General features: G+C 71.2%; 112 protein-coding genes and 1 pseudogene (1 of these 113 only partly in view). 45 read left to right on the forward strand and 68 right to left on the reverse strand.

What is annotated here, in order from left to right; translation table 11 throughout:
* Window positions 1–671, reverse strand: the 5' portion of a protein-coding gene (locus ACLQ3B_RS25760; RefSeq protein ID WP_425783273.1) for a WXG100 family type VII secretion target. The gene continues 379 nt to the left of window position 1, outside the view; 671 of the gene's 1,050 nt are visible here — the first part of the coding sequence; its start codon is at window positions 669–671; its stop codon lies off the left edge, out of view.
* Window positions 668–1,000, reverse strand: a complete 333-nt coding sequence (locus ACLQ3B_RS25765) for a hypothetical protein (RefSeq protein ID WP_425783274.1) — start codon at window positions 998–1,000, stop codon at window positions 668–670. The genes ACLQ3B_RS25760 and ACLQ3B_RS25765 overlap by 4 nt, the downstream gene beginning before the upstream one ends.
* Before the next feature lie 93 nt (window positions 1,001–1,093).
* On the opposite strand from ACLQ3B_RS25765, the gene ACLQ3B_RS25770 reads away from it, so the two are divergent.
* From ACLQ3B_RS25770 to ACLQ3B_RS25780, 3 genes are all read left to right on the forward strand, one after another.
* Entirely contained in the window at window positions 1,094–1,513 is a 420-nt protein-coding gene (locus ACLQ3B_RS25770) for a YbaB/EbfC family nucleoid-associated protein (RefSeq protein ID WP_425783275.1), read from the forward strand.
* Window positions 1,510–2,448, forward strand: coding sequence for an SseB family protein (locus ACLQ3B_RS25775; RefSeq protein WP_425783276.1), 939 nt, complete (start codon window positions 1,510–1,512; stop codon window positions 2,446–2,448). The genes ACLQ3B_RS25770 and ACLQ3B_RS25775 overlap by 4 nt, the downstream gene beginning before the upstream one ends.
* A gap of 312 nt (window positions 2,449–2,760) precedes the next feature.
* Window positions 2,761–2,952: a DUF5703 family protein gene (locus ACLQ3B_RS25780; RefSeq protein WP_013734349.1), complete on the forward strand. Its 192-nt coding sequence runs from the start codon at window positions 2,761–2,763 to the stop codon at window positions 2,950–2,952.
* 57 nt (window positions 2,953–3,009) lie between these two features.
* Here the strand turns inward: ACLQ3B_RS25780 and ACLQ3B_RS25785 are convergent, their stop codons facing one another.
* Both ACLQ3B_RS25785 and ACLQ3B_RS25790 read right to left on the reverse strand, forming a co-directional pair.
* Window positions 3,010–3,672, reverse strand: coding sequence for a hypothetical protein (locus ACLQ3B_RS25785; RefSeq protein WP_124821703.1), 663 nt, complete (start codon window positions 3,670–3,672; stop codon window positions 3,010–3,012).
* A gap of 58 nt (window positions 3,673–3,730) precedes the next feature.
* Window positions 3,731–5,059, reverse strand: coding sequence for a M20/M25/M40 family metallo-hydrolase (locus ACLQ3B_RS25790; protein ID WP_425783277.1), 1,329 nt, complete (start codon window positions 5,057–5,059; stop codon window positions 3,731–3,733).
* A 149-nt stretch (window positions 5,060–5,208) separates the two neighbouring features.
* Here ACLQ3B_RS25790 and ACLQ3B_RS25795 point away from each other — a divergent pair, with 149 nt between their 5' ends.
* From ACLQ3B_RS25795 to ACLQ3B_RS25805, 3 genes are all read left to right on the forward strand, one after another.
* Window positions 5,209–5,820 carry a hemerythrin domain-containing protein gene (locus ACLQ3B_RS25795; RefSeq protein ID WP_425783278.1) on the forward strand — a complete coding sequence of 204 codons (612 nt, stop codon included), beginning with the start codon at window positions 5,209–5,211 and terminating at the stop codon, window positions 5,818–5,820.
* 83 nt (window positions 5,821–5,903) lie between these two features.
* On the forward strand, window positions 5,904–6,884 hold the full coding sequence (locus tag ACLQ3B_RS25800; RefSeq protein ID WP_425783279.1) for a LysR family transcriptional regulator: 981 nt from the start codon (window positions 5,904–5,906) through the stop codon (window positions 6,882–6,884).
* Window positions 6,885–6,944: 60 nt separating this feature from the next.
* Entirely contained in the window at window positions 6,945–7,190 is a 246-nt protein-coding gene (locus tag ACLQ3B_RS25805) for a hypothetical protein (protein WP_425783280.1), read from the forward strand.
* A gap of 51 nt (window positions 7,191–7,241) precedes the next feature.
* Here ACLQ3B_RS25805 and ACLQ3B_RS25810 read toward each other — a convergent pair whose 3' ends face one another.
* From ACLQ3B_RS25810 to ACLQ3B_RS25820, 3 genes are read right to left on the reverse strand one after another with little or no spacing between them, the layout of a single operon-like run.
* Complete coding sequence (locus ACLQ3B_RS25810; protein WP_425783281.1) at window positions 7,242–7,592, reverse strand: DUF3140 domain-containing protein; 351 nt, start codon at window positions 7,590–7,592, stop codon at window positions 7,242–7,244.
* Window positions 7,592–7,804 carry a hypothetical protein gene (locus tag ACLQ3B_RS25815; protein ID WP_425783282.1) on the reverse strand — a complete coding sequence of 71 codons (213 nt, stop codon included), beginning with the start codon at window positions 7,802–7,804 and terminating at the stop codon, window positions 7,592–7,594. Before ACLQ3B_RS25815 ends, ACLQ3B_RS25810 begins: the two co-directional genes overlap by 1 nt.
* Entirely contained in the window at window positions 7,801–10,359 is a 2,559-nt protein-coding gene (locus tag ACLQ3B_RS25820; RefSeq protein ID WP_425783283.1) for an ATP-dependent Clp protease ATP-binding subunit, read from the reverse strand. Before ACLQ3B_RS25820 ends, ACLQ3B_RS25815 begins: the two co-directional genes overlap by 4 nt.
* Before the next feature lie 140 nt (window positions 10,360–10,499).
* Here ACLQ3B_RS25820 and ACLQ3B_RS25825 point away from each other — a divergent pair, with 140 nt between their 5' ends.
* From ACLQ3B_RS25825 to ACLQ3B_RS25845, 5 genes are all read left to right on the forward strand, one after another.
* Complete coding sequence (locus tag ACLQ3B_RS25825) at window positions 10,500–10,892, forward strand: hypothetical protein (RefSeq protein ID WP_425783284.1); 393 nt, start codon at window positions 10,500–10,502, stop codon at window positions 10,890–10,892.
* A gap of 152 nt (window positions 10,893–11,044) precedes the next feature.
* On the forward strand, window positions 11,045–11,305 hold the full coding sequence (locus ACLQ3B_RS25830; protein WP_030332749.1) for a hypothetical protein: 261 nt from the start codon (window positions 11,045–11,047) through the stop codon (window positions 11,303–11,305).
* A gap of 6 nt (window positions 11,306–11,311) precedes the next feature.
* Complete coding sequence (locus ACLQ3B_RS25835) at window positions 11,312–12,448, forward strand: hypothetical protein (RefSeq protein WP_425783285.1); 1,137 nt, start codon at window positions 11,312–11,314, stop codon at window positions 12,446–12,448.
* On the forward strand, window positions 12,441–15,116 hold the full coding sequence (locus ACLQ3B_RS25840) for an FtsK/SpoIIIE domain-containing protein (protein ID WP_425783286.1): 2,676 nt from the start codon (window positions 12,441–12,443) through the stop codon (window positions 15,114–15,116). Before ACLQ3B_RS25835 ends, ACLQ3B_RS25840 begins: the two co-directional genes overlap by 8 nt.
* Entirely contained in the window at window positions 15,113–15,775 is a 663-nt protein-coding gene (locus tag ACLQ3B_RS25845; protein ID WP_425783287.1) for a hypothetical protein, read from the forward strand. The genes ACLQ3B_RS25840 and ACLQ3B_RS25845 overlap by 4 nt, the downstream gene beginning before the upstream one ends.
* A 228-nt stretch (window positions 15,776–16,003) precedes the next feature.
* Here the strand turns inward: ACLQ3B_RS25845 and ACLQ3B_RS25850 are convergent, their stop codons facing one another.
* Both ACLQ3B_RS25850 and ACLQ3B_RS25855 read right to left on the reverse strand, forming a co-directional pair.
* Window positions 16,004–17,278, reverse strand: a complete 1,275-nt coding sequence (locus tag ACLQ3B_RS25850) for a cupin domain-containing protein (RefSeq protein ID WP_425783288.1) — start codon at window positions 17,276–17,278, stop codon at window positions 16,004–16,006.
* 9 nt (window positions 17,279–17,287) lie between these two features.
* Window positions 17,288–17,593: a hypothetical protein gene (locus ACLQ3B_RS25855; RefSeq protein ID WP_425783289.1), complete on the reverse strand. Its 306-nt coding sequence runs from the start codon at window positions 17,591–17,593 to the stop codon at window positions 17,288–17,290.
* 157 nt (window positions 17,594–17,750) lie between these two features.
* Here ACLQ3B_RS25855 and ACLQ3B_RS25860 point away from each other — a divergent pair, with 157 nt between their 5' ends.
* Window positions 17,751–18,518: a DUF72 domain-containing protein gene (locus ACLQ3B_RS25860; RefSeq protein WP_425783290.1), complete on the forward strand. Its 768-nt coding sequence runs from the start codon at window positions 17,751–17,753 to the stop codon at window positions 18,516–18,518.
* Window positions 18,519–18,560: 42 nt separating this feature from the next.
* Here the strand turns inward: ACLQ3B_RS25860 and ACLQ3B_RS25865 are convergent, their stop codons facing one another.
* The 10 genes from ACLQ3B_RS25865 to ACLQ3B_RS25910 form a co-directional block, all read right to left on the reverse strand.
* Window positions 18,561–18,989, reverse strand: a complete 429-nt coding sequence (locus ACLQ3B_RS25865; protein ID WP_425783291.1) for a DUF2267 domain-containing protein — start codon at window positions 18,987–18,989, stop codon at window positions 18,561–18,563.
* Window positions 18,982–19,167: a hypothetical protein gene (locus ACLQ3B_RS25870; RefSeq protein ID WP_091408861.1), complete on the reverse strand. Its 186-nt coding sequence runs from the start codon at window positions 19,165–19,167 to the stop codon at window positions 18,982–18,984. Before ACLQ3B_RS25870 ends, ACLQ3B_RS25865 begins: the two co-directional genes overlap by 8 nt.
* Before the next feature lie 112 nt (window positions 19,168–19,279).
* On the reverse strand, window positions 19,280–20,152 hold the full coding sequence (locus tag ACLQ3B_RS25875) for a DUF72 domain-containing protein (protein ID WP_425783292.1): 873 nt from the start codon (window positions 20,150–20,152) through the stop codon (window positions 19,280–19,282).
* A 48-nt stretch (window positions 20,153–20,200) separates the two neighbouring features.
* The gene (locus ACLQ3B_RS25880; protein ID WP_425783293.1) at window positions 20,201–20,599 is read right to left on the reverse strand and encodes a TraR/DksA family transcriptional regulator; all 399 of its coding nucleotides are present in this window, start codon (window positions 20,597–20,599) and stop codon (window positions 20,201–20,203) included.
* A gap of 163 nt (window positions 20,600–20,762) precedes the next feature.
* Window positions 20,763–21,422 (reverse strand): uridine kinase, encoded by a 660-nt coding sequence (locus ACLQ3B_RS25885; protein WP_425783294.1) that lies wholly within the window; start codon window positions 21,420–21,422, stop codon window positions 20,763–20,765.
* A 41-nt stretch (window positions 21,423–21,463) separates the two neighbouring features.
* Window positions 21,464–22,069, reverse strand: coding sequence for a winged helix-turn-helix domain-containing protein (locus ACLQ3B_RS25890; RefSeq protein ID WP_425783295.1), 606 nt, complete (start codon window positions 22,067–22,069; stop codon window positions 21,464–21,466).
* Window positions 22,070–22,317: 248 nt separating this feature from the next.
* The gene (locus tag ACLQ3B_RS25895; protein WP_425783493.1) at window positions 22,318–22,794 is read right to left on the reverse strand and encodes a winged helix-turn-helix domain-containing protein; all 477 of its coding nucleotides are present in this window, start codon (window positions 22,792–22,794) and stop codon (window positions 22,318–22,320) included.
* 122 nt (window positions 22,795–22,916) lie between these two features.
* Window positions 22,917–23,405 carry a rhodanese-like domain-containing protein gene (locus ACLQ3B_RS25900; protein ID WP_425783296.1) on the reverse strand — a complete coding sequence of 163 codons (489 nt, stop codon included), beginning with the start codon at window positions 23,403–23,405 and terminating at the stop codon, window positions 22,917–22,919.
* Window positions 23,406–23,447: 42 nt separating this feature from the next.
* Entirely contained in the window at window positions 23,448–23,903 is a 456-nt protein-coding gene (locus ACLQ3B_RS25905) for a cysteine dioxygenase (protein WP_425783297.1), read from the reverse strand.
* Window positions 23,904–24,015: 112 nt separating this feature from the next.
* On the reverse strand, window positions 24,016–24,393 hold the full coding sequence (locus ACLQ3B_RS25910; RefSeq protein WP_425783298.1) for a signal peptidase I: 378 nt from the start codon (window positions 24,391–24,393) through the stop codon (window positions 24,016–24,018).
* Between the two features lie 63 nt (window positions 24,394–24,456).
* Here ACLQ3B_RS25910 and ACLQ3B_RS25915 point away from each other — a divergent pair, with 63 nt between their 5' ends.
* Both ACLQ3B_RS25915 and ACLQ3B_RS25920 read left to right on the forward strand, forming a co-directional pair.
* Window positions 24,457–24,849: an ankyrin repeat domain-containing protein gene (locus tag ACLQ3B_RS25915; RefSeq protein ID WP_425783299.1), complete on the forward strand. Its 393-nt coding sequence runs from the start codon at window positions 24,457–24,459 to the stop codon at window positions 24,847–24,849.
* 31 nt (window positions 24,850–24,880) lie between these two features.
* The gene (locus tag ACLQ3B_RS25920) at window positions 24,881–25,831 is read left to right on the forward strand and encodes a DUF3500 domain-containing protein (protein WP_425783300.1); all 951 of its coding nucleotides are present in this window, start codon (window positions 24,881–24,883) and stop codon (window positions 25,829–25,831) included.
* A gap of 159 nt (window positions 25,832–25,990) precedes the next feature.
* Here ACLQ3B_RS25920 and ACLQ3B_RS25925 read toward each other — a convergent pair whose 3' ends face one another.
* The 8 genes from ACLQ3B_RS25925 to ACLQ3B_RS25960 form a co-directional block, all read right to left on the reverse strand.
* Window positions 25,991–26,749, reverse strand: a complete 759-nt coding sequence (locus ACLQ3B_RS25925; RefSeq protein ID WP_425783301.1) for a class I SAM-dependent methyltransferase — start codon at window positions 26,747–26,749, stop codon at window positions 25,991–25,993.
* Window positions 26,750–26,823: 74 nt separating this feature from the next.
* The gene (locus tag ACLQ3B_RS25930; RefSeq protein ID WP_425783302.1) at window positions 26,824–27,021 is read right to left on the reverse strand and encodes a DNA-binding protein; all 198 of its coding nucleotides are present in this window, start codon (window positions 27,019–27,021) and stop codon (window positions 26,824–26,826) included.
* Window positions 27,022–27,291: 270 nt separating this feature from the next.
* Complete coding sequence (locus ACLQ3B_RS25935) at window positions 27,292–27,777, reverse strand: DUF2231 domain-containing protein (RefSeq protein ID WP_425783303.1); 486 nt, start codon at window positions 27,775–27,777, stop codon at window positions 27,292–27,294.
* Window positions 27,778–28,126: 349 nt separating this feature from the next.
* Window positions 28,127–28,867 (reverse strand): GAF and ANTAR domain-containing protein, encoded by a 741-nt coding sequence (locus tag ACLQ3B_RS25940; protein WP_425783304.1) that lies wholly within the window; start codon window positions 28,865–28,867, stop codon window positions 28,127–28,129.
* Window positions 28,868–29,048: 181 nt separating this feature from the next.
* Window positions 29,049–31,340 (reverse strand): accessory Sec system translocase SecA2, encoded by a 2,292-nt coding sequence (gene secA2 / locus ACLQ3B_RS25945; protein WP_425783305.1) that lies wholly within the window; start codon window positions 31,338–31,340, stop codon window positions 29,049–29,051.
* Window positions 31,341–31,415: 75 nt separating this feature from the next.
* Window positions 31,416–33,224: an ABC transporter ATP-binding protein gene (locus ACLQ3B_RS25950; RefSeq protein WP_425783306.1), complete on the reverse strand. Its 1,809-nt coding sequence runs from the start codon at window positions 33,222–33,224 to the stop codon at window positions 31,416–31,418.
* A 41-nt stretch (window positions 33,225–33,265) separates the two neighbouring features.
* Complete coding sequence (locus tag ACLQ3B_RS25955) at window positions 33,266–34,354, reverse strand: zinc-dependent alcohol dehydrogenase (RefSeq protein ID WP_425783307.1); 1,089 nt, start codon at window positions 34,352–34,354, stop codon at window positions 33,266–33,268.
* The gene (locus tag ACLQ3B_RS25960; protein ID WP_425783308.1) at window positions 34,347–35,357 is read right to left on the reverse strand and encodes a Gfo/Idh/MocA family protein; all 1,011 of its coding nucleotides are present in this window, start codon (window positions 35,355–35,357) and stop codon (window positions 34,347–34,349) included. The genes ACLQ3B_RS25955 and ACLQ3B_RS25960 overlap by 8 nt, the downstream gene beginning before the upstream one ends.
* A gap of 227 nt (window positions 35,358–35,584) precedes the next feature.
* On the opposite strand from ACLQ3B_RS25960, the gene ACLQ3B_RS25965 reads away from it, so the two are divergent.
* The 5 genes from ACLQ3B_RS25965 (at window position 35,585) to ctaD (ending at window position 41,229) form a co-directional block, all read left to right on the forward strand.
* Complete coding sequence (locus ACLQ3B_RS25965) at window positions 35,585–36,568, forward strand: glucosyl-3-phosphoglycerate synthase (protein ID WP_425783494.1); 984 nt, start codon at window positions 35,585–35,587, stop codon at window positions 36,566–36,568.
* Window positions 36,569–36,573: 5 nt separating this feature from the next.
* Window positions 36,574–37,731, forward strand: a complete 1,158-nt coding sequence (locus ACLQ3B_RS25970; RefSeq protein WP_425783495.1) for a glycosyltransferase — start codon at window positions 36,574–36,576, stop codon at window positions 37,729–37,731.
* Between the two features lie 84 nt (window positions 37,732–37,815).
* Window positions 37,816–38,274 (forward strand): DUF4383 domain-containing protein, encoded by a 459-nt coding sequence (locus ACLQ3B_RS25975; protein ID WP_425783309.1) that lies wholly within the window; start codon window positions 37,816–37,818, stop codon window positions 38,272–38,274.
* Window positions 38,275–38,383: 109 nt separating this feature from the next.
* Window positions 38,384–39,112, forward strand: a complete 729-nt coding sequence (locus ACLQ3B_RS25980; protein ID WP_425783310.1) for an ATP-binding protein — start codon at window positions 38,384–38,386, stop codon at window positions 39,110–39,112.
* A gap of 125 nt (window positions 39,113–39,237) precedes the next feature.
* Complete coding sequence (gene ctaD, locus ACLQ3B_RS25985) at window positions 39,238–41,229, forward strand: cytochrome c oxidase subunit I (protein WP_425783311.1); 1,992 nt, start codon at window positions 39,238–39,240, stop codon at window positions 41,227–41,229.
* Window positions 41,230–41,295: 66 nt separating this feature from the next.
* Here the strand turns inward: ctaD and ACLQ3B_RS25990 are convergent, their stop codons facing one another.
* On the reverse strand, window positions 41,296–42,441 hold the full coding sequence (locus tag ACLQ3B_RS25990) for a SigB/SigF/SigG family RNA polymerase sigma factor (protein WP_425783312.1): 1,146 nt from the start codon (window positions 42,439–42,441) through the stop codon (window positions 41,296–41,298).
* Window positions 42,442–42,663: 222 nt separating this feature from the next.
* Window positions 42,664–44,106 (reverse strand): hypothetical protein, encoded by a 1,443-nt coding sequence (locus ACLQ3B_RS25995; RefSeq protein WP_425783313.1) that lies wholly within the window; start codon window positions 44,104–44,106, stop codon window positions 42,664–42,666.
* Window positions 44,107–44,251: 145 nt separating this feature from the next.
* On the opposite strand from ACLQ3B_RS25995, the gene ACLQ3B_RS26000 reads away from it, so the two are divergent.
* On the forward strand, window positions 44,252–44,482 hold the full coding sequence (locus ACLQ3B_RS26000; RefSeq protein ID WP_425783314.1) for a CDGSH iron-sulfur domain-containing protein: 231 nt from the start codon (window positions 44,252–44,254) through the stop codon (window positions 44,480–44,482).
* A gap of 245 nt (window positions 44,483–44,727) precedes the next feature.
* Here ACLQ3B_RS26000 and ACLQ3B_RS26005 read toward each other — a convergent pair whose 3' ends face one another.
* Genes ACLQ3B_RS26005 through ACLQ3B_RS26015 form a run of 3 tightly spaced genes read right to left on the reverse strand, consistent with a single transcriptional unit; the run spans window position 44,728 to window position 48,764 of the window.
* The gene (locus ACLQ3B_RS26005; protein WP_425783315.1) at window positions 44,728–45,843 is read right to left on the reverse strand and encodes an iron-containing redox enzyme family protein; all 1,116 of its coding nucleotides are present in this window, start codon (window positions 45,841–45,843) and stop codon (window positions 44,728–44,730) included.
* 49 nt (window positions 45,844–45,892) lie between these two features.
* Window positions 45,893–47,632 (reverse strand): thiamine pyrophosphate-binding protein, encoded by a 1,740-nt coding sequence (locus ACLQ3B_RS26010; protein ID WP_425783316.1) that lies wholly within the window; start codon window positions 47,630–47,632, stop codon window positions 45,893–45,895.
* 7 nt (window positions 47,633–47,639) lie between these two features.
* Window positions 47,640–48,764, reverse strand: a complete 1,125-nt coding sequence (locus ACLQ3B_RS26015) for a Vms1/Ankzf1 family peptidyl-tRNA hydrolase (RefSeq protein ID WP_425783317.1) — start codon at window positions 48,762–48,764, stop codon at window positions 47,640–47,642.
* A 142-nt stretch (window positions 48,765–48,906) separates the two neighbouring features.
* Here ACLQ3B_RS26015 and ACLQ3B_RS26020 point away from each other — a divergent pair, with 142 nt between their 5' ends.
* Window positions 48,907–49,455, forward strand: a complete 549-nt coding sequence (locus tag ACLQ3B_RS26020; protein WP_425783496.1) for a hypothetical protein — start codon at window positions 48,907–48,909, stop codon at window positions 49,453–49,455.
* 33 nt (window positions 49,456–49,488) lie between these two features.
* On the opposite strand, the gene ACLQ3B_RS26025 is transcribed toward ACLQ3B_RS26020, so the two are convergent.
* Window positions 49,489–49,827 carry a DUF3817 domain-containing protein gene (locus ACLQ3B_RS26025; RefSeq protein ID WP_425783497.1) on the reverse strand — a complete coding sequence of 113 codons (339 nt, stop codon included), beginning with the start codon at window positions 49,825–49,827 and terminating at the stop codon, window positions 49,489–49,491.
* A gap of 153 nt (window positions 49,828–49,980) precedes the next feature.
* Here ACLQ3B_RS26025 and ACLQ3B_RS26030 point away from each other — a divergent pair, with 153 nt between their 5' ends.
* Window positions 49,981–51,459, forward strand: a complete 1,479-nt coding sequence (locus tag ACLQ3B_RS26030; protein WP_425783318.1) for a glutamate--cysteine ligase — start codon at window positions 49,981–49,983, stop codon at window positions 51,457–51,459.
* 30 nt (window positions 51,460–51,489) lie between these two features.
* On the opposite strand, the gene ACLQ3B_RS26035 is transcribed toward ACLQ3B_RS26030, so the two are convergent.
* The 4 genes from ACLQ3B_RS26035 to ACLQ3B_RS26050 all read right to left on the reverse strand — a co-directional run bounded on the left by ACLQ3B_RS26035 (window position 51,490) and on the right by ACLQ3B_RS26050 (window position 55,038).
* Window positions 51,490–51,876: a DUF2267 domain-containing protein gene (locus tag ACLQ3B_RS26035; RefSeq protein ID WP_425783319.1), complete on the reverse strand. Its 387-nt coding sequence runs from the start codon at window positions 51,874–51,876 to the stop codon at window positions 51,490–51,492.
* Window positions 51,877–52,025: 149 nt separating this feature from the next.
* Window positions 52,026–52,601: a GNAT family N-acetyltransferase gene (locus tag ACLQ3B_RS26040; RefSeq protein ID WP_425783320.1), complete on the reverse strand. Its 576-nt coding sequence runs from the start codon at window positions 52,599–52,601 to the stop codon at window positions 52,026–52,028.
* Between the two features lie 284 nt (window positions 52,602–52,885).
* Window positions 52,886–54,058: a zinc-dependent alcohol dehydrogenase gene (locus ACLQ3B_RS26045; RefSeq protein WP_425783321.1), complete on the reverse strand. Its 1,173-nt coding sequence runs from the start codon at window positions 54,056–54,058 to the stop codon at window positions 52,886–52,888.
* A 29-nt stretch (window positions 54,059–54,087) separates the two neighbouring features.
* Complete coding sequence (locus ACLQ3B_RS26050) at window positions 54,088–55,038, reverse strand: SRPBCC family protein (RefSeq protein WP_425783322.1); 951 nt, start codon at window positions 55,036–55,038, stop codon at window positions 54,088–54,090.
* Window positions 55,039–55,279: 241 nt separating this feature from the next.
* Here ACLQ3B_RS26050 and ACLQ3B_RS26055 point away from each other — a divergent pair, with 241 nt between their 5' ends.
* The 5 genes from ACLQ3B_RS26055 to ACLQ3B_RS26075 all read left to right on the forward strand — a co-directional run bounded on the left by ACLQ3B_RS26055 (window position 55,280) and on the right by ACLQ3B_RS26075 (window position 60,554).
* Window positions 55,280–56,290: a carboxypeptidase-like regulatory domain-containing protein gene (locus ACLQ3B_RS26055; RefSeq protein ID WP_425783323.1), complete on the forward strand. Its 1,011-nt coding sequence runs from the start codon at window positions 55,280–55,282 to the stop codon at window positions 56,288–56,290.
* A 71-nt stretch (window positions 56,291–56,361) separates the two neighbouring features.
* Complete coding sequence (locus ACLQ3B_RS26060) at window positions 56,362–56,874, forward strand: RNA polymerase sigma factor (protein ID WP_425783324.1); 513 nt, start codon at window positions 56,362–56,364, stop codon at window positions 56,872–56,874.
* Window positions 56,861–58,057, forward strand: coding sequence for a WD40/YVTN/BNR-like repeat-containing protein (locus ACLQ3B_RS26065; RefSeq protein WP_425783325.1), 1,197 nt, complete (start codon window positions 56,861–56,863; stop codon window positions 58,055–58,057). Before ACLQ3B_RS26060 ends, ACLQ3B_RS26065 begins: the two co-directional genes overlap by 14 nt.
* 79 nt (window positions 58,058–58,136) lie before the next feature.
* Window positions 58,137–58,499: an SCP2 sterol-binding domain-containing protein gene (locus ACLQ3B_RS26070; protein WP_425783326.1), complete on the forward strand. Its 363-nt coding sequence runs from the start codon at window positions 58,137–58,139 to the stop codon at window positions 58,497–58,499.
* Window positions 58,500–58,502: 3 nt separating this feature from the next.
* On the forward strand, window positions 58,503–60,554 hold the full coding sequence (locus ACLQ3B_RS26075) for a glycogen debranching N-terminal domain-containing protein (protein ID WP_425783327.1): 2,052 nt from the start codon (window positions 58,503–58,505) through the stop codon (window positions 60,552–60,554).
* A gap of 8 nt (window positions 60,555–60,562) precedes the next feature.
* Here ACLQ3B_RS26075 and ACLQ3B_RS26080 read toward each other — a convergent pair whose 3' ends face one another.
* On the reverse strand, window positions 60,563–61,099 hold the full coding sequence (locus tag ACLQ3B_RS26080; protein WP_425783328.1) for a hypothetical protein: 537 nt from the start codon (window positions 61,097–61,099) through the stop codon (window positions 60,563–60,565).
* Window positions 61,100–61,184: 85 nt separating this feature from the next.
* Entirely contained in the window at window positions 61,185–62,138 is a 954-nt protein-coding gene (locus ACLQ3B_RS26085; RefSeq protein ID WP_425783329.1) for a helix-turn-helix domain-containing protein, read from the reverse strand.
* A 93-nt stretch (window positions 62,139–62,231) separates the two neighbouring features.
* Between ACLQ3B_RS26085 and ACLQ3B_RS26090 the strand changes: the two genes are divergently transcribed.
* Window positions 62,232–63,245 carry a saccharopine dehydrogenase NADP-binding domain-containing protein gene (locus ACLQ3B_RS26090; RefSeq protein ID WP_425783330.1) on the forward strand — a complete coding sequence of 338 codons (1,014 nt, stop codon included), beginning with the start codon at window positions 62,232–62,234 and terminating at the stop codon, window positions 63,243–63,245.
* 249 nt (window positions 63,246–63,494) lie between these two features.
* A complete protein-coding gene (locus ACLQ3B_RS26095) occupies window positions 63,495–65,009 on the forward strand; it encodes a DUF1996 domain-containing protein (RefSeq protein WP_425783331.1) in 1,515 nt (504 codons plus the stop codon).
* A gap of 87 nt (window positions 65,010–65,096) precedes the next feature.
* On the opposite strand, the gene ACLQ3B_RS26100 is transcribed toward ACLQ3B_RS26095, so the two are convergent.
* From ACLQ3B_RS26100 to ACLQ3B_RS26110, 3 genes are read right to left on the reverse strand one after another with little or no spacing between them, the layout of a single operon-like run.
* Window positions 65,097–65,603 (reverse strand): hypothetical protein, encoded by a 507-nt coding sequence (locus ACLQ3B_RS26100; RefSeq protein ID WP_425783332.1) that lies wholly within the window; start codon window positions 65,601–65,603, stop codon window positions 65,097–65,099.
* A 33-nt stretch (window positions 65,604–65,636) separates the two neighbouring features.
* Window positions 65,637–66,692 (reverse strand): HEAT repeat domain-containing protein, encoded by a 1,056-nt coding sequence (locus ACLQ3B_RS26105; RefSeq protein WP_425783333.1) that lies wholly within the window; start codon window positions 66,690–66,692, stop codon window positions 65,637–65,639.
* Between the two features lie 6 nt (window positions 66,693–66,698).
* Window positions 66,699–67,367, reverse strand: a complete 669-nt coding sequence (locus ACLQ3B_RS26110; protein WP_425783334.1) for a HEAT repeat domain-containing protein — start codon at window positions 67,365–67,367, stop codon at window positions 66,699–66,701.
* Window positions 67,368–67,595: 228 nt separating this feature from the next.
* On the opposite strand from ACLQ3B_RS26110, the gene ACLQ3B_RS26115 reads away from it, so the two are divergent.
* Together ACLQ3B_RS26115 and ACLQ3B_RS26120 are read left to right on the forward strand one after the other, a co-directional pair.
* Entirely contained in the window at window positions 67,596–68,306 is a 711-nt protein-coding gene (locus tag ACLQ3B_RS26115; RefSeq protein WP_425783335.1) for a carbonic anhydrase, read from the forward strand.
* Window positions 68,307–68,841: 535 nt separating this feature from the next.
* Window positions 68,842–69,042 carry a hypothetical protein gene (locus tag ACLQ3B_RS26120; RefSeq protein WP_425783336.1) on the forward strand — a complete coding sequence of 67 codons (201 nt, stop codon included), beginning with the start codon at window positions 68,842–68,844 and terminating at the stop codon, window positions 69,040–69,042.
* A 62-nt stretch (window positions 69,043–69,104) separates the two neighbouring features.
* Here the strand turns inward: ACLQ3B_RS26120 and ACLQ3B_RS26125 are convergent, their stop codons facing one another.
* Window positions 69,105–69,725 (reverse strand): hypothetical protein, encoded by a 621-nt coding sequence (locus ACLQ3B_RS26125; protein ID WP_425783337.1) that lies wholly within the window; start codon window positions 69,723–69,725, stop codon window positions 69,105–69,107.
* A 169-nt stretch (window positions 69,726–69,894) separates the two neighbouring features.
* Here ACLQ3B_RS26125 and ACLQ3B_RS26130 point away from each other — a divergent pair, with 169 nt between their 5' ends.
* Together ACLQ3B_RS26130 and ACLQ3B_RS26135 are read left to right on the forward strand one after the other, a co-directional pair.
* Entirely contained in the window at window positions 69,895–70,986 is a 1,092-nt protein-coding gene (locus ACLQ3B_RS26130; RefSeq protein ID WP_425783338.1) for a winged helix DNA-binding domain-containing protein, read from the forward strand.
* A gap of 98 nt (window positions 70,987–71,084) precedes the next feature.
* Window positions 71,085–71,228, forward strand: coding sequence for a hypothetical protein (locus ACLQ3B_RS26135; RefSeq protein ID WP_425783339.1), 144 nt, complete (start codon window positions 71,085–71,087; stop codon window positions 71,226–71,228).
* A gap of 28 nt (window positions 71,229–71,256) precedes the next feature.
* Here ACLQ3B_RS26135 and ACLQ3B_RS26140 read toward each other — a convergent pair whose 3' ends face one another.
* The 4 genes and pseudogenes from ACLQ3B_RS26140 to ACLQ3B_RS26155 all read right to left on the reverse strand — a co-directional run bounded on the left by ACLQ3B_RS26140 (window position 71,257) and on the right by ACLQ3B_RS26155 (window position 73,579).
* On the reverse strand, window positions 71,257–71,700 hold the full coding sequence (locus ACLQ3B_RS26140; RefSeq protein WP_425783340.1) for a DUF5990 family protein: 444 nt from the start codon (window positions 71,698–71,700) through the stop codon (window positions 71,257–71,259).
* Between the two features lie 14 nt (window positions 71,701–71,714).
* Window positions 71,715–72,776 (reverse strand): TMEM175 family protein, encoded by a 1,062-nt coding sequence (locus tag ACLQ3B_RS26145; RefSeq protein WP_425783498.1) that lies wholly within the window; start codon window positions 72,774–72,776, stop codon window positions 71,715–71,717.
* A 70-nt stretch (window positions 72,777–72,846) separates the two neighbouring features.
* A pseudogene (locus ACLQ3B_RS26150) lies at window positions 72,847–73,146 on the reverse strand (MBL fold metallo-hydrolase); the annotation flags it as partial.
* Between the two features lie 55 nt (window positions 73,147–73,201).
* Window positions 73,202–73,579, reverse strand: a complete 378-nt coding sequence (locus ACLQ3B_RS26155; protein ID WP_425783341.1) for a nuclear transport factor 2 family protein — start codon at window positions 73,577–73,579, stop codon at window positions 73,202–73,204.
* Window positions 73,580–73,643: 64 nt separating this feature from the next.
* On the opposite strand from ACLQ3B_RS26155, the gene ACLQ3B_RS26160 reads away from it, so the two are divergent.
* On the forward strand, window positions 73,644–74,210 hold the full coding sequence (locus tag ACLQ3B_RS26160; protein WP_425783342.1) for a TetR/AcrR family transcriptional regulator: 567 nt from the start codon (window positions 73,644–73,646) through the stop codon (window positions 74,208–74,210).
* A 32-nt stretch (window positions 74,211–74,242) separates the two neighbouring features.
* Here ACLQ3B_RS26160 and ACLQ3B_RS26165 read toward each other — a convergent pair whose 3' ends face one another.
* Window positions 74,243–74,713 (reverse strand): hypothetical protein, encoded by a 471-nt coding sequence (locus ACLQ3B_RS26165; RefSeq protein ID WP_425783343.1) that lies wholly within the window; start codon window positions 74,711–74,713, stop codon window positions 74,243–74,245.
* 129 nt (window positions 74,714–74,842) lie between these two features.
* Between ACLQ3B_RS26165 and ACLQ3B_RS26170 the strand changes: the two genes are divergently transcribed.
* The 5 genes from ACLQ3B_RS26170 to ACLQ3B_RS26190 all read left to right on the forward strand — a co-directional run bounded on the left by ACLQ3B_RS26170 (window position 74,843) and on the right by ACLQ3B_RS26190 (window position 81,003).
* Window positions 74,843–75,544, forward strand: a complete 702-nt coding sequence (locus ACLQ3B_RS26170) for a DUF4396 domain-containing protein (protein ID WP_425783344.1) — start codon at window positions 74,843–74,845, stop codon at window positions 75,542–75,544.
* A 183-nt stretch (window positions 75,545–75,727) separates the two neighbouring features.
* Window positions 75,728–78,358: a rifamycin-inactivating phosphotransferase gene (gene rph, locus ACLQ3B_RS26175; RefSeq protein WP_425783345.1), complete on the forward strand. Its 2,631-nt coding sequence runs from the start codon at window positions 75,728–75,730 to the stop codon at window positions 78,356–78,358.
* A gap of 27 nt (window positions 78,359–78,385) precedes the next feature.
* On the forward strand, window positions 78,386–79,324 hold the full coding sequence (bla, locus tag ACLQ3B_RS26180) for a class A beta-lactamase (protein WP_425783346.1): 939 nt from the start codon (window positions 78,386–78,388) through the stop codon (window positions 79,322–79,324).
* A gap of 204 nt (window positions 79,325–79,528) precedes the next feature.
* Window positions 79,529–79,945, forward strand: a complete 417-nt coding sequence (locus ACLQ3B_RS26185) for a hypothetical protein (RefSeq protein ID WP_425783347.1) — start codon at window positions 79,529–79,531, stop codon at window positions 79,943–79,945.
* 173 nt (window positions 79,946–80,118) lie between these two features.
* On the forward strand, window positions 80,119–81,003 hold the full coding sequence (locus ACLQ3B_RS26190) for a S41 family peptidase (RefSeq protein ID WP_425783348.1): 885 nt from the start codon (window positions 80,119–80,121) through the stop codon (window positions 81,001–81,003).
* Window positions 81,004–81,101: 98 nt separating this feature from the next.
* Here ACLQ3B_RS26190 and ACLQ3B_RS26195 read toward each other — a convergent pair whose 3' ends face one another.
* The 4 genes from ACLQ3B_RS26195 to ACLQ3B_RS26210 form a co-directional block, all read right to left on the reverse strand.
* Window positions 81,102–82,361, reverse strand: a complete 1,260-nt coding sequence (locus tag ACLQ3B_RS26195) for an MFS transporter (protein WP_425783349.1) — start codon at window positions 82,359–82,361, stop codon at window positions 81,102–81,104.
* The gene (locus ACLQ3B_RS26200; RefSeq protein ID WP_425783350.1) at window positions 82,361–82,945 is read right to left on the reverse strand and encodes a winged helix-turn-helix domain-containing protein; all 585 of its coding nucleotides are present in this window, start codon (window positions 82,943–82,945) and stop codon (window positions 82,361–82,363) included. The genes ACLQ3B_RS26195 and ACLQ3B_RS26200 overlap by 1 nt, the downstream gene beginning before the upstream one ends.
* A gap of 274 nt (window positions 82,946–83,219) precedes the next feature.
* The gene (locus ACLQ3B_RS26205) at window positions 83,220–83,543 is read right to left on the reverse strand and encodes a hypothetical protein (RefSeq protein ID WP_425783351.1); all 324 of its coding nucleotides are present in this window, start codon (window positions 83,541–83,543) and stop codon (window positions 83,220–83,222) included.
* Between the two features lie 53 nt (window positions 83,544–83,596).
* Complete coding sequence (locus tag ACLQ3B_RS26210) at window positions 83,597–83,782, reverse strand: hypothetical protein (protein ID WP_425783352.1); 186 nt, start codon at window positions 83,780–83,782, stop codon at window positions 83,597–83,599.
* Window positions 83,783–84,081: 299 nt separating this feature from the next.
* Between ACLQ3B_RS26210 and ACLQ3B_RS26215 the strand changes: the two genes are divergently transcribed.
* From ACLQ3B_RS26215 to ACLQ3B_RS26230, 4 genes are all read left to right on the forward strand, one after another.
* Window positions 84,082–84,525, forward strand: coding sequence for a hypothetical protein (locus ACLQ3B_RS26215; protein WP_425783353.1), 444 nt, complete (start codon window positions 84,082–84,084; stop codon window positions 84,523–84,525).
* Between the two features lie 265 nt (window positions 84,526–84,790).
* Window positions 84,791–85,168, forward strand: coding sequence for a DUF2089 domain-containing protein (locus ACLQ3B_RS26220; RefSeq protein WP_425783354.1), 378 nt, complete (start codon window positions 84,791–84,793; stop codon window positions 85,166–85,168).
* Window positions 85,168–85,425, forward strand: a complete 258-nt coding sequence (locus ACLQ3B_RS26225; protein WP_425783355.1) for a hypothetical protein — start codon at window positions 85,168–85,170, stop codon at window positions 85,423–85,425. Before ACLQ3B_RS26220 ends, ACLQ3B_RS26225 begins: the two co-directional genes overlap by 1 nt.
* Before the next feature lie 11 nt (window positions 85,426–85,436).
* On the forward strand, window positions 85,437–85,859 hold the full coding sequence (locus ACLQ3B_RS26230) for an SHOCT-like domain-containing protein (RefSeq protein ID WP_425783356.1): 423 nt from the start codon (window positions 85,437–85,439) through the stop codon (window positions 85,857–85,859).
* 186 nt (window positions 85,860–86,045) lie between these two features.
* Here the strand turns inward: ACLQ3B_RS26230 and ACLQ3B_RS26235 are convergent, their stop codons facing one another.
* Entirely contained in the window at window positions 86,046–86,387 is a 342-nt protein-coding gene (locus ACLQ3B_RS26235) for a GlsB/YeaQ/YmgE family stress response membrane protein (RefSeq protein ID WP_425783357.1), read from the reverse strand.
* A gap of 159 nt (window positions 86,388–86,546) precedes the next feature.
* Here ACLQ3B_RS26235 and ACLQ3B_RS26240 point away from each other — a divergent pair, with 159 nt between their 5' ends.
* A complete protein-coding gene (locus tag ACLQ3B_RS26240) occupies window positions 86,547–87,371 on the forward strand; it encodes an SDR family NAD(P)-dependent oxidoreductase (RefSeq protein ID WP_425783358.1) in 825 nt (274 codons plus the stop codon).
* 31 nt (window positions 87,372–87,402) lie between these two features.
* Here the strand turns inward: ACLQ3B_RS26240 and ACLQ3B_RS26245 are convergent, their stop codons facing one another.
* From ACLQ3B_RS26245 to glgX, 15 genes are all read right to left on the reverse strand, one after another.
* Entirely contained in the window at window positions 87,403–88,722 is a 1,320-nt protein-coding gene (locus ACLQ3B_RS26245) for a hypothetical protein (RefSeq protein ID WP_425783359.1), read from the reverse strand.
* A 112-nt stretch (window positions 88,723–88,834) separates the two neighbouring features.
* The gene (locus ACLQ3B_RS26250; protein WP_425783360.1) at window positions 88,835–89,623 is read right to left on the reverse strand and encodes a DUF6518 family protein; all 789 of its coding nucleotides are present in this window, start codon (window positions 89,621–89,623) and stop codon (window positions 88,835–88,837) included.
* A 67-nt stretch (window positions 89,624–89,690) separates the two neighbouring features.
* Window positions 89,691–90,752, reverse strand: coding sequence for a helix-turn-helix domain-containing protein (locus ACLQ3B_RS26255; RefSeq protein ID WP_425783361.1), 1,062 nt, complete (start codon window positions 90,750–90,752; stop codon window positions 89,691–89,693).
* A 91-nt stretch (window positions 90,753–90,843) separates the two neighbouring features.
* Window positions 90,844–91,404 carry a hypothetical protein gene (locus ACLQ3B_RS26260; RefSeq protein ID WP_425783362.1) on the reverse strand — a complete coding sequence of 187 codons (561 nt, stop codon included), beginning with the start codon at window positions 91,402–91,404 and terminating at the stop codon, window positions 90,844–90,846.
* Between the two features lie 14 nt (window positions 91,405–91,418).
* Window positions 91,419–92,642, reverse strand: a complete 1,224-nt coding sequence (locus ACLQ3B_RS26265) for an exonuclease domain-containing protein (protein ID WP_425783363.1) — start codon at window positions 92,640–92,642, stop codon at window positions 91,419–91,421.
* A 17-nt stretch (window positions 92,643–92,659) separates the two neighbouring features.
* The gene (locus tag ACLQ3B_RS26270; protein WP_425783364.1) at window positions 92,660–93,358 is read right to left on the reverse strand and encodes a DUF6218 family protein; all 699 of its coding nucleotides are present in this window, start codon (window positions 93,356–93,358) and stop codon (window positions 92,660–92,662) included.
* A 276-nt stretch (window positions 93,359–93,634) separates the two neighbouring features.
* Window positions 93,635–94,114, reverse strand: a complete 480-nt coding sequence (locus ACLQ3B_RS26275) for a hypothetical protein (protein ID WP_425783365.1) — start codon at window positions 94,112–94,114, stop codon at window positions 93,635–93,637.
* A gap of 430 nt (window positions 94,115–94,544) precedes the next feature.
* Complete coding sequence (locus ACLQ3B_RS26280) at window positions 94,545–94,799, reverse strand: hypothetical protein (protein WP_425783499.1); 255 nt, start codon at window positions 94,797–94,799, stop codon at window positions 94,545–94,547.
* Window positions 94,800–94,845: 46 nt separating this feature from the next.
* Window positions 94,846–95,007: a hypothetical protein gene (locus ACLQ3B_RS26285; RefSeq protein WP_425783366.1), complete on the reverse strand. Its 162-nt coding sequence runs from the start codon at window positions 95,005–95,007 to the stop codon at window positions 94,846–94,848.
* 125 nt (window positions 95,008–95,132) lie between these two features.
* Window positions 95,133–95,759 (reverse strand): hypothetical protein, encoded by a 627-nt coding sequence (locus tag ACLQ3B_RS26290; RefSeq protein WP_425783367.1) that lies wholly within the window; start codon window positions 95,757–95,759, stop codon window positions 95,133–95,135.
* A gap of 102 nt (window positions 95,760–95,861) precedes the next feature.
* Window positions 95,862–95,948, reverse strand: a complete 87-nt coding sequence (locus ACLQ3B_RS26295; protein ID WP_425783500.1) for a helix-turn-helix domain-containing protein — start codon at window positions 95,946–95,948, stop codon at window positions 95,862–95,864.
* Between the two features lie 341 nt (window positions 95,949–96,289).
* Entirely contained in the window at window positions 96,290–99,529 is a 3,240-nt protein-coding gene (locus ACLQ3B_RS26300) for an NACHT domain-containing protein (RefSeq protein WP_425783368.1), read from the reverse strand.
* A gap of 410 nt (window positions 99,530–99,939) precedes the next feature.
* Complete coding sequence (gene treZ, locus ACLQ3B_RS26305) at window positions 99,940–101,664, reverse strand: malto-oligosyltrehalose trehalohydrolase (RefSeq protein WP_425783369.1); 1,725 nt, start codon at window positions 101,662–101,664, stop codon at window positions 99,940–99,942.
* Window positions 101,661–103,967, reverse strand: coding sequence for a malto-oligosyltrehalose synthase (gene treY, locus ACLQ3B_RS26310; protein WP_425783370.1), 2,307 nt, complete (start codon window positions 103,965–103,967; stop codon window positions 101,661–101,663). Before treY ends, treZ begins: the two co-directional genes overlap by 4 nt.
* 1 nt (window position 103,968) lies before the next feature.
* Window positions 103,969–106,086, reverse strand: coding sequence for a glycogen debranching protein GlgX (gene glgX / locus ACLQ3B_RS26315; protein WP_425783371.1), 2,118 nt, complete (start codon window positions 106,084–106,086; stop codon window positions 103,969–103,971).
* Between the two features lie 480 nt (window positions 106,087–106,566).
* On the opposite strand from glgX, the gene ACLQ3B_RS26320 reads away from it, so the two are divergent.
* Complete coding sequence (locus ACLQ3B_RS26320; RefSeq protein WP_425783501.1) at window positions 106,567–107,838, forward strand: glycosyltransferase family 4 protein; 1,272 nt, start codon at window positions 106,567–106,569, stop codon at window positions 107,836–107,838.
* Window positions 107,839–107,984 lie beyond the last annotated feature (146 nt).

A 107,984-nucleotide genomic window follows, 5' to 3' on the forward strand; every position in this document is an offset into this window, starting at 1 on the left:
TGGCCGGTGCGCAGCTTCTTCTGCATCGCCACAAGCTTGTCGAGGTGCGTACGCAGCTTGCGCAGATACAGCATGACCCGCTGGAGCAGGCGGATGACCTTCTGCAGATGCGTCGCCAGCGGCCGGATGACCTTCAACATCCGGGTGAGCACGATCAGGCCCCTGGTCACGGCGACGCCCATGCCGGCCACCCAGGACGCCCCGGCGGTGAACGGTGCCATCAGCAACGCCGTCACCAGCGTGACCAGCAGGAAGTTCACGAATTCGACGCAGAGGTCGACGAGCACGTCGTGCACGGTCTGCAGGCCGTCAGCGACACCCCGCAGATACTCGGCGGTCGCGGCGAACTGCTCGGCCACGTCGAGCATCTGCTGTTCGACCTCGGCCAGCCGCTGCCCGTACGCCACCCCGGAGGGTGAACGCCACCCGGCCTGCGCGGACTCGCGGACGCCGCGGTGCCCCTGCGCCAGGTCACGCACCTGCGCGGCCAGCGCGTCCCACTCGGCGGCCTTCGCGCGGAGCACGGCGGGCTCGCCGTCCACCATGTCGACGAGCTGGATGAGTGGCCAGGCCAGGGTCCGGCAGACGCTGTTGACGGCGTCCTCCACCCCGGAGAGCGCGCTGTCCAGGCCGTTCCACAGTTGGACGGCGCTGCCGGCCGGCCCGCTCATCCGGGCAACCCCGACTGGATGGCCTTGAACCCGGCGTCGAGGTCCCGTTCGTTGTTCTCGTACGCCTCGGCCGTGTCGGCCAACGCCGTGGCGACCCGGCCGAACGCGGCGTTCGCGGCAGCGAACAGCTCCTTGCCGCCGGTGACCTGCTCGGCGTACTTGTCGCGGAGCATGTCGCTGGCGAACGGCAGGTGACCGAAGGCGTCCGACGGTACGTCGCCGGCCGACACGATCTGCCCCTCCAGCGCGGCGAGCGAGCTGGCGACCTGCTTGGCGGCTGTCTCCAGTCGACGGACCGCCTGCACGTCGACATCGATATCCGGTGGCATGCCGTTCCTCCCCCCATGAGTCGAGCGCACCGACGATACGATCTCCCGGCCGCCGGGCACCACCCGGTCGCACGATCCACGGGGAGGAATCTCATGACGGACCCGACGTCGGCGTTCGACGCGCTCGCCGGGCGGATCGCCGACATCGAGCGCCGGTTCGCGGGCCTCCGCGACGACCTGGCCGAGTTGTCCGGCACCGCGACCGACGAGAGCGGGCTGGTCTCGGCGACCGTCGACGCCACCGGCGCGCTGACCGGCCTCACCCTCGCGCCCGCCGCCCTGCGCACCGGCACCGAGGGGGTGGCCGAGTTGGTGCTCGACGCGTACCGGCGGGCTCGCGAGGTCGCCTCCGGCCACGTCGACGAGCACACCGAGGGGTTGGACGTCGCGCTCGGCGCGGGGCTCGGCGACCTGTTCGGCACGCCGGGCGACTTCTCGGCGCTGGGCCGGCTGGAGGAGACCGTGGCCCGGCTCGGGAGGCTGGACGACCGCCTGCCGGGCGCACCGGCGTGACGTCGCCGTCGCCGACCTGGCCGGAGATCACCGCTCGGCTGCGGGACACCGTCGCCCGCTGCGACCGGGACACCGACCTGGAGCTCACCGCCGGCCCGCGCGGGATCCGGCTGCTGGTGCGCCGCCAGGTGGTGCGGGTGGTCTGCCCCGGCCACGACGAGGCACGCCTGGCCGCGCTCGGCTGGCACCGTCCGACCGGCGACGAGGGCTGGTGGTACGAGGCACCGCGCACCCCGGAGCAGGTGGAGCGGCTCAGCGCGTTCGTGACCCGTACCGCCGCCGAGGTGTTGACCGACGAGCCCGGCGCGCTCTCCTGCCGGGCGGTGCCACCCGCCGCCCGACCTGAACCGGCCGCGCCGAGTGCCCGACCTGAACCACCGGCTGCCCGACCCGCACCGGCGGCACCGATTCCCCGACCTGGACCGGCGGCATCGATTCCCCGACCTGGACCGGCGGCGCCGACTCCCCGACCTGGACCGGCGGTGCCATCGGCTGTGCGGCCTGGACGGGCGCCTGCCGAGGTGGCGGAGCCTGCGGTGGTGGCGGAGCCTGCGGTGGTGGCGGAGCCTGCGGTGGTGGCGGTGCTCGCCGCGGCCGTCGACAGGCGTGACCTGCCCGGCTACCTGGCAGCGTTGGCCGGCGCCCCGGTGTGCGTCCCCCTCTCCGGGGAACCGGTGCCCGATGCCGCCTTCCCGTGGGCGGTGGTCGGCGACGCGACCGGCGCGCCGCTGCTGCCGGTCTTCACCTCGCCCGGTGCGCTCACCGCGTTCGCCGGGGAGGGGGTGCCATTCGTCGCGCTGCCCTGTGCCGAACTGTTCGAGGACTGGCCGGACCCATCCTGGGGGCTCGCGGTCGACCCGGGCAGCACCCGGGCGGTCGCGCTGGCCGCGCCGGCCCTCACCGCCCTGCTGACGGCGAACGTCCCCACCGACTGACGCCCTGCCCAGCCGCACCGCCTCGTCGATCATGGAGTTGTGGTGGGCAACAAATCCACCGTAATGCGCCCAAACCAGGCACCACAACTCCATGATCGACGGGGTGGAGGCCGGCCCTCTTGCGCGATCTTGCACTTGCTGTGGCGACATAGGGGGCGTTCCACTCATGTCGGCGACCGAAGCGCGGGGGGCGACGGGGGCACGGGGGGCACGGGGGGCACGAGGGGCACGGGGGGCGCGGCGGGGCGGGGGCGTTGTTGGTCACCCTGGAGGGGGTGGCGAACGGGTGCTGGGCTGGGCAGCATGGAGGGCATGGACTACGAGTACGCGCCACTGCGGCTGCCGCCGAACGTCGACCGGTTGACCGCCGCGGCGCAGTTGGCGATCCAGGCGGAGTTCTCCGGATGGGAGTTGGCCCGGGTGCGGTTGTACCGGGACGGCACGCGCCAGGTGGTGCTGCGCCGTCGACGGGTCAACCAGCCGCAGCCGGGTCTGTCGTACTGACGCGCGGGTGACGCCGCCCGGGGCCGGAGTCGGCCCCGGGCGGCACCCGGCCTGGGCCTAGTGCTGGTGCCCGGCGTGGTCGTGGTCGTCGTCGAGCTCCAGGAACGGGTGCTCGTCGAGCCGGCCGACCAGCCGGTCGTCGGCCGCCGGCTGGAACGGGCCGACCGCGTCGTCGTCGTCGAACGACTCCAGGTCGACAGGGGTGCCGACCTCGCTGACCATGACCACCCCGTCGAGTGGTTCCAACTCGGGGACGTCCAACGCGCCGAGCGAGCCGTCACCGCTCTGCAGCAGCTCCAGCACCGCCTCACCGACGCCCTCCACCGGCGCCGGCTCGTCGTCCTCCGGGGTGCCCTCGCGGCGGGCCGCCTCGGCCACCCGCAGCAACGCGGACACGCTCGGCACCCGGTAGTCACGACGCTGACGCACCGAGATCACCCGGGGGTGCGGGTCGCTGGCCTCGGCTCCCTCGCCGCCGCCGAAACGCTCGTCGGCCTCGTCCGGGTCGATCGAGTCGACATCCCACGGCGTCACCTCGCCGAAGGCGTCGAGCAGCCGCTCGTCGTACGCGAAGGAGGCGTTGTTCAACGCCACGTACGCCTGCCAGACGTCGTCGTCGTCGACGCGGCCCTGGGCGGCGCGTACGGCAGCCAGGTGGTGGCGGGCCGCTTCGATCACCCGCTCGAGAGCAGCGTCCAGCTCACCATGCTGGTCGGTCATGTGGGGCAGTCCCTTCACGATGGGGAGGTTGCGCGCCGACGGCCACGGCCGGACACGGCTAGCAGGTGCGGAGGAACCGGTCGAGAACCCGCACGCCGAACTGTAGTCCGTCCACCGGAACGCGCTCGTCGATGCCGTGGAACAACGCCGAGAAGTTCAGGTCGGCGGGCAGCCGCAGCGGGGCGAACCCGAAGCAGCGGATGCCGAGCTGCGAGAACGCCTTGGCGTCGGTGCCCCCGGAGAGCATGTACGGAACGGGCCGCGCCCCCGGGTCCTCCGCGCGCAGGGCCGCCGACATGGCCTCGACCAGGTCACCGTCGAAGGTGGTCTCCAGCGCCGGCTGCCGCTGGACGTACTCGATCGCGATGTCCGGGCCGACCAGCTCGCGCAGCTGCCGCTCCAGCAGCTCGGACTGGCCGGGCAGGCTGCGGCAGTCGATGGTGGCGGTGGCCCGGCCGGGGATGACGTTGTCCTTGTAGCCGGCGCTCAACCGGGTCGGGTTGGCGGTGTTGCGGATGGTCGCGCCGATGATGTTGGCGATGGGGCCGAGCTTGGCGATGGCCGTCTCCGGGTCGTCCGGGTCCAGTTCGATGCCGAGCAGGTCGGAGACCTCGGTCAGGAAGGCCCGCACGGTGTCGGTGACCACCACCGGGAAGCGGTGCCGGCCGATCCGGGCGACCGCCTCGGCGAGCGCGGTGACGGCGTTGTCGTCGTGCATCATCGAGCCGTGCCCGGGGCGGCCCTTGGCGTGCAACCGCAGCCAGTCGATGCCCTTCTCGGCGGTCTCGATGAGGTAGAGCCGCTGGTTGTCGTTGACCGAGTAGGAGAAGCCGCCGACCTCACCGATCGCCTCGGTGCAGCCGTCGAAGAGACCACGGTGGTTGTCCACCAGGAAGCGCGCGCCGTAGTCGCTGCCCGCCTCCTCGTCGGCGGTGTACGCGAGCACGATGTCGCGCGGGGGTCGTACGCCGGTGCGCTGCCAGTGCCGCACCACGGCGAGCACCATCGCGTCGAAGTCCTTCATGTCGATCGCGCCCCGGCCCCAGAGGTAGCCGTCGCGCAGTTCGCCGGAGAACGGGCCCACCGACCACTCGTCGGCGTCGGCGGGCACCACGTCCAGGTGGCCGTGCACCAGCAGGGCGCCCCGGCTCGGGTCGGTGCCCGGGATGCGGGCCACCACGTTCGCCCGGCCCGGCGCGGACTCGTGCAGGACGGACTCCACGCCCACCTCGGCGAGCTTCTCCGCCACGTACTCGGCCGCGCGGCGCTCGCCGACGCTCGTGTCGTTGTCGCCCGTGTTGGTGGTGTCGATGCGCAGCAGGTCGCGGCAGAGGTCCACGACCTCTGCGGTGGGGTCGGTTCGGGCGGAGGCCGCATCGCTCGTCATCGCCTCTTCATACCAGCCCGGGCTGGTCGACAGGCAGGCGCGGGTGGACGCATCGACGGGTCGGTTTCGCCGTGGCCGCGTTCGGGTACCGCCGCCCACGACCGTACGTCCCTGCCGGAGCTTCCGCCCGCCAGTCTGAGGAGGGCACCATGTCCACAGTTCCCCTGCCGCCGCTGCCGCCCGCGCCCGCCCCCGAGGAGGGCTACCGGCCCGCCGGCCGCAGCGTCGCCGACATCGTGGACCGGGAGCACCGGCAACTGCTGGCGCTGCTGGACCAGCTCTCCGGCCCGGACGCCACGCCGCAGGAGGGGCTGGCGGTGCTCACCGCAGCGCTGTCGCGGCACCTGTCCGCCGAGGAGCAGTACCTGCTGCCGGCGGTACGCGCGGCGCTGCCGACGGCCACCGAACGGGTGGACGCGGAGATCAGCGCCGACGCGGCCCTGCTGAGCGCCCTGAAGGGCCTCAGTGACGAGGCGCTGACCGACGTCACCGAGCGGGTCCGCCGACATGTCGACGGGGTGGGCGGGCTGGTCACCGAGCTGCGCGCGGTCGCGACCGAGGAGGAGCTGATCCGGCTCGGCAACCGGCTGGAGATCGCCGAGGAGGCCGCGCCGACCCGGCCGCACCCGGGCACGCCGGGCACTCCTCCGTGGAACCGGATCGTGGAGCCGGCGGTCGGGGTGGTGGACAAGGTCCTCGACGCGGTGACGCGGCGGCCGACGTACCTGGCGGACCTGCCGGAGCCGCCGCCCGGTCCGTGACCGGCGACAGCCGGCAGTGCATTCATTATCACCGATCCACTCGGGCTATTCCGCCAACAGACGCGTAGTCCTACCGTCACCCTATGAACCTGGAGCTGCGTCACCTGCGGGTGGTCTGCGCGATCGCGGAGACGGGAAGTGTGACGAAGGCGGCGTCGGCGCTCGGCCTGGCCCAGCCGGCGCTCACCGCCCAGCTCCAACGCATCGAGCGGACGCTGGGCGGCCCGCTGTTCGACCGGGACCGGCGCGGTGCCCGGCCCACCGCGCTCGGTGAGCTGGTGCTGGCCCGCGCCCGGGTGCTGCTGCCGGCGATGAAGGGGCTGCAGGACGAGGCCGCCCGGCTGGCCGGGGCGGGCGACACCCCGCCGTGCTACCGGTTCGGCGGGGTGAACAGCCCGATCCTGGGTCGGCTGGTGCACCGGTTGGCGGCCGAGCAGCCGCCCGCCCAGATCACCACGTACGCGTCCTGGTCGGTGGACGAGTTGGCGCAGTTGGTGGCCGGCGGTCGACTGGACTTCGCGCTGGCCGGGGTGTGCGGCGACGCCAGCCCGTCGGCCGGGTTCGGGTTGAGCTGGCAGGAGGTGGCCGTCGACCCGGTGCTGGTGCTGCTGCCGGCGACCCACCCACTCGCCGGGCGCGACGAGGTGCGCCTGGCGGATTTGCGCCACGAGCAGTGGGTGGCCGCGCCCGGCGACGGCTGCTTCGGCGACTGCTTCGCCGCCGCCTGCGCCCGCGCCGGCTTCACCCCCCGCAAGGTGTACGAGACCGACATCCGCGGCTGTGTCGACCTGGTGGAAGCCGGCGTGGCGGTGGCCCTGTGCCAGGCGACGTTCCGCCCGGTGAGCGGTCTGGTCACCCGTCAGGTCGCCGGGACGCCGCTGCGGTGGCGGCTCCTGCTCGGCTGGCATCCGGACTCCCCCGCCGCCCAGGGCGCGCAGTTGGTGCTGGAGACGGCCAAGGCGGCGTACGTCGACTCGTTGGCGCCACATCCGGCGTACCTGGCCTGGCTGCCCCGCAACCCGGGGTTCGGCGTCCGGCAACCCACCGGGGTCCGACCGGGTTGAGCGGCGGGTATTCCCGGCCGTTGGCGGTGCGAACCGCCGTGGGCCGGGTATCTGGCGGACATGACCGACCTCTACCCGCCCGCCGACGACCGCGAACTGCTGCGCCAGGCGGCTGCCGCACACACCGCCGCCACCCGCGAGGTGGAGGCGTTCCTGCGCCGCCTACCGGCGGTGCCCGACCCGGCCGACGTCACCGAGTACGCCAACCTGCTGACCCGGGAGAACCAGACCCGCGCCGACCGGGACGCGGCCGCCGACGCGACCGGCCTGACCATCGGCAGCCTGGAGTCCGACCAGGGCCAGTAGGACGTCGAACGGTGCCGTCCCTGCCCGGGGACGGCACCGTCGTGCGTTCGCTCAGAGTTCGACGAGCGGGTCGTGACCCAGGTCCAGCAGGGAGTGCCGCCAGGTGTCGTCGGCGTTGCCGCGCGGCGGCTTGGCGTCCATCAGCTCGCGGATCCGCTCGACCGCCTCCCGCATCACCTCGATGTCCTCCGGGGTGAGGTCCACCTTGCGCTTGTTGAGGACCTTGAGGATCTCCCGGCCCGGCTGGGGCAGGTCGAGGTTCGGGTTCGGGCTGAACGACTCCTCCCCCGAACCCCGGGTCAGCAGCCAGGTGCGCAGCTGCTCCGACGGGACGTTGACCTCGGCGTGGAAGTCCTCCCAGAGCACTTCCACCTCGGGGTCGAGCCGCGCTTCGCGTACCATCAGGTCTCCTCTCCGGGCGGTGGCCCGGACGTCTCCGGGTCGTCCTGGTCGGTCTTCGGATGCAGGCCCTCCGCGGGCACCCGCGTCCGGCGGGGATTGGCGGTGGGCGGCGCCAGGATCGGGTCGGGATGGTCGTCCTCATCCCGGGTCTTCGCCGGCTCCGCGCGCTCGTGCGGGTCCTCGTGTTCGTCCCTGCGCGCCGACCCGCTCATCGCGGGTGGGTGGTCGTGGCGGCGGTGTACCCCCGCTCGCCCGCGGTCACGTCGAAGGTGAGCGCGCCGTCGCGGACGTCCACCGTGACCTTCTGCCCCGGCGAGATCGCCGACTCCAGCAGCATCCGGGACAGGTGGTTGTCCACCTCCCGCTGGATCACCCGGCGCAGCGGGCGGGCGCCGAACTCCGGCTGGTAGCCGTGCTCGGCGAGCCAGTCGATGCCGGCGGTGGTGAACTCCACCTGGAGGTCCTGGGCGTGCATGCGGCGGCGGGTCTCCTCCAGCAGCAGCGCGGTGATGTCGCGCAACTGCTCGGCCTCCAGCCGGCGGAAGATGATGACCTCGTCGATGCGGTTGAGGAACTCCGGGCGGAAGTTCTCCTGCAGGCGGCGCATGAGCCGCTCCCGCAGCTCGTTGCTCTCCTGCTCGCTGCCCACGTCCCCGCTGCCGAAGCCGACCGAGCGCTGCGCGCCGGTGATCAGCTCGGAGCCGAGGTTGCTCGTCATGATCAGTACGGTGTTCTTGAAGTTCACCGTGCGGCCCTGGCTGTCGGTGAGCCGCCCGTCGTCGAGCACCTGGAGCAGGATGTTGAACACGTCCGGGTGGGCCTTCTCGATCTCGTCGAGCAGCACCACCGCGTACGGGCGGCGACGCACCGCCTCGGTGAGCTGACCGGCCTCCTCGTAGCCGACGTATCCGGGCGGCGCGCCGACCAGCCGGCTGACCGTGTGCCGCTCCTGGAACTCGCTCATGTCCACCCGGACCATCCGGTCCGCCTCGCCGAACAACGCCTCGGCCAGGGCCCGCGCCAACTCGGTCTTGCCGACACCGGTCGGGCCGAGGAACAGGAAGCTGCCCATCGGCCGTTCCGGGTCGGCCAACCCGGCCCGGGAGCGACGGACGGCCTCGGCGACCGCGGTCACCGCGTCGTCCTGACCGACCACCTTCTGGTGCAGGTGACCCTCCAGGCGCAGCAGCCGGTCCCGTTCCTCCTCGGTCAGCTGGCTGACCGGGATGCCGGTGGCCCGGGAGACCACCTCGGCGATCTCCTTGGGGCCCACCTCGGGCACGTGGGAGCCGGACGAGCCGTCCTCGCCGTTCGCGCGTCGGATGTTCTCCTCCAGCTCGGCGATCCGGTCACGCAGCGCGGAGGCCCGCTCGTACTGCTCGTCGGTGACGGCCTGTTCCTTGTCCCGGCGTACGTCGTCGAGTTCCTGCTCCAGCTCCCGCACGTCGGACGCGGGGGTGCGGGTCCGCAACCGCACCCGGGCGCCGGCCTGGTCGATGAGGTCGATCGCCTTGTCCGGCAGGAACCGGTCGGTGACGTACCGGTCGGACAGCTCGGCGGCCGAGACCAACGCCTCGTCGGAGAAGCGCACCTGGTGGTGGGCCTCGTACCTGTCGCGCAGCCCACGCAGGATGGCGATGGTGTCGTCGACGCTGGGCTCGGGCACCAGCACCGGCTGGAAGCGCCGGGCCAGGGCGGCGTCCTTCTCGATGCTCTTGCGGTACTCGTCCAGCGTCGTCGCGCCGATCACCCGCAGCTCGCCCCGGGCGAGGGCGGGCTTGAGCATGTTGGACGCGTCCATCCCGCCCTCGCTGCCGGCGCCACCGGCCCCGACCAGGGTGTGGATCTCGTCCATGAAGATGATCAGCTCGTCCCGGTGCGCCCGGATCTCGTCGATCACCTTCTTCAGCCGCTCCTCGAAGTCGCCCCGGTAGCGGGTGCCGGCGACCAGGCCGGCCAGATCGAGCTGGACGACCCGCTTGCCGAGCAGGGTCTGCGGCACGTCGCCGTCGCAGATCCGTTCGGCCAGCCCCTCGACGATGGCGGTCTTGCCGACGCCGGCCTCGCCGATCAGCACCGGGTTGTTCTTGGTACGCCGGGAGAGGATCTCGATGGCCTGCTCGATCTCGTCGGCGCGTCCGACCACCGGATCGATCTGGTCCATCCGCGCCAGGTCGGTGAGGTCCTGCCCGTACTGGTCCAGGGTGGGGGTGCCGCGGTCCGGCTTCGGCCCGGTCATCGGCCCGCGCTCGGCGTTGGCGGCCTGCAACGACTCGGGTTGGATCCGGCCGGCGGCCAGCATGCGCCCGGCCGGCGACTCCGGGTTGAGCGGCAGCGCCATCAGGATGTGCTCGGGGCCGATGTAGTTGGCGCCCATCGCCCGCGACAGCTGGTGGGCGTCGAGCAGCGCCCGCTTGGCGGCGGGGGTCAACGACAGGTTCGGCGGCACCTCCCCACGCGGCGCGCCGTCGCCCTTTCCGCCGAGGGCGTTGAGCAGGGTGTCCGGGTCGGCGCCGGCGCGGCGTACCAGGTCACGCAGTGGTTCGCGTTGCAGCGCCGCCCAGAGCAGGTGGTCGGTGTCCAGATCGCTGCTCTGCCGTTGCGCGGCCCGCCGGGCCGCGTCGGCCAGCATCTCCCGGGCGTCGGCCGTCATCAGTCGGGTGATGTCGACCCGGTGCGGCGGTCGGCGCCCTCCCTCGCCCCGGCCGAAGTACCTGGCCAGGAATTCGTCCCACGGGTCGGAGCCGATGTCACCGGGTCCCATCATGTCTGTCCTCCGCAGTAGGGCTCGGCACGGTCGGCAGGGGCTACCCGGCGCGCGCCCCGACAAACGCCGCAGGTGGCGGAGGACTGGCATTCCGGGAGTGGCGTCGGGTCAGGGCCGGCCGTTGGTGGCAGGCTGACGGGATGGATGAGACCCCGCTGCTGATCGTGGATGGCGCCAACGTGGTGGGCTCGCGCCCGAACGGGTGGTGGCGTGACCGTGCCGGGGCCGCGGCCCGGTTGCGCGACTCGCTCGCCCCGGTGGCGAGCGTCGGGTTGCCGGCCCGGTTGACCGCCCCGGTGGAGGTGGTCCTGGTGGTCGAGGGGGCCGCGCGGGACGTGCCGGGCACCGAGGGCGTCCGGGTGGTCTCCGCCGCCGGCTCCGGCGACGACACGGTGGTCGAGCTGGTGGAGGCCGCGCCGCGGCGTCGTCGGCTGGTGGTCACCGCCGACCGGGAGTTGCGCGGGCGGGTGACGGCGCTGGGCGCCGAGGTGTACGGCCCGCGCTGGCTCCGCGAGAACCCGACCAGCAACTGAGAAATTCTCGCACCGGGACTCCCACAGATCGGACTCCCGGCACTTCCGAGGGCCTTCCGGACAGGCAGGCAGGAACACCGACAGGGCGGATGTTCTTTCGGAACCGCCGATAGGCTCTAATGGAGATCTCCCCGCCCCCAGGAGGTTCCGCCGTGGCGAGCGTCGCCGAGCTGAAGGCTGCCATCGATGTCGCCCTCCAACAGATCGGGGACGGGCAGACAGCCGTGCAGGCCGCCGGCGAGAAACTGTCCGAGGCGCAGCAGACCCTGGCCGGGGCGTTGGAGGGCAGCGGGCACGAGACGGTGGAGGCGGCCCAGGCGTCGCTGACCCAGGCCAGCCAGGAGCTGGAGGAGTGTCTCGCCGCCACACTCGTCGCGGTGGAGCAGGCGCAGCTCTACGTCTCCACCCTGTAGGCCGCCGTGTCCATCATCGAGGATGTCGGCGGGCAGGTCCGTGCCGCCACCGAGGAGTTCCCGGTGGCCCTGCTCGGGCAGGCGCTGGAGAAGTTCGGCCTGGCCGCGGAGCGCCTGCGCTGGGTACGACAGGAGTCGGCCAACCCGATGGGGGTGCCCGAACTGTCCGCCGCCACCGAGCACGCCGAAAGCGCCGGCTACGCGCTGCGGGTGGCACAGGAACAGCTGTCGGCCTACCTGACGGCGATCGGGCTCGGCGCCGACGGCGCCCCGGCACCCCGCCCCGAGCAACGCGCTCCCCGACACGACACGCCACCGGCGTCCGGGCCCACCGCGGCCGCGCCGGAGCCGGCCGAGCAGGCACGACTGCGCCGCTGGTGGGCGGTGCGGGTAGCCGAGCTGACCGGCGGGCGCGAGGGCACCGACGACGAACCCGACGAGCGGGTGGACGACTCCCACGAGTTGCTGCGCCGAGTGGTCGGTGGTGTCCGCTCCGGCGACCGGGACCGGCTCCGCAAGGAGTTGCGGCGGGCCCCGGCCGACGTCGGGCTGGGCATGGCGGCGCTGGCGCCGCCGCTGCTGCGCGAGCTGGCTGGTGAGCTGCTGGGGCACCCACCCCGCGCCACCGACCTCGGGCGGCTGCGCGGCGAGTTGGACGGACGCGTCCGTGACCTGCTGCCCGGGCTGCCGCCGCCGGTGCTGGAGACGCTGCTGACCCGGGTGTGCCGGATGCCGCCGCCGCGTGCCTCCGGGGAGCCGCCACACGCCGCCGACTCCGCGGTGACCGCCGGGGTGGCGACCGGACTGCTGCTCGCCCGGCTCGGCCGGGACCTGCCCGCAGGCGGCGCGCGAGTCCCGGCGGGCGCCAGCGGACCGGCGGGCACGGGACAACCGGGCGGGTCGGGGCAACGAGGCGGGTCGGGGCAACCGGCGCGGGCCGGGCAACCGGGCGGCTCCGGGCGACCGGCGGGCGCGGTTCCCCGCGCCGGCGGCGTGATGCCGAGACCGGGCACCGCAGGTGCGCAGCGCTCCGGTGGGCTGCCACCGCGCTCGGATGGGTCGCCACCACGCCCCGCTGGGCTGCCGCCACGCTCGGGCAGCCCCTGGCGGGACGCGCCGACGCGTCGGGGTTCCGATGGCTGACCGGCGCGGTCAGTTGGCCAACCGGGTCCGGGACACCCTCGCCGAGGCGTTGGGCGCGACCCGTGCCCGCCTGTCCGCCGCCCAGGCCGACCTGACCGCCGGGCGGGAACGACTGGCCCGGGTCCAGCGGGCGGCCGCCGCCGTACCGGAGCGGGTGGGCGCCCAACGGGACCACCGCATCGCCGAGATCGACGCCCGCTACTCCACCCGGATCGCCGAGTTGGCCCGGCGGGCCGCCGACGCGGCCCGCCAGGAGGCGCCCGGCTGCGCGGGGGCCGACTGGGCGGGGTGGGCGCCGACACCCGCCCGCCGGGCCGAGCCGCCCGGCGCGCTGCGGGTGGGCACGGTCCGGATCGACGGCGTCGACCCGGTGCCCGCGCTGGTACCGCTGCTCGACGCCGGGCACGTCCACCTCTCCGGAGACGACCGCGCCGGCTGCGACGCGGTGGTGTCCGCGTTGCTGCTGCGGGCCGCCGGCCGCGCCGACCCCGGGGCGGTACGACTGATCGGGTACGACCCGGACCAGCTCGGTGGCGGCCTGGCCGGCTTCTCCCCGTTGGGCACGGCGGGGCTGCTCACCTTCGTCGGTCCGGGCGGGCTGGGCCCGCTGCTGGACGACCTGGTGGAGCAGATCCGCCGGATCAACGAGACGGTCCTCGCCGGCGAGTACGCGTCGCTGCGCGAACTGGCGGCGGCGACCGGCCGACGACCCGAACCGTGGCGGGTGGCGGTCCTGCTCGGTGGTGAGGAGCTGAACCGGCACGAGCGCGGGCAACTGGACCGGGTGGTGCGGGCCGGGGCGGCCTGCGGCGTACACCTGGTGGTGCACGGTGTGCCGTTGCCGGAGGATCCGACGGTGACCCGGGTGGTGGCCGGGCTGTCCGGCGCGCGGATCGGCGGCTCGGCCGGGCTGCCGGTCCGGCTGGACCCACCGCCACCGGCGACGCTGGTCACCGAGACCTGCCGGGACGTCGCCGCCCGGGTGAGCGCGGGCCCACCGCCGACCCCCTTCACCGACCTGCTGCCCCCGCCCGAGACGATGTGGCGGGAGGATTCCGCCGACGGGCTGACCGCCCCGATCGGGGAGGGTCCGCACGGCCGGCCGGTGCGGTTGACGCTTGGCGACTATCCGCCGCACGCGCTGATCGGCGGGCCGTCCGGCACCGGCAAGACCAACCTGATCTTCGCGTGGATCGGCGCCCTGGCGGCCCGCTACTCCCCCGCCGAGCTGGAGTTCTACCTGCTGGACTTCAAGGAGGGGGTCTCCTTCGCGCGGTTCGCGCAGGGCCGACGCGACCCCAGCTGGTTGCCGCACATGCGCCTGGTCGGCATCAACGTCAACACCGACCGGGAGTTCGGGCTGGCGCTGCTGCGCTTCCTCGCCGAGGAGTTGCGCCGACGCGCCGACGCGGCCAAGAAGCACGAGGTGACCAAGCTGGCCGAGCTGCGGGCGGTCGACCCGACCGGGCACTGGCCCCGGATCGTCGCGGTGGTGGACGAGTTCCAGATGTTGCTGGCCGGCCGGGACGTGGTCGCCCGGGAGGCGGCCGACCTGCTGGAGGACCTGGCCCGGCGTGGCCGGTCACAGGGCATCCACCTGGTCCTCGCCTCGCAGGACGTGCGGGGCATCGAGGCGTTGTGGGGCCGCCCCGCGCTGGTCGCCCAGTTCACCCTGCGCATCGCGTTACCCAAGGCGTTGCGCATCCTCGCCGAGCGCAACGACGCGGCCCAGTCGCTGCCGCGCTGGCACGCCGTGGTCAACGCCGAGTCGGGCATGGTGGAGGGCAACGAGGTCGCCCGCATCCCGTCGGCCAGCGACTGGGAGACCTGGAGCGGGTTGCAGCACCGGCTGTGGCGGATGCGGGCCCCCGACGCGGCGCCCGCAAGGCTCTTCGACGGCGACGCGATCCCCCGGCTGGCGGACGCCCCGGACTTCCGGGCGCTCGCCGTACCCCCGGACGGGACCGCGCCGCGCAACCCGGTGGCACTGCTCGGCGAGATCATCGACGTGCAGTCCCGCTCGGCGTCGCTACGGCTGCCGCGTGCCCCGGGCCGCAACCTCGCGGTGCTCGGCACCCGCGTCGACGAGGCGTGCGCGGTGCTGGACGCCGCGGCCCGGTCGCTGGCCCGCCAGCACCCGCCGGGCACCGCCCGGTTCTCCATCGCCTGCCTCGACCCGGACGCCGACCCGATCGCCCGCGCCCTCTACGACGACCTGGCCGACGACGCCGCCTGGTACGACGAGGAGACCGTCGGCGAGCTGATGGCCGAGACGGCCGACGGGCTGAGCGGCCCGGGGAGCCCGCACTATCTGCTGCTGTTCGCGGTCGACGCGGCGGCGGGCGCGCTGGCCGCCCGCGCGGGTCGGCGGACCGGCCTGGAGCAGCTGCGCCGGATCATGCACGACGGGCCGGAACGCCGGACACACGTGCTGGCCTGGTGGCGGGGCGTCGCCCGGATGCGCGCCGATCTCGGTGGGCCGGCCGCCCGTACGGACCAGATCGGCGCCTGGGTGGCCCTGGACGCGCACGGCGGCGAGCTGGGCTCCTCGCTCTACCCGGGCACCGGCGGCCCGGACTGGTATCCCCGCCCCTGGCGAGGGCTCTTCTTCGACCGGGCGGTCCACCGCACCGGACAGGTGATCATCCCCTATGGACCCGCGCGATGAACGAACCGGTGACCAGTGAGACGTACGCGGCGCAGCTACGGCGGCTGGCCGACCTCAGCGCGCGGGTGCGCGACCAGCGCGCCGAGGCGCACACCTGGCACGAGCGGCAGTGCGCTGCCGCCGAGCGGGCCGTCGCCGACGCGGCCGAGCAGCTCCGGAGCGCCGAGAAGGAGCTCGTCGCCGCCCGTGAACAGCAGGAACGGGTCGACGCCGAGGTGGCCCACCTGTGGCAGCAGGTCCGCTCGCGCCTCGGTGCCCGCCGCCTCGGCGGCCCGCCCGCGCCGGCGAACGGCGTCGGGGCCACCGACCCCGTGCTGCTGCTCGCCAAGGCCCGTGACCTGCTCGACCGGGCCGGGCAGCCGGGCGAGCTGCCGGGCTCGGTCAACCCGCTGCTGGCGCTCTGCGGGGTGGCAGGCGGTGTGCTGGCGTACGGGCTGGGCGCCGGCGCCCGCGCGCTCGGTGTCGGCTACGGGGGCGACCTGGCAGTCGGACTGCCGGTGCTCGCGCTGGTGGTGACGCTGCTCGGGCCCCTGGTCGGCCTGGTGCCGGCGCGGGTGTTGGCCGACCGTCGGCACGCGGTGCTCGGCCCCCGACCGATCACGGTGGTCCTCGGCGCGGGTCTGCTGACCACCGCACTACTGCTGATCCTCGGCCGCTGACGCCGCGCGCGGGGCGGCCTCCGCCGGTCCAGGCCCCGGCCCCGCCGGTCGGGCCCCGCCGGTCGGGCCCCGCCGGTCCAGGCCCCGCCGCGCGCCGGGGACGTGATCGACTCGGTTTTCTGGAAACCGCGCTGTCCCCGCCTCCGGGACCTCGCGACTTCCTGAAAACCGAGTCGATCACGGCCGACTAGCCCGTCGCGCCGGGGCCGGTCGATCACCCCGCCGGAATCACGCAGGGACGAGCACGGCCTCCCGGAGCAACCGGCGGGCCAGGGTGACCCGGTCGGCGTCGTCGGGCAGGCCGGGCAGGTCACCGACCCGGGTGACCGTGCCGGTGAGCAGTGCGCGGGCGGCCGGCTCGCAGCTCGCCGGCAGGGTGATGGTGCGGTCGAAGAGCCGCATCGCGACCGTGTCCGCGTCGTGCGGCACCAACTGCCAGCGCAGGCCGGGCCGCAGGGTGACCCGGGAGTCGGCGTCCAGTGTGGCCACGGCGTCGGCCTGGGCGAGTGGGCGGATCGGTGCCGGGCGGGCGGCCGGCCAAACCCGCTGCCGCAGTCGGGCGGCGACCGCGCTCGGGTCGGCGCGCAGCAGCCAGTCCCGCAACGCCTCCACCGTCTCGGTCAGCTCCGGCTCGATGGCGTCCGGGTCGGCCACGTCGGTGCCGAACGGCAGGCTGGCCCGCAGCCGCTGGTCCTCGGTGGCCAGCGCCAGCAACTCCTCGACCAGGGCGTAGCGGGTGAGCGCGCGGATGCCCACGGTCAGGTGCAGCGAGCTGGCGTCCTGCGCCTGTGCGCTGTGCAACCACCCCCGCGGCAGGTAGAGGGCGTCGCCGGGGGCGAGCACGACGTCCAGCGCGGCCGGGCCCTGGGCGGTGGCGCCGACCTCGTCGGCGCGGCCACCCCACGGCTGCTTCTCCAACGGGTCGGGCAGCACCGGCGGGTGGATCCGCCAGTGCTTGCGGCCGTCGACCTGGAGCACGAACACGTCGTGGGTGTCGTAGTGGGTGGCGAAGCCCTGACTGCCGGCCGGGGTCAGGTAGGCGTTGACCTGCAGCGGCTGGTTGAGCGCGAGGCCCAGGTCGCGGGCGAAGTCGACGAGCGGCGGCCAGATCCGGTGCAGACCCTGCAACACGAGCGTGGCCCCGGACGCGTACTGCTCCAGGATTCGCTCGTCGAGCACCTGGTCGCCGATCTCGGCGCCCGCGCCGCCGCCGCCGGTCCAGCGCGCCGCCGCGACCAACTGGCCGTCCTTGGCGACGCGCAGGAACGGGGTACGCAGACCGCGCCGACTCAGCAGCTCGTCGGCGTCGGCTGGGCTGAGCAGGTCGGTGAAGCCGGCCGGGTCGGGCAGTTCGGCGGCGCGGGACAGCAGCGGCGTGTGCCCCCAGTGCGCGGCGGCGAACTTGGCCGGCTCGACCGAAACGCAGCGGGCCAGTGCCGCGGCGGCCCCAGCGGACGGAACCGCCGGGCGGCCGTGGCCGCCCGGCGGGTCGAGGTACGTCATGGCGTGCCGCTACCGGGCGCTGCCGTCAGCGCCACCGTCCTGCTGACCAGGAGTGGCACCACCATCGGCGGGACCCTCCGCGCCGCCGTCGGCGCCACCGTCCTGCTGACCAGGAGTGGCACCACCATCGGCAGGACCCTCCGCGCCGCCGTCGGCGCCACCGTCCTGCTGACCAGGAGTGGCACCACCATCGGCAGGACCCTCCGCGCCGCCGTCGGCGCCACCGTCCTGCTGACCGGGGGTCGCGCCGCCGTCGGCCGGGCCCTCCATGCCGCCGCCGCCGGTGGTCTGCATGTCGTCATCGTTGAGTGCCATCGGTACTCCCTCGGGTGTGCCGCCCCGCCGTACGCCGGGGTCCGTCGTGCTGCGGGTGGTACCCCACGCGCGATCTTCTCTAACCCTCACCGTAGACGCCGGAACAGGGCGACACGGGCAGTTCGCGGGCGGCGGCGGAGAGTGCCAGGATGGGGTGGTGATCCTGGTGGGCACGTCCGGCTGGCAGTACCGGGACTGGCGCGGCCGCCTCTACCCGCAGCGGCTGCCGCAGCGCCTCTGGCTGGAGCACTTCGCTGCCGGGTTCGCCACGGTGGAGGTCAACAACGCCTTCTACCGGCTGCCCGAGCGGGACACCTTCGCCGCCTGGCGGGCACGGACCCCTGCGGACTTCTGCGTGGCGGTGAAGATGAGCCGCTACCTCACCCACATCAAGCGGCTGCGTGACCCGGCGGAGCCGGTGGCCCGGTTCCTCGGCCGCGCCACCGCGCTCGGTGACCGGCTCGGCCCGGTGCTGCTGCAACTGCCGCCCAACCTGCGGGCGGACGTCGAGGCGCTGGACGCCACGCTGCGACTGTTCCCGGCAGAGGTGCGGGTCGCGGTGGAGCCCCGACACCCCTCCTGGTGGATCGACGCCACCCGGGCGGTGCTGGAACGGCATCGGGCGGCGTTGGTCTGGGCGGACCGGCTGGGTCGACCGGTCGCCCCGCGCTGGCGCACCACCGACTTCGGCTACCTGCGTCTGCACGAGGGTCGGGCGCGACCGTGGCCCCGCTACGGCCGTGCCGCGCTGCGGTCCTGGGTGGGCCGGCTGACCGACGCCTTCGGCCCGGACGAGCCGGCGTACGTGTATTTCAACAACGATCCGGGCGGCGCCGCGATCGTGGACGCCGTCGCGTTCGCCGCGCTGGCCCGTCGGGCCGGGCACCCGGTGTCGCGGGTGCCGACCGCCGCCGACGACGACTGAGCCCGCCCGACAGCGGTCGGGCGGGCTCAGGGTGTCAGGCCGTCACGGCATCATCACGGCGAGATCCTTGGGCATGGTGTCCTTCACGTCCTGCCACTCACCCTGGGTGACGTGGCGGCGCAGGGTGTCCAGCACCACCTGGGTCACCCGTTCCGCGCCACCCTCGGCGTCGTACGGGAAGCCCTGCCGGACCTCGTAGAGGAAGTCGTCGCGGTTGAGCTTGATCGGCACGTCGGACGGGACCCAGCCGTCGAAGTAGATCCCCCGGACCAGCACCGGCAACTGCTGGGCGAACTCCACGCTCTCGTTCACCGGCAGCCGGTCGCGCAGCAGGTGCAGCACCGTGCGCAGGGCCGCGTACGACTGGTTGCGCCGGTCCTTCGGCCAGCCGTACGCGTTCTCGATGTCCTTGAGAATGAGGTTCGTCTTGTCCAGCGAGGACTCGAACGCCGAGATCATCGAGTCAGCCATCGGTCGACCCCCGTTCCGTGCTGTCCCACCGTCGGTCGTCGGCGCGGCGCGGCGGCCCCACCGGGCCGCGGCGGGCCCGCACCGGGCTGCCCTGCGGGGCGCGCCGGGCGTTGTCGGCCGTGCCGACCACGTGCAGAACGGCACCACGCCGTCGATCCGTCACCACTCGAACCGTCATCCCCGTCACCTCCGTGTCGTCTCCGGCGTCGGCCGTCCACCGGGCGGCCGTACCCACCACGTCCACCCTCCCCGCGCGGCGGGTGACGCGGCCCCACCCGGATCGGGTGAGGTCAGTCGACGCCGAGGAGACCCGCCAGGGTCTTCGCGTTGGTCTGGGCGTAGTCGCGGTAGCAGTTGTTCATGAGCACGTGGGTCTGCCCGGCCTCGTCGGCCAGTTCGCGCAGCTTCGGCGCCCAGTCGGCCAACTCCCGCTGGGAATAGTGGTAGCCGAACTTCTCGTGGATGTCCTTGCTGGTCCACTTGTCGCTGTGCCCGTGGAAACGCATGACGGCGAGGTCGGCGGTGGCGGCCAGCACCGGGGGCAGCGACGAGCGGTGGCCCTGCGGCATGTCCACGCAGACGTACGGCAGTTTGTGCTCGCGCAGGAACGCCAGGGTCTCGTCGGCGTTGTCGCCGTCGAACCAGGAGGCGTGCCGGAACTCGTACACCGGGCGCAGCGGGGCGCAGCGCTTCGCCACCTCGAGCAGGTACTGCTTGTTGGCCCGCTTGATGGTGAACCAGGGCGGGAACTGGAACAGCAGCGCGCCCAGCTTGCCGGCCTCGACCAGCGGGTCCAGCGCGGACAGGAAGCGCGTCCACACCTCCTCGTACGACTGCGCGGGCAGGTCGTCGGGGTAGACGTTCTTCTTGTCGGTCTCCGGGCGCAGGTCCTTGTAGAGCGCGCTGACCCGGGTGGGGTGCCCGGTCAGCAGGCTGAACGCCTTGATGTTGAAGGTGAAGCCGGCCGGGGTGCGCTCGGCCCACAGCCGCGCAGTCGCCTCGGCGGGCGGCGAGTAGTAGGTGGCGTCCACTTCGACGAGCGGGAACTGCCGGGCGTAGTAGGCCAGCCGCTTCTCCGGGGTGTCCGCGGTCTGCGGGTACCACCCCGAGTCCAGCAACGTGCGGTCGGTCCAGGACGCGGTGCCCACGAGGATGTCACCCATTGTGGAATTCCATCGCGTCGCGGACCGACCGGCAACCGCTGGCGTGGCTCAGGCCGCCCGCCGCTCGCGAGTCTGCTTGCACGTCACACACGTGGTGGCGGACGGGAAGATCTCCAGCCGTTCCACCGGGATGGCGGCCGAGCAGCCCTCGCACCAACCGTAGGTGCCCTCCTCGAGCCGGCCGAGGGCGTGCTCGTACTGGGCGCGGCGGTCGAGGATGGTGCGCAACAGGGACTGGGCGGTGTCCCGCTCGGCGGTCTTGGTGCCGCTGTCGGCCTGGTCGTCGCCGGCGGTGTCGCCGACCTCCACCAGCCGCAGCACCTGGCTCTGGAGCACCGCCTGGTCGTACTCCGCGGTCAACTCGTCGTAGCGCGCCTGGAGCGACCGTCGGATCTGATCGATCTCCGTCTGGGACCGGGTCGTGCCGACCGTGTCGTGGACGAGCATCGCTGCCTGCCTTTCTGGGCCTGTGGCTCAGGGTGAACCGGGCGCCGGCGGCGCGGAGCCCCGGTCACGGTCGCTTTCGGTGCGCGGGCGATCACCCGCGCTCTGTGAGCCGGGCGAGTACCCGCCGGATCAGCCGCGCAAACCGACTATTTTTCGGTTCTCGTCAGTTCCCGTCGGGCTCCACGAGCGCCGGTCGGCGGGGGTCGTCGGCGCGTACCACGACGTCGGCGAAGCTCGCCGGGACGACCTCCTCGGCGTACCTGTCGAAGGCCGGCAGCGCCCACTCCTGGGCTGGTTCGGTACGCCGGCGCAGCGCCGCCGGGGACAGCTCCAGGTGGACGGTGACGTCGAAGGGTAGTCCGCCGCCGAGCAGCAGCGAGCCGCTGACCAGGACGACGCCGCCGGGTGCGAGGTCGACGTAGCGGGCGCGGCTGGCCCGGTCGGCGTCGGCGTCCCAGAGCGACGGGAGGAGCCGGCCGGTGCCACCCGGGCCGGCCGGGTCGAGCACCTCCCGGCGCAGCCCGGCCTCGTCGACCCAGGCCTCGTAGAAGGAATCCGGGTTGGTGCGGCCGAGCTCGAAGCGCAACGACGCGGGGCGGAGGAAGTCGGTGGCGCGCACGTGCAGCACCGGGCGGCCCTGGGCGCGGAGCGGGTCGACAAGCGCCGCGGCCAGTTCGTCGACGCCGGCGGCGGGGGCGCCGTCCACCGCCACCCGCAGCCGCGCGGGCCCGGCCGTCGAGGTCGCGGCGCGGGCCGCCGCGTCGGCCAGCCGGCCGGTCAGCTCGGTGACAAGCAGGTCAGGCGAGATGGGGCGGATGCGCACCGGACCATCCTGCCCCGCGCCGGGCGGATGGGTGTCGCGGGTCAGCCGCTGCGGTCGATGGTGACCCGGGCGTCGTCGGCCAGCCGGTAGCCCACGCCGTAGACGGTGGTGACCAGCGGGACGTCCACGCCGACCTTGCCGCGCAGCCGACGCACGTGCACGTCGACGGTGCGTACGCCGGCGTGCTCGTAGCCCCAGACGGCGTTGAGCAGTTGCAGCCGGGTGAACACCCGGCGCGGGTGGGCGACCAGGTGCAGCAGCAGGTCGAATTCCAGCCGGGTCAACGGCAGTGGCTCCTCGTCGCGCAGCACCGAGCGCGACGAGGCGAGGATGTGCAGGGCGGGAATGGTCGGGCTGACCGGGCGGGCCGGCGACCAGCTGGCGGGCGGCTGGTCGGGGCGGCGTTCGGTCGGCACCGAGCCGATGATCACGCCTTCGCCCCGTTCCAGCATTTCGCGAGCGGCCTCCAGGAGCCGACGTGCCGCCGGGGTCAGCGTCTCCTCACAGGCCAGCGGGATGGACAGCGTCACGGTGAGCACGGGCGTGGCGGTGTTCGCCGGGCGACGCTGGCCGCCGGGAGGTCGACCGGGCACCGCGGGTTGGGACGTATGCCATCCGGCGCGCGACGAGGCGGGGCTGACCGACATGGTCCTCCTTGGGCTGGTCCGGGTATCTCCCCACGGCCCGGGACGCCGCTTCATCGATGCTTCCCGGCGCCTGGGCGAGGGTCAAGAGGCGGCTACGTTGCATGAATGTGACAATTGACGAACACATCGGAGCCGAATGCTCGCTCTGCGTACGAGGCCTGATGATTACAGCAGAGTCGTCGAGTTGCCCCGATACGGGGGTCCCCGACCGGTTCACCAGGCCGGTCACATCGCCGCCGGACCGGGGCTCAGCTGCGGTGATCCACGCTGATCGGGGCCTCGTCGGCCAGCCGGTAACCGACCCCGTAGACGGTGGTGACCACCTCCGAGCCGGCCAGTTTGGCGCGCAGCCGCCGGACGTGCACGTCCACCGTCCGGGCCACCGCGTGCTCGTAACCCCAGACGCTGGACAGCAGTTGCAGGCGCGTGAAGACCCGGCGGGGCCGCTCGGCCAGGAACAGCAGCAGCTCGTACTCGATGCGGGTCAGCGCGATGACCCGGTCGGCCTGGCGGACCATCCGCGAGCCGGCCAGGATGCGGACCTGGTCCGGCTTGGCGGGCGGCTCGGCGGTGGCCGGACGTGGGGCCGGTCGCGGCTCCGACGTGACGTCCTCGACGGGACGCAGTTGACCCTCCCCCGACTCGGCCAGCTCGCCGAGCAACTGCACCAGTCGGGCCAGCCGAGGGCTCAGCGGCCCCGGCACGAGGTCGAGGGTGATGGTCAGGGTCGGGCCGGTGCGCGGGCGGGCCGGGCGCACCCCGGGGTGGCGGCGCGTGGGGATGGCGACGACGGACATGGTGCCTCCTGTGTGGCGGTACGCCCGCCACGCCGGGTGTGGCGTGACGGTCAGTGGCGCGCCCAGCCGGCGTTGACCGGGGACGCGAGGGCAGAGGTGCGGTGCAGTGGGGTCGGGCCGAGGGCCGGCAGGCCGGCGATCCGCCAGGCCGCGAACCCACCGACCACATCGGTGGCGCGGTGCAGGCCGACGTCCTGCAGCGCGGCGGCGGCCAGCGACGAGGTGTAGCCCTCCTGGCAGAGGATCACCACCGGCACGTCGTAGTCGACGGCCTGCGGCAGCCGGGCCGGGCAGCGCGGGTCGAAGCGCCACTCCAGCACGTTGCGCTCGACGATGAGCGAGCCCGGCACCACGCCGTGCGCGGCCCGCTGCGCGGCCGGGCGGATGTCGACGAGCAACGCCCCGGTCCGGTACGCCAGGTGCGCCCGCTCCGGGTCCAGCCGGCGCAGCCGGGCGCGCGCGGCGGCCAGGATCTCGTCGATGCCCCGGGAACCCGGCGGCGGCACGGGGGCGGGACAGTGCTCTGCGGTTATCTGCATTCTTGGTTCCTTCCGGTGACAGGGGGATCTCGGTGCGCACGGCTACCAGGACCGGCCGGCCTCGGCGACCTCCGCGACCCGCAGCCGCCCGTCCAGGAGGTGGTAGCGGGTCATCCGCAGCAGCGCCGGCCGGTAGACGTGCACGCTGACCGCCGGTTCCGCACCCCGGTTGGTCACCTGGTGCACGTGCCGGGGGCCGAAGCGACGGCCCGCGCCGGCGGACAGCAGTCGGGGGCGTAGTCGGCCGGCGCTGACGGTCCCCTCGGTGAGTGCGCCGTCGACGACCCGGAACGCTCCGGAGGAGCCGCCGTGGTCGTGCAGGTCGGTGCCCTGCCCGGGCAGCCAGCTCAGTGCCCACACCTCGTGCTCGTCGGTGGCCGCGAGGCGGGCGTACCAGCGCTCGGCGGGATCGAACCGCAGCGCGACCGGCCAGCCGGTCGGGTCGGACCAGCCGGCGGCGACGGTCAGCAGGTCGGGCTCCGGACGGTGGTGCGTCATGGCGGTTCCTCGCGGGTCGTTCGGCGGGGTGCCCTCGTACTCTAGACGGCAAAGCCTATAGGTTTAGTAGGTAATTCCGTCTGTTGGGACGCAGGTCAGCCGATCGGGTGAATCAGCGCAGCACAGGCGGGTCCACCCGGTAGCCCGGCAGCGAGGGCCAGCGCACCGTCAACACCACCGACGCGCGCTCGGCGAACCAGGAGTGGTCCACCCCACGGGCCCACACCACGTAGTCGCCCGGCGCGGCCAGCCGTACCGTCCGATCCGGCAACTCCACCCGGAAACAACCCTCGACGAGTACGAGCAGAGTGGTGCGCACCTCGCCGGTCGCCCACGTCGACCGGGCCTGCCCGGGCGGATGCACGCCCCACTTCACCTCGACGTCGGTGCTGTGCCGGATCTCCCCCGGCGGCGCGAAGTGTCCGAGCAACCAACCAGCGTTGGTGGCGCCGTCGACGCCCGCGTTGCCCACGTACACCGTCTCACCCATCGGACCCCTCCCCAGCGCGCCGGCCGAGCAACCTATCAGGACCGGGGCGACTAATCTGGATCGGTGACCGAGGAACTCGACGCCGAGACGCTGGCGTTCGCGCACCGGATGTTCGACCTGGCCCGAGCCGGCGCCACCGACGAGCTGGCGGCACAACTCGACGCCGGCCTGCCGGTCAACCTCACCAACGACAAGGGCGACACGCTGCTCATCCTGGCCGCGTACCACGCCCACCCGGACACGGTGGCCGCCCTGCTCGGCCGCGGCGCCGACCACACCCGGGCCAACGACCGGGGCCAGACCGCGTTGGCCGCGGCGGTCTTCCGCAGCAGCACCGAATCGGTCCGCGCGCTCCTCGCCGCCGGCGCGGACCCGGCACACGGCAACCCGTCGGCCATCGAGACCGCGCAGTTCTTCGACCTGCCGGAGATGACGGAGCTGCTGCGCGTCGGCTGACACCGGCACGGCCGACCGGTATACAGGGTCGGTGGAAGATCCTCTGCCGGAGCAGATGCGGGCCGCCAGCACCGCGCTGCTGACCGCACTCGACCCCGCCGCCCGCGAGAGCGCCGTGCACTCGTTCGACGACGAGGCGGCCCGACGCTGGCTGGAGTACCGGCCCCGACCCCGACCGGGCGTCAGCCTCGCCGAGTTCGACGTCGCCGCCCGCAAGGCCGCGCACCGGCTGCTGGCCACCGCGCTCAGCCCCTCGGCGTACGCGCAGGCCATGGCGATCATCTCGCTGGAGGAGGTGCTGGACCGGGCCGAGGGCTGGCAGCGCGGGCGGCACAGCGGCGACTACTGGGTGGCCGTGTTCGGCGACCCGGCGCGCGACGACCGCTGGGCGTGGCGACTCGAAGGACACCACCTCTCGGTGAACATGACAGTGGTGGACGGTCAGGTCTCCCCCGCGCCGATCTTCTTCGGCGCCAACCCGGCCGCGGTCCGCTACGCCGGCCGGCCGGTCTCCCGCCCGCTCGGCGTCGAGGAGGACCTGGCCCGAGCCCTGCTCGACGCGCTGGGCCCGGCCGAGCGGGCCGCCGCGATCATCGCCGACGAGGCGCCGGCGGACATCATCAGCGCCACCCGCGGGCGGGTCGACGCGCCACTGGAGCCACTCGGCGTACCGGCGCAGCGGCTGGGGCCGACCGGCCGGGCGCTGCTCGACCAGGTGGTCGCCCTCTACCTCGACCGGCTGCCGCCCGAACTGGCCATCCGGGAGGCGGCCCGACTGGACGCCGGTCCACTGCACTTCGCCTGGGCCGGCCCGACCCACCCCGGGCGGCGGCACTACTACCGGATCCAGGGCGAGGACCTGCTGATCGAGTACGACAACACCAGCGCGGACGGCAACCACGCGCACACCGTCCTGCGCCGCCCCGCCAGCGACTTCGGCGCCGACGTCCTAGCAACCCACCACCAAACCCACCCCCACTAACAGCCACCCCAACCCCCCACCCCCGTCCCGCGTCCCCACCCGTGCCCGCGCCCGCGTCCCCACCCGTGCCCGCGTCGATCATGGAGTTGTGGTGGGTGGATTGCCCCGCCCTTGGGCTTATGTGGGGCACCACAACTCCATGATCGACGTGAGCGGGGGTCAGGGGCGGGTGGCCTCGATGAGGAAGCGTTGGGCGTGGGCCACGAACGGGCCTTCGTCGACGATGTGGCGGTGGAGGCGGTGCAGTGGTGCGCGGTAGCGGTCGACCGTGAACCCTGGCACCGTCCAGATCACCTTGCGCAGGAACCAGACCACCGCGCCGATGTCGGCGAAGGTCGCCCGCAGGGTGGCCCGACGCAGGTCGACAACCCGCAGGCCAGCGGCCTCGGCGGCGGCGGCCGCCTGCTCGGGGTGCCGCCGGGTCGGCGGCGGCAACGGCCCGAGGATCGCCTCACTCAACTCCCGCATGGTGCCGGCCCCGATCTGCTGCGACAGGAACGTCCCACCCGGCCGCAGCACCCGCGCCGTCTCGGCCCAGTCGGTACGCACCGGATGGCGACTCACCACCAGGTCGAACGAGGCGTCGCGGAACGGCAACGGCCCGTCCGGCGCGACGGCCACCACCGACGCGCCGACCCGACGCAAGTTTCGTCGGGCGACCTCGACGTTCGGCGGCCACGCCTCGGTGGCCGTCAACAGCTTCGGCGGACGCGGCACCTCGGCGAGCACCTCCCCGCCCCCGGTGTCCACGTCCAGTGCCGCGTCGGCGCGCGCCATCCGGTCGGCGACGAGCTGGGCGTACCCCCAGGGTGGACGCTCCTCGGTGGCCCGGCCAGCCAGCCAGCCGAAACCCCAACCATCGACGGGCGCGGCGACGGCCTCCCCGATCAAGTCCTCGGCGTCACGCTCGTCGGTCATGGTGGTCAGCCTCGCGGCCGGCCACCCGGCCGGCAACCCATTTGCCGCCGCCCGCCGGAGGGTCGCGGTGGATCTCAGCCGAGGCCGAGGTTGTGCTCTTCGAGGGCCGCCTGGAGGATTCCGAGCGCCTTCGGGCCCATGCCGTGCAGCTTCGCCAGGTCCGCCCGGGGGACGCCTGCGAGCTGGCGCAGCGCGGTGTAGCCGGCGCCATGCAGGGCCCGGGTGGCGGGCGCACCGATCTTCGGGAGCGTGTCCAGGGAGGAGGCGGTCATCCGGGGATGGTAGACCGACAAGCGGTATGGTCGCGCTCCGCGCACGACGCCGGCCGGGCGGGCGTCGGGCTCGCGGGCCGGGCGGGCTCGACTCGCGAGCCAGCGGACCCCGCAGGCCGAGCCAGCCCGAATCGCAGGCCGAGCGGACCCGACTCGCAGGCCGAGCCAGCGCGAATCGCAGGTCGAGCCAGCGCGAATCGCAGGTCGAGCGGGCCTGACTCGCGAGCCAGCGGACCCTGCTGATCACGCCGGCCCGGCTCGCACGTCGGGTCAGGGGCGGGCGATCTCGCCGGTGGAGCCGGCGAGCGCGTCCAGGCCGCCGGCCTCGGCGCGACCGCTGTCGAACTGACGCATCAGCCGGGCGCCCAGGTGTACGCCCACTCCGCCGACGGCCAGCGCGACCAGCTCGGTGACCAGGATCGCGACCGACGCGCCGCGCTGCGGGGAGTGCGACCGGACCAGGCAGGTGAGCAGGAACATGGCGGCCATCACCGCGTTCACCAGGTTGAAGGCGACTGCGGTACGGCGGGTGCGGTCACCCGGCACGTCCCACAGGTCGACCATGCCGGCCACGGCGGTCAGCGCGGCGGCGACGAGAGCGGCGACGCCCGTCCAGTAGCCGACCTCGCCGAGGAACGCGGGCCCGCCGACCACGTCGGTGAGGTCGAAGACGGTGGCGCTGACGAAGAGCCCGAGCGGGAACGTCACAAGCATCGGTTGAATCGGGTTCCCCTGCACCCGTAGCCGACTCTGCATCGGTCCTCCCCCGGGTCGGCGCAGCTCACCTGACCAGAGTGCTACCCGGGGCCGGTCGAGACGAAACGATTCCGCCCGACTCGCCGGTGGCAGGGAGAACGGGCACCGATACCGCCCGCCGTCGACGCCGGACGGCCAGACCGCGGATGATCGACTCGGGTTTCAGGAAAGCGCGGCGTCCGAGAGCCCACGACACCCCGACTTCAAGGAAACCGAGTCGATCACGGCAGCGGCGCGGCCGACACGGCCACCAGCCCGGCCATCGCCGCCACCAGCGCGGCCGACACGGCCACCAGCCCGGCCATCGCCGCCACCAGCGCGGCCGACGCGGCCACCAGCTGGGCCGGGGTCAGGTGTCGCGCGGGCGGGAGACCGTCCGGACCAGGCGCTCGGCCACCTCGCGCAGCGGGATGTCCAGCGACGACGCGGCGGTCCGCAGCACGTCGAGGGCCTCGGCCGGCGGGCATCCACGCTGCGTCATGATCACGCCGACGGCCTGGCCCACCACCCCGTCGTGCAGGAGCGAGGCGTCCCGTTCGTCGGCGAGGGTGAGTTGCCGGCTGCGGTCGCGGACGGCGGCGAGGAGCAGGCCGGCGTGTTCGGCGAGCAGCATCGCGGTCAACTGGTGTTGCGGGGTCAACAGGTCCGGGGCGGCAGCGTACAGGTTGATCGCGCCGATCACCTGGTCGTCGATGTCGACAGGTGCGGAGATCACCCCGCGTACGCCGAGGTCGCGGGCGTGCGCCGTCCAGGCCGGCCAGCGGGGCTCGCCGGTCAGGTCGGCGGCGAGGATCATCTCGCGGCGGTGGATAGCGCTCATCGGCGGCGAGTCCGGCCCGTGGCGCAGGTCGTCCAGCCCGGCCAGCTCCTCGTCGGAGGCGGCCACCCCGGCCGGCTCGCCGGCTCGCAGGGCGGTGAACCCGCACCAGCGCACGCCGGCGACGGCGTCCCGGGTGACCCGGACCAGCGCCAGCAGCGCCTCGTCAAAGTCGGTCAGGGAGATCAGCCCTGCGGTCAGCTCCCGTAACAGCGCGGCTGCCTCCAGGACGCCGAGGGTCTGCACCACCGGCTCACGCGTGTCGAGGTTCACCGGTTCGCAGCCTCCGTGCCGTCTCTCGCCTGACCGACGAGCGTCGTCACCTGTGTCATCGTCTGCTCTCTCCCGACTCGACCGACCAGCCCTACTACCCTGGGAAACCTGGGTCGAAACGGCGTAAATCGGGGCCCCTGCCGCACACCAAGGCGCGACCGGGGCCCCGACGGGTCAAATGTCAGCGCGGGGCGCCGCTGAGCCGCCGCCCGATCGACGCGATCAGACGGTCGAGCTCGGAGCCGAACGGGTTGTCGTGCACCAGGTACGTCCAGGTGGCGGTGGGCCGGACCAGGGTGCCGTCGTCGGGCTGCCAGTCCTCGTCGAATTCGGTCTCGGTGAAGGTGGCGATGGTACGGGCCTCGATCTCCGGGATCAGGTCGTTGAACGCCGGCACCGCGGCCCGGTGGAACTCGTCCAGCGGGTCGAGCCGGCCCAGCGCGCGCAGGTGCACGCCCTCGCGGACCTCCGACAGCTCGGCCAGGTGCTCGGCCCAGAGCCGGTCCAGGTGGTAGAGCGCGATCGACCGGGCGGCACGGGCGAGCAGTTCCTCGTCCATCTCGCCGGCCTTCTCGGGCTCCTTCTCCAGCAGCATCACCGCGGCCACGTCGCTGGTCAGCAGCCGCTCCCGGCGCGCGGCGAGGGCCTTGCGCTGCTGCTCGATCACCACGCTGTAGCGCCAGGTGTTGCGGTGGATCTCGTGGTTGACGCCCTCGGCGACCCGCTGGGCGTGCTCCACCGCGTAGTCGACCTGCTCGTCGGTCACCAGGCCGTCGGCGTTCATCCGCGGCGAGGCCGGCACCGAGTCGGCGGCGTGCCGGACGACGAGGTCGTCCTCCAGGCTGACCAGGAAGACCGAGCCACCCGGGTCGCCCTGTCGGCCGGCCCGACCGCGCAGCTGGTCGTCCACGCGGCGGCTGTCGTGCCGGCCGCTGCCGATCACGTAGAGCCCGCCCAGCTCGGCGACCCGCTCCTGGTCGGCCTGGTCGCTGCCGCCGAGGCGGATGTCGACGCCCCGGCCGGCCATCTGGGTGGAGACGGTCACCGCGCCGTACGCGCCGGCCTCGGCGATGATCGCCGCTTCCTCGTCGTCGTTCTTTGCGTTCAGCACGACGCAGGGCACTCCTGCGGCGTTCAGCCCGGCGGCCAACCCCTCGGACTCCTTGACGTCCAGGGTGCCGATCAGCATCGGCCGCCCCTTGGCGTGCCAGCGCTGGATCTCGTCGATCAGCGCCTCGTCCTTCTCCGCCCGGGTGGCGTAGATGCGGTCCGGCTCGTCCTCGCGGATGCACGGGGTGTTCGGCGGGATCACCGCGACCTCGAGGCCGAAGAACTCCCGCAGCTGGTCGCCGACCAGCACGGCGGTGGCGGTCATCCCGCAGACCTTCGGGTAGAGCGCGATGTACGCCTGCATGGCGATGGTGCCGAGCACCTCGCCCTCGGCGGTGGCGTCCAGCCCCTCCTTGGCCTCGACCGCGGCCTGGAGGCCGTCCGGCCAGCGGCGGCGCTGGGCCACCCGGCCGCGCATCTCGTCGACCAGCTCGACCGAGCCGTCCCGGACGATGTAGTCCACGTCGCGGTGCAGCAGGGCGTGCGCGTGCAGCGCCACGTTGACAGCGGAGAGCTGGGCGACGTGCTCCTCGTCGTACAGGTCGATGCCGAGCTTGGCCTCGATGGCGGCCAGGCCGGCGGAGGTGAACGCCACGCTCCGCCCGTCCTCCGCGACGGTGTAGTGCTTGCCCTTGCGCAGGCCGCGGACCTGCCCGGCGGCGGCGTGCACCGGGTCCTGCTCGCCCGGCACGGCACCGGCCAGGACCATCGGCACCCGGGCCTCGTCGATCATGATCGAGTCGGCCTCGTCGACGATGGCGGTGGTCAGCGCGGGCTGCACCCGGTCTTCCACGTCGGTGACCAACTGGTCGCGCAGGTAGTCGAAGCCGGCCTCGCTGACCGAGACGTAGGTGACGTCGCAGGCGTACGCGTCGCGCCGCTCCTGCGGGGTGGAGGCCTCGTTGACCCAGCCGACGGTGAGGCCGAGCAGGGTGTAGACCGGCTCCATCCACTGGGCGTCGCGGCGGGCCAGGTAGTCGTTGATGGTGAGCACGTGCACCGGGCCGTTGCCGAGGCGGACGTGCCCGTACGCGGCGATCGTGGCGGTCAGTGTCTTGCCCTCACCGGTGGCCATTTCGGCGACCTTGCCGGAGAGCAACGACATCGCGCCCAGCAGCTGCACGTCGTACGGCCGCTGGTCGAGGCCACGACGGGCGGCCTCGCGGCCGACGGCGCAGATCTCCTCGTAACCGGCGGCGGCGCCCGCGGCCTGGGTCAGCTCGGCGTCGTCGAGCGCGGCGAGGTCAGCCTCGCGCGCCTCGATCGCCGGGAGCAGTTTCTCCAGCGGAGCAAGATCCACGGTCGAGCCGGGGCGCTGGAGAAACCGCCGGAACTTGCTCTTGAACCGTTGCGACACACCCATGAGCGGCAACGGTACGCGATTCCGGGCGACGTGCGCGGCCCGGCCGCCCGGCAAGTCGGCCTTCCTGGGGCGCAGTCAGCCGACCAGCAGCTGGTGGCTGGCGAGTTCCCGGTACAGCGGGTCGGTGGCGGTCAGTTCGGCGTGGGTGCCCACGGCCACCACCCGGCCGCCGTCGAGGACGACGATCTGGTCGGCGTCGACCACGGTGGCGAGCCGGTGCGCCACGATCAACAGCGTCCGGCGGACGGCCACGGCGTCGATGGCGCGGCGCAGCGCGACCTCGTTGCGGGAGTCGAGGTTGCTGGTCGGCTCGTCGAGCAGCAGCACCGGCGGGCCGGCCAGCAGCGCGCGGGCGATGGCGAGCCGCTGCCGCTCACCGCCGGAGAGCAGGACGCCGCCCTCCCCCACCTGCACGTCGAGGCCCTGCGGGGTGCGCTGCGCCAGGTGGCCCAGGTTGACCTCGTCGAGGACGTCGCGTAGCCGGTCGTCGGTGGCGTCCGGGGTGGTGATCAGCAGGTTCTCCCGCAGCGTGCCGGCCAGCACGGGGGCCTCCTGCTCGACGTAGCCGAGTCGGGCCCGCAGCGCGTCGCGGGGCAGGTCCCGGACGTCGGCGCCGTCGAGTCGGACCGCGCCGGCGCTCACCTCGTAGAAGCGCTCGACCAGGGCCAGCAGGGTGGACTTGCCGGCGCCGGACGGGCCGACCAGGGCGGTCCGGGTGCCGGCGGGAACCGCGAAGCTGACCTCGTGCAGCACCGGCTCGCCGCCCGGGTAGCCGAAGCCCACCCGGTCGAACTCGATCATCGGGGTCGGGCGGCGCGGGGTCGCCGCCGCGGCGGCCGCCGCCGGCCGGTCGTCCGCGCCCTCCGCGGGCACGGCGAGGATCTCCTCGATCCGCTGGAGGGCGCCCAGGCCGGACTGCAACTGGGTGTACGCCCGCAGCACCTGGCCCAGCGGCAGCGCCAGGAGGAACAGGTACATGACGAACGCGACCAGGTCGCCGACGGAGATCGCCCCGGCGGCGACCCGCGCCCCACCGATGCCGAGCACCAGCAGGAATGCGCCCTGCACGGTGACCGAGCCGATCGGGCCCACCAACGCCTGCACCCGGGCCACCCGCAGCCCCGCCGCGTACGCCTCCCGGGCGCTGCCGGTGACGGTCTCCGTCTCCCGGGTCTCGGCGCGGCTGGCCCGGATGGTCCGGGCCGCCGAGATGGCCCGCTCCACCGCCGAGGTCATCTCGCCGATCCGCTCCTGGGCGACCCGGGCCAGCGCCCGGACCCGGCGGGCGAAGGTGGCGGCGAAGACCAGCCCCAGCGCCACCCCGAGCAGGGTGACGCCGAACAGCAGCGGGTCGAGCAGCACCATGGCGGTGCCGGCGCCGACCACCGTCACCGCCCCGGTGACCGTCTCGAAGAGCCCGGAGGTGACGACCGCGCGCAGCAGGGTGGTGTCCGAGCCGACCCGGGAGAGCAGGTCGCCGGTGCGTCGGCGGTCGTACTCGGCGATGGGCAGCCGCAGCAGGTGGCCGGCCAGCCGGCGCCGGGTGCTGAGCACCAGCCCTTCGGCGGTGCGTTGCAGCAGGTAGTCGCGCAGCCCGCCGATCGCCGCGCCGAGCACCACGAGGGCCACCAGCACCGCCACCAGCCGGGACACCCCCTGCTCGGCGCCGATACGTTCGAGCACGGACCGGGTGAGCAGCGGCTGCGCCAGCGACGCCGCCGAGCCGCTCAGCGACAGCGCGCCCACCACGACCAGGGTGCCGCGGTGCTCCCGCAGGTACGGCAGCAACGCGGCCAGGCCGACCGACCGACCCTCGGCGCTGCCGCCGTCCGGCCGGTCGGTCGAGGTGTCGCCGGGAGCCGGCCGGTCCTGCACGGTGCTCATGCCGGGAACGGTAGTCGGCCCTGGCACGTGGCGACGGCGGGTCAGGCGGCGAGCACCACCTGAAGCTCCTGGCGGCGACGGTCGGCCAGGTCGGTGAGGAGGGCGGGCGCCTCGTCGAACGGCACCACCGCCGAGACGAGGTGCTTGCGGATCGTGTCGCCGTACGTCCTGAGCAGGTCGACGGTCTCGGCGGAGAGCCGTTCGCGGTCCCAGGTGGGTGCGAGCCCGCGCGGCACCCGACCGATCTGGGCGCAGCGCAGCGACAGCCCGTTGTGGTGGAACTCCTCACCGAGGCGGACCTCGTCCGCGCCGCCCTGGTAGAAGGCGAGGTCGATGACGGTGCCCTGGGGCCGCAGCAGCCGCAGGGCGAGGTGCAACGCCCACGCCTGCCCCCGGCACTGGAACACCACGTCGGCGCCCCGGTCGCCGGCGGTGTGCGCCCAGCGGGTCTTGAGCACGACCGCCGGGTCGTCCGCGTCGGGGTCGAGGGTTTCCAGGCCGAGCGCCTCGGCGACCTGGCGGCGGTGCGGGGTGGGGTCGAGCACCACCACCGACGCGGCGCCGTTGCGCCGGGCGAACAACGCCGTCAACAGCGCCACGACGCCGGCGCCGACGACGGCGACCCGGCGGCCGCGTACCCCGTCGCCGAGCGCGCGGACATTGGTGCCGTGCAGGTCGGCGGCGGCGTGCAGCAGACCGTTGGCGCAGATCGGGCCCATGTGCGCGACGTAGACACCGAGCAGCGGGTCCAGGTCGTCGGGCAGCGCCACGAACCGCTCGGCGACCGGGTCGGCCAGCCAGCCGGTGCGGTGCCCGTACGTCATCGCGCCGACCGTGCCCACCGCGATGGCCGGGGTTTCGCTCTCCACCACCCGGCCGACCTGCATGTAGCCGAGCCGGTTCACCGGGTAGGGCGTGCTGGCCGCGCCCGGCTGGAACAGCCCCAGGTCGGCGTTCCAGGTGACGTTCAGGTAGGGGTTCGTGCCCTTGACGTAGCTCAGCTCGGTGCCGGCGGAGACGCCGCTGAACAGCGTCTCGACCCGGAACGTGCCGGGGCGCAGCGGCGCGGCGTCCTGCTCGACGAGATCGACCCGGCCGGGACCGGTGACCACCACGACCTTGTCACGCATCGACGGTCACCCCGCTGGCGAGCCTCGCCGGCGCGGTCGCGGTGGTGAGCCGCACGGTCGTGCCGGTACGGGCCGAGTCGGCCACCGCGAGGGCCAGACGCTGGGTGGCCAGCGCCTCGGCGTACGGGACGCGCACGTCGTCGCCGACGCCGAGGACGGCGTCGACGAAGGCGCGGTCCACCGCCACCCGGGCGGCTTCGGGGTCGGCGGGGAGGTGTCGTTCGCCGTCGGCGTCGCGGATCGACAGCCCGTCCTCGGTGATCGCGAGGGCCAGCCCGTCGGCGAGGATCTCCAGGCCGGCGCGGTGCTTCCAGCCGAGGACGCAGGCGGCGCTGAGCGTGCCGACCGCGCCGTCGGCGAAGCGCAGCGTGGCGGTGGTCACCGAGTCGATGTCGGCGCCGTCGACCGGCGGCGGAATGTCGTTGCCGTACGCGGTGACCTCGGTGACCTCGCCGGCCAGCACGCGGAACAGGTCGAGCACGTGGGCGGCCTGCTCGACCACCGGGCCGCCGGAGCGGTCCCGCCGCGACCACCACGCCACCGGGGGCACCTTGTCCAGCCAGGCGCCGCTGACCATCCGCACCGGACGGTCGGCGAGCAGGTCACGGGCCTGGTCGAGCACACTCAGGTAACGCCAGTGGTGGCCGACGGCGGTGCGCAGCCCACGCTGGGCGACCAGGTCGGCGATCCGTTCGGCGGTGCCCAGGTCGACCGCGACGGGCTTCTCCACGAACATCGGCACCCCGGCCTCGATCACCGCTTCCTCGGCGGGGCCGTGCGCGAACGGCGGCACGCAGACGTACACGGCGTCCAGACCGGTGGCCAGCAGCTCGTCGACGTCGGCGCAGGCCCGCCCGCCGTGCTGTGCGGCCAGCGCGGACGCCGCCTCCGGCGCGACGTCCGTGACGCCGACCAGCTCGACGTCGTCGAACCCGGCCAGCACCCGCGCGTGGCGCTGCGCCACGCCGCCGGCTCCGACCAGACCCACCCGGCATTTCCGCATCCCGACATCCCTTCGAAGACGTTTCATCTGCGCTGGGAGCAGTCCCCTGGGGTGTGCGCAATCAAACGTTCATCCCCCGGGAACGAATTGTCGTCACCTCTGTGATCAAGATGTTGCCGAGAATGCGGTTAGCGCGTGATGAGGAATGGGAACAACCAAACTCGGTTTTTCCACGCACGAACGGAGGGGTGCCCGTGCGGGATACGACATCGAGCGTGTCGCCGGTGGTGGAGGCGTGGGCCACGTACCGGACGACATCTGCTGCGGACTGGCCGACTCGTCGGCTGATGCGCGCCAAGGGTGCGACCCGAGTCAGCGTGGTGCTGCCGGCCCGCAACGAGGAGGCCACCGTCGGCGCGATCGTGTCGACGATCCGGGAGCACCTGATGGATCGGGTCGCCCTGGTCGACGAGCTGATCGTCGTGGACTCCCGCTCCACGGACCGGACCGCGCAGGTGGCCCGTGCCGCCGGCGCGGAGGTGGTCAGCCAGGACGCGATGACCCGGGGGCTGCCCCGGCTCACCGGCAAGGGCGACGCGCTCTGGGCCGGGCTGGCCGCCGCCGAGGGAGACGTGGTGGCCTTCATCGACGCCGACCTGCGGGAGTTCCGGCCGCACTTCGTGAGCGGGCTGCTCGGCCCGCTGCTGACCGACCCGTCGGTCGACTTCGTGAAGGGCTTCTACCACCGGCCCCTGGTGGGCGCCGCCAGCGTGGAGCAGGACGGCGGGGGCCGGGTCACCGAGTTGATGGCCCGACCGCTGCTCAACCTCTTCTGGCCCGAGCTGGCCGGCTTCGTGCAGCCGCTCGCCGGCGAGTACGCGGGTCGCCGGGACGTGCTGGCGCAGGTGCCGTTCGTCTCCGGGTACGGGGTGGAGACGGCCATGATGATCGATCTGCTCGACCTGGTCGGCCTGGACGCGCTGGCACAGGTCGACCTCGGTGAGCGCAAGCACCGGCACCAGGACACGGCGGCCCTGGGCCGGATGTCCGCGCAGATCATGTTGACCGCCTGGTCCCGGTTGCAACGACGCGGCTGGGCGACCCCCGGGTTGTCGCCGGAGGCGTTGCTGACCCAGTTCCGTCGCGGCGGTTCGGACACCCTGCCGAACCTGGACCGCGAGATCGTGGTCAGCGACGTGTCCATCGAGGAGCGCCCGCCGTTGGCCGAACTGCGTCACCGGGTGCCCCTCCGTCGGGTGGCCGCCGCGTGAGCGCGATGAATCTGACCGTGCTGATGAACGCCGGCCCGTGGCTGTCGGTGCCACCGCCCGGCTACGGCGGCATCGAGAACGTGATCGCCACGCTCGTGCCCGAGCTGCGGCGACTCGGCGTACGGGTGGTGCTCGCCTCGGTGGGCAGCAGCACCCTGCCGGTGGACGAGCAGGTCTCGGTCTTCCCCGACGGGCAGTTCGCCGCGTTGCAGCGGCCGTACAACCAGGTCTGCGGGATCGCCCAGGCGCACCTGGCCGGGGTGGTCCGTGAGCTGTACTCCCGCGACGACATCGACCTGGTGCACGATCATGTCGAGGCGGTCGGGCTGGCCACCCTCGCCGCGATGGGGCCGGCCGGTCCGCCGACCCTGCACACCCTGCACTGGGACCTGGCCAAGCATCCGGCGCTCTACGGCAGCCTGGACGGCGGCGACCGGGTGCGGGTCAACGGTGTCTCGGCGTCGCAGCTGGCCCGCGCTCCGCTGGCGCTGCGGGAGCACTCGGTGGGGCACGTGCACCTGTCCACGCCGCTCGCCGTGGACGCCGACCGGCGGCCCCGACCGGAGAAGGGCGAGCACCTGCTCATCCTGGGCCGGATCAACCCGGGCAAGGGGCAGGACGTGGGCGCCCGGCTCGCGCACCGGGTCGGTCTTCCACTGGTGCTGGCCGGGCCTGTCGGCCCGTACCATCGGCCGGCCGACCTGGCCGCGGCCGGCGACGAGGCCCGACAGAACCCGGACGTGCGGTTCTTCCTCGACGAGGTGGCGCCGCACGTCGACGGTGACCTGGTGCGCTGGGTCGGCACCGTGGCCGGCCAGGAGCGCGACGACCTGCTCGCCAGCGCCCGCGCGTCGCTGTTCCCGCTGCGGTGGGAGGAGCCGGGCGGCACGGCGGTCGTCGAGTCGCTCGCCCTGGGTACGCCTGTGGTGGCCACCGCGCGGGGTTGCCTGCCGGAGTTGATCGAGCACGGCCGTACCGGGCTGCTCACCACCGACGAGGAGGAGTTGGACGACCTCGTCCTCGCCGCCGAGTTGCTCGACCCCGACGAGTGCCGGCGGGTGGCCGCGCAGCGCTTCACGCCGGCGGTGATGGCCCAGCGTTACGTCGAGTTGTACGAGCGGCTCCGGCGTTCGGCGAGCGCGCCGAGGTTGCTGCCGGCCTGACCGACGGCGGGGCCGGCTGGTTTGCCGGTCGCGGCAGCGGGTAGCCGGCAGCGCTTCTGCCCGCCGCGCGACGAGGAGCCGGGAATGGTCGGATCGATGGCGCACTCCCGGGCCCGACCCAACCCGGCCGACGGCAAACCGCCGGTTCGTCGCGCGGCGGCGACGGTGGGAGTGCTGTTGCTGCTGGTCGGCGTGCTCGGCTTCGTGCCGGGGGTCACCAGCGGCATGGACGCCCTGCGCTTCGCCGGTCACGGCTCGGGCGCGTACCTGTTCGGCGTCTTCCAGGTGTCGGTGCTGCACAACCTGGTGTACCTGGCGTTCGGGGTGGCGGGGCTGCTGTTGGCGCGGACGGTCACCGGCGCTCGGGCGTTCCTGATCGGCGGCGGCGCCGTCTACCTGGTGCTCTGGCTCTACGGGCTGGCGGTGGACCACGACACCGGGGCGAACGTGCTGCCGGTCAACGACGCCGACGGCTGGCTGCACCTGGGGCTGGGCGTCGGCATGATCGCGCTGGGCGTCCTGACCGGCCGGCCCCGTCCCTGACCTGGGGTCGCGGGACGTGACCTGCCTCGCCCCGCCGTCGGTCCGGTTTGATCGGGAACGGCCTCGGGTAGTTGGCAGATCCCGACCCAGCAGTGAATTGAGGCATGCGATGTCGAGCCGGATCACCTGCGAGGTGCGCACCACGGCACCGGTGGCGGTCGTCAGGCTCACCGGCCCTCTGCACCTCGGCACGATGCGCTCGGTGCACCGGGCGCTCAGCGCCGCGCTCGTCGACCAGCCGGAGGCGCTGGTGGTCGACATGGCCGGGGTGAACGTGGAGGACCGGTTGGCGCTGTCCGTGTTCGCCGCGACCGCCCGCCGGGCCGAGGAGTGGCCGGCCGTGCCGGTGCTGCTCTGCTCCCCGTCGCCGGTCGCCGCACGATGGCTGGCCGAGTCGACCACGTGCCGGGTGCTCCCGGTCTCGGCGGACTGCGCGGAGGCGACCCGGTTGGCCGGCACGACGTCCGCGTTGCGGATGCGGGCCCGGCTGGAGCCGGTGGCCGGGGCCTGCCGGCGGGCCCGGGAGATGGTCACCGAGGCGTGCGCGCGGTGGAACCTGCCCGACGCGGCCGGCCCGGCCGCGTTGGTGCTCAGCGAACTGGTCGGCAACGTGGTGCGGCACGCCGGCACGCCGATGCAGGTGACGCTGACGCTGCGGCGACCGTACCTGCACCTGGCGGTGGTGGACGGCAGCAGCGCCCAGGCCCGGGCGGGCGGGACGGACCTGCACGCCGAGGGTGGGCGAGGGTTGATGCTGGTCCGGGAGCTGACCCAGCGGTGGGGCAGCGTGCCGGCCGGGCCGGGCAAGGCCGTCTGGGCGATGCTCCCGGCAACCTGAGCGTTCGAGGCGCTTGCGCCCGGTACCAGCGTTCTGACCGAAATTACCGCTCTGGCCTGGTTACATGGTGCGAGGGTCGGGTAGGCACGCTCGTCCTTTCTGCCGTCACGACGGGGTGAGCAGCCATGCCCAAGCGGGTAACCACGGAACCCGGTCGCGATCGGGGCCCGGCGATCCTGGCACCGGCCCGCTTCGGGGGATTCCCGGGAGCGGTACGGGCGCCGATCCCCGGAAACTCCCTGATCAAGTTCCTTGCCACGACCGACCACAAGCAGATCGGCCTGCTGTATCTGCTGACCTCCTTCGGGTTCTTCCTGGTGGCGGGACTGCAGGCGATGGTGATGCGGGCCGAGTTGGCCCGCCCGGGGATGCAGTTCCTCTCCTCCGAGCAGTACAACCAGCTCTTCACCTCGCACGGCGCGGTGATGCTGCTGCTGTTCGCCACGCCCGCGGCGTTCGGGTTCGCCAACTACATCGTGCCGATCCAGATCGGCGCACCGGACGTGTCGTTCCCCCGCCTCAACGCGCTCGCCTACTGGCTGTACCTGTTCGGCGGCCTCATGGTGGTCGGCGGCTTCATCGTCCCGGGGGGCTCGGCGGACTTCGGCTGGACCGCGTACAGCCCGCTCAGCAGCGTCGAGAACAGCCCCGGCGTGGGCGCGAACATGTGGGTGCTCGGCCTGGTCGTCTCCGGTCTCGGCACCATCCTCGGCGCGGTCAACCTGATCACCACGATCCTCACCCTGCGCGCGCCCGGCATGACCATGTTCCGGATGCCGATCTTCACCTGGAACATGCTGTTCACCAGCGTGCTGGTGATCCTCGTCTTCCCGCTGCTGGCCGCCGCGCTGCTGGCGCTCTCCGCCGACCGGCTGCTCAACGCGCACGTGTACGACGCGGCCACCGGCGGCCCGATGCTCTGGCAGCACCTCTTCTGGTTCTTCGGCCACCCCGAGGTCTACATCATCGCGTTGCCGTTCTTCGGCATCATCACCGAGATCATTCCGGTCTTCTCCCGCAAGCCGCTCTTCGGCTACACCGGCATCGTGTTGGCCACCATCGCCATCACCGTGCTGTCCATGACGGTGTGGGCGCACCACATGTTCGCCACCGGCCAGGTGCTGCTGCCGTTCTTCAGCATCCTGAGCTACCTGATCGCGGTGCCCACCGGCGTGAAGTTCTTCAACTGGATCGGCACCATGTGGAAGGGCCAGCTCACCTTCGAGACGCCGATGCTGTTCGCCATCGGCTTCCTGGTCACGTTCCTGCTCGGCGGCCTCACCGGCGTGCTGTTGGCCAGCCCGCCGGTCGACTGGCACACCCACGACAGCTATTTCGTGGTGGCGCACTTCCACTACGTGGTGTTCGGCACCGTGGTCTTCGCCCTCTTCGGCGGCTACTACTTCTGGTGGCCCAAGATGACCGGCCGACTGCTCGACGAACGGCTCGGCAAGGCGCACTTCTGGACCATGTTCATCGGCTTCCACGGCACCTTCCTGGTGCACCACTGGCTGGGCGCCGAGGGCATGCCGCGCCGGTACGCCGACTACCTGCCCACCGACGGCTTCACCACGCTGAACACGGTCTCCAGCATCTTCGCGTTCATCCTCGGCCTGTCCACCCTCTTCTTCATCTACAACGCCTGGAAGTCCTGGCGGTACGGGGCGATGGTGACGGTGGACGACCCGTGGGGCTTCGGCAACTCCCTCGAATGGGCCACCAGTTGCCCGCCGCCGCTGCGCAACTTCGACCGGATGCCCCGGATCCGCTCCGAGCGCCCCGCCTTCGACCTGAAGTACGGCCCGCTCGTCGCCGATCTGGGCCGCGACCTGCCGCAGCGCACCACCAAGCCGCCACAGCACTTCGCCGAGGAGTTCCGGATGGAGCACCACGCCCCGGAGTCGCCGTCCGCCGAGGGCGCGCACGGCGCACGCGACGCTGTCGACTACCAGCCGGCGCCGCGCTCCGGCGCCCGACCGGTGGACGTGCCGGAGCCCGAGGGCGTCCGCCGGCCGAGCTTCGAGCAGAGCGACCCGCCGAAGGACGCCGAGGACGCGCCGAAGCCGCACGAGCGCTGGCGCCACCCGCACAGCGACGGCAACCCCGAAGAGCACTGACCAGGGGTACGCGCGCAGAAGGGCCGACACCCGCCCGGGTGTCGGCCCTCGTGCTGTCCGTGTCGGTCAGTCCCGGGCCGGCGCCAGGCCGGCGGCGGTGAGCGAACGGCGTACCGCGGGCTGGACCCGGGTCAGTCGCAGCGGCACCCCGGTCCGCTCCGCCGCGTCCCGACCGGCCATCAGCGCGGCGATGCCACCCGCGTCGAAGCCACCCGCGCCGACCAGGTCGACGACCACCTCGCTGGGCTGGCCGGTGACCGCCTCCAGCATGGCCCGGCGCAGTTGGTCCGCGCCGTCGCGGTCGATCTCGCCGCCGACCTCGACCACCACCGAGTCGCCGTTCTGCTTGACCGAGATCCGGGTCTTGCCCGGGTCGGGTTCGGCGGCGCCGTTCTGCCAGGGCGGCGGCGCGTCGGCGAGCATCGCCTGACGCAGCCAGGTGAGCGCCCGCGACAGCAGCCGGGACACGTGCATCTGCGAGATGCCGAACCGGGCGGCGATTTCTGCCTGGGTCTGGTTGCCGTAGAAGCGCATCGCGAGGATCCGCCGTTCACGCCAGGGCAGCCGGTGCAGCAGACCGCTCACCGTGACCCGGTCGTCGACCGACTCCAACGCGTTGTCCGACTCGCCGACCAGGTCCCCGAACTCGGCGGAGCTCTCCCCACCCACCGGCGCGTTGAGGGAGGCCGGGCTGTAGCCGGCCGCCGACTCCAGGGCGGCGAGGATCTCCTCCTGCGGGGTCTCCAGCCGGGCCGACAGCTCGGCAACCGACGGGGCCCGGGACAGCTCGCTGGTGAGGGCGGCGGTGGCCTGCCCCACCTCGAGGATCAGGTCACGCAGCCGGCGGGGCACGTGCACACCCCAGGTGCGGTCCCGGAAGTGCCGTTTGATCTCACCCACGATGGTGATCGCGGCGTACGCGGTGAAGGAGCCCCGTTCCGGGTCATAGCGGTCGACGGCGTTGACCAACCCCAGCCGGGCCACCTGCTCCAGGTCCTCCAGTGGCTCCCCGCGCCCCCGGTACCGGCGGGCGAGCCGGCCGGCGAACGGCAGCGCGAAGCGCACCAGGTCGTCCCGAGCCTCCCCCCGCCGCTCCGGCGGCAGCCCGGCGATCCGGGCCGCGTACGCCATCGCCGCGGCGTCGAGATCCTCCAGACCTCGGTCGGTGGGTGGTGGTGGTGTGGTCGTGGTCGTGCTCGTCTGTCCGAACATCCGCGCCTCCCTCAGGAAGGTCCCCCGCCCGGATCGGGAAACCGGTCGTGCGCGTGGTCGAGCCACGCACCGGGCCGGAAAGTGGGTCAGTGACTGGGATGCCAGCGGGCGACACCGCCTCTACGCAGCGCAATCAGGCCGTCGCAGCCAGCGATGTTCCCGCTCCGTAGGTACTCAATCACGTGACCCCGGGTTCGCGAGGATGTTTCGGCGTGCTCCGTCTCAGGAGACCAACAACCCCTGGTGGCCGCCACTGTCGCGGAGCACGGCCAGCGCCTCGGCGACCCCCAGCGGGGGCGGCGCGGGCAGGTCGTACGGCTGGGCACGCAGGACCTCGGTGGCCCGGCGGGTGGGCACCGAGGTGACCGGGTACCCCCGGGCGGTGGTGCGGTCCAGCGCCCGACGGCGCCGGCCGAACCCGGCGACGGCCAGCCACTGCGGCAGCCCGGCCAGCGCGGGCGAGCGCACTCCGGGCGGCTCGGGCAACACGTCCACCGAGCTGAACGCCTCGCTGCCGGCCAGCCACCACTCGGCCTCGTCGACGCTGCGGCGGGTGGCGTTCTCACACCAGTACGGCACCAGCCCCGCCCGCACCACCTGCCACGGGTCGAGCAGTCGGCCGCACTCCACCACCAGCCGGTCACCGGTCTTGCCGGCGCGCCGCAGCCACCGCCGGTACAGGTCGGCCACGCCCGCGCTCAGCGCCGCCGGCCGGGGCACCAACACCCGGTGCAGCGGGTGCTGGTGCTTGGCGGACCAGTCCCGCGCGGCCAGCTCGAAGCCCGAGTCGACGCCGTGCTCGGCGTCAGCCGACGGAACGGACACCTCCGGCGGGTCCCACCGGGTCGGGTCGCCGCCGGCGGAGCGCAGCACCTGCCGCAGGGCGTGGCTGTCCGGGTGGAAGTCCACCGGGTCCAGCCCGCTGCCTGGGCAGCCGACCTGGAAGCTGTGTCCCGGCCCGCGCTCCAGCACCGGCCAGGTGCGCGCGTCGCGGACCAGCAGCACCGGGGCGCCCGGTACCAACAGGTCGGCCAGGAAATGCGCGTACGCGGCCGGTAGGGCCCTCCAGGCGGCGGTCAGCGACACGGTCGCCCCGGTCAGCGCGCCGCGGCTGGCCGGGCAGTGCACCTGACGCAGATGCAGGTCGGCGTTGCCGGCGAGCAGCCGGGTGGCGAGTGCCGCGCCGTGCTCCACGGCGTCCGCCGGGCGGTCCACCCCGCCGTCGGTCCAGTGCACTGTCATCTCGAAGCCCGCCGGCAGCCACGGCACGCCGAGGGCGACCGCGAGGTGTGCCGCCGCGCCGTGCGGAGAGCCGATCAGCACTCCCGGGTAGCGCCGGCGGGGGTACTGGTCGACGAACCAGCGGGCCACCCGGGCGGCGTCCACCTCGTCGACCTGGGCGTCGGTGAGCGCGACCCGGCCGGCGGCGCGGGTGACCGCGGCGCGGCGTACCGGCTCGGGGGCGCCGGGGAACCGCGACGTCGGCCCGGTGTGCCCGAGGTCGGCGCAGTCGACCCCGCGCAGCGCCCGGGCGGTGGCGGCGACCAGCACCCGGGCGGCGCTGCCCGCGGTCACGACCCGGTCGCCGCCGAGACCGGCGCCATCGGCCGTGAGCCCCTTGTGCACCTTGTGCACCGGCCCCACCTTGCCTCGTTCGCTCACCACGCGGCCCGGCTTCCCGTCCCGATGGGGTTCAAACGGGGCATCACCCACCCGGCGGCACATTCCGCTGGTCAGAGGGGTGCCCCGGTCATCACCGGCGTTCGGTCGTTCGGGTTTCGCCAGGGTCAGGGCGGGCACTTCCGGGGCCATGCGCACCGACGACGCCAGCGAGCCAGCCGCCGCCACGATCACCCCGTACGAGGACGGACCGCTGCTGGTCCGCGGCGACTTCGCGCTGGTCACCCCGGACGGCGAGCACATCGACGCGCGACGGGGCACCGTGGCGCTGTGCCGGTGCGGCAAGTCGGCGCTCAAGCCGTTCTGCGACGGCACCCACAAGGTGATCAACTTCCGCGCGGGCACGAGTCGGCAGACCTGACGCGACTGTTACGGCGCGTCCTCTGCTCTGCTCCGAGGACAGGCGGGCATGCCCTGCCCGCATCCTTTGCTCTGCTTCAACGGACGCAACACAAACGGGCCCATACCGTTGCGCGGGTTGAAGCAGAGCAAAGGACGCACGCCGGGGCCGGCCGGGAGGACGTGGCACGCCGAAACCGGCCGAGGAAACGCGGCACGCCGAGACCGGCCGGGGCCGGCCCAGCGCGGCAAGCCCGTCGGAGGCCGTCAGACGACGGCGGGCCGGGCCGGCGGTGTCACGGCGGCAGCGGGCGCGGTCACGGCGAGCGAGACGGTCGGCGGCAGGGCCGGCGGGGCGGGCGGGACTGGTGCGCGCAAGGAGCTGCGGCCGGCGGCCCAGCTGTCCAGCAGGTGGGCGGCGAACAGCCGGTCCACCGCGAGCCCCGCCGCCGCGCCGAAGAGCACGTCGGGGGCGAGGGCCGGCTCGCTACGGACCAGGCCGTCGCACATGTCGTGCGCGGCGATCTGCTCGTGCACCGCGTCGGCCTCGACGTGTTCGTCGTAGAAGCGGGTGGCCACCTCGTCGAAGCCGAGCCGGCGCAGCCCGTTGCCGTAGCGACGGTTGGGCAGCGAGGAGGTCATCTCGAACGCGGCGAGGTGCCCGAGCAGCGCGCCGCGCAGCCGTCGGTGCAGCCCGAACAGCGACATCAGGTTGTTGGTCGCCAACGTCACCGCCGGCGCCACGTCGATGTGAGCGCCGTAGCCGGTGTCCAGGCCCAGCCGGTCGAGGGTGCTGCGGAACAGCTCGGCGTGCATCCGGTCCAGCCGCCCGTTGCCGTACTCGTCGGTCTGGATCTCCACGAGGGCGGCCTTGGCCGGGCCCCCGAGGCGGGGCAGCGCCCAGCTGTGTGGGTCAGCCTCCCGCAGGTGGTAGACGGAGCGGTGGGCGACGAACTCGCGGAACTGGGTGAGATCGGCGCGCCGTTGCAGCGTCGCGGCCAGGGACGGCCCGTCGTCGGCCGCGACCAGCTCGGCCAGGCCGGCGGCCACCCCGGCGGCGGGCACCGGGGGCGCGCCGACCAGTCGGCGCAGCGACGCCTCGAAGACTCGTTCGCAGCGGGCCCGCAACGCCAGCAGTGTCGGCTGCCACTCCCACGACTCGTCCACCCCGAGCCAGCCCCGGTAGTGCAGCTCGTAGCAGAGGAACAGCGTCAGCTGCAGGTCCTCGTCGAAGATCGGGTCCGCCGGGTAGAGGTCGACACCGAGATCGGCCGTCAGGTCGTGCGGTGGGTGCCGCAGAGCCTCCACGACCGCCGCGGAGAGCGGGCCCCGCGCGCGCGGCAGGGTCGCGGGACCGTAACGGCGGTCGGCGGGCTCGGACATGGGACCTCCAGCGTGGTCGGGCCGCTACTGATGCCCTGGTCCGGGGTGGCTAAACGAGATCGTCGGCGTTCGCGGTGACCTCCACCTGCTCGCGGACCTTCCGGGCCGGAGCGCCCTCGGCGTACAGGCCCCGCAGGTCGGCGAAGGCGGGCTCCGGCGGCGCCAGCGACACCGCCGGGTCGACGACCGCCTCCAGTACGCAGGGGCGGTCCGCGGCGAGGGCCTCGTCCCAGGCCGCGCCGACCAACTCCGGGCGGTCCACCCGCACCCCGTGCAACCCCAGCAGTCGGGCCCACCCTGCGTAGGGCACGTCGGGGCGACGGTGGGTCGGGTCGGACGACGGTTCTCGCCCGCCGCCCATGCCGTTCTGGTCGCGGTTGTTGAGCACCAGCACCACCAGCCGCGGGTCGCGCCACCGCTGCCAGAGGTGCGACACGGTGATCAGTTCGGCGAGTCCGTTGAGCTGCATCGCCCCGTCACCGACAAGCGCGATCACCGGCTGGTCGGGGGCGGCGAGCTTGGCCGCCACCGCGTACGGCAGCGCGCAACCCATCGAGCCGAGGGTGCCGCACAGCTGCGCGTTGACCCCGGGTGGCAGCGTGAGGTGCCGGGCGTACCAGTAGAGGACCGAGCCGACGTCGACCGCGACCGCGCCGGTTGCGGGCATCCGAGCGGACAACTCCTGGAGGACGAGCTGCGGGTTGACCGGGTCCGCGGCGGCGCCGGCCCGTTCGGCGGCGACCTCCCGCCAGCGGTCCACCGAACTCTCCACGGTGGCGCGCCACTGCTGCTCGGGCCGACCGCGCATTCGGCTCAGCAGCGCCCGCAGCGTCTCGGCGGCGTCACCTACCAGCGGCACGTCGGCCGGGTAGCGGCTGCCGATCCGGCGGCCGTCGATGTCGATCTGCACCGTGCGCGCCTGCTCGGGCATCGGGAAGTAGTCGGTCCACGGGTCGTTGGTGCCGATCATCAGCAGCGTGTCGCAGCCACCCATCAGCTCGGCCGCCGCCGGGGTGCCGACCTCGCCGAGCACCCCGGTGTGAAACGGCAGCCGCTCGTCGAGCACCGGCTTGCCCAACAACGAGGTGGCCACCCCGGCGCCGAGCCGGTCGGCCATCTCGATGATCTCGGCGGCCGCGTCCCGACCGCCCTGGCCCACCAGGATCGCGATCCGCTGGCCGCCGCCGAGCAGCTGCGCGGCGGCGTCGAGATCCGCCTCGTGCGGCAGGACCCGGGCCAGCGGCTCGCCGGGGGTCGCCGTGATCACCCCGGCGCCGTACGTCTGCGGGTCGGGCACCAGCGCCTCCTGCAACTGGCGGGGAAGCACCACGCAGGTCGGGCTACGGGTCGCCGCCGCCGTGCGGAACGCCTGGTCCAGCAGCGCCCCCACCTCCTCGGGCCCACGGCCGTACCTGACGAACTGGTTGCACACGTCCCCGAAGAGCCGGCTCAGCCCGATCTCCTGGTGGGCGCCGCCCAGCGGCCCGGAGATGTCCTCCCCGACGATGGCCACCACCGGCTTGCTGTCCAGCTTGGCGTCGTAGAGGCCGTTGAGCAGCTGGACGGCGCTGGGCCCCTGGGTGGCGAGGCAGACCCCGATGCCACCGGTGAACTTGGCGTGCCCGGTGGCCATGAACGAGGCGGTTTCCTCGTGCCGGGCCGGAATGAACGCCGGCTCGCCGCCGGTGCGGTCCAACGCCTCGACCAGCGGGGCGATCGCCTCACCCGGGTACCCGAAGGCGCGGGGCACTCGCCAGGCCAGGAGCCGCTCCACCACGACGTCAGCCACCGTTCGGTCAACCATTGCCGCGCCCCGGTGTGCTGGGGTCGACGTAGCGCAGTACCGCGCCGACGCCGTCGGTCAGGTCGGGCGCCTCGTCGGCGCCGAGCACGGTGAGTGCCGCGTCGGTGCCGACGAGCGCCCGGACCAGCGCGGCGTCGGCGCGTACCCGTTGCGGGTCGGCCACCGACATGGCGGCCAGCTGCCCCGGGTCGACGGCGATCTCGGTGGGTTCCGCGCCGATCCACAGCTCACCGTTGGCCGACGGGTCGTCCACGATGAGCATCATGTCCACCTGGTTGCGTTGCAGGGCGGAGACGACCGCGGCGAGGCCGCCGCCCACGTCCTCCTGCACGCCGAACTTGTCCAACGCGGCGCTGATCCGCTGGTCGGCGATCTCCGCGATGGTCTGCACGGTGAGGTCGTCCAGCATCGTCTGGTCGGCGCCGCCGGCCCGCGACCCGGCGTCGGTACGGACCACCAGGTCCTGCCAGCGCTCCGGCATCTGGGCGGCGATCATTCCGGTGGCCCGGACGTCGCCGGCGACCACCACCACGTCCGCGCCGACCCGGTCGGCCAGTTGCACGGTCGCCGCGGTGACGTCGCCGGCGTTCTGGTGCCACGCCTCCATGGCCGCCCGCTGGTAGCGGGACTGGGACCAGCCGCCGGGCTTCGTCCGCCGCAGCGGGTACTCGTCCCGGCCGGCGACGTGGGCCCGCCGGGGCACCCCGCCGGCGCTGACCGCCATCGCGTCGGCACCGAGCCGGTCGGCGACCACTCGCACCCAGGCCACCTGCTCCCCACGCTGGGCGAGCAGCGGCATCACGTGCGGCAACGGCCCGACGTGGGCCAGGTCCCGCAGTGGTGGCGCGGACAGGTACTCGGAGAGCACCACCGTGCCGTGACTGGCGAAGACCGCCAGGCCGTAGTCCCCGACCATCGGGTCGTGACCTCGGACCACCCGGTCCAGCGCGGCGATGTTCGCCTCGTCCGCACCCTGTTCGGCCAGGCTGCGTTCCAGGGCGCGCCAGCGCAGGTCCAACGCGGGTTTGGCGTCCTCCGTGTCGGCGGAGGCGTCCAGATACACCGAGCACCACGGCCCGGGACGGTCGTAGAGCGGGCGCAGGAAGGACAGCTGCATGCTCGACCCCTTTCCAGCTCGGCCCCCCGCTTACCCGGGTCGCCGGGGATGTCACCTCGCAACCGTGAGCCCGTGACCAGGTTTCATTCACGTCGTTCAACCGGAGACGTCGATACGATCTGTGAACACACGCGGACTCTCGGTGGTGAAGATGGACAGCGGACTCGATACCCGACGGATCGTGCACCCGACGGAACGAATCGTCACCGGGCGGCTGATCCGCCTGCTCGACGGCTACACCCGCGAGGTACGCATCGGGCAGCCGGTGCTGGTGGCGGTGCTCGCCGCGGCGGCCTTCGCCCGGCTGCCCGCCCTGCTGCTGCGCTCGCTCTTCTCCTTCGGAGGGGGCGGCACCCGGCGTCGCTGGAAGGAGCTGAAGCAGGGCCCGGAATACCTGGTCACCCCGGTGCGGCTGCGCAACACCGCAGGCCAGCTCTGCGAGGTGGAGCTGCACGGTCACCTGCCGCAGAGCGCCCTGCACCCGGCGGATCAGGTGCAGCTCACCCTGCGCCCGCAACGCGACCCGGAGCTGCCGCCGCGGATCGAGCGGATCGTCAACCTCACGACCGGGCAGCTGCTGACCCCGCGTACCGCGACGCTCTGGTCGCATCTCGGGCCGCCGCTGCTGTTGCAGGCGTTCCTGGGGGCGCTGCTGCTGGCCGGCGTCGCGGCCTGCTCCGCGCTGACCTGATCGGTCCGCCGGGCTGGTGGGCCCCTCGGCGGGTCAGCCGACCGGGGCGGGCTCGCGGACCGGCTGCCGGTCGACGCCGAGCATTCCCCGGCGGCGGGCCCAGCGCTCGAAGGCGAGGGTGGCGAACGGCGGCACCGCGCTGGCCAGGGCCACCACCGTGGTCAGCAGGCCCCACCGGCGCAGCCGGGCCACGGCCAGCACCAGCAGGACGTACGCGATGAACAGGCCGCCGTGGATCGGGCCGAAGATCTTCACGCCCAACTCGTTGCCCGGCGGGCCGTACTTGACAAGCATGCCGACCAGCAGGGCCAGCCAGGAGCAGGCCTCGGCGATCGCCGCCGCGACGAACAGCCGGGTCACCTTCTCGCGCATCCGCACGCCACCACCTCTCGGGCCGCAATGCTATCGGTCTGCTCCGGCCGGGGTGGCGGGGCGGGCAGCTGGGTAGGAAAGGAGTATCGGGTCTTCCCCCGCCCGCCGATCACGTGCGAGGTTAGGGGGACCAGCGGTGACGGGGTGGTGACCATGGGCGAGGACGTCGGCGTGCGAACCTTCAGTCGAGAGGATCGGGCCCGCTATCGCGACAAGGTCCGCCGCTGCCTGGATGTCTTCGCCGAGATGCTGCGGGAGTCCCGCTTCGACGTCGACCGGCCGATGACCGGCGTGGAGATCGAGCTGAACCTGGTCGACGAGGCGTCGAACCCGGCGATGCGCAACGCCGACGTGTTGGCGGCCATCGCCGATGAGAGCTTCCAGACCGAGCTGGGTCAGTTCAATGTCGAGATCAACGTGCCGCCGCGTCGGCTGACCGGCAACGGCACCGCCGACTTCGAAGAGTACGTGCGGGCCAGCCTGAACGCCGCCGAGGTGAAGGCCCGGGCGATCGGCGCGCACATGGTCATGATCGGCATCCTGCCGACGCTGCGCCCCGAGCACCTGACCGCCGAGACGTTGTCGGCCAACCCCCGCTACAAGCTGCTCAACGAGCAGATCTTCGCGGCCCGCGGTGAGGATCTGCCGATCGCCATCAGCGGGGTGGAACGGCTGGCGGTCACCGCCGACACGATCACCCCGGAGGCGGCCTGCACCAGCACCCAGTTCCACCTCCAGGTCAGCCCCGCCCAGTTCGCCGACTACTGGAACGCCGCCCAGGCGGTCGCCGGCATCCAGGTCGCGGTCGGCGCGAACTCGCCGCTATTCTTCGGCCGGGAGCTGTGGCGGGAGACCCGCATTCCGCTGTTCCAGCAGGCCACCGACACCCGGTCGGAAGAGATCAAAGCCCAGGGGGTACGCCCCCGGGTCTGGTTCGGGGAACGGTGGATCACCAGCGTGTTCGATCTGTTCGAGGAGAACGTGCGCTATTTTCCGGCGCTGCTGCCGGTCTGCGACCCGGAGGACCCGGTGCAGGCCCTGGCGGCCGGCGAGGTGCCCAATCTGGCCGAGTTGCGCCTGCACAACGGCACCGTCTACCGGTGGAACCGCCCGGTGTACGACGTGTCGCGTGGTCGCCCGCACCTGCGGGTGGAAAATCGGGTGCTGCCGGCCGGCCCGACCGTGCTGGACACCATCGCCAACGGCGCCTTCTACTTCGGGTTGGTGCGCGCCCTCGCCGAATCGGACCGGCCACTGTGGTCGCAGATGTCGTTCAGCGCCGCCGAGGAGAACTTCACCAACTGCGCCCGGCACGGCATCGACGCGCAGGTCTTCTGGCCGGGTCTCGGCTACCTGCCCGTCACCGAGTTGGTGTTGCGCCGGTTGCTGCCGATGGCGCATCACGGCCTGGACCGGTGGGGGCTCGACCCCACCGAGCGGGACCGGCTGCTCGGCATCATCGAGCAGCGCTGCCTGACCAGCCGCAACGGCGCGACCTGGCAGGTGGAGACGCTGCACCGGTTGGAGTCGGCCGACCACCTGGACCGGCCCGAGGCGTTGCGTGAGGTGGTCCGGCACTACGTGGACCTGATGCACAGCAACCGCCCGGTGCACGAGTGGCCGATCCCGTGAGCGCCCCGGGTGTCCCGGTCGGCGCGGGGCTCAGCCTCGCGGGGTGGGCACACCGAAGAGATCGGTGATGCCGCCGGGAAGCTGGGCGAGCAGGTCGTTTCGGTCGTCGTCATCGAGGGCCTCGGCGACCGTACGCAACACCGCCTGGGCGTGTTGACGCACGTGGTCGGCGTTCGCGACCTGTTCACGGTCCCCGACGTTCTTCAGGAACTCGCCGACGTCCCACCGCCGGCCCTGCGGATTGCGGGTGACGGACCCGTTCAGCCGCTCCGGTAGCTGTGCCGCCAGGTTGTCGGCCTCCTGTCCGGCGAGCCGTTCGCCGAGCACCGACAGGACGGCCTGCACGGACCGCACGGCCTCGTTCTCACCGAGGCCCGCGCGCTGTCGTACCGTGGCGATCATCTGCTCGTACTCCATGAGCCGCTCCTTCGGTCTCGTCGGCCTGCCGTGCGGCCTGCCTGCGGACGAACGGGGCGAGTTCCCCGGGTCCCTGGCCGCAAACGGGTCGCGCGCGGGACCGGACGTCCCGCCATCGGGGGGCGGGGCCTCGCAAAAGTCCGCCCGCGCTAGCCGTTCGTCACCGGCTCCCAGGGGGACGGGTCGTCGCGCAACCGGCTGTACAGGTAGGCGTCGCGCCACTGGCCAGCCCGAAACTCGCTGGCCCGCACCACACCCTCGAGCTGGAAACCGGCCTTCTCGAGCGCGCGTTGCTCGGCGACGTTCTCCGGGTGCGTGCCGGCCTGGATGCGCTGGGCCGGGCTGTGGTGGAAGAGGTAGTCGCAGAGCAACGCCTGCGCGCGCCAGCCGATGCCCCTCCCCCGCCACGGCGGCAGCAGGACGATGCCGATCTCCCAGTACGATGCCCGCCCGGCGTAGCGCCCCGCGGTGTAGCTGACGATGCCAGCGGCGGCCCGTTCCTGTTCGACCTCGACGATGAGCCGCCCGTCGTCCTCGCCGAGGTAGCCGTCGACGGCGAACCGCCGCGCCGGCGCGCCGGCGTCCATGAAGCCGGCCCAGTCCAAACCGATCAGGCCCGGCTCGGTGCGTAACCGTCGGAACATCGCCAGGTCGGGCTCGGTAACCGGCCGCAGCCGGACGGTGAGGTCGGCCGAGGCCGGCACCGACGTGCCATCACTCTGCATGGCGACACGCTAGCTGCCGGACGGCGGGCGGCGCGGCCCCGCGTTTGTGCCGTCTGCGTGGAGGGCGACCTACGGTGGTGGCCGAGGTGGTGGTCGGGCCCTTTGGAGCTGAATCGCTGACGACATCACGCGCCCCGCGGAGCGTTACGGCAGCACGCATCCGGCCGCTCGACTCCCCGAAGGAGATTCCAGACCAGCCGGGGCTGATTCGTTTGCGACATCAGCTCCACAGGCAGCCCCACCCAGCACTCCCCCCCCCCCCCGCCGGCACACCGGCCGCCCGGTCACACCTTGAGCAGCACCTTCGTACAGTCGTCCTGCTTCTTCTGGAAGATCTTGTAACCCTTGGGGGCGTCGCGCAGCGGCATCCGGTGACTGACGATGAAGCTCGGGTCGATCTCGCCGCGCTGGATGCGCTCCAGCAGCGGTCGGGTGTAACGCTGGACGTGGCACTGGCCGGTCCGCATGATCAACGAGCGGTTCATGAACGCGCCCATCGGGAACTTGTCGACGAAGCCGCCGTACGCGCCGACGACCGAGACCACCCCTCCGGAGCGGCAGGCCAGGATCGCCTGCCGCAGCGCGAACGGCCGTTCCGTCTCGACCCGCGCGACCTGCTTGGCCCGGTCGTACGCGTACATGGCGGCGTTGCCGTGGTGACCCTCCAGGCCCACCGCGTCGATGCACGCGTCGGGGCCCCGGCCGGCGGTCATCTCGTTGAGCGTGTCCAGCACGTCGACGTCCTCGTAGTTGATCGTCTCGGCGTCGATGTGCTCCTCGGCCAGCCGCAGCCGGTACGGGAACCGGTCGATGACAATCACCCGCTCGGCGCCGAGCAGCCGGGCGCTGGCCGCGGCGAGCAACCCGACCGGCCCGGCGCCCCAGACCGCGATCACCTGCCCGGGCTTGATGTCGCACATCTCGGCGCCCATGTAGCCGGTGGGGAACACGTCGGCCAGCATGACCGCCTGGTCGTCGCTGATCTCGTCGGGCACCTTGACCGGGCCGACGTCGGCGAACGGCACCCGGGCGTACTCGGCCTGGCCGCCGGCGTAGCCGCCGAGCAGGTGGGAGTAGCCGAAGATGCCGGCCGGCGAGTGCCCCATGATCTTCTCGGCGATGCCGGCGTTCGGGTTGGAGTTCTCGCAGACCGAGTAGAGGCCACGTTGGCAGGAGGAGCAGTGCCCGCAGGCGATCGGGAAGGGCACCACCACCCGGTCGCCGGGGCTGAGGTTGCGGACCTGCGGGCCGACCTCCACGACCTCGCCCATGAACTCGTGGCCGAGGATGTCGCCCTTGCGCATGGCGGGAATGTAGCCGTGGTAGAGGTGCAGGTCGGAGCCGCAGATCGCGGTGGTGCTGATCCGGACGATCGCGTCCCGGGAATTCATGATCTTCGGGTCGGGAACGTCGACGACCTTGACGCTGTCGGCGCCCATCCAGGCGGTGGCCTTCATTCTCGGTCCCTTTCGGAGAGCTCGGACGGTCAGCGGCGGGACGGCGGCAGCGGCTGGGCGGGGCGCTGCATGGCCTGTTGGCGTACGGAGATGCCGTTGGGGCTGCCCTCCGAGCGGACGACCTCGCCGGTCTCCAGCACCTGCTTGAACCGGCGCAGGTCGTCACGGACCTGCTGCTCGGGTTCCTCGCCGAAGAGCTTCGCCACCGCTCGGCCGAGCGCGCCGGCCGGCGGCGCGTAGCGCAGTTCCACCCGCACCTCGGTCCCCCGGTCGCCGGGGGCGGGCACGAACCGGACCCGGCCGGCGTTGGGCACCCGGGTCCCCGGCAGCGAACGCCAGGTGATCGACTTGTTCGGCTGGTCGTCGATGATCTCGGCGTCCCACTCGACGCGGTGCCCGGCCGGACCACTGGCGATCCAGTGCGAGCGGCGCAGGTCGTCGGCGCGTACGGACTCCAGGTGCGCCATGAACCGGGGCAGGTTCTCGATGTCCCGCCAGAACCGGTACGCCTCGGCCGGCGAGCGGTTCACCGTCACCGCGATCTCCATCCGGATCACCCGGGCGCGGGCTCGTCGAGCCCGGCCGACGCGTACGGCGGCGAGCACGTCCACGGCGGTGATTCCGGCGATGGCGACTGTGGTCAGCGCGACCCGGCGGCGGCGTTCACCGTCGCGGTCGGCGAGGGCGCGCCCGAGCAGTGTGAGGTCCATGGCGTCGCCGGCGACCCGGCTCCAGACCCAGCCGGCCGGGCGGCGGCCGCTGAGCAGGCCGGCGGCGCTGCCCAGCTCGCGCAGGCCGATGGCCGGAAGCACGGACCGCGCGGCCGGGGCGTCGTCCATCCCCGTCATCCGGGCGATGGGTCCGGGCGCGACCAGTGCGCCCACTCCCAGGGCCAGGCTCAGCAGGCCGAGCGTGCTCGGCAGCGTCGCCGGCACCGGCCCGTCCAACTCCGGTAGGAGCACAGTGTCGACACGACTCATGTCCGGTCCCTTCCGGTGGACGTCGCCGCCGGTCCGCCGGCGGGGGCGGCGGTGCTTCCGCCCTCGTGACGCTATGTCGTACAGGTGCCGCATGCGCCGGGTTCGGGACAGAACGTCCGATGCGGCAGCGTGGGTGGGAACGCCCCGAGGCATCGGTCGACATCGTGACATGGACCGATTTGGATCGCTGGAGAACCGTTACCGTCGGCCCAACCCGCCGCGCCGCCGGAAGGACACCCCCATGGGCCGGGCTCTTCTGCGCTACCTCACCGCCACCGTCGCCGTCGCACTGCTCGTCGTGGAGGCCGCCGCGCCCGCCGACGCGCGTACCCCAGGGTCGACCGCGCCCGGCGGCGTCCGCACCGTGGTGCGCGACGCGGCGACCGGCGCGCCGGTCCCCCGGGCCTGCGCCGCGCTCGTCCCGGTCGACGCCGCGGCGTTGTCGGCGGTCGGCATCGGTGAGGACCAAGACGGGCGGTATGGGGGCTGCGCCGACGAGCAGGGCGTCCTGGTGACCGGGGACGTCGCCCCGGGGACGTACCGGCTGCTGGTGAGGCCCTACGACACGACGACGCACGGCTTGCAGTGGGTCGGCCGACACGGCGGCACCGGCGAACGCGAGCGGGCACAGGTGATTCGGGTGCGGCCCGGCGTGGTGACCAGCGCCCCGACCATCCGGCTCGACCCGCCGGGCACCGTCGTCGGGGTGGTGACCAACGCGGCGACGGGCGCGCCGATCCCCCGTGCGCGGGTCATGGTGGTGCCCTACGTGCCGCACCCGAAGTACGACGACCATGGCCCGACCACCGACGAGGAAGGCCGTTACACGATCACCGGCCTCGGCCCGTACCACTGGCCTGTGCAGTTCGCCGCCGATGGGCTGGCCACGGTGTGGTCCGGTGGGGTGGGCGGTCGGCAGCAGGCGCGGCCGGTGCGGGTCCGCGCCCAGCAGACGGCGACGCTGAATCAGGCGCTGCCCGCCGGGACGCCGCTCACCGGGGCGGTACGGGTCGACGAGCTGCTCACCTACGGCCAGGTGATCGCGTTCGACGCGACCACCGGGGAAATGGCCGGCGTGGCGGACGTGGGCAGCGGTTACGCCCTGCGCCTGCTCCCCGGGCAGCGGGTGAGGCTGCGCTGCGACTGCGCGTACACCCCGCCGGTCTGGCACCGCGACGCCGCCGGCTTCGACGCCGCGACTCCCGTGCGAGTCCGCCGGGCGCCTGTCGTGGTGGACTTCCACCTCGACTGACCCGGATTCTGGCCGTCCACCGGAACCTTCTTCCCGGCCCGTTGGTGGGGTTGGTGACGAAGGGGGTGACGGTGTCCGACGGCGATTTGATCTCCGAGCTCTACGCCGGCTGTTTCCGACGCCTGGTCGCTCAGCTGTACGCGGTGACGGGCGACCTGACCGAGGCGCAGGAGGCGGTCCAGGAGGCGTTCACCCGAGCGCTGATGGCACCGGGGCGGTTCGCCGGGCTGGAGAACCCGGAGGCCTGGTTGCGGCGGGTCGCGGTGAACTGGGCCCGCAGCCGGTTCCGCCGCCGTCGGGTGCTCGACGGGCTGCTGCGCCGGATCGGGCCGCCGCCGGCCGTCGCCGACCACTCCCCGGAGCACCTCGCCCTGCTCGCCGCGCTGCGCGTGCTGCCCGAGGGGCAGCGGCACGCGCTGGCCCTGCACTACCTCGTCGACCTGCCGGTGGACGAGGTCGCCGCGACGCTGGGCGTCTCGTCCGGGACGGTGAAGTCCCGGTTGTCGCGGGGCCGGGTCGCCCTGGCGGCACTGCTCGCCGACACCGACACTACAGAAACCGGGAGGATCGATGTCCGGTCGTGAGTTCTCCGGCTTCGACGTGGACACCGTCACCGAGGCCGTCTCGCAGCCGCCCCTCGACGCGCTGCGAACCACCGCCAGGTCCCGTCGGCACCGGTCGGTCGCGATGGTGACGACCGCGCTTGTCGCACTGGCCGGGCTGTCCGTCGTACCGCTGGTGGTCGAGCCGGACCGGGCCGCGCCGGCCGACCCGCCGGCACCGTCGGGTGCGCAGTTCAGCGAGTTCACGCTGACCGGGCCCGACTCCGGGGTCGACGTGCGGCAGGACGGCTGCGTTGTGCGCTTCTCGTACACCGGCGACGCCGGCCGCACCTGGTCGGACTGGGACGCGGCGCGCTTCGAGGGCGCCCGATGTGCGGCCGACACCGCCGCCGGGATGCCGAACAGCGGTTTGGGCTTCTCCGTGCTCGGTGAGCGGTCCTATCTGGTCACCAACGACGGGCTGGCCCACCTCTCCACCGACTACGGCCGCACCTGGCGGGACGCGGACTCCGCGATCGTCGCCGTTCCCACGTTCCCGGCGACGGCCCGACCGGTCCTGTGCGGGTTCGGCTGTGCGCCGGTGGTGGAGCCGCTCGCGGTGGACCCGTCGAGCGGAACGGTGTACCGCCTCACCGCCACGGCGCCCAGCCTGCTTCCGCTGTTCAGCCTCTATCCGGCGGCGGACGGCAGCATCTGGGCCACGTACCACGGCGGCCAGAAGTCGACACTCGCGCGCAGCGCCGACCGAGGCGCGACCTGGACGACCTGGGAGGTGGGCGACGACGCGAACGTGATGACGGCGGTGGGGCTCGACGACCGGGAGGGGTACGCGCTGACCCAATCATCGGGTGGCGAGGTGCGGCTGCTGCGGACCACCGACGGCGCGAAGACCTGGACGGACACCGGCGTCGACCTGCCGGATCAGCTGCACTACGACCTCACGGTGGGGTCGGACCGGTCCCTGCTGGCGATCACCGCCGGTGGGGGCACCGAAGCCGACCGCCGTGCGCGGCTGCTGGTCAGCCGGGACGACGGGCGCACCTTCACTGTCGCCCGGGAGTACGGCCGGCTCGTCGGCGCGGTCAGTGTCGCGCCCGGCTACGCCTGGCTCTTCGGGCGTGACGACGGGTCGACGGGCGAGCCGGACCACTTCCTCGTCACCACTGACGCGACCACCTGGACCCGCTTCTCGCTCTCACCCTGAACAAGGGCGCCGGCCGGCGTTAGAAGTGATCCGTACCGGGTAGCCGGCATCCGCTGATACCAGCGCCCGAGGAGGTGGGATGTCGGCGACCAGCGCCTTCTTCGAGCATTTGACGGTCGCCGGCCAGGATCCGCGGTTCAGCAAGGTCTGCGGGAGCGTGCGATTCGACATCCGCGACGACGGCCACCTGGAGCAGTGGCTGCTGGACATCGACCATGGCCGGATGCGGGTGACCAGAAGCGGTGGTCCCGCCACCACTGTGATCCAGGTGTCCGCGCAGGTCGCGGAGGCGATGGCGCGGGGCGAGGTGAACGGGCTGGCGGCGATCACCCGGGGCGAGATCATGGTCGACGGCGACCTCGCCCTGGCGTTGCGCATCGGGCGGCTGTTTCCCCGAGAGCCCGGGGCGCTCCAGCGCGACGATCCCGACAGTGGGACGTGACCGATGAGGGACATCGCGGGCACCGTGGCGTGCATCGACGGGAACACCTTCATGGTGTCCGACGCCAGCGGCGACGTGGAGTCGTCCCCGAGCACCCCGGTCGGCCTCTTCGCCGCCGACACGCGCTTCCTGTCCCGCTGGAGGCTCACCGTCAACGGCGAGTGCATGACCGCGCTGTCGGTGGATGACAGCCAGTACTTCGAGGTCACGTTCTTCGTGGTGCCGGGCGGGGCGGTGGACTACGTGGAGGCCGACGTGTCGGCCATTCGGCGCCGGCGCATCGGCCCGGACCTCACCGAATCGCTCACGATCTTCAATTACGGCGAGCGGGACATGACGCTCGACGTGCGCCTGGAGGTGGCAGCCGACTTCGCCGACATCTTCGAGATCAAGTTCGACATCGGCGACAAGACCGGCGCCCACTACACCCACGTCGGCTCGGACGAGTTGCGCCTGGGCTACCGGCGCGGCACGTACCGACGTGAGGTTGTCGTGTCCGCGAGTGAGCCCGCCGAGTTCGACCCCGGCGGCCTACGGTTCGCGGTCCGGCTGCGCCCCGGGCAGCAGTGGTCGACCCGGTTGCAGGCCACCATGCTGGCGCTGCGTCCGGACGGCGTCGACCTGCGCTCCGCCCTGCGGGCCCAACGGCCGAACGACTCCACCCTGCCCACCAGCGTGCAGGCCTGGGTCGCGGCGGCCCCGACCCTGGACACCGACAGCGTCGGCCTGCAACAGGTCTACCAGCGCAGCCTGGTGGACCTGGCGGCGCTGCGCTTCGCACCGCTCTCGCTGGGCGGCGCGAGCGTGCCCGCGGCCGGGTTGCCCTGGTTCATGACCCTGTTCGGGCGCGACAGCCTGTTGACCTGCTTGCAGACCCTGCCCGTCACCCCGTCGCTGACCCCACCCACGCTGCGGATCCTCGCGTCGTTGCAGGGCGCCCGGACCGACGACGTGCTGGAGGAGGACCCGGGCCGGATCCTGCACGAGCTGCGCTACGGGGAGTCGGCCGCGTTCGAGGAGCAGCCACACTCCCCCTACTACGGCACCGTGGACGCCTCGCCGCTGTTCGTGGTGCTGCTCGACGAGTACGAGCGGTGGAGCGGCGACACCGCGCTGGTGATGGAGTTGGAGCAAGAGGCCCGCGCGGCCCTGGCCTGGATCGACGAGTACGCGGACCTGACCTCCACCGGTTACGTCTGGTACCAGCGACGCAACCGCGCCACCGGCCTGGACAACCAGTGCTGGAAGGACTCCTGGGACAGCATCTCCTACGCCGACGGCCGGCTGCCGGGCTTCCCCAGGGCCACCTGCGAAACCCAGGGGTACGCCTACGACGCGAAGATCCGCGGAGCACGGCTGGCCCGCACCGTCTGGGGTGATCCCGCCTACGCCGAGCGGCTGGAGCGCGAGGCGGCGGCCCTGTACGACAGGTTCAATCGGGACTTCTGGCTTGCGGACCGCGGCTTCTACGCCCTCGCGCTCGACCACGACGGCACTCCCGTGGACAGCCTGTCGTCAAACATCGGGCACCTGCTGTGGAGCGGCATCGTGCCACCGGAGCGGGCTCCCCAGGTGGTCGAGCACCTGATGGGCCCGGCGCTCTTCTCCGGTTGGGGCGTGCGGACCTTCGCCGAGGGGCAGCGCCGCTACAACCCGCTCGGCTACCACAACGGCACGGTCTGGCCGTTCGACAACTCGTTCATCGCCTGGGGTCTGCGCCGTTACGGGTACAGCAATGAGGCGGCCCGCATCGCCGAGGGCATCCTCTCCGCCGCCACCTACTTCGAGGGTCGGCTACCCGAGGCGTTCGGTGGGTTCGACCGCGAGACCACCCGGTTTCCGATCCGGTACCCGACCGCCGGCAGTCCGCAGGCGTGGTCCAGTGGAGCCTGCATGCTGCTGATCCGCACCATGCTCGGCATCAACCCGCACGACGACCACCTGGCGGTGGACCCGGCGCTACCCGCCACCTTCGGACAGATCGCGCTCCTGGACGTCCCCGGCCGTTGGGGCGAGCGCGACGCGTTCGCCCGGCAACGCCCCGACCAGCGCTAGCGGGACGCTCAACTGACGGTGAAACCGCCGCGGGTTCGCGTCTCCCGCAGCCAGTCGAGCCACGTCACCCACAGCTCGTCGGTCTCCCACTCGGCGCGCAGGCTCGTCGGCAACGCCTCGTAGAGAATCAACGCCTGCTCGATCTCGGTCTGGCCCACCACCCAGGGGCCGTTGCTCGTCAGCTTGAACTCGGGGATCCCCACCTTGCCGGGGCTGGTCTGCGCGGATGCCGCCCGTTCGGCCTCCTTGTAGGCGTCGCGTCGGCGCTGATCGTCGCGCCAGTCGTCGAGGCTGTCGAACGGCCAGTCCGGAAAGGGCTGCGGCGTTGCCTGGTAGGTCATGCCGGCCCACCGCATGCGTTCCCGACAGAACCTTATGCCGGCGATGTTCAGGTCGAACTGATAGGCGGCGGCGAGCGACGAGTACTCGTCGTAGCACTGTGGCCAGTTGCCACACGACCCGTTCAAATCCATGCACGCTTCGGCGTGGGCGCGCGCGGTCGCGGCGGGTTCGGGCAGATCAACGTGTTCGAAGCTGTAGCCCATCGGACCCCCCGACCGCCGGCAGAGCAGGAGTTCGGCATTCTGCCCGACGCCGACGAGCGACGCCCGCCGCGCGTACGGTCGGGGCTCAACCCACGGCAGGCCCGGTGGCCCGGAAGGTTCGCCGGTACGCGTCCGGGGGCACGCCGACGGTGCGGTGGAAGTGTCGACGCAGCGTGGTGGCGGTGCCCATGCCGGCCGCCTCGGCGATGGCGTCGATGCTGTCGTCGGTGTTCTCCAACAACTCCTGGGCACGGCGGACGCGCTGCGTCGACAGCCACAGCAGTGGGGTGGTGCCGGTGGCCGACCGGAAGTGGCGGGCCAGGTTGCGGGAGCTCATGTTCGCCTGCCGGGCCAGATCCTCGACGGTCAGCGGCCGGTCCAGGCGAGCCAGCGCCCACGGGAACAGGGTGGCGAGCGGGTGGTCGTCGCGGGCGGGCACCGGGGTGGTGACGTACTGGGCCTGACCGCCGGCGCGGTGCGGTGGCACGACCAGGCGGCGGGCGACGGCGTTGGCGACCGTCGAGCCGTGGTCGCGGCGGATCAGGTGCAGGCACAGGTCGATCGCGGCGGCCTTGCCGGCGGAGGCGAGCACGGTGCCGTTGTCGACGTAGAGCACGTCCGGGTCGACCCGTACCCGGGGATAGCGGGCAGCCAGCACCTCGGTGTGGGCCCAGTGCGTGGTGGCCCGCAGCCCGTCGAGCACACCGGCGGCGGCCAGCACGAACGCGCCGGTGCACAGCGAGACCATCCGGGCACCCGCGCGGTGGGCCGCGCGGACGGCGTCGAGCAGGTCGGGGGGTACGTCCACGTCGACGTCCTCGATCGACGGGATGATCACGGTGTCGGCGTGGGAGAGACGGTCCAGCCCGTCGTCGGGCTCGACCAGGAATCGGCCGACCCGGACCGGGCCGGGGCCGCAGACCACCGCGTCGTACCAGGGGTTCGCCAGGCCGGAGGGGTCGTGGGCGAAGACCTCGCAGGCCAGGGCCAGCTCGAAGTGCAACATCCCGTCGGTGGCGGCGATCGCGACAAGGGCCATGTCCGAAACTGTACGGGGGTTGGCGTTCCCGACACTGGTCGGTTGCCGGCCACTGCTGGAGGCTGGTCTCAGTCGATCTTCGAGGGGGCAGCGATGGGGCACAGCGTGGCGGTGTTCGGGGCGTACGGGCACACCGGACGGTTCGTGGTGACGGAGTTGCGCGAGCGCGGGTTCGATGCGCTGCCGGTGGGCCGCGACGCGCACCGGCTGGCGGCGTTCGATTCCGCCTACCGGGTGGCGTCGGCGCACGATCCGGCCGCACTCGACGCGGCGTTGAGCGGCGTGGACGCGGTCATCAACTGCGCCGGCCCGTTCGCGTCGACCGCCGCCGGTGTGATCGAGGCCGCGCTGCGCGCCGGCATCCCGTACGTGGACGTGGCGGCCGAGATCGAGGCCAACGTCGACACGTTCACGCACTTCAGCGAACGCGCCCGGGCGGCCGGTGTCGCGGTGGTCCCGGCGATGGCCTTCTTCGGTGGGCTCGGCGACCTGCTCGCGACGACGGCGATGGGCGACTGGACGTCGGCCGACGAGGCGCACGTCGCGTACGGACTCAGCAGCTGGCACCCGACGGCCGGGACGGTCGCCGCGGGCATCGTCTCCCGCGAGCGCCGCGCCGGCCGTCGGGTCCGCTACACCGGCGGCCGGTTGGAGTACCACGCCGGTGAGCGGGACCTGCCGAGGATGGACTGGGACTTCCCCGCGCCGCTGGGCCGGCGCAGCGTCCTCGCTGAGTTCACCATGGCGGACGTCGTCACCATCCCCCGCCACCTGGCCATCCCCGAGGTTCGCACGTACATGAGCGCCGACGCCGCCACGGATCTCGTCGCCGGGAACGCTCCGGTCGCGGTCGACGAGCAGGGTCGGTCGGCGCAGACGTTCACTGTCGACGTTCTCGTGCGTCGCGGCGACACGCACCGCCGTGTCGTGGCCAGTGGCAGCGACATCTACGCCGTCAGCGCGCCCCTGGCCGTGGAGGCGGTCCGGCGCATCCTCAGTGGTCAAACGAGGACGAGTGGCGTGGCCCCCGCCGGCGAGATGTTCGACGCGCCCGACTTCCTGCGCGCGCTGTCGCCGGTCATCTCCGTCGAAACGGTCCGGGCCTGAGGCCGAGAATTCGACCACAACTCGTTACTCGAAATTCGTAATCATCGGACCAAAAGCGGGCGACGGGACTTAAAGCAAAATTAAGACTGGACGAGCGAAAAATTGTCATCCCGAACGGCCGCGCCGGCTGCCAGGACACTTGCCGGCCGGCCTCCTTAATTCTTTCCCCGCGAGTTGATGCAGCCCCATGACGTGCACATACTCCTTCCGACAGGAGCTTTGTCGTCGACTCGAAGGAAACCACTGGTAATGCGGACTCCCCCCGCGCATGTCGCACCCCCGGACCGGGCGCGAAAGCGTCGTCGCCTCACTCGCATCACGCTCGCCTCCGCGGTCGTCGCCGCGCTGGCCGGCAGTGGCATCTACATCGCCGGCGCGCAGGCCGAAGAGGTCGCCGTGCCGAGCCGGGTGCAGGCAGAGGCCTTCGCCGCGCAGTCCGGGGCGCAGACCGAGGGCACCGGCGACGCCGACGGCGGCCGGAACGTCGGCTGGCTGGCCAGCGGCGACTGGCTGCGCTACGACGGGGTGTCGATAACGGGCGTCGACCTGACGGCCCGGGTCGCCTCGCACAACGCCGCCGGCGGAACGGTCGAGCTGCGCCTCGGCACGCAGAACGGGCAACTGCTGGCCAGCTTCCCGATCGCCCAGACCGGCGGCTGGCAGCAGTGGAAGACCGTCACCGCGAAGGCGTCGGCCGTGCCGGCGGGCACGCAGACCGTCTTCGCCGTCCTGAAGAGCACCTCCACGTCGGACTTCGTGAACCTGAACTGGTTCACGTTCGGCCCCGCGACGGGCACGTCGCCGAGCGGGTCGGCCACGCCGAGCACGTCGACGGCGCCTTCGGCCACGCCGACTTCCACGGCGTCCGCGTCCACGTCCCCGTCGACGTCCGTTCCGCCGAGCACGCCGGCCGGCGGCTGGGTGCCGGTCGACCAGGCCAAGTGGAGCAGGGAACTGGCCGCCTTCAACGCCATCAAGCCGAAGGCGGTGCCGCCAGGCACCACCCGGGTTCCCGAGTTCCACACCGACTGCGGCGTCGCGAACTCGGCCCCGGACGACCCGATCGTCCTGCCCGGTCTCTCGGGCGCCTCACACATGCACACCTTCTTCGGCCCGAAGATCGACGCCTTCACCACGACGGACAAGCTGTTCGCCGCGGCGAACACCTGCAACGCGCCCGGGGACAAGAGCGCCTACTGGACCCCGGAGCTGCGCAAGGACGGCAAGGCCGTGCCGATCAAGAGCATGCGCATCTACTACGGCTCGCGGGTCAAGGACCCGTCGACTGTCAAGCCCTTCCCGCCGGGCCTGATGGTGGTCGAGGGCGACGCCAAGCGGCAGGTGGACACTCCGAAGAACGCCGGTAGCAACCAGTTCTGGTGCGCGGGCAGCGCCGAGGTCGGCCGCAGCGCCGACGGCAACTGGCCGAAGTGCGCCCCCGGCGGCAACCTGATCTTCCAGCTCGTGTTCAAGGACTGCTGGGACGGCAAGAACATCGACTCACCTGATCACAGGTCGCACATGGGCGACCCGGTGAACGGTGTCTGCACCGGCAAGTACCCGGTGGCCGTACCGGATCTCTCCTTCATGGTCAACTACGAGTCGCTGGGCGGTGACGGCCTCAGCCTCTCCTCCGGCAAGCCGTCATCCATGCACGGCGACTTCATGAACGCCTGGGAGCCGGAGCGTCTCGGCAACCTGGTGAAGTCCTGCCTCAACCAGAACGCCAAGTGCGGCGTCGACACGACCTTCGCCGGCGGCTGACCCCCGCCTCCGTTCGCGACGGACAGCCCCCACGCTCAGGCGTGGGGGCCGTCCGTCAGCACACCCGACCCGATCGGGCCGCGATGGTCAGAGAACCATGCTGATCCCGTGGGCCTTGCACGCGGTGCTGACGTCCTTGCCGGCCTTCTCGAAGGCCGGGTTCTCGGCGGCGGTCCCCGGGTCGGCCGCGGCCGCGGCCTTGGCCGCCTCGGCGCCGAACGTCCGCACAGCGTCGGCCAGCTTGCCGTCGCCGGTCGACGCGATCGCGGTGATCTTCTGCTCCAGCCCAGTCAGGAGCTTCTTGAAGTCCGCCGCCGACGCATCTCCGGTCGTGACGACCTTCACCATCTCGGCCCTCATCTCGTCGTTGGCCTTCTTCACCGCCTCGCAGAGCTGCTTGTCGCTCGCGGCGCCCGCCGCAGGTGACGAGGTCGGCGTGGCGGCAGCGGAGGTGGCCGCCACGGACGGGGCTGCGGAGGTGGGAGCGGGCGTGGCGGATCCGGCGGTCGTCGCCTTGTCACCGTCGCCGCAGGCGGCGAGGGCTGTCGTAACGGCAAGGATCAACAAGGCGGAGGCAATACGGGAAGATTTCACGGACGCGGACGATAGCCGATGCCCACACGATGATCAATTCGCCCGGCGCGCATCGCCCACCCTGGACGGCTCCACAGTGTTCGGTCGTGGTGAAGCCGCGTCACGGAGCGCGAGGATTGCGGTCGCCGTCAGTGCGACGGTGCGGTCCTCGTCGTGCGACAGGTCCGTGAGGGCTCGTACGGCGGTGCTTCCCGGGATGTCCGCCAACGCCTCGGTCAGCCGTCGCCGTGCGGACGGTGCGCCCTGTCCGAGGCGAGCAACGAGCCGGGTCGCGATCTGGTCTGACAGCGCGGGATCGGCCGCCAGCACGCTCAACGCGTCGGCGGCGTCGACGCCCTTGGTCTGATCGACGACGATGTCGATCAACGCTGGAAGCGCGTCCGCCACTCCGCGTGCCCCGAGCGCCAGAGCCGAGTACCCGCGGACCACGATGTCGGGGTGCGCGAGGGCGTCCCGCAACACGTCGGTCGCCGCAGCGTCCGGGATCTCGGCGACGGACTGGACGGCACGCTTGCGCACCTCGGCTTCTGGTGAGCCGAGGCCCTCGGCCAGCAGCGCCACCGCGCTGTCACCCGATCGCGCCAGGGCCCAGCGCAAGGCGCCGGCAACGTTCGGATCCGACTCACCCAGAACCGCCTCGACAAGCGCCTCCACCGGCAGCGGACCGTCACCGACCGAGGACAGGGCGGCGCGTTGGCGGGTGCCCGCGCTCTCCGACCCCAGTGCCCGCAGGAGCGTGACGGCCCGAAGGACCTCCTCCCAGTCGGCGGGGTCCGCGGCACCGATCCGACGAAGTCGGGTGAGCAGCTCCGTCTCGTCAGCGATGCGGAGTCGCGTCCGCCGAATGAGGTCGTTGACGAGTTCGGCAGGTGCGAAGTCGGGATCGTCGAGCGCGCGACGGACGTCGCGTAGCGACAGGCCCAACGACCGCAGGCTCTCGACGTGGAAGATCAGCCGGATGTCCTCGCTGGTGTACTCGCGATAGCCGGAACCGGTGCGACCAGTGGGCCGGACCAGCCCGAGCGCGTCGTAATGCCTGAGCATGCGGGCGCTGACCCCGGACCGTCGCGCCACCTCACCGATCAACACCTGGCGTCATCCCTTCTCGTGCGTCGGACCAAGGGCGACCACCCGCTTCGCCGCCTCGATCGCGAACTCGAAGCCGGCATCCGGGTCCTGCATCAGCCGTTCCGTGGCGACCGCGTGGGCGCGTACGCGCGGGTCGAGATCCGCCGTCGCGGCGTGCAGAATCGGCATGACCACCTCGCCGAGCGCGATCAGGGCCCGGCTGAGGCTCAACTGCATCTCACGCCCGCCCCGCCCGAACTGCGTCGACAACACCATGGCCAACGCGGGCTCGCCACCGGAGGGTACGAGCACGACCGCCGCTCGCCAGGCGCTGCGCGCCACCTCGTCCTCGGCGTCGGTCAGCAGCCCCCGGGTGATCGCCGGCCAGGCTCGCCGGTCCCCGATCTTGGACAGTGTGTGCAACGCCTGACTTCGGGCCTGCGCGCGCTCCGAGCTGAGCTCATCGGTGAGCTTCGCAACGGTCAGGTCCGGTGGGTGGCGCAGGAGTGCCCAGGTGAGCATCTCGCGTACGGAGAACTCGGGCTCGACCGCGCATCGCTCGATGAGCGTGTCGATGAGCTGCGGGTCAGGAGTCGTGCCGACCGCCAGTGCCGCGCGCAGCCGCACCGACGGGTCGCTGTTTTCCAGCCCGCGGAGAACCCTCATCGCGTTCGTGTCCTGTTTCGGCGTGGTCATCGGAATCACCCCTTCCACCGCAGTGAAGACCTTGTCACTGTGTCAAGGTCAACCCGTCCTCGCTGCTGCTCACGGCGCAGTCAGCCGCACGCCGCTCAGGATCGTCGCCCGCTCATCGCGGTCGGTGGCGCCGGGTCTCTGTGAGCTTCATCTACTGGCCACCGGGCGGCACCAACCTATGTGGACGGCGGGCTGGTAGGAAGAGGCGAGTTGCCTCACTTCAGGGAGATGATCGTGGCACGTTTCCACCTGTCCCGCCGTTCGCTGCTGACCGCCGGTGGCGCCGTCGCGCTCGGCGCGGCCGCAGCCAGCCCGTCCGCGGCCGCCGCCGCACCAGCCGACAACCCGGTCGACACGCCGACGGAGGCGCTGCGCCGGCTGCAGGCCGGCAACCGGCGGTTCACCTCCGGCCACGGCCGGCACCCGCACCAGGGCCTGACCGACCTGCACCGGCTCGCCGCCGGCCAGCACCCGTTCGCCATCACCGTCGGCTGCGCGGACTCCCGGGTCGCTCCTGAGGTGCTCTTCGACCAGGGGCTGGGCGACCTGTTCGACAACCGGGTGGCCGGAAACATCGTCGACGACCTGCTGCTCGGCAGCGTCGAGTTCGCCGTGGAGGAGTTCGGCAGCCTGCTGATCGTCGTCCTCGGCCACGAACGCTGCGGCGCGATCACCGCCACCATCGACGCCATCCACACCGGCGGGACGGCGCCCGGGCACATCGGCGCCATCGTGGACGCCCTGCGCCCGATCGTCGAGCCGGTGCTGGACCAGCCCGGCGACCCGGTGGAGAACGGGGTGCGCGCCAACATCGCCGCCCAGGTGCGGGCGCTCAGCGCACGCAGCACGATCATCGCCGAGAAGGTGCACGAGGGCGCGCTGCGCGTGGTGGGCGCCCGCTACGACCTGGACAACGGGCGGGTCGAGCTGGTGGCCTGACCGCGGTCTCCCCCGGCCGCCCCTCGTCTGGTGGCCGGGGCGACCGGGTCAGTGCAGAGGCTGACGAGCTACCCAGAGGCTACCGTCGCGTCGGCGATGCCCACCGGACCATCGACGCCGACTACGGAACCGTCCTGTAATTGCTCGCGCGTACTCCGACCGGCGTCAGAGACAGCTCGACGAATGCGCCAACGACGCCCCCGAACTGCAGCATTGAAGAAGCCCCTCGCGCTCACGTCAGCGCACAGAGAAAATTGTTTCTGACCGTTCAGGGCAGCCCTGCGCCGCATTGGCGCCGGACGAGACAGGTGACCCGAGTCGACGTACGATGCCCCTATGGGACTGGCTGGAGCGTCAATCGTGCTGGCAGTGGCCGCCGTGGTGGCGGTGTCGATGGCCCTGGCCGGGGCTGTGACCCGGCACCGGAGCCGACGCCGCTGAGATACCCCTACGCAACGGCGAGAGGCCGACCTCCGTCGAGCCCGGCACCATTGCTCGCAGTGAAGTTCCGCGTCGGTCGCGCTACCATCCGACGATGACCATCGTACTCATTGTCGGATTGTTTTCCGTGGTGGCTGGCGCGCTACTCGCGTGGCGACCCATCGGAATGGCCCGCCTGGTGGGTCATTTTGGGTTGGTCAAATACGACTCGGCAAGGGCTTCGGAATATCGGCTCACCGGAGCCGTGATGGCCGCAATCGGGCTGGTGCTGACCGCGGTGGCCCTACTTTTCTGAGGCAACGACCTCGCCCAGTCGTCCGTAACCGTGCGGGCCGAACGGATGGCGGCGCTGTCCGGTCATCCACTGACGCCCAAAGAACGTCGCCGGTCGCGGCGCGGCAACCGGGTACGGCGGTAGTAGGACCACCCGGCCAGCGGCAACGCGACAGCCCAGGCCAGCAGGAGCGGGAGACCGATCAGGACGCCGGTCGGTGTGAAGATGTCCTCCGCACTGGATTCCGGCAGGTCCGCGGCGAACTGCCAGGGCAGGGTCGCCGAGTAGCCGATCATCAGGGCGGATCCCAGCACCGTTGGCGTCAGCGGCAACCACGGTGGCACCCGGCGTCCGCGCAGCCACGGCACCCACCGGGGGAAGACCACACCCCAGCCCTGAATGAGCCCCAGCGCCAGTACGCCGCCGAGCCCGGCGAGGACGCACAGGAGGCCCAGGTAGAACGCGCCGGCCGGCAGGCCCAGGAACCCGTCGACGGGGTGATCCCCCACCCCGGGCCCGCGACCGTGGTACCACTCGCGGAACGGACCGGGGTTGGCGAACAGCGGGATGCCGAGGATCCATGGCACGTGCAGCGGGATGAACCCCAGCACCGGGGCGATCCACGCCACGTGACCGGCTCGGCGGGCCCAGGACGGCGGCGGTGGTGGGGCGGGCATGGTCTTCGTGCGTGGTGTTCGAGTCACGGCGTCGTCTCCATCAGCGGCGGGTGTTGGCACCTCTGAGATCACCGTGGCCGAACGGCGGGACGAGCGGATCGCCGCCCGGAGGGAGTCGCCTCCCCCGGCCCGGGGACCGGGGCCGGTCGAGTGGGCGTTGCGTGCCTGGCCCCACCGCCGCGCCTAGAGTGCAGGCATGGCCGATCGCCGCCAGGTGATGAACTTCCGGGTCCGAGCCCAGCAGCTCGACCGGGCCGGCGGAACGCTCGCCGACACCGCCGTCCTGGACATCGGGGTGCAGAACACCGGCCCGGACGGCGCCCGGTGGGCGCTCGCGGTGCGCGGAGTCGACGTCACGGCGCTCTCCGACACGGACGTCGTCCTGCTGTGGACCGTGCGGGGCGCGCCCCACCTCTACCGGCGGGCCGACGCCGCGAACGTGGCGGCCGCTGTCGAGCCGTTCTCCGACGCCGACGCGGGCAAGCGCATCTACGACGCCGCCAAGCCGTTGAAGGCTGCCGGCATCGACAACCTCGCGGCCCTCGACGAGATCGCCGCCCGGATGCGGGCCATCGTCACCAGGCCCACGGTGAAGGGGGACGTCTCCGGCCGCCTGGCCGCCGTGCTGCCCGAGCCGTATCTGCGGTCCTGCCGGCCGTGCGACGCCACGCACCTCTACGAGATGCCGTTCCGGCTCGCCGCCGTGCGGGCCGGGCTGGAGTTGCAGCTCGACACCTCACCCCCGGTCCTGCGGCGCGTCACCGGTTTCCGGAGAGCAGCTGCTCCGGGTGACCGCTTCGACCTCATCCGCACGTACCTGCGCCTGCTCGGCCCGGCCACCCCGAAACATGTGGCCGATTATCTCGACGCCCCAATGAAGGACGTGAAGGCGCGCTGGCCCGATGATGTGATCGAGGTGACGGTCGACGGTGAGGCGCGCTCGCTGCTGGCCGCCGACGAGGAGGCGCTGGAGTCGGCCGAGGCCAGGGGCACCCGTCTGCTCGGCCCGTTCGACCTGTTCCTGCAGGCCAAGGATCGGGCGACGCTGGCGCCGGACGCCGCCCACGCCAAGGAGCTGTGGCCGGTGTTGGGTCGCCCCGGCGCCGTCCTGGTCGACGGCGAACTCGTCGGCACCTGGCGCCCCCGCAAGTCCGGCAAGACGTTCAGGGTCGCGGTCCAGCCGTGGCACCGGCTGTCGGACGCCACGCGTACGACCATCACCGCGCAGGCCGAACACCTCGCCGCGCACCGCCGCATCCCCCTCAGCGGCGTCGACTTCGGCAGCTGAAGGGGTGGACGGGGCAGCAGCTTCGCTCGGGTCCTGGCTGGAGCCCTGGACGCCCCGGTCATCCGTGGTGGGGCCGGGCGATCCTCGGCCCGTTCACTGTGGACAGAGACCGGGCTGTCGCCTCCTTCCGGCGGTTGGCCTCGCTGGAGGTGGAAGCGTTGTGCGTCCCGCACGGCGAGCCGGTGTTGGCGGGCGCGGGCGAGGTGCTGCGGGCGACGGCTCCGGAGAATGACTGGCTGTGAGGTGGGCGGGGGCCGTTGTCGAAGACGCTCACTCCACCGTCCAGGTGACGGCGGGAGGGTGCACCCGAGCGCAGAGAGGCCCCCCGGCGGCATCGGTCAACCCGACCCGGCCGACCAGCGTCCCGTTGCCCTCGTGGGCGGCGCGCAGCAGCTCGGTCGGGACGTCGGTGAACATCAACTTCGCTCGTCGGAACATGGCAAAGCCGTCCTCGGTCACCGCGCCCCAGCTCAGGTACAGAAACCGTGCCCCGGGGCGGCCGTGCACCCAGGGGCCGCCGACATCGAGCGCCCCGTCGATCTCGCGGCTGGACACCTCGAAGGACCAGGTGGCGCTGACCGCGTCGGCCGGCACCAGATCGATCACCTCGGCCTTGCGCTGAACCCCGACGTGCACGTTGCCCAGGCGCAGCGCGTCGGCCTCCGCACCGGGACGCTGACCTGGGAAATCGCTGCCGTGGATCCGGATCCGCATGCCGCCGACTCTAGTTAGTCGGCGGTGTCGTCCTGCTCGCCGTACTCGCCTCGGATGGGCAGGTAGTAGGCGGGGAGGAAGGCGGCGATGATGGCGACGCCGGCGATCGGCACGAACGCGCCGACGAGGATGCCGGAGCCGATCCAGACCAGCGCGAGCGCGAACCGACGGGCGATGGCCCGGGCACCGAAGGGGCGAAGGCCGGGGTCCAGCAGTTTGGCGCGGCGAAGGTGGGCCCAGACGATGTTGAAGAGGGCCGCCGCCGTCCAGAGTGTGCCGCCGTAGACGACGACCGACGCGCGCAGGCCCTGCTCCGCGCGCAACGCGTCGGCGAGCAGTGACGTGGAGAACGGCAGGAACGCGATGACCATCAGGAGCAAGGTGTTGAGGAACAGGACCGCTCGGTCGACATGTCGGACGCGGTCGAACATGACGTGGTGATTGACCCACACCTGCCCGATGAGCAGGAAGCTCAGCGTGTATGCCAGGTATGAGGGCCACAGCGCACCGAGCCCTCGCAGGAGGCGCCCGAAGTCGTGGGGCGGTTGGATCTCCAGCACGAGAAGTGTCACGGCGATCGCGAAGACACCGTCGCTGAAGGCCAGCAACCGACCCGGACTACGGGTAAGCCGCGAGGTTTCCCTTTTGGGAGGCACATCGCGAATTATGCTATGCCGGCTTTCCTTATCGGCAACGCTGACGGCCGTCCTACGCAGGTAGGTCCCGGCCAACTGGCGAAGGCGTGCCCTGTCGAAGCTCTCCCCGTGGCCGGGATGGACGAGGGACACGTCGAGGTCGACGAGGAACTCCATGCTTCGCCGGTACGCGGCCACGTCGGAGTTCGGCAGATTGTCGATCAAGGCACCCTCGTAGATGATGTCGCCGGAGTACAGGATCCCGGCGCGCTCCTCCAACAGGGCGATGCTCCCCGGCGTGTGGCCGGGAAGGTGCAGCACGGTCAGCACTCGCCCGCCCAGGTCGACCCGGTCGCCGTCGTCGAGCAGTCGGGTCAGGGTCATGGGTTCGACGCGGTACGCAGCCGGGTCGTAGCCGGGATCGGGCAGGACGTCGATCATGAGCTCCGGGACGGCTTCCCCGGCAGCGTCGATGCCCAGCTTGTCGAAGAGTTCTGCGCCGTACAGGCTCGCCGGTACGCCGGCCGCCAAGATCCCGGGCTCCGGCGGGGTGGGCGGCCCGGTCACCGAACTCCGACGCCCCACCGACGTGATCCAGGTGGGCGTGGGTGAGCACGACCATCGGATCGCGCTCGAACAGGCCCGGAATCGTCTCCCGCACGGCGACGACACCGAGCCCGGCGTCGATCACGATGTCCCGATCATTGCCCCGCAACCACCAGAAGTTCGCCGACAGCAGTTCGTTGACGTGCGGCTCCGAGATCCGGATGACGTCGCCGTCCACTTCGGCCTGCGTATACCAGTCGACCATGCCCCGCGAGTGTGCCAGCGCGGCGCGTCCAGGGCCGCCTGATCGTGATCCAGGCCTATGCCTGACCGGCGGCCTGAGCGATGGCGAGGGTGTGCTGATACTCACGCCAGTGGGCCAGTTTGCCCTCCCGGGTCCGCAGCACCCCGATAAACGGCGCCGAGGCGGTCAGCCCGGTCACCGTGTGGGTGCCGACCAGTTCGTATTCGACCACGATCACCTCGGGGTCAGCGGTCTCGTGCAGGACGACGTTGCGGCAGTCGTCGAACCGGACCGGGAACATCGCTCGCTCCGCTTGCGTGTATTCAAAGACCCGTTGCTTCCCTTCAATACGTGTAGGACGGCCGGGTGCGGCGAACGGCGTCTCGATCACCACATCGTCAGCGAGCGAGTCGGCCTCGTAGGTGGGCAGGTTCGCGAGCCATCGGGCGCGCATGCTGTCGAAGATCTCGCTTGGTGTCACGTCGTCCTCCTGGATAATGAGTCATGGCTCGACTTAGATGACCAAGAATAATGAGTGGAGGCTCACTTTGGTAGAGGGGTCGCCGCTGCGTGCCGACGCGCAGCGCAACCGGGCACGCATCCTGGACGCCGCCGAGGCGGTGTTCGCCGAATTCGGCACCCGCGCCTCCACCGAAGAGGTGGCCCGAAGGGCCGGCGTTGCCATCGGCACGGTCTTTCGGCACTTCCCCACCAAGGACGACCTGCTCGCCGCGATCATGAAGCGACTGCTCGCGCAGCTCGTCGAGGAGGCCGGCAAGCATGACCTCTTCGCGTTCTTCACACACCTGGTGTCGCAGGCCGCAGCGAAGAAGACCGTCGTCGACCTGCTCGCCGGGTCCGGGGTGGACATCCGGCTTCCGGACGCGGTAGGTCACCTGGAGCAAGCAGTGGGCAGGCTGCTGGAACAGGCGCGGACCGCCGGAGCCGTCGGCGACTCGGTGGAGCTACCCGAGACGATGGCGCTCCTTGCCAGCCTGTGCCAGGGGGCCCTGCACGGTGGGTGGGACCAGCAGTTGCAAGCCCGCACGCTCGCGGTGATCTTCGCCGGCCTGAAGCGCGACTGACCGCGGCGGACGCGTCCTGGTGCGGACGAGGGCTAGGTGATCACGAAGAGGCGGCCAGCGGGGTCCACGATGGCGGCCAGCACCACGCCGGGGACAAGGGCCGGGTCGATCGCGCGGATCGTGTCCGCCTCGAAGGTGGCGAACCCCGGCCCGCTGATGCGCAGGTGGAGTTCCAGCTCGGGATTCTCTCCGGCCAGGTGGTTCGAGACCGCGAGGATCTCCGCGGTCGCGGCGACACCGGCGGCGGAGAGTCGGCGCGCGTCGCGGCGTGAGCGGCCCACCACCCGCCAGCCGAAGACGCCGAACCCGACGCCGATGATCGTCGCCAACACGCCACCGGCGAGGAGGCCCCAGAAATCCGCGGATGACCGTGGTGGGTCCAACGTCACGGCGGTGACCAACAGGACCGGTCCGGGCAGGCAGATCGCCAGGAACAAGAGCCGGGAGAGGAGCGCGCCCACCGGTCCGACGCGCGATTCCGCTTCCCGAGGGGCGCTCGTCACCCTCGCACCGTAGTGCAGCGGGCCCGGCGGGCCACTCCCCGTCCAGGCGACGGAGGGCGGGAACGCCCGATCCGCCGATCCGAACGAGTACGACGTGAAAGACTCGCCCAGCTGGCGGAAGGGGCGGGAATGCAGCCGACCTGGCTCGTGGCGCTCTCCTGGGCTTCGCTCGCGGTCGGCGCCCTGAGCAGCGCGATCGTCCTTGCCGACACCTACCTTCGCGGACACCGCCAGCCGGTCCGAGTCATGGAGATCGTCTGGCTGGTGACAGTCCTCTACATCGGCCCGGCCGCCGTACGCCTCTACTGGAACTGGGGTAGGCCCGAGGCGTTCTCCCGCCGGCGGGAGGAGGGTCAACCGCGAAGGCCCCGCCGGGGCATCGTCGTCACCCAGGTGTCCCGCTGCGGCGCCCACTGCGCTCTCGGCTTCATCGTCGCCGAGGTCGCCCTGTACGCCGTGAGATTCGACCCGGCCGAGGACCCGCTGTGGGTCGACTACGCCGGCGACTATCTGATGGCGGTGACGATCGCCGTTCTCTTCCGGTACTTCGCCGGGCCGGGTCGCAGCCTCGCAAAGATCTCACGGGCGATGTCGAGCGTCGGCAGGATCGAACTGCTGACCATCACGGCCTTCGAGCTGGCGTTGTTCGCCTGGCTGACGCTCGCGCATCGCATGGTCTTTCCGGGGCCACCCCTGCGACCCGACAGCCCGACGTTCTGGTTCGCCGGCCAGCTCGGGCTGATAGCCGGCTTCGTCGCGGCCTGGCCCACCGCCTCCTGGCAGCTCGGCCGAGGGTTGAGCATCGAGCCGCGCCGACTCTCCGACGACTGACCGGACCCGATCGCCGGCCCCGCCAACCCCGACAAAGAACAAGCGGCAAGGAGATCACCCTCCCTGCCACTTCTAACGTATACCGCACTGGGGGGCTTGCGGCAAGACCCCGGTCGTGGCGCAGAATCGGCGGCCGGACCAGCACAAACGAGGTAACGGGGGCGCGACGTGGGTGTGGTGTCGATGGACGAGGACCGCGGCGACCGGGTACCGCTGTTGGATCTTCGAGAGGTCGACGAGTCGCAGGTGTCGGTCGTCGGCGGCAAGGCCGCGCACCTGGGCGCGCTGTCCCGGATCGACGGCATCCGGGTGCCGGCCGGATTCTGCGTGACGACGGCCGCCTTCCGGCAGGTTCTGGCGCAGACGCCGTCGATCGATGATCGGCTCGATCAGCTGTCGCGCCTGAGCCCGGATGACCGGGAGGCGATCCGCACGCTCAGCGCGCAGATCCGCCACAGCGTCGAGGAGACCCCGATTCCGGACGACCTGGCGGCCGCGATCACCGACGCGCTCGCCCGGCTCGGCGAGCGGGCCGCCTACGCCGTGCGGTCCAGCGCGACGGCGGAGGACACGCCCACGGCGTCCTTCGCCGGCCAGCAGGACACGTACCTGAACGTGGTGGGGCCGGAGACGATCCGGCGGCACGTCAGCCGGTGCTGGGCGTCGCTGTTCACCGAGCGGGCCGTCATCTACCGCCTGCGCAACGGCATCGGCCACCGCACCGTCCAGATGGCTGTCGTCGTACAGCGGATGGTCTTTCCGGACGCGGCCGGCATCCTGTTCACGGCCGACCCGATGACGGGCAACCGGAAGGTCGCGACCGTGGAGGCCAGCTTCGGCCTCGGCGAAGCCCTGGTGTCCGGCCTGGTGAACCCGGACATCTACCGGATGCGCGACGGGGAGGTCGTCGCCGGGACCGTCGCCGCCAAGCAGCGCGCCGTCGTTGCCGTGCCGGGCGGCGGGACGCGGGAGGCGGCGATCGAGGAGCAGCGGCAGGAGCAGCCGGCGCTGACGCAGGCGCAGGTCGTGCGACTCGTACGGCTCGGGCGACGGATCGCGGCGCAGTTCGGCCGACCGCAGGACATCGAGTGGTGCCTGGTCGACGACGACTTCCAGATCGTGCAGAGCCGGCCGATCACCACGCTGTTCCCCGTCCCGGCGGCCGACGACCAGGAGAACCACGTCTACCTCTCGGTCGGTCACCAGCAGATGATGACCGACGCCATGCGGCCGCTGGGGCTCTCCATGTGGCAGTTGACGGCGATGACCCCGATGCGGGAGGCCGGCGGGAGGCTGTTCGTCGATGCCACCCGGCTGCTGGCCTCGCCAGCGGGCCGCGCCGGCTTCCTGAAGATGGCGGGCAGGTCCGATCCGCTGATGGGGGACGCGTTGGAGACCCTGCTCGACCGCGGGGACTTCGTTCCGACGCTCCCGGACGCGGGCGGCCCGGCCACGCCGACGACCGGCGGCGCGTCCACCTCGATCGAGACCGACCCGGCCATCGTGACCGAGTTGATCCGGCGCAGCGAGGCGTCCATCGCCGCCCTGCGGCGCGACATCGCGACGGTCACCGGTACGGCGCTGTTCGACTTCCTGCTGGAGGCATTCCAGGAGCACAAGCGCGTCCTCGGTGAGCCGCTGAACATGCAGGCGATCATGGCTGGCATGGAGGCCACCTGGTGGCTCAACGACCAGCTGAACGAGTGGCTGGGCGAGAAGAACGCCGCGGACACCCTCACCCTGTCCGCCCCCGGCAACGTCACCTCGGAGATGGGACTGGCACTGCTCGACGTCGCCGACGTGATCCGTCCGCATCCGGAGGTGGTGGCGCTCCTCCAGGACGTCGCGCACGACGGCGTCACGCACGACGACTTCCTCGACGAGTTGCCGAAGGTCGCGGGCGGGGCCGAGGCGCGCGCCGCGATCGAGGCGTACCTCGACCGGTACGGCATGCGCTGCGTCGGCGAGATCGACATCACCAGGCCACGGTGGAGCGAACGCCCCGGCACGCTCGTGCCCGTGCTCCTCGACAACGTCAAGCTCTTCGAGCCGGGCGCGGCCAGGCGGCGCTTCCAGCAGGGACAGCAGCAGGCGCAGCAGAGGGCGCAGGAGGTGTTGACGCGCCTGCGGGCGCTCCCGGACGGGGAGCAGAAGGCCGACGAGACCGCGCGGATGATCGACCGGGTGCGGACCTTCACCGGCTATCGGGAGTACCCGAAGTACGGCATCATCGTCCGCTACTTCATCTACAAGCAGGCCCTGCTGGCGGAGGCCGAGCGCCTGGTGCGGGCCGGCGTGCTCGCCGAGAGGGACGACGTCTTCTACCTCACGTTCCAGGAGTTCCACGAGGTCGTGCGCTCACACCGGGTGGACGACGAGCTGATCCGGCAGCGCCGGGACGCGTTCCGGTCGTACCAGGCGCTCACCCCGCCCCGGGTGCTGACCTCGGACGGTGAGGCCATCACCGGGGCGTACCGACGCGACGACGTGCCGGCCGGCGCCCTGGCCGGTGTGCCGGTGTCCGCCGGGACTGTCGAAGGACGCGCCCGCGTCATCCTGGACATGGCGCAGGCCGACCTCGAAGCCGGTGACATTCTCGTCACCGCGCACACGGACCCCAGCTGGACGCCCCTGTTCGTCGGCATCGCCGGCCTGGTGACGGAGGTCGGCGGAACCATGACGCACGGCGCGGTGATCGCGAGGGAGTATGGCCTGCCGGCCGTCGTCAGCGTGCTGGACGCCACCCGGCTGATCCGCGACGGGCAGCGGATCCGCGTGCACGGCAGCGACGGGTACATCGAGATCCTGCCCTGACCGACGGCACTCTCGAAAGGAGCGACGATGGCGGTCTCTGTCCGACGCCTGGCGACCATTGTGGTCACGGTGTCGATTCTGGTGTGGTCGGCGGGGTGCGGTGGCGGCGACGCGACCGAGGCGCGGGCCACGCCGAGCCCGGAGGTGACGCCGAGCCCCGAGGCGACGCTCGCCCCGACGACGGCCGCCGATCAGGAGTTCCGGCGGCTGGAGGAGCAGTTCGGGGCACGGTTGGGGATCTACGCCGTCGACACGGGCACCGGCCGCACGGTGGAGCACCGGGCCGACGAGCGGTTCGCGTACGCCTCGACCTGGAAGGCCCTCGCTGCCGCCGAGGTGCTCGACGGCACCACCGACGCCCAGCTGGATCGGGTGGTGCGGTACTCGACGCGGGACCTGGTGGCGCACTCCCCCGTCACCGAGAAGCACGTCGGCGAGGGCATGAGCCTGCGCGCCCTCGCCGACGCCGCCCTGCGCTACAGCGACAACACGGCCGGCAACCTGCTGCTGCGTCACCTCGGCGGACCGGCGGGGTTCGAGTCGAAACTGCGCGCGCTCGGCGACACGGTCACCGAGGCCGCCCGCTCCGAGACCGCGCTGAACGAGGGAACACCTGGCGACAAGCGGGACACCAGCACGGCGCGGGCCCTGGCCGGCGACCTCCGGGCGTACACCCTGGGGGTTGCTCTGGAACCGGCGGACCGTGACGTGCTGAGCGGCTGGCTGCGCGGCAACACCACAGGCGCGGCGCTGGTCCGCGCCGGGGTGCCGGGCGGCTGGGTGGTCGGTGACAAGACCGGGACCGGCGGGTACGGCACCCGCAACGACATCGCCGTGATCTGGCCGCCCGACCGCGCCCCGATCGTGCTCGCGGTGCTGTCCAGTCGGGACAGGAAGGACGCCATCCCCGACGACGCCCTCATCGCCCAGGCCACCCGGGTGGTCGTCGCCCAGCTGCGAGCATGAGTCGGTCAGGTAGCGGCGCGGCGAGCGGCCCGATGATCAGCACGCTCCATCTGCCGGAGCCGTCGCGGCGCTGAGGAAGCGGCGCCGCACTCACCCCGACCAGTTTCGTGAAATCGGGGTGTCCTTAGCGCCGGGACACCCCGACTTCCGCGAACGCGAGTGGACCGCCAGGTCGTGCGGCCTATGGCACCGTAACCCCAGAGGTTGTCCGGCGGTGGCATCATCGTTGTGATGAACGTTCGTCGCTTGGCAGCCATCGACATGTACGGCAGCCGAGGAACCACCCGTCGACGGCGGATCATTTTGGCCGAGTTCCTCGTCGGCGTGGTTCTCATGGTGACGTGGGGCATCTGGCTGCTGTCGTCATCGAACGGCCTCGGCACCCGAGCGTTCGGCCTGTGGCTGACCGGCGCGGGTCTCAACTACGCACCGCTGTCCATCTACGCGATCGCGCTGACGCGGCGCGGCGCCCTCGATGCCGAACTGGCCGGTGTCGACACCGACGGGGAACTGCGCCGGTACACAGTGCTTCAGCTCTGGGTCTTCGTGCCGCTGTCGCTCGTCGTTTTCACCATCCGCGACATACTCGCCCGGCGCAGGGCTCGAACGACAGCTCCTTGACCACGTGACGAGCCGGTTCGACGTGCCCTGCCCGATCAGCACGCGGCCCGGACGACCTATCACGAGGCTGACCGCGATCTCCTGCCCATTCGGCAGGTGGGAGCCCCGCGCTCCTGAGTCGCTGCGCGAAACTCGGTGGTCATGAGGCTGATTGCGGTCTACCGTGGCCCGCCGTGCTCTCAAACGAACAGATAGTCGGACAGGCCCTGGACCGGATCGAGGCGGGCTACGTCTTTCCCGAGAAGGTCGCGGACATCGACGCCGCGATCCGACGCCGGCTCGCCGCCGGCGAGTACGACGACCTGGACGGGCCGGTGCTCTGCGAGACGGTGACCGCCCACCTTCAGCAGGCGTGCCCGGACAAGCATCTGCGGCTGCTGTGGTCGGACAAGCCACAGTCGCTGGATCCAGCGGACGAGGACGGGGGGCGGGCCGCGTTCCTCGCGCTGCTCAGGACGGAGAACCAGGGGGTCCGCCGGGTCGAGCACCTGGACGGCAACGTCGGGCTCATCGACGTGCGGCGCATCGCGTACGCCGACGAAGGCGCCGCCGCGATCGGCGCGGCCATGCAACTGGTCGCCCTCAGCTCCGCGCTCATCCTGGACCTGCGCGCGTGCTCCGGCGGAGCACCGGAGGGAGCCGCGATGTGGTGCAGCTACTTCTTCCGCGACGACCAGGTGCACCTCAACGACTTCTACGAGCGGTCCACCGGCGCCACCCGCCAGTTCTGGACGACCGCGCACCTGCCCGCGCCGCGCTACGCGGACCGCCCGGTCCACGTGCTCACCAGCGCGATGACGTTCTCCGGGGGCGAGGACGTGGCGTACACCCTCCAGGCGCACGGCCGGGCCGTCGTCGTCGGTGAGACGACACGCGGCGGCGCGCATCCGACGGCCCGCCACCCGGTCACCGAACACATCCTCGTGACCGTACCGACCGCCCGGACCATCAACAGCGTCACCGGCACCAACTGGGAAGGCGTCGGAGTGGTCCCCGACGTACCCGTCCCGGCAGACCAGGCACTCGACACGGCACTCAAGACCATCTCGGGCGCATAGGCGCGGCTGCGTCGGCGGCCGTCGCTGGGCCGCCGGCGACAGCAGCGGGATCGAGTAAGCCACGCACTACTCTTCCGCCAAACCGCCGCGAGCATGGTCTACCCGACGTCGACGGTGGCGCGCTGCCGTACGGCCCGGCGGTGCTGCTGCCGGACAGTGCGCAGGCCAAAGTAGGCGACCGCGCCGGAAGCCAGGTACAGCAGGGCCTGCACGTTGAGCACCAGTACGACGCTGAGCACGTCGCCGAGCAGACCGGCAGCCGCCATGCCCAGCCCCTGAGAGGCGTTGAAGATCGCGTAGTAGATGCCGAAGGCCCGGCCCAACTCGGTGTCGGGCACGCTCTGTTGGATCTGCGCGAAAGCTCCGCTGGCGTACGCGATGCCCGGCGCACCGACCAGGATGAACAACCCGATGTACCACTCGGGTTGACGGGTGACCGCCGGTGCGTTCCAGATGACCAGGCTGATCAGGGCGAAGGTGGTCGCCCCGAGGCTCATCAGCAGCCGGGGGCGGAGCCGGGCGCCCAGCATGCCGACGATGAGCCCACCTGCCACCCCGCCGATCGCCTGAACGCCGCGCAGCACACCGGTGAGGGTGCCGTCGGCATGCAGCGCGCGGCTGACGAAGACCACGAAGAGCACCACGAACAGGCCCTGCGCGATGCCGCCCAGCGCCACACTCACGATCGTCATCCGCACGGCGCGGTTGCGCACCGTGGCCGTGAGGCCGTGTCGCCAGGCGGTGAAGAACGACGATGTACGCCCCAGGGTCGTCGGCTCGGCGGCCCCGTGGTGGGCAGCCCGACGGCCGGCGGTGATCAGGGCTGCCGTGACCACGAAGGCCACTGTGGCGCCGACGGCCAGGTAGCGGGTGCCGTCGCGGGTGATGGCGAAGCCGCCCAGCGAACCTCCGATGAGGCGTCCCACACTCATGTTGAGCGCTATCACGCTGTTGGCGCGCACCAGTTGCGCGGGCTCGACGAGGCGTGGCAGCGCGGCGTTGCGGGCGGAGTCGAACGTCTGGGTCAGCACCGCCTGGGCCCCGGCGACCAGGGAGATGATCCACAGGTGGTGGTCGGGTTGACCGAGCAGGGGGATCACCACGGCGGCCTGCAATGTGGCGACGCAGCCCATGAGCCGGAACCGGTCGAAACGATCGGCGAGAGCACCGGCGAACGATCCCAGCGTGATGCCGCACAGCAGCTCGACGAGGAAGACGGCGGAGGTGGTGAGCGCCGAGCCGGTCACCCCGAACACGTAGATCGGCAGCCCGGTGAGCAGCAGCCAGCTCGCCACACTGGAGAAGAGCCCGGCAGCCCAGATCAGGACGAATCCGCGGTGTCGCAGCAGGGTCGACATCAGAGGAACTCCGGCGTGGGGTACGCCTGAAGGTTGAGGCTGACGGGCCGGGCGTCGCTCGGGGGCGCGGTGCGCAACGGGCGCAGGTACGGCCGGATGACGGCGTCCAGGGTCAGGGCGAGGTGCCGCAGTTCCTCCGGGGTGAGCGAGAGCGTGTAGCTGTGGAAGGTGGCGCTCTCCCGCCACTCGTCGGTGAGTTTGTGCTGCTCATGCTGGTAGCGCTGCAACGATCGGAACACCTCGTCGAGTTCCAGGGCGGTCAGCGCGTCGGTGATCTGCTGCCCCTCGGGATCATCGGGGTCCGGGAGGAGTTCGAGCCCGGTGGCGGCGGCACGCCACGGTCGGTCACGCCGGTTGGCCCCCTCGGCGGGGACCCGCTCGATGAGGCCGTGCCGGGCCAGTTGACGCAGGTGGTAGCTGCAGTTCGATCCGGTGTCGTCCAGGGCGTCGGCGCACTGCGCGGCGGTTCTCGGGCCAGCGGCCAGTAGGTAGCGCAGCAGCCGCAGGCGCAACGGGTGCGCGAGTGCGCGCAGCGTGGTGGCGTCCTGGACGCGCACCCGGCGTTCTGGCTCGTTCTGCTCCATCAGCACCCCTTAGCGAAAGATTCCTTTCGTTTATACGCTCTGACGGTCCGTTTTCGCAATAAGCCTTTCGCATCTGGCCGGCCCAGCTGTGGCCTCCGTTCCGCCTGTCCGGCGGCGGCGAAGATCGACTCGGGTTTCTTGAAGGCGCGGCGTCCAAGGCCGGGTGACCGCCCGGCTTTCAGGAACGCGAGTGGATCGTCGGGTCGTGATGCTGGTGCCGCCGGACCCCCGCCGGCGTCGACACCGACCGGGAGCTACGCCGGTACACAGTGCTTCAGCTCTGGGTGCTCGTGCCGCTCTCGCTCGTCGTTCTCGCCATCCGCGACGCACTCGCCCGTAAACCCTGGTAGGCCCGCCAACAGCCCCACCCGAACGCGGCGAAGCAGGCGATCCGCACCACCAGCAGGATCGGCAGGCCCATCCGGCCCCGATCAACGAGCCAGTCGTGCAGACCCCAGAAGAGGGCGGTGAACACGATCGCCGCAACCACCGCGACGGCCAAACCGGTCAGCACCTGCGCCCAGCGGCGGCTCGGCAGGACCTGAGTCGAGTCACGGTCGCCGTCGAACCGGCGCCCCTCGTCATCGACCCCCATCATGCCCGGCAGCCTAGCCGTCCCCGGCGAGGGCTGCCCCGCTGGCGAACCGCGTGTCAGCTGGGCGGTGCCGGACACTCCAGGACAGCTGTCGAGTTTCCGGCGAACAGCCTCAGGTGCGGGCGTCCGGAGAAGATCCGAACCGCCTCGTCGTGCGAGCCCGCTTCTACGATGGCGTAGGCGATCAGGGCGTCGGTCACGTCCTCGACACCTCCCGCCGTGAGCAGCTTCTTGGCGTTCAAGGGAGCACCGGGGTCGACGATGGCCTTCTCGTTGGCCTACGCCCAGGACGCCCACGCGTTCATGAACTCGGCCTGCTGCTGCTCGGTGAGTTGGGCCTTGTCGACCTCGTCAGCCGCGCCGTTGAAGAGCGCCAGGAACCCACCCATCCCGGCACCTTGGTGGGCGGCCCGCGCAGGCAGCCGAGTCACAATCACGACCCCGGCCGAAATACCAGGTCGTTGACACCTGGACAGAGGGGGTACTTTCCGTCACAGCCGAAGCACCCCCTGCTTTCGTACCCATCGGGCATCGTGGATGCATGAAGCTACGCATGCTCCTGATCGCGGCCTTCGCGGCCCTCATCGCCACGCTGGCGGTGCCGTCGGCCGCCACCGCGGGCCCGGCCGACCAACCGGTCGTCAGCGTCGCGGCGCAACCGGCCAACCCGGCCAACGCGACTGCGGCCGACAACCCGTACGCCGCCATCAGCGGCGTCTCGTCCCAGGCTGTCGGCGCCTGCCCGTACGGCGCCACCTGCGTCTACACCGACACCTACTTCAGCGGACGCATGTTCGTGCTGTACCAGTGTCGGTGGTACACGCTCACCAACTGGAACGGCTGGGGTTCCATCTACAACAACCAGACCTGGGGTGCCTGGGCCGACATCATGGACCAGAACGGCAACCCGATCCGCGGCTTCAGCTCCGGGGTAGCCTGGGAAGCCGTCGACTTCTCGCCGGTCTGGTACATCCGGATGTGCTGATCCGCTTGCCGTGGACGGGAGTCGGGGTTGCCCGCTCCCGCCCGCTGGGCGCCCGGCAAGCAACACCCTTCGACCGCGGCGGGACCTCTTCGGGTCCCGCCGCGGTTGCGCGCACCCGGCCGGCGGCGCGATCGACTCAGGCTTCTTGCAACCGGCCCGCCCGAGGGGCGGGCGCATAATCACCGTCATCAACCATGAGTATGGACTTAAGAAAGTTAAGGTCTGCTTCTTGGATGTTGAGGATTCTTAATATACAACTTTAGGTATGACAGAACAGGCGATGGACTGGCAGGACCTGACCAGCCTGACGCGAGGGCAGCCCTTCGTCGTCGAGCGGGTGCGCCTGGCGAGCAACGGCGTCGCGATCGAGGGCGAGTTCGAGCCACCGCAACTGGCTCAGCTCACCGTCGATGATCAGGTTTTCGTCACGGCGTTCGTGCGCTGCCACGGTTCGATCAAGGAGATGGAACGCATCTTCGGGGTGAGCTACCCGACGATCAAGTCACGGCTCAACCGGATCACGCAGCAGCTCGACTTCGTCGAGACCGACCCTGCGCCCTCGCGAGCCGACATCGTCGACCGGTTGCGCCGCGGTGAGATCACCGCACAGCAGGCGTTGGCCGAGCTGGACGGCCGGACGTGATGCCCCAGTTGGTGACCGTCAAGGTCGACCGCCCGGACCGCCGGCCCATCCGCGTCTGGGTTCCGGTGCTCCCCGTGGCGCTCGTGCTCTTCCCGGTCGTGGTCCTGGTCGTGCTGGCGGCGATCGTGGCCTGCGTCGTGTTCCGCATCGGTGTGGTGCGGGCCCTCGGCACCACCTGGCGTGTCATCTCGGCGCTGTCCGGCGCCCGCTTCGACATCGAGCAGGGCCGCACGGCCGTGCTCGTGGCCATCCGATAGGAGAGGTTCGCATGACCGAACAACGCAAGGACATCCTCGACATGCTGGCCGCCGGCAAGATCACCGCCGAGGAGGCGGAGCAGCTCATCGCCGCACTCGAACGGGACCAGGCACCGGCCGCGGCGAGTCACGACGCCCGACCGAAGGGCAAGGTGAAGTACCTGCGGGTGGTGGTGGACGCCACCGACAACGGCGAGCCGTCGCGGGTCAACGTGCGGGTGCCACTGCAACTGCTGCGAGCTGGCGTACGGCTGGCGGCGCTGATCCCGCCGCAGGCCCTGGTCAAGGCCAACGCCTCACTCAGCGACTCGGGCGTGCCGATCGACCTGACGCAGCTCAAGCCCGAGCAGTTGGAAGCGCTCGTGGAGCACCTCGACGAGGTGACCGTGGAGGTGGATTCACCCGATGCGACCGTGCGGGTCTTCTGCGAGTAGCCGCCGTCCGCGAGGACGGCCTGACGTACATCGAGCCGGACGTCTGCGGGGTCGACGCTTCCGGCGGTGTCACCCACCGTCGCCTGCAACTGCTCGACGGCACCGGCCCCCGCGGTCCCCCACCGGCCATGGCCCGGGAGATCCTGGCCAGGCTGGGCACCTGACGTGCTCTGTTGCTGAGATTCTTCAGCCCTTGGCCTGACTGCGACGGGCCCGCCGACGGGGCTTGTCGTCGCCGCCGGCAAGCCGGGTGAAGGTGAGCATGTTCGCCAGGGCCACGGCGACGATCGCGAGGCCGACCTGGATCGCGAGCACCACCCAGTCCCAGCGCAGCACCCGCACCTCCACGTTGGCCCCGTCGTCGACATCGAGCGCCCTGGCGACCACCGTGCCCAGCACCGCCGAGCCGACGCCGATGACGAACGTGGCGAAGAAGCCGATCCGCTGCCTCCCCGGCAGAATGAGCCGGCCGAGCAGGCCGACGAGAGCACCGACGAGCACCGCGCCGAGATAGCCAGATACCAGCATTGCGTCTCTCCCCTCCAGCAGTGCCCAGGTACATGCCCGGATCTCACGTTCCCGGAAACCCGCCCCGACCGTCGGCCCGACCCGGCTGGATGAGCGGGTGCCGCCTCGCGCCGATTGTCGGGGCATCCGGACGCCTGGTGCTCCTGGCATTCTGGGTGCGTGATTGACCTTGCGGGACAGGTGGTCCTTGTTACCGGTGCGGGACGTGGTTTGGGCGAGTCTTACGCTCGGCTGCTGGCGGCCAGAGGCGCGCACGTCGCCGTGCACGATGCGGGAGTTGACCGCGACGGCAGCGGCAACGATCCTGCGCACGCCCATGCTGTCGCCGGTGAGATAGCCGACGCCGGGGGGCGCGCGTCCGTGCACGTGCAGAACCTGGCGACGCGTCACGGCTGTGCGGAACTGATAGCTGAAGTCCTCGCCGAGCACGGACGCATCGATGCGCTGGTCCACAACGCGGGCATTGTCCGTTACCACGGCATCGGCGACGCAACTGCGGACGAGTACGACACGACCATGGCGATCAACGCCCACGCGGCATGGTGGCTCTGCTCGGCGGTGTGGCCGCTGATGCGGACCCAGCGCTACGGCCGAATCGTGCTGACCACGTCGGACTTCGGACTACGCACCATCGACGGCGCCGACGTCGCCGCGTACAGCGTCAGCAAGGCCTCACAGTTCGGCCTCATGAACGCCCTCGCCGGTGAAGGCCGAACACACGGGATCCTGGTGAACGCGATCTGCCCGGTGGCTGCCACCCGCATCTTCCGTCGAACCGTGCAACCGCAGGAACTCACGCCCGCGTCGGTGGCCCCGGGCGTCGCCGTGCTCGTTTCCCGCGACTGTCCCTTCACGGGACAAGTCCTCAGGGCCGCCGGTGGCGAGTGGAGGATCTACCAGGTCACCGCAGTGCGGCAAGCCGACCTCGGCCGCGATGCCTCACCGGAAGACCTGCTGGCATGGGCGACCCACCCCACCGGTTGAGCAGATTGGCCGAGAACGAGAGCCCACTCGGTCAGCAGTTGCGCAGGCAGCGTACGAAAAGGTGTTCGTGACCGTCGCCCGGGTCGACGCCCAGGTCCGTCGCCCTGGAGCTGAAGACGATCCGGCTGCCGTTGAGGGAGGGGATGGCGCTGGAACTGTCGCCGTTGCCGGTCGCGCCAGCGGGGGTGGTGCTGACCGCCGTCGTCCGACCGGTGGTGAGGTCCCGCAGGAAGACGTCGCTGCCCATGCCGTTGCTGTCGCGGGGGGCGAGGTCCGATGCCGACGAGTAGAAGGACACGTAACGCCCGCCCGCGGCCAGCCGACCGGAGGTGCTGTGGCTGTTGCCCGCGCCCGCGCTCCCGCGGCTGGCGCTGACCAGCACTGTGGTGTCGGCGATCAGGTCGCGGACGTAGACGTCGAGCATCGTGTTCGTGTCGGCAGCCACGTACGGCTCGTACGACTCCCAGGACACCTTGGTGCCGTCCCTGCTGATGCTCGGGTTTGCCGCGCCGAGGAATCCGCTCTCGGCGGCCGGCAGGTTGGCCCGGACCGTCGCGCCGGATGAGAAGTCGTGGACGAAGATGCCTGAACCCGTTCCGCCGTCGCCGATCCAGTTGCCCGACGCGCTGAACGCCACTCGCCGCCCGCTGCCCGAGATGACCGCCTCGAACACCGTGAGGTCCGCGCCGCCGTCGGCCTGCTGACTGACCCGTGTGGTCGTGCCGAGCTGCAAGTCGTGCACGTACGCCACCTGCCCGTAGAGCCAGAGGCCCTGGTCGTCCAGGTCGCCGCTGTACGAGGTGACGATGAAGGTGGTGTAGCGGCCGTTGTCGGAGATCGTGGCACCGCTGCTGCTGCCCCGAATCTGCCGCCCGCCCGCGAACGCGCTGGCCAGAGTGGTGACCCCGGTCTGGCGGTCGTGCACGAAGACGTCACGTTCGTTGTTGGTGTCGCCGGCCACGAGGTTCGACGCGTACGACGTGAAGGCCACGTACCGGCCGTTGCCGGAGATCGCCGCGGTGTACGTGGCCCCGTCGTTGGCCGGCTGCCCGCCCAGGCCGGCGCTGACCAGGGTGGTGGTGCCGGTCTCCGTGTCACGAACGAAGATGTCCGTGTTCTCGTTCGAGTCGCCCGGGACGAGGTTGTCCGAGGTGGAGGCGAAGGCGACGTACCGGCCGTCGTCGGAGATGTCCGAGCCGCCGACCCCGCCGTTGCCGAGCGTGCCGTCGGTTGCCGCATCGACCACGGCGATCGCACCCGGCTCAGCCGCGAAGGCGGGCACAGGCATCAGGAGCAGTGTGGACATGCCGGTGACCGCCACGAGGGTACGTACCCTCAAAAAGCTACGCATGGCCGCAGAGCCTAGCGAGTCGGGGCCGCCGATGACATCCCGTGGCGACATCGACCGTTCGACGATGCGTGCGGCCCGGTTGCCGGTCAGGGCAGTGCGCTCCTCCGGATGGTCACCGGGTGAGGCCGACGAGCGCCGCCAGTCGCGCCACGCCGGCCGGCGCCGGCTGCGCCCGGGCAACTTCTTCTACCGAGTCGACCGTCTCGCCGGCTTCCCCCCGGTCGCTGCGGCCATCGGCCGCAGCCAGGGCATCGACCTGCCGTACTGAGGCACCGGCGGACGGGATGGTCCCGCTGGCCACCGCGAAGCTTGCCAGGATCGCGCCGGCCAGCGGCACGGCCACCGCGACGGCGAGGGCCCGCCGCCGATGCGATCCGCCGGTCAGCACCACGATCAGCAGACCCAGCGCAAGGTCGATGACCGTGTTCCACCACGTGCTGGCCCCGTAGGTGGGGTCGGTCGCCTTGCCGGCGAACCGGGCCGCCTCCTCGAAGAACACGGCGGCCGGCAGCGCAACCCCGACGACCTGCCGCCACCCCTCACCACGCGCCCACGTCCCGCCGGTGCCGAACACCACACCGGCGAGCACGCCGAAGAACATCCAGACCAGCGACGACGGCGCCCAGAGCACCGCGAGGTCGTCGCCCTGCAGGAGCGCCGCCGCCAGGTAGTAGCTGGGCACCGCGACGACGAGCAGGACGGCGGCCCCGAGTGCCGAGCGCAGCCACCCGGACCGCGCCCAGTACCCGAAGAAGAAGGCAGCGACCGCCCAGGTCGCTGTGGAATTGCCGAGTTCCGCGAATGGATACGGCAGCCACTTGATCCAGCAGAAGTCGAGAAAGCCGAGCAGGAATCCGCACACCACGGAGGCGAGCGCAACCGCCCGGTCGCCAGGTCGCATGGCCGCAAAGCATACCGAGTATGCCCCCACTGGCCTGGTCGGCCCCTCCCCACCAAGCCGCAGCCAGTCAAAGGGTGAGGCCAACCAGCGTCGCCAGTCGCGCCACGCCGGCCGGCGCCGGGTTCGCGCGGGCGATCTCGGCGATCACCGTACGCGCCAGAGGCCGACACCGAACCTCAGCCGGCGCGACGCTGTCCGCGTCCACCAGGGCACGTGCTGCCCCCCGCAGGTCACCCACCTGGAGGTACGCCCGCGCGACGTCCACCAGGTAAGCGCCCCGATACTCGGCCGGCAACCGCCGCCACGCCTCCCGCCGCACCACTGTCGAATGCCTTCGGAGCGCCTCGACCGCTTGACCCCGATGCGCCGCCACCAGCACCCGCGCCACGTCGACGGCGATCGGCCCGAAGCTGGTCCGGTGCACATCGTCGTACCCCCTGAGCCCGGCAGCGACCCCCGCGGCCCGGTCGATCAGCTCGTCGGCGCGGCGGGCATCGCCGCAGCCGACGGCGGCCAGGGCGGCCTGGAGCAGCAACGTCCCACCCACGGCCCGCTCCCCCGCCGACCACCCACGGCCCTCGCCCCCGTGATCAAGAGGTTTGCGGGCGGTTTGATCTCCAACAGTCCCGCAAATCTCTTGATCACCAAGGCCCGGCAGGGATGGAAGGATGCGGGCCGCGGCGGTGATGGCCGCAGTCAGGGCGAGGCGGTCGCGGCCCGACGCGCGCAGCGCCTGGGCCACCGAGACGGCCGCCGTCGCCGCGAGGATCGGGTCGTCGCCGGCGGCGGCCATCGCCCGATCTGCGGCCAGCCACCCGAGGTCGGCCTCGCCGAGCTTCACCAGCACCGACGAGGTGATTCGGTACGCGTGGACCCGCAACTCCGGTGTCCGGGCGCCCTGGACGGCGTCGAGCAGACCCGGCAGGACCCGCACCAACTGCCCGTAGTGCGCGTGCTGGTAGCTCAACCAGGCGTACCCGATCTGCCTTCTCAGCTCTTCCGCCGGCTGGGGAGGGGTCTGTGGGGTGTCGTAGCGGGCAAGGGCGGCGCGGATGTCGTCCACGCCGTCCGGCGGGCCGGCAGGCGTCGGCTGCGCGCGGGCAACATCGGCGATCACGGTACGCGCCAACGGCCGGCACCGGACCTCAGCCGGCGCGACACTGTCCGCGTCCACCAACGCCCGTGCGGCCCCGCGCAGGTCACCGACCTCGCGGGCCTGCCTACTTATCCGGGTCCAAGTCGGAGGACTTGCCTCGTTCTTTGCTCCACTGCCATAGGGCCCTGTCCAGGGTCCGCAGATCGGTCTCTACGCGATTGGCCAGATCTCTGCATACCTGCAGGTAGGGCACGTACTTCGGCCGCTGACTCACCTCGCCGTGGGCCCATAGCGTCTCAATCGCCCGGAAGTCGGTGACGGTGAAGACCGATGGTTCGCAGGCGGTGAGGAGTGCGCTCGCGATCGGCACACCGACACCGTCGAGCAGACAGAGAATCCGGTGGTTTAGGCCCTCTGGTGCTGCAAGGGCCATGCGCGTCAGGTCCTCGATATCGTTGTCACTGTTGCGTTCGATGTACGTGGTCGACCGTGGGCTCTTCCAGAGGACCACTTGCCGTAGGTCACTGCGGTGGTAGTACCCCCGCTTGGCGACAGCGGGCCCAACCACATCGAGCACGTCGATTTCCAGCGGCTTCACCTGGTATCGAGCACTCCAGTGCAGGACGAAATCCCTGGTAATCGCTGGCTTCGTGCCGTCATGGTCAAACTGATCTACCGAAGGCATCGTCCCTCCATGCTCTAGGATGCGCCGACGGCGAGCCCGGCCAGCATGTTCTGGTAGGCGGCGGGGTGCACGATCGGGATGCCGTACCTGCGAGCCACCGCGGCCTTGCCCGACATGGTGTCCGGATCTGCGGCGACCAGAAGCCGCGTCTTCTTGGTGACGGTGTCGCCCGCGACGAGGCCCGCCGCTCGTGCCTCCTCCTGCCACTCACTGCGCGGTGGGTCCATGGCACCGGTGAAGACGACCCGATCACCCGGCTGTAGCCGCCATTCATCGGGGCGGGGCTGTCCTGGAATATCGGTAGCTGCGACGGCCAGCGCCTTCTCGACATCTGATCGTTGCAGGCCGAGCAGTTCGGCCACTTCGTCCAGGTCGTGCCGTTCGGCTGTGGTCAGGACGCCGTCTTCGAGCGCCACTCCGGCAAGGCTCGCCAAGTAGCCTCGATGCAGGTGGTCCACGTCGACGCGGGCGAGCCCGAGGGTCTCCGCCGTGGCGATGAGCGCATCAGCTTCGGTCGCCGAGATGTGCCGGTCGAGAAGCACCTGGTCGAGCAGGGCCAGGTAGGCGTCGCCCTCAAGCTCACGCAGCCGGGGCAGTCGGTCGACCAACCGCGCGAGGAAGTGCTGTTGCCGATGGCCGGCGCTGCGGCGCTGGACAGCCACAACTGAGCCGGTGGAAATCGTGGGCCACCGGAGCCCGGCAGCTGCGGTGGCGGTGTCAGCCCACGGGGGCGGGCTACCGGCCGCTCGAAGGTAGTAGCTCAGCAGTTGCGCGGAGGCGCGGGCGTCGTGCAGTGCCGAGTGCGCTTGGTGTGGCGGCAGCCCGGCGAGGCGACAGCAGTCACCGAGGCTGCGACCAGCCGACGGCAGGAAATGCGAGGCCAGCTGCATGGTGCAGAGGCCGGGCGCCTGGCGGATCGGCGCGTCGATCCCCACACGCTGGTATTCCGCATGCAGAAACCGGGCGTCGAAGTTCAGATTGTGCGCGACCAGGACTCGGCCGCGCAGCAGGCTGGCGAGGTGCCCGGCAACCTGGTCAAAGCCCGGTGCGGTGCGCGCCTCCGCAGCCGTGATGCCGTGGATGTGCTGTGGCCCGAGGTCGCGGTTCGGGTTGACCAGACTGCACCATTCGCCGGTGGTCCGACCGTTGGCATCGAGGTGCACGACGGCGACTTCGACGATCCGGTCGTGCCAACTGGTCCGAAGACCGGTGGTTTCGAGGTCGACAACTGCGTACATGGGTGGGCCTCCTACACCTATGCCGGGGAGTTGTTACGGGCGGCTTTGCGCAGCTGCGCCAACCACAGCGGGGGCAGCGGTTGCGGCTCACCCAGGGATCGCAAGTAGGTGCGGCGGTAGCGCGCCTGCTCGGTGTCCTGCCACAGCTGGGCCGTCCGTGCGACTGCGGCAGTCACCGCCAGCGCCGTTGCCGCGACCGGAGGGGCAGAGGCGAACCGGTCCTTGATCGCCCAGGCGCCAAGGTGCTCCTGGTCCGGCATGGGTGTGGCCCAAGCGAGCGGCGCGATTTTCGATTTGACGCGCGCTCGGTGCTGCTCCACGGCAGCGGAATAGGTGGACCGATGTGTGCTGATTTCTTCGAGAAGGTCAGGGATGCTGAGAATGGTGTCCGCAAGCCTGGAGAGCAGCTCGGGCGGGACGACGTCGGCGATCCTGGCCAGGACCGCGACGGGCGTCTGGTGGTTCCAGTCGATCAGGCATCGGTCTTGCACGTTCCACATGATTCGGCGGAATTGCTCTGGGTCCCGTTCGATCTCGTCGAACCCGACCACCCATGCGCCGCCGGCTAGCCCGGTCGGGCCGAGACGCCACACCGCCAAGGCGTCGCTACCGGCGCTGTCGGGGCCGATGGCCAGGACTGCGTGGCCGCGCGCACCGGGCACGTACTCGATTGGTATGGACAGCTCGTTCTCGGGTGCCTCGATGCCGATGCTCATGCAGATCCTCAAAAGTCGACAGCGGGATGATCACCGTAAAGAGTTCAGGTGAGATCCGAAGTCAACTATTCGGGCCGTCCTGTCGCCCTTATCGAACATGGCAACCGCACCATGTGTCCTCTCCGGACTGCCGCCTGCTGTCCGAACGGTTACTGAAAACAGACATCAGCCTGTTGCGGCAATCCGCAGAAACTGGCAATGCGCGGGAACCGTTTCGACGACGCAAGATGAATGGCCGCCAAGGTCGGTCGCCCGTCCGGGGTCGAGACAGTCCAATCAGCGGGTGAGGCCAACAAGCGTCGCCAGTCGCGCCACGCCGGCCGGCACCGGCTGCGCGCGGGCAATATCGGCGATCACGGTACGCGCCAACGGCCGGCACCGAACCTCAGCCGGCGCGACACTGTCCGCGTCCACCAACGCCCGTGCGGCCCCGCGCGGGTCACCCACCTGCAGGTACGCCCGCGCGGCATCCACCAGATACGCACCGCGATACTCGGCGGGCAACCGCCGCCACCCCTCCCGCCGCACCACAATCGAGTGCCGCCGCACCGCCTCGGCGGCGTCACCCCGCAAGGCCACCACCACGATCCGCGCCAATTCGACAGCGATCGGTCCGAAGCTGGTGCGGTGCTGATCGTCGTGCCCCCGAAGGTTGGCCGCGAAGCCCGCGGCCCGCTCGATCAGCTCGTCGGCGCGGCAGTGCTCGCCGCAGCCGACGGCAGCCAGGGCGGCCTGCAACCGCAATGTCCCACCCACAGCCCATTCCCCGCGCTCCAGCTCCGGCCCCCGCTTCGTTGATCATCGGCTTGATTTCCAACCGGCCCGTCGACCTCATGATCACTGGGGCGGGCTGGGGTGGGGGTGATGCGGTTGGCCGCAGTCAGGGTTGCGGCCAGGGCTAGGTGGTCGCGGTGGGAGGCGCGCAGCGCTTGGCCTACCGCGATGGCTGCCGTTGCCGCCAGGATCGGGTCATCGCCGGCGGCGGACATCGCCCGATCGGCGGCCAACCACCCGAGGTCGGCCTCACCGAGCTTGACCAGCAGCGACGAGGTGATCCGGTACGTCTGCACCAACAGCTCCGGTGACCGCGTGCCCTGGACGGCGTCGAGCAGACCCGGCTGGACTCGCACCAACTGCCCGTAGTGCGCGTGCTGGTAGCTCAACCAGGCTTGCCCGACCTGCCTTCTCAGCTCTTCCGTGGTGTGGGGCGGGGTCTGCGGGGCGTCGTAGCAGGCGAGGGCGGCTCGGATGTCGTCCACCCCGTCCGGTGGGCCGGCAGGCGTCGGCCGCTGCTGGCCCAGCAGCACCTCCGGGGCGACCCGCAGGACCTGGGCCAGCTCCTGGATGACTGAGTACCGGTCCAGGGTGCGCAGCCGCGCTCCACCTTGCCCACCCAGCTCTTCGACCTGCGCAGCCGGTCCGCGAGCATCTGCTGCGTCATCGATCGCCGCACCCGCCAGCGGGCCACCCGGCGACCGATCGGGAGGTCATCGTTGATCACGCCGCCACCGCCGGTCCGGGACCGCTCGGGTCGTGTCCTCCACGGGTACGCGCTCCGCCTCGGCCTGGGCGAGGAGTCGCTGTTTGGCTGCCTCCCGTTCGGCCGCCTCACCCTTGTTCTCCTGCGCGTTGTCGTCCTGACCGCTCATCCCCGCCTCCTCCGGTAGAGGCCCGGGAGGCTCGCTGTCAGCCGCCGCCGTCCCAGGCCATCAGGACGTGCTCATGCCCCAAACCGGACGCTAAGGCGGATTGGTAATGCGGTGATTACTGACAGTTATGCGTCCAGGTCGATGCCAATGCGGCCGGCGAGCAGGCGCAGGTCGTCGGGGATGGCTCGGCGCTGGGCGGGCTGGGCAAGGGTCACCACGGCGTCGCGGGCGAGGGGATTAATGGCGAACGGGACCGGAGCAGCCTGCTCTGCTCGGATGAATGCTGCGAGGGCCTCGGAGTCCCGACGACCGCCGTCCGCCAGCGCTCGCCCAATGTCGACCAATACGACAGTTGGCGATTCGATGCCTTGAGCACCTGCGAGCGGATCCGTCCGGGACAACTCGATTATCCTGCCGTACTCGCCCTGCTCAGCCGCGATGGACATCTTCCAGAGCCCGACGTTAGTGGGACCGAAGCAGCAGCCGTTGAAGCCACCACCGTCGGCCCGATCTCCCAGGCTCGCCGCCTCCCTGGTGGCCTCCGCGAGGTGGTCGCGGGCGACGTCTGGGCGAGCGTCCACGGTCGAGGCCAGCGCGGCCATCAGGTGAAGCTGACCAAGCATTTGCCGCACCCGGACGTCGGAGGCGTCTCCCTGAAGCTCCACCAGCGAGCGGTCACTGACTCTGGCTGCCAAGCGCGCGGCCTCGATCGGCAGGCTCTGCGCGTAGATGAACCGGGATGCGCGATCCACGCTCGATCTTCGACGTTCTCAGCAGCCGATACGGATATCCGGGAGGCGTTGAGGGCCGGCGGCAGCGAGAGCGACCAAAGTGGACCGACGCTCGATAGTCTCTCAACCCCACTCGACCTGCGACACGTACGACTGGGTGACACCAGCCAGTCCAGCAAGGACGGCCTGAGTCATCCCACCACGGCGCATGCGTCAGTACCGGATCCTGGCACCAACGGTGTCGGGCTTCTTCACCACCCCGTCGCCCACCTCCCGGGTAGCGGAGCACGAAGAGCGGTCGCGCCGCTATTCCTGCACGTCCAAAACGATACATTGACAATGCCATCAAGCGGTGGCCTGAGTGCACGAAGTTGCGAACTAATCGCACTTGGCAACACAAAAACCGGCTGGACCTCTAGTGGACGATCGGGCGACGGTGACCACTGCAATACGATGACCTAGAGGCGAGTCCGGGAGCGGTAGAGGGCACTACTTGTGCTTCCGGAATTGTGTAGATGATCCCTATGCGGCATCACCTAACTTACAAACAACTACTCAGGCTTTGTCGCCCGTGGATCGCGTTCGTACAACCGCACCGGCATCCCCATCTCTCTCCAAATGCGGACGAGGTCGGCTTCTTTCAGCAGAGGAAAAATAAGTTCGGCCGCCAAAATCACGAGCCTTCGCCCGTCCATCCACCCGCGGAGCTGCGTCAATGCGGCGCCGCACTCCTCGATCTTGAAACGAACGGATACCGGCAGGGCGTCGAATATCCTGCGAATCTGAATGCGATCATCGCCCCAGATCAACATGCCCGCCAGGAGCGGCGCGACGCCCACGCGAGTGCCGAAGCTATTTAGCAGGTGTTCATTAAGTTCACTGTCGCTTGCCAACTGAGGATACTGCCCAATCAGCAACGAGTATGGCCATATGTCGACAAAACGGTGGTCGCTGGCCTCCGCAGCGTCCATCAACAGCCGGACATCAGTCGCAGAAAATTTTTCTGGATTGCGCGCAATATGCGCCGCCAGGAGAGAAGGCGCGAGGAAGCGGGCGGATTCCGGCAGGCGTTGTAGAATCTTAACCGCAGCGGTGGAAACATTCGAGGCTTCCTCGGGATCTGTAAGCCCGCGCGCCGCGTAGCCCGCGAATGCAATCTCAGGGTCGCTGCTCTCGATATAGTACTTCTCTCCTACAACCCCGAATCCGGCATTAATAATAATGGCTTGGGCATGTCTGAACATCAGTCGAGGAATGTGCACTGACGGCTGAGTTATTCCTCCTTGAGACCGCTCAACAGCGCCTTCTTGGACCGATGGTTCGATTTCAGTAAGGTCGAAATCCGATACACATGCTTGCCACACCTGAATCATTTTAGCCCACCAGCCGGTTGGGTCCACTTCAGCTGGCGCGATAGAACCCAACTCCACGGGCCCCTCTTCGACTTGAAGTAGCAACATGATGAGATTTGCCGTGTAGGTAGCAAAACGCTGGAGCGACGACTCACCAGAAGGCGAGTATGCGGCGAACCGCCCGCTATCCCACCTGCCTTCAGCGCTCCTCAAAAGAGTCCGTAGAATTTGCCGAACACCCCGCCTAGTGAACTCAGGAAGAGCCTCGTGTAGCTGCCCAATGAACGGCAGGATTGCCGCGCCGCCGATGCTGATCAACTGGTGCGACAACAACGCATATAAGCGGTCGTCATCCCAATTCTGCGACGACGGACGATTCCGCGATTCCCAAAGATCGACTAGCTCGTCGAGAGCTAGACTGGCGATTAGGTATTCGCTGAAGGTAGCGTGTAGAAATTCGTAGCTTCGACCTTCAAGACCCTCATCAACCTCTGCAGCATGCATGAAGAAGAACTTGCCCAGCAGTTGCCTTGCCGCTGTGAGTGCTGTTCCTCGTCGTTGCACCTGCCGCCGAGGCGCAGCCTTGTCGAGGGCCTCCAGATCCGCCAAGAGCAGGTGTTCCTCGATATAGTGCCGGCCGCGGTTAAACATGCCAAAGGCAGCGATTCCCAAGCGCCAAAGTTCGGCTTGCGTCTGTTCCTCGCGCAAATCTGCCGGGTTGAGATCCGGCGTTTTCAACAACTCGCGCTTAATGAACCGACGAAGGATGTCACCATAGATTCGCGCCGGTGTCGATTCCGCCTCCACCTGCGGGAGCGGGTTGGTGGAACCGTACAGAATGAGTAGCAGCAACAATAGTGGCTGCTGGGCGATTTCACCATAAGAAAGGATCGCGTCTGCCGATGGGATGCGAGACGGCCGTGCTGGATTGGCCTGACTCCAGATATCGAGGCAGGCCTGCACCTGCTCGGGGCTGAAGTTGTCCAATTTGACGACTAAGGAACCGACAGGAATCCGAGCAAGGTCCGCTACCAGGGTCCGCGAGGTGACGACGACTGACACGGGATGGCCCGAAAGCCGCTCAACGCGCTGAAACTCAGCGACGTTTTGCAAATAATTCGACTCCGCGTGTCCAGAGGCCTGCATGAACTCGTCCAAGCCATCAATCAGTAATACTCGGGTTGCATCCACTGCGGCTTCGCTGAGCTCGGTCCACGAGACACGCCCGTTAGTGGCTTTATCGAGGACGCCGGAGACTTGCTGGTGGATGGGGGCGGTCGGGTCCGATACTTGGCGCAGCGGCACCCGCGCTACCGCATATGCTTCAGATCCGGACAACCGCGCTGCGCATACCTTGGTGAACATGCTCTTACCGGCCCCGGGTAGACCCAATACAACGAGTGGTCTGTCGTGGCTTCGTGGGGAGGAGAAATACGCTGCCAGAAAGGTGTCCAGGTCGCTCCCATGCTCAGCGCGCGTCCACCAGTTATCGTCTGCCGGCCGTGACTTTTCATCCATGACCTTCCACCGGAACGTCGGCGTGAGGTAGCCGTCCCGGACGGTCGGAATCCGAAGCTCTGCTAAATCGTCCGAAGAGTCGGTAGCCACCAACGGTTCGGCGAGGACGGCCCGGTTGACGGCAGCGTTGACTTCCCGGGTCCGGTTCCCGACACGCTCGACTTTCCCGGCAAGCGACATCATTATCTTTTCGAGGCGGCTCAACGACTCACCAGCACGCTGAACCGCATCCTGAGTTATTTCGCTCTCACCCAGCGCCGCCCAAATCCCGAACTCGGGCACGTCAGCGGCGAGCAGCTTGTACTCCGCCTCGTAGCGGCGTATAGCCCGACCAACGATGTCCTGCACCAACGGGTCACTGGCCCGTACTGAATCGACACGGAGCCAAACCTCAAAGTTTTGCAGGAAGCCAATGCAGCGCAAGGTCAAGGTCTGGTAGAACGGCTGCACCACCTCATCGCGGTTGGCTCGAAATCCACAACCCGCCCACGGTAGCCCTATCGAGGTGTTCGCAACACCCCGCTGCAGACCGCCCTGCGCGAGTTCCGGCTGGGCGCCGTAGACCAAGCGTCGCTTGTCGTCTTCGGTAAGTCCAATCTCATCGCAGATCGGCCCTACGATCTCACGGAACGCGGCAAAGAACGCACCGTATGTCAGGGCCGTGTGGGTCGCCGCGAGCAGGTCATAGCGTTCGGGGGGAGTGCGTTTTTCACCAAGGCGTGTTCGTCCGGCAGCCGTAAATTCGCCAAGAAGCTTGATCAGCTCGTTCTTCTGGTCAACCCAGCCCCACGCTGCCAGCCCGAAGGGGCCTGCGGCCATCACGCCGACACCAAGCAGTGCATCCAACGCTTTGAGCCATTTGCCACCTGGTTCGGACAGGATTTCGCGTGCACCCTCAAGTGTGTACGGAGAAGAGGCCACCCGATGAATGATCGCGTGGCTTTAGTGAAACGTCAAGGTCCGTGACCTTCCCGGTCGAGGTCACCCGGGTGCCCCGCCATCGCCAACGCCGCACACAACTTCGGCTTTGTTGGAGCTCTGCCAGCGCCGCCTGGATCACAGACGAGTACGCCTAACCCCGACCACTGACCTTGTCCTAGCTGGACTAGCCGGCGGCACCTTAGCCCGTCCGACAAGACTACACGCGGCATTGGCCAGCTATGACTGTCCGCTGAACCGTGCCACCGATGACGCCTCCGTATCACTGCCTAGATCACGCGTGCACTTGGCGAAAGCCACCGGCAACTAGTTGGTCGTCTGTGAGCGGAGCAGTTTCGTAGGCCATAGTCATGCTTAGTCGGCCAGAAACGGGTCGGCACAATTCACATCCGTCACAACGCCACGATCGCCGCAGTCTCCGCCGGCAACTGGATCCGGTCCCGCATCACCGTGACCCCCTCCCCCGTAGCCAGCAGCACCCGCCGCGCCACCCCAGGCAGCGACACCCCCTGCCCCCGCCCAGCCAGGTTCGCCACCACAAGCGTGTCCCCCCGCCGCATCACCAAAAACTGGTCCCCATGCTGCACAGAAATGGCGTTCAACCGAGGATCAGAGAGATCAGGAAGAGACCGACGCAAGGAGATCAATCGCTGGTAGAACGCCAACATCTCCCGATGCTCGGGCTTGTCCAGCTCGGCCCAGTCCAACCGCGACCGCACGAACGTCTCCGGGTCCTGCGGATCGGGCACGTCCCCTTCCGGCCACCCGTGCGAGGCGAACTCCCGCCGTCGCCCGGTCCGCACCGCAGCAGCCAGCTCCGGCTCCGGGTGCGAGGTGAAGAACTGCCACGGCGTGGAGGCAGCCCACTCCTCCCCCATGAACAGCATGGGAGTGAACGGCGCCGTCAACAGCAACGTAGCCCCAACACGGAGCAGCGACGGCGACAGCGACGCTGAGATCCGGTCCCCGGTGGCCCGGTTCCCGATCTGGTCGTGGTTCTGGAGGTAGGCCACGAACCGATGCCCAGGCACCCGAGGGTCAACCGGTCGCCCATGGTGCCGGTTCCGGAAGCTGGACCAGGTCCCGGCGTGGAAGAACCCGCCGGTCAGCACGTCCGACAGCGTTTCGAGAGAGCCGAAGTCGCCGTAGTAGCCCTGCCGCTCTCCCGTCAGCAACGTGTGCAGCGCGTGGTGCGCGTCGTCGTTCCACTGGGCGTGCAGCCCGAACCCGCCCGCCTCGCGCGGCGTGATGAGCCGCGGGTCGTTGAGGTCTGATTCGGCGATGAGTGACAGCGGCCGCCCCAGGTGCGTCGACAGCGACTCGACGGAAACCGCCAGCTCTTCCAGGATTGGCACCGCCCGCGAGTCGTGCAGGGCGTGCACGGCGTCCAGGCGTAGCCCGTCGACGTGGTAGTCGCGCAGCCACATGAGCACGCTGTCGATGATGTAGCGGCGTACCTCGTCGGAGTGCGGGCCGTCCAGGTTGATCGAGCGGCCCCAACTGTTGCTCTGCTCGGCGAGGTAGGGCCCGAACTGCGGCGCGTAGGCCCCGGAGGGCCCGAAATGGTTGTAGACAACGTCGAGGATCACCCCCAATCCGCGAGCGTGGGCCGCGTCGACGAACCGTTTCAGGCCGTCGGGGCCGCCGTAGGGCTCGTGCGGGGCATACCAGCAGACGCCGTCGTACCCCCAGTTGTGTTCGCCGTTGAAGGCGTTGATCGGGAGCAGCTCGATCAGGTCGACACCCAGGGAGACGAGGTGGTCGAGGCGGTCGATGGCCGCGTCGAAGGTGCCTTCCGGGGTGAAGGTGCCGATGTGCAGCTCGTAGAGGATGCTGCCGGGCAGCTGCCGGCCCGTCCAGGAGGAATCAGTCCACTGGAACGCAAGATGGTCGTAGCGGCGGCTCGGCCCGTGCACCCCCGCAGGTTGCCACGGTGACCGGGGGTCGGGCAGTGGGGTTTCGTCGTCGTTCAGCAGAAAGGAGTAGTCGAGGCCGGCGTCGGGCACCTCGACCCGCCACCAGCCGTCGGCGGCGGCGCTCATCTCGTGGTCGGTGTCGTCGGCCAGGCGCAGCCGTACCCGGGTGGCGTCCGGTGCCCAGACGGAGAATTCGGTCATGAAAGGGCCTCCTCGGCAGCGGTGAGAGGAGCCAGCAGAGCCACGGGATAGTCGGCCAGAAGGTCGTCCAGCGGGGTCTCCCCGCCACTGTAGACCCGGCCGGTGAACAGGTCCTTCACCTCGTTAACGGGAAGTGACAGGGCTGTGTCGCACCACCCACCGGCGCGTGCCAGCCCGAGCGGCAGCCGGGTCGCCACGGCGATCACGCCGCCCCGGTCGAAGGCCACCGCGTGCCGGCCCACCGGCCCGTGCGCGGGCACCGGCCGGTAGGTGGTGAACAGCTCCGGGTGCGCTCGCCGCAACCGCAGGGTCCGCGACACGACGAGCAGCTTCGCCGCTCCGTCGGTGTCGACCGGGGGACGCCAGCCGCCGTCGATGCGTGCCAGCATTTCTCGGCGTACGTCGAAGTCGACCGGGCGGCGGTTGTCCGGGTCGACGAGGGAGTTGTCCCACAGCTCGGTGCCCTGGTAGGTGTCCGGTACCCCGGGCATGGTGAGTTGGATCAGCTTCTGCCCGAGGGAGTTGCACCAGCCGGCCGGGGCGATGGCGGCGGCGAGTTCGGTCAGCTCGTCGTGCAGGCTCGGGTCGTCGTACATCAGGTCGACCACGGCGTGCACGGCCTGCTCGAAGGCCGGGTCGGGGTCCGCCCAACTGGTCGAGGCCCCGGCCTCCCGGGCGGCTTTCTCGACGTACGCGTGCAGCCGTTCCCGCTCGATCGGCCACGCGCCGACGGCGGTCTGCCAGAGCAGGTGGGCGAAGGCCGGGTCGGGCAGCGGCGCGTACTCCATCCAGGTCTTGACCTGCTCGGCCCAGCGGCCCGGCAGTTCGCTGAGCACGGCGAGCCGGGCGCGGACGTCCTCGCCGCGTTTGGTGTCGTGGGTGGAGAGGGTGGTCATGCTGGCGGGCCAGCGGACCTGTTGGGCGGCGGCGAAGCGGTGGAACTCCGCCGGCGGCACCCCGAAGTGGGCGGGGTTGTCGCCTACCTCGTTGAGCGCCACGAACCGGGTCCAGCGGTAGAACGCGGTGTCCTCCACGCCCTTGGCCATCACCGCGCCGGTGAGCTGCGGGAACCGCATGCCCAGCTCGTCGCCGGGGTTACGCAGTCGGCGGGTGACCGCGTCCAGGGCGGCGGCCAGGTCGGGTCGGCGGCGGCCGGCCTCGGAGCGGGCGGCGGCGAGGTGCCGGGCGCCGTGCGGCGGGTAACCTCGGTAGACGGCGAACGCGGCGGCCAACTCGGCGAGCGCCGCGCGGGCCTGCTCGGTGGGCACCTCGGGGGCGAGGGCGGCCAGCCGGGTCAGCTCGGCGGCGAGCAGTTGGGTGGCGGCGGCCAGCTTGGTGGCGTGGGTCAGGTCCTCCCAGGAGGTGTGCCGCCCGGTGAGGCGGTTGTCCAGCGCGCTGAAGTCGCCCTCGGCGTCGGTGTCGACGAAGAGCCCGCCGACCGCGGCCAGGGCGTCGTAGCCGGTGGTGCCGTCCACCGGCCAGTCCGGCAGCTCCTCGCCGTACTCCAGGATCTTCTCCACCACCAGCCAGGCGTCGGGCGCTGCGGCCCGCAGCCGGGCCAGGTAGCCGGCCGGGTCGCGCAGACCGTCCGGGTGGTCGACGCGGATGCCGTCGACCTCCCCGGCGGCGGCCCAGCGCAGGATCAGCTCGTGGGTGGCGGCGAAGACCGCCGGGTCCTCCACGCGCAGACCCGCCAGGCCCGCGACGGCGAAGAATCGGCGGTACGTCAGCTCGGCGTCACCGCGCCGCCAGGAGACCAGCTCGTAGTGCTGCCTGTCGTGCGCCTCCCGGGCGCTGCCGTCGCCGGTGCCGTCGGCGACCGGGAAGCGGTGCTCGTGGTAGCGCAGCTCCCCGTCGACGAGCTTGAGGTCGTCGAGGGCGGCCTCGTCGTCGGCCAGCACCGGCAGCAGCAGCCGGCCCCGGTCCCAGTCGATGTCGAACCAGTCGGCGTACGCCGAGTCGCGCCCCCGGCGCAGCACGTCCCACCAGGCCGGGTTGGCGGCCGGAACGGCCACCCCGGCGTGGTTGGGCACGATGTCGACGACCAGGCCGAGCTGTTTGTCGCGCAGCGCGCGCAGCAGCCGCTGCCGGGCGGCCTCCCCGCCCAGCTCCGGGTTGACGGCCCGGTGGTCGACCACGTCGTAACCGTGCTGGGAACCGGGGGTGGCGGTCAACAGTGGGGCGCTGTAGAGGTGGCTGACGCCGAGGTCGTCCAGGTAGTCGACGATCGCGGCGGTGGCGTCCAGGTCGAAGCCGGGGCGGACCTGGATGCGGTAGGTGGCCTTGGGAGGGGTGGCCGGCATGTCAGATCGTCCTCTCCAGCACGACGAGGGAGCGGTCCGGCACCCGGATGGTGCCGCCCGCGCTGATCACCGTGGCGTCGCCCGGCTCGGGTGCGGCCGTGCTGATCACCCGTTCCCACTTCTGGCCGTACTCGCTGCCGGGCAGGGTGAAGTCCAGCGGCGCGTCGTGGGCGTTGAAGCAGAGCAGGAACGACGCGTCGTGGTGCTTCTGGCCGTACTGGCCGCGCTCGCGGATGCCCTCGCCGTTGACGAACAGCGCCACCGAGCGACCGAAGTCGTTGCCCCAGTCCTCGCCGGTCATCTCCCGCCCGTCCGGGGTGTGCCAGGCCAGGTCGGGCAGCGGCTCGTCGATGCCGCGCCCGTTCACCGGCAGGCCGGTGAAGAAGCGGCGACGCCGGAACACCTGGTGACGTTTGCGGAACGCGGTGAGCGTCTGCACGAACTCCAGCAGCTGCTCGTCGGCGTTGTCCCAGTCGACCCAGGCCAGCTCGCTGTCCTGGCAGTAGACGTTGTTGTTGCCGCGCTGGGTGCGCCCCAGCTCGTCACCGTGGCCGATCATCGGCACACCCTGCGACAGCATCAGGGTGGCCAGGAAGTTACGCCGCTGCTTGGCCCGCAGCGCCAGCACCGCCCCGTCGTCGGTGTCGCCCTCGACCCCGCAGTTCCAGGACCGGTTGTGGCTCTCGCCGTCCCGGTTCTCCTCGCCGTTGGCCTCGTTGTGCTTGTCGTTGTAGGAGACCAGGTCGTTGAGGGTGAACCCGTCGTGCACGGTGACGAAGTTGATGCTGTGGAACGGGCGACGGCCGTCGTCCTGGTAGAGGTCGGCCGAGCCGGAGATGCGGGACGCGAACTCGGCGAGGGTGGCCGGCTCACCGCGCCAGAAGTCCCGCACGGTGTCGCGGTACTTGCCGTTCCACTCCGTCCACAACGGCGGGAAGTTGCCCACCTGGTAGCCGCCGGGGCCGACGTCCCACGGTTCGGCGATGAGCTTCACCTGGCTGACCACCGGGTCCTGCTGCACCACCTCGAAGAAGGTGGAGAGCCGGTCCACCTCGTAGAACTCGCGGGCCAGGGTGGCCGCCAGGTCGAACCGGAAGCCGTCGACGTGCATCTCGGTCACCCAGTACCGCAGCGAATCCATGATCAGTTGCAGCGAGTGCGGGCTGCGCACGTTGAGGCTGTTGCCGGTGCCGGTGTAGTCGACGAAGTAGCGGCGGTCCTCCTCGCTGAGCCGGTAGTAGCTCGGGGCGTCCACACCCTTGAAGCTCAACGCCGGCCCGAGGTGGTTGCCCTCGGCGGTGTGGTTGTAGACCACGTCGAGGATGACCTCGATGCCGGCCGCGTGCAGCGCCTTCACCATGCCCCGGAACTCCTGCACCTGCTGGCCGAGCCGGCCCAGCGCCGAGTAGCCGTGGTGCGGGGCGAAGAAGCCGATGGTGTTGTAGCCCCAGTAGTTGCGCAGCCCCAGGTCGACGAGGCGGTTGTCGTGAATGAACTGGTGCACCGGCATCAGCTCGATCGCCGTCACCCCGAGCCGGGTCAGATAGTCGATCATCGGCGGCGAGGCGATGCCCGCGTACGTGCCGCGCAGCTCCTCCGGGATGTCCGGGTGGCGCATGGTCAGCCCGCGCACGTGCGCCTCGTAGATCACCGAGTGGTGGTAAGGAGTGCGTGGCGGCCGGTCGTTGCCCCAGTCGAAGTACGGGTTGACCACCACCGACTTCGGCATGAACGGCGCCGAGTCGGTCTCCGACATCCGCTCCGGCTCGTCCAGGTCGTAGTCGTAGACCGCCGGGTCCCACTCCACGTCACCGTCGATGGCCTTGGCGTACGGGTCGATCAGCAGCTTGTGCGGGTTGCAGCGCAGCCCGTTCGCCTGGTCGTACGGGCCGTACACCCGGTAGCCGTACCGCTGGCCCGGCTCGATGCCCGGCAGGTACGCGTGCCACACGTACGCGTCCACCTCGCGCAACTCGACGCGGCGCTCCGCGCCGGTGTCCCACTCGTCGAAGAGGCACAGCTCGATCCGCTCGGCCACCTCGGAGAAGATGGCGAAGTTGGTGCCCATCCCGTCGTAGGTGGCACCAAGGGGGTACCGCTCGCCCGGCCAGACCTGCATGTCGCTCCTTCAAACCATGGTCATGTGCGCCCCGGCCGACTCCGCCCGCGCGCTCGCGGGTATTGCCCCCCGACCGGGCACGCCAATCCATCCTCGCAGCACTGCCCGTAAACCACCTGTCTGATGCGCGCTACACCACTCGGGTGTCCTCCGTCACGATGACCCTTTTCGAGGTGCGTTCTTGGGCCCGATGGACTTTCCTTGATCGGGGACAAGCGTCAGCGCGTGCCCGCCAGGCCCTCGGCCACCCCTTACACCTCTCGCTCCGCCGCCACTGATGCCGGCGCGCACCACCATGTATGGACGGAGATTGATGTGACCCTGCGGGTCGACGAGCAGCTCGCTGCCACCAAGGACCGGGCCCACCGGCCCACCCTGACCTCCCGGCCCTCCACGCAGCCCGGTCCCACCGCGCAGCCCGGCACGCAGGTGCCGACGCAGCCGGGCCCCGGGGTGCCCCCGCAGACCCGCCGCATCCTCATGCTGTCCTGGGAGTACCCGCCAGTGCTCGTCGGCGGTCTCGGCCGACACGTGCACGCCCTCTCCGTCGCCCTCGCCGCCGCCGGCCACGAGGTCACCGTCGTCACCCGCCACTCCGACGGCGCACCCCTAGAGGAATACGCCGACGGCGTCCGCATCCTGCGCGCCCCCGAAGACCCGGTCACCTTCCCCCTCGCCACCGGCTCACTGCTGGCCTGGACCATGGCCTTCAACCACACCCTCACCCGCACCGCCCTACGCGCCACCCAAGCCGGCTCCTACGACGTCATCCACGCCCACGACTGGCTCGTCGCCCACACCGCGATGACGTTGCGCGACCACCTGGACATCCCGCTGGTCAGCACCATCCACGCCACCGAGGCGGGCCGGCACCAGGGTTGGCTGCCGGAGGAGATGAACCGCACCATCCACGGCGTCGAGCAGTGGCTCAGCAGCGAGTCCAACCGGGTGATCGTCTGCTCCGGGTACATGCGCGACGAGGTGAACGCGCTGTTCGGCGTACCGGCCGGGCGGGTCGACGTGGTCGCCAACGGCGTGGAGCCGCACCGCTGGCAGGTGCCCGCGCGCGCCGTGGCCGCCGCCCGCGCCCGCTTCGCCGCGGACGGCCCGCTTGTCACCTTCGCCGGCCGCCTCGTGTACGAGAAGGGCGTGCAACACCTGATCGCCGCGCTGCCCCGTCTGCGCGAGCGGCACCCCGGGCTGCGTGCCGTGATCGCCGGCGACGGCCCGTACCGCGCCGAACTGGAGGCCGAGGTGCACCGCCGCGGCCTCGGCGGCATGGTCACCATGCCGGGCTTCCTCGGCGGCACTGACCTGCCCGCGCTGATGGCCGCGTCCGACTGCTTCGCCGTGCCGAGCATCTACGAGCCGTTCGGCATGGTCGCCCTGGAAGGCGCCGCTGCCGGCGCTCCCCTCGCCGTCGCCGCCACCGGTGGCCTCGGCGAGATCGTCGAGCCGGGCGTCGCCGGGATGACCTTCCGCCCACACGACCCGGACAGCCTGACCGACGCCGTCGACGCGCTGCTGTCGGACCCCGACCGCGCCCGCGTCATGGCCCGCCGCGCCCGCCGGATGGTCCACGACCAGTACGGCTGGGCCGCCATCGCCCAGCGCACCGCCGCCAGCTACGCCGCCGCCATCCACCACGACGCCGCGTTCACCGCCGAGCGCGCCGAGCAGCGGATGTCCCAGGGTCGCGCGCTCCCGGCGCTGCCCGAGGGCAACCTGCTCGCCGCCGCCGGCCTCCGCTGACGGTCCTGACCCGGCCCGTCTGGACCCGGCCCGTCTGGACCCGGCCCGTCTGGACCCGGCCCGTCTGGGCCCGGCCCGTCTGGGCCCGGCCCGTCTGGGCCCGGCCCGTCTGGGCCCGGCCCGTCTGGGCCCGGCCCGTCTGGGCC

This window comes from Micromonospora sp. DT53 (assembly GCF_049841535.1).
GTDB lineage: Bacteria > Actinomycetota > Actinomycetes > Mycobacteriales > Micromonosporaceae > Micromonospora.

Coding starts and splice junctions, on each gene's coding strand:
- ACLQ3B_RS26120 (WP_425783336.1), top strand. CDS start 68,842: ATGACCATCGTACTCATTGTCGGATTGTTTTCCGTGGTGGCTGGCGCG.
- ACLQ3B_RS25805 (WP_425783280.1), top strand. CDS start 6,945: ATGACCGACCTCTACCCGCCCGCCGACGACCGCGAACTGCTGCGCCAG.
- ACLQ3B_RS25930 (WP_425783302.1), bottom strand. CDS start 27,021: ATGACCGCCTCCTCCCTGGACACGCTCCCGAAGATCGGTGCGCCCGCC.
- ACLQ3B_RS26295 (WP_425783500.1), bottom strand. CDS start 95,948: ATGCGCCGTGGTGGGATGACTCAGGCCGTCCTTGCTGGACTGGCTGGT.
- ACLQ3B_RS25770 (WP_425783275.1), top strand. CDS start 1,094: ATGACGGACCCGACGTCGGCGTTCGACGCGCTCGCCGGGCGGATCGCC.
- ctaD (WP_425783311.1), top strand. CDS start 39,238: ATGCCCAAGCGGGTAACCACGGAACCCGGTCGCGATCGGGGCCCGGCG.
- ACLQ3B_RS25795 (WP_425783278.1), top strand. CDS start 5,209: ATGTCCACAGTTCCCCTGCCGCCGCTGCCGCCCGCGCCCGCCCCCGAG.
- ACLQ3B_RS25910 (WP_425783298.1), bottom strand. CDS start 24,393: ATGGGTGAGACGGTGTACGTGGGCAACGCGGGCGTCGACGGCGCCACC.
- ACLQ3B_RS25845 (WP_425783287.1), top strand. CDS start 15,113: ATGAACGAACCGGTGACCAGTGAGACGTACGCGGCGCAGCTACGGCGG.
- ACLQ3B_RS25785 (WP_124821703.1), bottom strand. CDS start 3,672: ATGACCGACCAGCATGGTGAGCTGGACGCTGCTCTCGAGCGGGTGATC.
- ACLQ3B_RS25990 (WP_425783312.1), bottom strand. CDS start 42,441: ATGTTCGGACAGACGAGCACGACCACGACCACACCACCACCACCCACC.
- ACLQ3B_RS26170 (WP_425783344.1), top strand. CDS start 74,843: ATGCAGCCGACCTGGCTCGTGGCGCTCTCCTGGGCTTCGCTCGCGGTC.
- ACLQ3B_RS26090 (WP_425783330.1), top strand. CDS start 62,232: ATGGGGCACAGCGTGGCGGTGTTCGGGGCGTACGGGCACACCGGACGG.
- ACLQ3B_RS26265 (WP_425783363.1), bottom strand. CDS start 92,642: ATGTACGCAGTTGTCGACCTCGAAACCACCGGTCTTCGGACCAGTTGG.
- ACLQ3B_RS26040 (WP_425783320.1), bottom strand. CDS start 52,601: ATGCAGAGTGATGGCACGTCGGTGCCGGCCTCGGCCGACCTCACCGTC.
- ACLQ3B_RS25955 (WP_425783307.1), bottom strand. CDS start 34,354: ATGCGTGACAAGGTCGTGGTGGTCACCGGTCCCGGCCGGGTCGATCTC.
- ACLQ3B_RS26140 (WP_425783340.1), bottom strand. CDS start 71,700: ATGCGGATCCGGATCCACGGCAGCGATTTCCCAGGTCAGCGTCCCGGT.
- ACLQ3B_RS26215 (WP_425783353.1), top strand. CDS start 84,082: ATGAAGCTACGCATGCTCCTGATCGCGGCCTTCGCGGCCCTCATCGCC.
- bla (WP_425783346.1), top strand. CDS start 78,386: ATGGCGGTCTCTGTCCGACGCCTGGCGACCATTGTGGTCACGGTGTCG.
- ACLQ3B_RS25950 (WP_425783306.1), bottom strand. CDS start 33,224: ATGAGCACCGTGCAGGACCGGCCGGCTCCCGGCGACACCTCGACCGAC.
- ACLQ3B_RS25765 (WP_425783274.1), bottom strand. CDS start 1,000: ATGCCACCGGATATCGATGTCGACGTGCAGGCGGTCCGTCGACTGGAG.
- ACLQ3B_RS25865 (WP_425783291.1), bottom strand. CDS start 18,989: ATGGCTGACTCGATGATCTCGGCGTTCGAGTCCTCGCTGGACAAGACG.
- ACLQ3B_RS26025 (WP_425783497.1), bottom strand. CDS start 49,827: ATGCGCGAGAAGGTGACCCGGCTGTTCGTCGCGGCGGCGATCGCCGAG.
- ACLQ3B_RS26250 (WP_425783360.1), bottom strand. CDS start 89,623: ATGCGACCTGGCGACCGGGCGGTTGCGCTCGCCTCCGTGGTGTGCGGA.
- ACLQ3B_RS25840 (WP_425783286.1), top strand. CDS start 12,441: ATGGCTGACCGGCGCGGTCAGTTGGCCAACCGGGTCCGGGACACCCTC.
- rph (WP_425783345.1), top strand. CDS start 75,728: ATGGACGAGGACCGCGGCGACCGGGTACCGCTGTTGGATCTTCGAGAG.
- ACLQ3B_RS26110 (WP_425783334.1), bottom strand. CDS start 67,367: ATGACCACGCCGAAACAGGACACGAACGCGATGAGGGTTCTCCGCGGG.
- ACLQ3B_RS25820 (WP_425783283.1), bottom strand. CDS start 10,359: ATGATGGGACCCGGTGACATCGGCTCCGACCCGTGGGACGAATTCCTG.
- ACLQ3B_RS26130 (WP_425783338.1), top strand. CDS start 69,895: ATGGCCGATCGCCGCCAGGTGATGAACTTCCGGGTCCGAGCCCAGCAG.
- ACLQ3B_RS25935 (WP_425783303.1), bottom strand. CDS start 27,777: ATGCAGAGTCGGCTACGGGTGCAGGGGAACCCGATTCAACCGATGCTT.
- ACLQ3B_RS25790 (WP_425783277.1), bottom strand. CDS start 5,059: ATGACGAGCGATGCGGCCTCCGCCCGAACCGACCCCACCGCAGAGGTC.
- ACLQ3B_RS26050 (WP_425783322.1), bottom strand. CDS start 55,038: ATGAGTCGTGTCGACACTGTGCTCCTACCGGAGTTGGACGGGCCGGTG.
- ACLQ3B_RS26000 (WP_425783314.1), top strand. CDS start 44,252: ATGCGCACCGACGACGCCAGCGAGCCAGCCGCCGCCACGATCACCCCG.
- ACLQ3B_RS26145 (WP_425783498.1), bottom strand. CDS start 72,776: ATGATCGACGTCCTGCCCGATCCCGGCTACGACCCGGCTGCGTACCGC.
- ACLQ3B_RS25980 (WP_425783310.1), top strand. CDS start 38,384: ATGTCGAGCCGGATCACCTGCGAGGTGCGCACCACGGCACCGGTGGCG.
- ACLQ3B_RS25880 (WP_425783293.1), bottom strand. CDS start 20,599: ATGCTCGTCCACGACACGGTCGGCACGACCCGGTCCCAGACGGAGATC.
- ACLQ3B_RS26205 (WP_425783351.1), bottom strand. CDS start 83,543: ATGATGGGGGTCGATGACGAGGGGCGCCGGTTCGACGGCGACCGTGAC.
- ACLQ3B_RS26005 (WP_425783315.1), bottom strand. CDS start 45,843: ATGTCCGAGCCCGCCGACCGCCGTTACGGTCCCGCGACCCTGCCGCGC.
- ACLQ3B_RS26285 (WP_425783366.1), bottom strand. CDS start 95,007: ATGAGCGGTCAGGACGACAACGCGCAGGAGAACAAGGGTGAGGCGGCC.
- ACLQ3B_RS26070 (WP_425783326.1), top strand. CDS start 58,137: ATGTCGGCGACCAGCGCCTTCTTCGAGCATTTGACGGTCGCCGGCCAG.
- ACLQ3B_RS26220 (WP_425783354.1), top strand. CDS start 84,791: ATGACAGAACAGGCGATGGACTGGCAGGACCTGACCAGCCTGACGCGA.
- treY (WP_425783370.1), bottom strand. CDS start 103,967: ATGCCGGCCACCCCTCCCAAGGCCACCTACCGCATCCAGGTCCGCCCC.
- secA2 (WP_425783305.1), bottom strand. CDS start 31,340: ATGGGTGTGTCGCAACGGTTCAAGAGCAAGTTCCGGCGGTTTCTCCAG.
- ACLQ3B_RS25925 (WP_425783301.1), bottom strand. CDS start 26,749: ATGACCGACGAGCGTGACGCCGAGGACTTGATCGGGGAGGCCGTCGCC.
- ACLQ3B_RS25960 (WP_425783308.1), bottom strand. CDS start 35,357: ATGCGGAAATGCCGGGTGGGTCTGGTCGGAGCCGGCGGCGTGGCGCAG.
- ACLQ3B_RS25905 (WP_425783297.1), bottom strand. CDS start 23,903: ATGACGCACCACCGTCCGGAGCCCGACCTGCTGACCGTCGCCGCCGGC.
- ACLQ3B_RS26095 (WP_425783331.1), top strand. CDS start 63,495: ATGCGGACTCCCCCCGCGCATGTCGCACCCCCGGACCGGGCGCGAAAG.
- ACLQ3B_RS25870 (WP_091408861.1), bottom strand. CDS start 19,167: ATGACGGTTCGAGTGGTGACGGATCGACGGCGTGGTGCCGTTCTGCAC.
- ACLQ3B_RS26065 (WP_425783325.1), top strand. CDS start 56,861: ATGTCCGGTCGTGAGTTCTCCGGCTTCGACGTGGACACCGTCACCGAG.
- ACLQ3B_RS25780 (WP_013734349.1), top strand. CDS start 2,761: ATGGACTACGAGTACGCGCCACTGCGGCTGCCGCCGAACGTCGACCGG.
- ACLQ3B_RS26155 (WP_425783341.1), bottom strand. CDS start 73,579: ATGCGCGCCCGATGGCTCGCGAACCTGCCCACCTACGAGGCCGACTCG.
- ACLQ3B_RS26160 (WP_425783342.1), top strand. CDS start 73,644: ATGACCAAGAATAATGAGTGGAGGCTCACTTTGGTAGAGGGGTCGCCG.
- glgX (WP_425783371.1), bottom strand. CDS start 106,086: ATGCAGGTCTGGCCGGGCGAGCGGTACCCCCTTGGTGCCACCTACGAC.
- ACLQ3B_RS25825 (WP_425783284.1), top strand. CDS start 10,500: ATGGATGAGACCCCGCTGCTGATCGTGGATGGCGCCAACGTGGTGGGC.
- ACLQ3B_RS26045 (WP_425783321.1), bottom strand. CDS start 54,058: ATGAAGGCCACCGCCTGGATGGGCGCCGACAGCGTCAAGGTCGTCGAC.
- ACLQ3B_RS26075 (WP_425783327.1), top strand. CDS start 58,503: ATGAGGGACATCGCGGGCACCGTGGCGTGCATCGACGGGAACACCTTC.
- ACLQ3B_RS26235 (WP_425783357.1), bottom strand. CDS start 86,387: ATGCTGGTATCTGGCTATCTCGGCGCGGTGCTCGTCGGTGCTCTCGTC.
- ACLQ3B_RS26225 (WP_425783355.1), top strand. CDS start 85,168: ATGCCCCAGTTGGTGACCGTCAAGGTCGACCGCCCGGACCGCCGGCCC.
- ACLQ3B_RS25810 (WP_425783281.1), bottom strand. CDS start 7,592: ATGGTACGCGAAGCGCGGCTCGACCCCGAGGTGGAAGTGCTCTGGGAG.
- ACLQ3B_RS26280 (WP_425783499.1), bottom strand. CDS start 94,799: ATGACGCAGCAGATGCTCGCGGACCGGCTGCGCAGGTCGAAGAGCTGG.
- ACLQ3B_RS26320 (WP_425783501.1), top strand. CDS start 106,567: ATGCTGTCCTGGGAGTACCCGCCAGTGCTCGTCGGCGGTCTCGGCCGA.
- ACLQ3B_RS25815 (WP_425783282.1), bottom strand. CDS start 7,804: ATGAGCGGGTCGGCGCGCAGGGACGAACACGAGGACCCGCACGAGCGC.
- ACLQ3B_RS26055 (WP_425783323.1), top strand. CDS start 55,280: ATGGGCCGGGCTCTTCTGCGCTACCTCACCGCCACCGTCGCCGTCGCA.
- ACLQ3B_RS26195 (WP_425783349.1), bottom strand. CDS start 82,361: ATGTCGACCCTGCTGCGACACCGCGGATTCGTCCTGATCTGGGCTGCC.
- ACLQ3B_RS25875 (WP_425783292.1), bottom strand. CDS start 20,152: ATGGGTGACATCCTCGTGGGCACCGCGTCCTGGACCGACCGCACGTTG.
- ACLQ3B_RS26270 (WP_425783364.1), bottom strand. CDS start 93,358: ATGAGCATCGGCATCGAGGCACCCGAGAACGAGCTGTCCATACCAATC.
- ACLQ3B_RS26035 (WP_425783319.1), bottom strand. CDS start 51,876: ATGGAGTACGAGCAGATGATCGCCACGGTACGACAGCGCGCGGGCCTC.
- ACLQ3B_RS26015 (WP_425783317.1), bottom strand. CDS start 48,764: ATGCAGCTGTCCTTCCTGCGCCCGCTCTACGACCGTCCCGGGCCGTGG.
- ACLQ3B_RS26085 (WP_425783329.1), bottom strand. CDS start 62,138: ATGGCCCTTGTCGCGATCGCCGCCACCGACGGGATGTTGCACTTCGAG.
- ACLQ3B_RS25890 (WP_425783295.1), bottom strand. CDS start 22,069: ATGTCGGTCAGCCCCGCCTCGTCGCGCGCCGGATGGCATACGTCCCAA.
- ACLQ3B_RS26080 (WP_425783328.1), bottom strand. CDS start 61,099: ATGGGCTACAGCTTCGAACACGTTGATCTGCCCGAACCCGCCGCGACC.
- treZ (WP_425783369.1), bottom strand. CDS start 101,664: ATGACCGAATTCTCCGTCTGGGCACCGGACGCCACCCGGGTACGGCTG.
- ACLQ3B_RS26260 (WP_425783362.1), bottom strand. CDS start 91,404: ATGCCTTCGGTAGATCAGTTTGACCATGACGGCACGAAGCCAGCGATT.
- ACLQ3B_RS26030 (WP_425783318.1), top strand. CDS start 49,981: ATGGGCGAGGACGTCGGCGTGCGAACCTTCAGTCGAGAGGATCGGGCC.
- ACLQ3B_RS25975 (WP_425783309.1), top strand. CDS start 37,816: ATGGTCGGATCGATGGCGCACTCCCGGGCCCGACCCAACCCGGCCGAC.
- ACLQ3B_RS26230 (WP_425783356.1), top strand. CDS start 85,437: ATGACCGAACAACGCAAGGACATCCTCGACATGCTGGCCGCCGGCAAG.
- ACLQ3B_RS25855 (WP_425783289.1), bottom strand. CDS start 17,593: ATGGCACTCAACGATGACGACATGCAGACCACCGGCGGCGGCGGCATG.
- ACLQ3B_RS26200 (WP_425783350.1), bottom strand. CDS start 82,945: ATGGAGCAGAACGAGCCAGAACGCCGGGTGCGCGTCCAGGACGCCACC.
- ACLQ3B_RS26115 (WP_425783335.1), top strand. CDS start 67,596: ATGATCGTGGCACGTTTCCACCTGTCCCGCCGTTCGCTGCTGACCGCC.
- ACLQ3B_RS25970 (WP_425783495.1), top strand. CDS start 36,574: ATGAATCTGACCGTGCTGATGAACGCCGGCCCGTGGCTGTCGGTGCCA.
- ACLQ3B_RS25900 (WP_425783296.1), bottom strand. CDS start 23,405: ATGCAGATAACCGCAGAGCACTGTCCCGCCCCCGTGCCGCCGCCGGGT.
- ACLQ3B_RS25800 (WP_425783279.1), top strand. CDS start 5,904: ATGAACCTGGAGCTGCGTCACCTGCGGGTGGTCTGCGCGATCGCGGAG.
- ACLQ3B_RS26245 (WP_425783359.1), bottom strand. CDS start 88,722: ATGCGTAGCTTTTTGAGGGTACGTACCCTCGTGGCGGTCACCGGCATG.
- ACLQ3B_RS25850 (WP_425783288.1), bottom strand. CDS start 17,278: ATGACGTACCTCGACCCGCCGGGCGGCCACGGCCGCCCGGCGGTTCCG.